At 61.4% G+C, this 115,343-nt stretch carries 101 protein-coding genes and 12 pseudogenes; 48 read left to right on the top strand and 65 right to left on the bottom strand.

Annotation, left to right across the window (positions count from 1 at the left end):
* Nucleotides 1-136: 136 nt before the first annotated feature.
* The 8 genes from SB772_RS24585 to phnS form a co-directional block, all read right to left on the bottom strand.
* Nucleotides 137-697, bottom strand: a complete 561-nt coding sequence (locus SB772_RS24585) for a phosphonate degradation HD-domain oxygenase (RefSeq protein ID WP_410835809.1) — start codon at nt 695-697, stop codon at nt 137-139.
* A 4-nt stretch (nt 698-701) separates the two neighbouring features.
* Complete coding sequence (gene phnY / locus SB772_RS24590; protein ID WP_410835810.1) at nt 702-2,153, bottom strand: phosphonoacetaldehyde dehydrogenase; 1,452 nt, start codon at nt 2,151-2,153, stop codon at nt 702-704.
* Entirely contained in the window at nt 2,150-3,415 is a 1,266-nt protein-coding gene (gene phnA, locus SB772_RS24595) for a phosphonoacetate hydrolase (protein WP_410835981.1), read from the bottom strand. The genes phnY and phnA overlap by 4 nt, the downstream gene beginning before the upstream one ends.
* A 59-nt stretch (nt 3,416-3,474) precedes the next feature.
* Entirely contained in the window at nt 3,475-4,197 is a 723-nt protein-coding gene (locus tag SB772_RS24600) for a phosphonate utilization associated transcriptional regulator (RefSeq protein WP_410835811.1), read from the bottom strand.
* A 146-nt stretch (nt 4,198-4,343) separates the two neighbouring features.
* Entirely contained in the window at nt 4,344-5,207 is an 864-nt protein-coding gene (gene phnV, locus SB772_RS24605; RefSeq protein WP_410835812.1) for a 2-aminoethylphosphonate ABC transport system, membrane component PhnV, read from the bottom strand.
* Complete coding sequence (locus tag SB772_RS24610) at nt 5,197-6,141, bottom strand: 2-aminoethylphosphonate ABC transporter permease subunit (RefSeq protein WP_410835813.1); 945 nt, start codon at nt 6,139-6,141, stop codon at nt 5,197-5,199. Before SB772_RS24610 ends, phnV begins: the two co-directional genes overlap by 11 nt.
* Complete coding sequence (gene phnT / locus SB772_RS24615; protein ID WP_410835814.1) at nt 6,119-7,219, bottom strand: 2-aminoethylphosphonate ABC transport system ATP-binding subunit PhnT; 1,101 nt, start codon at nt 7,217-7,219, stop codon at nt 6,119-6,121. Before phnT ends, SB772_RS24610 begins: the two co-directional genes overlap by 23 nt.
* Before the next feature lie 101 nt (nt 7,220-7,320).
* Entirely contained in the window at nt 7,321-8,412 is a 1,092-nt protein-coding gene (phnS, locus tag SB772_RS24620; protein ID WP_410835815.1) for a 2-aminoethylphosphonate ABC transporter substrate-binding protein, read from the bottom strand.
* 359 nt (nt 8,413-8,771) lie between these two features.
* Between phnS and SB772_RS24625 the strand changes: the two genes are divergently transcribed.
* The gene (locus SB772_RS24625) at nt 8,772-9,884 is read left to right on the top strand and encodes a 2-aminoethylphosphonate--pyruvate transaminase (protein WP_410835816.1); all 1,113 of its coding nucleotides are present in this window, start codon (nt 8,772-8,774) and stop codon (nt 9,882-9,884) included.
* A gap of 22 nt (nt 9,885-9,906) precedes the next feature.
* On the opposite strand, the gene SB772_RS24630 is transcribed toward SB772_RS24625, so the two are convergent.
* On the bottom strand, nt 9,907-10,662 hold the full coding sequence (locus SB772_RS24630; protein ID WP_410835817.1) for a DeoR/GlpR family DNA-binding transcription regulator: 756 nt from the start codon (nt 10,660-10,662) through the stop codon (nt 9,907-9,909).
* Between the two features lie 164 nt (nt 10,663-10,826).
* Here SB772_RS24630 and SB772_RS24635 point away from each other — a divergent pair, with 164 nt between their 5' ends.
* Both SB772_RS24635 and SB772_RS24640 read left to right on the top strand, forming a co-directional pair.
* The gene (locus SB772_RS24635) at nt 10,827-12,386 is read left to right on the top strand and encodes an ABC1 kinase family protein (RefSeq protein ID WP_410835818.1); all 1,560 of its coding nucleotides are present in this window, start codon (nt 10,827-10,829) and stop codon (nt 12,384-12,386) included.
* Between the two features lie 113 nt (nt 12,387-12,499).
* Complete coding sequence (locus SB772_RS24640) at nt 12,500-13,372, top strand: DMT family transporter (RefSeq protein ID WP_410835819.1); 873 nt, start codon at nt 12,500-12,502, stop codon at nt 13,370-13,372.
* A gap of 106 nt (nt 13,373-13,478) precedes the next feature.
* Here the strand turns inward: SB772_RS24640 and SB772_RS24645 are convergent, their stop codons facing one another.
* Together SB772_RS24645 and SB772_RS24650 are read right to left on the bottom strand one after the other, a co-directional pair.
* A complete protein-coding gene (locus SB772_RS24645) occupies nt 13,479-14,393 on the bottom strand; it encodes a L,D-transpeptidase (protein WP_410835820.1) in 915 nt (304 codons plus the stop codon).
* Nucleotides 14,394-14,577: 184 nt separating this feature from the next.
* Nucleotides 14,578-14,814 (bottom strand): hypothetical protein, encoded by a 237-nt coding sequence (locus SB772_RS24650; RefSeq protein ID WP_410835821.1) that lies wholly within the window; start codon nt 14,812-14,814, stop codon nt 14,578-14,580.
* A gap of 50 nt (nt 14,815-14,864) precedes the next feature.
* Between SB772_RS24650 and nadE the strand changes: the two genes are divergently transcribed.
* Complete coding sequence (nadE, locus tag SB772_RS24655) at nt 14,865-15,725, top strand: ammonia-dependent NAD(+) synthetase (protein ID WP_410835822.1); 861 nt, start codon at nt 14,865-14,867, stop codon at nt 15,723-15,725.
* Nucleotides 15,726-15,792: 67 nt separating this feature from the next.
* Here nadE and SB772_RS24660 read toward each other — a convergent pair whose 3' ends face one another.
* The 5 genes and pseudogenes from SB772_RS24660 to SB772_RS24680 form a co-directional block, all read right to left on the bottom strand.
* Complete coding sequence (locus SB772_RS24660; RefSeq protein WP_410835823.1) at nt 15,793-16,077, bottom strand: RNA-binding protein; 285 nt, start codon at nt 16,075-16,077, stop codon at nt 15,793-15,795.
* Between the two features lie 316 nt (nt 16,078-16,393).
* Nucleotides 16,394-16,606: pseudogene (locus SB772_RS24665) on the bottom strand (hypothetical protein); the annotation flags it as partial.
* 33 nt (nt 16,607-16,639) lie between these two features.
* Entirely contained in the window at nt 16,640-17,299 is a 660-nt protein-coding gene (locus SB772_RS24670) for a hypothetical protein (protein ID WP_410835824.1), read from the bottom strand.
* Nucleotides 17,300-17,517: 218 nt separating this feature from the next.
* Nucleotides 17,518-19,188: a S10 family peptidase gene (locus SB772_RS24675; RefSeq protein ID WP_410835825.1), complete on the bottom strand. Its 1,671-nt coding sequence runs from the start codon at nt 19,186-19,188 to the stop codon at nt 17,518-17,520.
* Between the two features lie 194 nt (nt 19,189-19,382).
* Nucleotides 19,383-20,942, bottom strand: coding sequence for a protease pro-enzyme activation domain-containing protein (locus SB772_RS24680; RefSeq protein WP_410835826.1), 1,560 nt, complete (start codon nt 20,940-20,942; stop codon nt 19,383-19,385).
* 313 nt (nt 20,943-21,255) lie between these two features.
* Here SB772_RS24680 and SB772_RS24685 point away from each other — a divergent pair, with 313 nt between their 5' ends.
* Nucleotides 21,256-21,765 (top strand): DUF1993 family protein, encoded by a 510-nt coding sequence (locus SB772_RS24685; protein ID WP_410835827.1) that lies wholly within the window; start codon nt 21,256-21,258, stop codon nt 21,763-21,765.
* A 71-nt stretch (nt 21,766-21,836) separates the two neighbouring features.
* Here SB772_RS24685 and SB772_RS24690 read toward each other — a convergent pair whose 3' ends face one another.
* Nucleotides 21,837-22,157: a YnfA family protein gene (locus SB772_RS24690; protein WP_410835828.1), complete on the bottom strand. Its 321-nt coding sequence runs from the start codon at nt 22,155-22,157 to the stop codon at nt 21,837-21,839.
* Nucleotides 22,158-22,295: 138 nt separating this feature from the next.
* A complete protein-coding gene (locus SB772_RS24695) occupies nt 22,296-22,925 on the bottom strand; it encodes a LysE family translocator (protein ID WP_410835829.1) in 630 nt (209 codons plus the stop codon).
* A gap of 154 nt (nt 22,926-23,079) precedes the next feature.
* On the opposite strand from SB772_RS24695, the gene SB772_RS24700 reads away from it, so the two are divergent.
* Nucleotides 23,080-23,547, top strand: a complete 468-nt coding sequence (locus SB772_RS24700; RefSeq protein ID WP_410835830.1) for an Lrp/AsnC family transcriptional regulator — start codon at nt 23,080-23,082, stop codon at nt 23,545-23,547.
* 65 nt (nt 23,548-23,612) lie between these two features.
* A complete protein-coding gene (locus tag SB772_RS24705; protein ID WP_410835831.1) occupies nt 23,613-23,846 on the top strand; it encodes a hypothetical protein in 234 nt (77 codons plus the stop codon).
* Between the two features lie 281 nt (nt 23,847-24,127).
* Here SB772_RS24705 and dhaK read toward each other — a convergent pair whose 3' ends face one another.
* The 10 genes from dhaK to SB772_RS24755 all read right to left on the bottom strand — a co-directional run bounded on the left by dhaK (nt 24,128) and on the right by SB772_RS24755 (nt 33,183).
* Nucleotides 24,128-25,117, bottom strand: a complete 990-nt coding sequence (gene dhaK / locus SB772_RS24710; RefSeq protein ID WP_410835832.1) for a dihydroxyacetone kinase subunit DhaK — start codon at nt 25,115-25,117, stop codon at nt 24,128-24,130.
* A 14-nt stretch (nt 25,118-25,131) separates the two neighbouring features.
* Entirely contained in the window at nt 25,132-25,764 is a 633-nt protein-coding gene (dhaL, locus tag SB772_RS24715; RefSeq protein WP_410835833.1) for a dihydroxyacetone kinase subunit DhaL, read from the bottom strand.
* Nucleotides 25,761-26,807, bottom strand: a complete 1,047-nt coding sequence (locus SB772_RS24720; RefSeq protein WP_410835834.1) for an ABC transporter ATP-binding protein — start codon at nt 26,805-26,807, stop codon at nt 25,761-25,763. The genes dhaL and SB772_RS24720 overlap by 4 nt, the downstream gene beginning before the upstream one ends.
* Nucleotides 26,800-27,903 carry an ABC transporter ATP-binding protein gene (locus tag SB772_RS24725; protein ID WP_410835835.1) on the bottom strand — a complete coding sequence of 368 codons (1,104 nt, stop codon included), beginning with the start codon at nt 27,901-27,903 and terminating at the stop codon, nt 26,800-26,802. Before SB772_RS24725 ends, SB772_RS24720 begins: the two co-directional genes overlap by 8 nt.
* A gap of 4 nt (nt 27,904-27,907) precedes the next feature.
* Nucleotides 27,908-28,102, bottom strand: coding sequence for a hypothetical protein (locus SB772_RS24730; RefSeq protein WP_410835836.1), 195 nt, complete (start codon nt 28,100-28,102; stop codon nt 27,908-27,910).
* Nucleotides 28,099-29,052: a carbohydrate ABC transporter permease gene (locus tag SB772_RS24735; protein WP_410835837.1), complete on the bottom strand. Its 954-nt coding sequence runs from the start codon at nt 29,050-29,052 to the stop codon at nt 28,099-28,101. The genes SB772_RS24730 and SB772_RS24735 overlap by 4 nt, the downstream gene beginning before the upstream one ends.
* Nucleotides 29,049-30,005, bottom strand: coding sequence for a carbohydrate ABC transporter permease (locus SB772_RS24740; RefSeq protein WP_410835838.1), 957 nt, complete (start codon nt 30,003-30,005; stop codon nt 29,049-29,051). The genes SB772_RS24735 and SB772_RS24740 overlap by 4 nt, the downstream gene beginning before the upstream one ends.
* A gap of 75 nt (nt 30,006-30,080) precedes the next feature.
* Nucleotides 30,081-31,412 carry an ABC transporter substrate-binding protein gene (locus SB772_RS24745; RefSeq protein WP_341316077.1) on the bottom strand — a complete coding sequence of 444 codons (1,332 nt, stop codon included), beginning with the start codon at nt 31,410-31,412 and terminating at the stop codon, nt 30,081-30,083.
* 114 nt (nt 31,413-31,526) lie between these two features.
* Nucleotides 31,527-32,546 (bottom strand): LacI family DNA-binding transcriptional regulator, encoded by a 1,020-nt coding sequence (locus tag SB772_RS24750; protein WP_410835839.1) that lies wholly within the window; start codon nt 32,544-32,546, stop codon nt 31,527-31,529.
* Nucleotides 32,547-32,706: 160 nt separating this feature from the next.
* Nucleotides 32,707-33,183, bottom strand: a complete 477-nt coding sequence (locus SB772_RS24755) for an OsmC family protein (protein WP_410835840.1) — start codon at nt 33,181-33,183, stop codon at nt 32,707-32,709.
* A gap of 196 nt (nt 33,184-33,379) precedes the next feature.
* On the opposite strand from SB772_RS24755, the gene SB772_RS24760 reads away from it, so the two are divergent.
* The 3 genes from SB772_RS24760 to SB772_RS24770 all read left to right on the top strand — a co-directional run bounded on the left by SB772_RS24760 (nt 33,380) and on the right by SB772_RS24770 (nt 35,437).
* Nucleotides 33,380-33,454: a GntR family transcriptional regulator gene (locus tag SB772_RS24760; protein ID WP_410835982.1), complete on the top strand. Its 75-nt coding sequence runs from the start codon at nt 33,380-33,382 to the stop codon at nt 33,452-33,454.
* 817 nt (nt 33,455-34,271) lie between these two features.
* Nucleotides 34,272-34,967: a glycine zipper 2TM domain-containing protein gene (locus SB772_RS24765; RefSeq protein ID WP_410835841.1), complete on the top strand. Its 696-nt coding sequence runs from the start codon at nt 34,272-34,274 to the stop codon at nt 34,965-34,967.
* A gap of 182 nt (nt 34,968-35,149) precedes the next feature.
* Entirely contained in the window at nt 35,150-35,437 is a 288-nt protein-coding gene (locus SB772_RS24770; RefSeq protein ID WP_410835842.1) for a hypothetical protein, read from the top strand.
* 151 nt (nt 35,438-35,588) lie between these two features.
* Here SB772_RS24770 and SB772_RS24775 read toward each other — a convergent pair whose 3' ends face one another.
* On the bottom strand, nt 35,589-36,800 hold the full coding sequence (locus SB772_RS24775; RefSeq protein WP_410835843.1) for an MFS transporter: 1,212 nt from the start codon (nt 36,798-36,800) through the stop codon (nt 35,589-35,591).
* 188 nt (nt 36,801-36,988) lie between these two features.
* Here SB772_RS24775 and SB772_RS24780 point away from each other — a divergent pair, with 188 nt between their 5' ends.
* From SB772_RS24780 to SB772_RS24790, 3 genes are all read left to right on the top strand, one after another.
* Nucleotides 36,989-38,995: a VTT domain-containing protein gene (locus SB772_RS24780; RefSeq protein ID WP_410835844.1), complete on the top strand. Its 2,007-nt coding sequence runs from the start codon at nt 36,989-36,991 to the stop codon at nt 38,993-38,995.
* A gap of 138 nt (nt 38,996-39,133) precedes the next feature.
* Nucleotides 39,134-40,216 (top strand): TIGR03118 family protein, encoded by a 1,083-nt coding sequence (locus SB772_RS24785; protein ID WP_410835845.1) that lies wholly within the window; start codon nt 39,134-39,136, stop codon nt 40,214-40,216.
* 192 nt (nt 40,217-40,408) lie between these two features.
* On the top strand, nt 40,409-41,011 hold the full coding sequence (locus tag SB772_RS24790) for a phosphatase PAP2 family protein (RefSeq protein WP_410835846.1): 603 nt from the start codon (nt 40,409-40,411) through the stop codon (nt 41,009-41,011).
* Nucleotides 41,012-41,079: 68 nt separating this feature from the next.
* Here the strand turns inward: SB772_RS24790 and SB772_RS24795 are convergent, their stop codons facing one another.
* The 9 genes and pseudogenes from SB772_RS24795 to SB772_RS24835 form a co-directional block, all read right to left on the bottom strand.
* A complete protein-coding gene (locus tag SB772_RS24795; protein WP_410835847.1) occupies nt 41,080-41,880 on the bottom strand; it encodes a family 1 encapsulin nanocompartment shell protein in 801 nt (266 codons plus the stop codon).
* The gene (locus tag SB772_RS24800) at nt 41,873-42,946 is read right to left on the bottom strand and encodes a Dyp-type peroxidase (RefSeq protein WP_410835848.1); all 1,074 of its coding nucleotides are present in this window, start codon (nt 42,944-42,946) and stop codon (nt 41,873-41,875) included. Before SB772_RS24800 ends, SB772_RS24795 begins: the two co-directional genes overlap by 8 nt.
* 134 nt (nt 42,947-43,080) lie before the next feature.
* A complete protein-coding gene (locus SB772_RS24805) occupies nt 43,081-43,431 on the bottom strand; it encodes a tRNA synthetase class II (RefSeq protein WP_410835849.1) in 351 nt (116 codons plus the stop codon).
* Between the two features lie 387 nt (nt 43,432-43,818).
* Nucleotides 43,819-44,532 (bottom strand): dienelactone hydrolase family protein, encoded by a 714-nt coding sequence (locus SB772_RS24810; RefSeq protein WP_410835850.1) that lies wholly within the window; start codon nt 44,530-44,532, stop codon nt 43,819-43,821.
* Nucleotides 44,533-44,679: 147 nt separating this feature from the next.
* Nucleotides 44,680-45,480: pseudogene (locus SB772_RS24815) on the bottom strand (quaternary amine ABC transporter ATP-binding protein); the annotation flags it as partial.
* A gap of 12 nt (nt 45,481-45,492) precedes the next feature.
* On the bottom strand, nt 45,493-46,479 hold the full coding sequence (locus tag SB772_RS24820) for an ABC transporter permease (RefSeq protein WP_410835851.1): 987 nt from the start codon (nt 46,477-46,479) through the stop codon (nt 45,493-45,495).
* 104 nt (nt 46,480-46,583) lie between these two features.
* Complete coding sequence (locus SB772_RS24825; protein ID WP_410835852.1) at nt 46,584-47,621, bottom strand: ABC transporter substrate-binding protein; 1,038 nt, start codon at nt 47,619-47,621, stop codon at nt 46,584-46,586.
* A 91-nt stretch (nt 47,622-47,712) separates the two neighbouring features.
* Nucleotides 47,713-48,849: a M24 family metallopeptidase gene (locus SB772_RS24830; RefSeq protein ID WP_410835853.1), complete on the bottom strand. Its 1,137-nt coding sequence runs from the start codon at nt 48,847-48,849 to the stop codon at nt 47,713-47,715.
* Between the two features lie 127 nt (nt 48,850-48,976).
* Nucleotides 48,977-49,864, bottom strand: a complete 888-nt coding sequence (locus SB772_RS24835; protein ID WP_410835854.1) for a hypothetical protein — start codon at nt 49,862-49,864, stop codon at nt 48,977-48,979.
* A 121-nt stretch (nt 49,865-49,985) separates the two neighbouring features.
* On the opposite strand from SB772_RS24835, the gene SB772_RS24840 reads away from it, so the two are divergent.
* The 6 genes from SB772_RS24840 to SB772_RS24865 all read left to right on the top strand — a co-directional run bounded on the left by SB772_RS24840 (nt 49,986) and on the right by SB772_RS24865 (nt 59,203).
* A complete protein-coding gene (locus SB772_RS24840) occupies nt 49,986-50,900 on the top strand; it encodes a LysR substrate-binding domain-containing protein (protein WP_410835855.1) in 915 nt (304 codons plus the stop codon).
* 467 nt (nt 50,901-51,367) lie between these two features.
* Complete coding sequence (locus SB772_RS24845) at nt 51,368-52,513, top strand: porin (RefSeq protein ID WP_410835856.1); 1,146 nt, start codon at nt 51,368-51,370, stop codon at nt 52,511-52,513.
* 172 nt (nt 52,514-52,685) lie between these two features.
* Nucleotides 52,686-52,919, top strand: a complete 234-nt coding sequence (locus tag SB772_RS24850) for a hypothetical protein (RefSeq protein WP_410835857.1) — start codon at nt 52,686-52,688, stop codon at nt 52,917-52,919.
* A 453-nt stretch (nt 52,920-53,372) separates the two neighbouring features.
* Nucleotides 53,373-54,875 carry an efflux transporter outer membrane subunit gene (locus SB772_RS24855; protein WP_410835858.1) on the top strand — a complete coding sequence of 501 codons (1,503 nt, stop codon included), beginning with the start codon at nt 53,373-53,375 and terminating at the stop codon, nt 54,873-54,875.
* Nucleotides 54,876-54,985: 110 nt separating this feature from the next.
* Nucleotides 54,986-56,137 (top strand): efflux RND transporter periplasmic adaptor subunit, encoded by a 1,152-nt coding sequence (locus tag SB772_RS24860; protein WP_410835859.1) that lies wholly within the window; start codon nt 54,986-54,988, stop codon nt 56,135-56,137.
* Between the two features lie 12 nt (nt 56,138-56,149).
* On the top strand, nt 56,150-59,203 hold the full coding sequence (locus tag SB772_RS24865; RefSeq protein WP_410835860.1) for an efflux RND transporter permease subunit: 3,054 nt from the start codon (nt 56,150-56,152) through the stop codon (nt 59,201-59,203).
* Nucleotides 59,204-59,243: 40 nt separating this feature from the next.
* Here the strand turns inward: SB772_RS24865 and SB772_RS24870 are convergent, their stop codons facing one another.
* From SB772_RS24870 to SB772_RS24895, 6 genes are all read right to left on the bottom strand, one after another.
* A complete protein-coding gene (locus tag SB772_RS24870) occupies nt 59,244-59,585 on the bottom strand; it encodes an L-rhamnose mutarotase (RefSeq protein WP_410835861.1) in 342 nt (113 codons plus the stop codon).
* Nucleotides 59,586-59,631: 46 nt separating this feature from the next.
* A complete protein-coding gene (locus tag SB772_RS24875; protein WP_410835862.1) occupies nt 59,632-60,768 on the bottom strand; it encodes a mandelate racemase/muconate lactonizing enzyme family protein in 1,137 nt (378 codons plus the stop codon).
* Nucleotides 60,769-60,775: 7 nt separating this feature from the next.
* Nucleotides 60,776-61,657 (bottom strand): carbohydrate ABC transporter permease, encoded by an 882-nt coding sequence (locus tag SB772_RS24880; RefSeq protein WP_410835863.1) that lies wholly within the window; start codon nt 61,655-61,657, stop codon nt 60,776-60,778.
* A gap of 4 nt (nt 61,658-61,661) precedes the next feature.
* Nucleotides 61,662-62,603: a carbohydrate ABC transporter permease gene (locus SB772_RS24885; protein WP_410835864.1), complete on the bottom strand. Its 942-nt coding sequence runs from the start codon at nt 62,601-62,603 to the stop codon at nt 61,662-61,664.
* Between the two features lie 75 nt (nt 62,604-62,678).
* Complete coding sequence (locus SB772_RS24890) at nt 62,679-64,001, bottom strand: ABC transporter substrate-binding protein (RefSeq protein ID WP_410835865.1); 1,323 nt, start codon at nt 63,999-64,001, stop codon at nt 62,679-62,681.
* A 95-nt stretch (nt 64,002-64,096) separates the two neighbouring features.
* Nucleotides 64,097-65,161, bottom strand: a complete 1,065-nt coding sequence (locus SB772_RS24895) for an ABC transporter ATP-binding protein (RefSeq protein WP_410835866.1) — start codon at nt 65,159-65,161, stop codon at nt 64,097-64,099.
* A gap of 229 nt (nt 65,162-65,390) precedes the next feature.
* Here SB772_RS24895 and SB772_RS24900 point away from each other — a divergent pair, with 229 nt between their 5' ends.
* Both SB772_RS24900 and SB772_RS24905 read left to right on the top strand, forming a co-directional pair.
* Nucleotides 65,391-66,206 carry an IclR family transcriptional regulator gene (locus SB772_RS24900; protein WP_410835867.1) on the top strand — a complete coding sequence of 272 codons (816 nt, stop codon included), beginning with the start codon at nt 65,391-65,393 and terminating at the stop codon, nt 66,204-66,206.
* 71 nt (nt 66,207-66,277) lie between these two features.
* On the top strand, nt 66,278-66,481 hold the full coding sequence (locus SB772_RS24905) for a helix-turn-helix domain-containing protein (RefSeq protein ID WP_410835868.1): 204 nt from the start codon (nt 66,278-66,280) through the stop codon (nt 66,479-66,481).
* Between the two features lie 188 nt (nt 66,482-66,669).
* Here SB772_RS24905 and SB772_RS24910 read toward each other — a convergent pair whose 3' ends face one another.
* From SB772_RS24910 to SB772_RS24920, 3 genes and pseudogenes are all read right to left on the bottom strand, one after another.
* Nucleotides 66,670-66,990 carry a hypothetical protein gene (locus tag SB772_RS24910; protein ID WP_410835869.1) on the bottom strand — a complete coding sequence of 107 codons (321 nt, stop codon included), beginning with the start codon at nt 66,988-66,990 and terminating at the stop codon, nt 66,670-66,672.
* Nucleotides 66,991-67,671: 681 nt separating this feature from the next.
* Nucleotides 67,672-69,042, bottom strand: a complete 1,371-nt coding sequence (locus SB772_RS24915) for an MFS transporter (protein ID WP_410835870.1) — start codon at nt 69,040-69,042, stop codon at nt 67,672-67,674.
* Nucleotides 69,043-71,059: 2,017 nt separating this feature from the next.
* Nucleotides 71,060-71,608: pseudogene (locus tag SB772_RS24920) on the bottom strand (porin); the annotation flags it as partial.
* A gap of 387 nt (nt 71,609-71,995) precedes the next feature.
* On the opposite strand from SB772_RS24920, the gene SB772_RS24925 reads away from it, so the two are divergent.
* Nucleotides 71,996-73,162: a porin gene (locus SB772_RS24925; protein WP_410835983.1), complete on the top strand. Its 1,167-nt coding sequence runs from the start codon at nt 71,996-71,998 to the stop codon at nt 73,160-73,162.
* Nucleotides 73,163-73,402: 240 nt separating this feature from the next.
* On the opposite strand, the pseudogene SB772_RS24930 reads toward SB772_RS24925, so the two are convergent.
* Nucleotides 73,403-73,708 (bottom strand): annotated as a pseudogene (locus SB772_RS24930) (DDE-type integrase/transposase/recombinase); the annotation flags it as partial.
* Nucleotides 73,709-73,777: 69 nt separating this feature from the next.
* Between SB772_RS24930 and SB772_RS24935 the strand changes: the two are divergent.
* A pseudogene (locus SB772_RS24935) lies at nt 73,778-73,879 on the top strand (IS6 family transposase); the annotation flags it as partial.
* An 83-nt stretch (nt 73,880-73,962) separates the two neighbouring features.
* Here the strand turns inward: SB772_RS24935 and SB772_RS24940 are convergent.
* Nucleotides 73,963-74,079: pseudogene (locus tag SB772_RS24940) on the bottom strand (IS6 family transposase); the annotation flags it as partial.
* Between the two features lie 906 nt (nt 74,080-74,985).
* Between SB772_RS24940 and SB772_RS24945 the strand changes: the two are divergent.
* The 8 genes and pseudogenes from SB772_RS24945 (at nt 74,986) to SB772_RS24980 (ending at nt 83,914) form a co-directional block, all read left to right on the top strand.
* Nucleotides 74,986-77,775, top strand: a complete 2,790-nt coding sequence (locus SB772_RS24945; protein ID WP_410835871.1) for a beta-propeller fold lactonase family protein — start codon at nt 74,986-74,988, stop codon at nt 77,773-77,775.
* A gap of 217 nt (nt 77,776-77,992) precedes the next feature.
* Nucleotides 77,993-80,167: a TonB-dependent receptor gene (locus tag SB772_RS24950; RefSeq protein WP_410835872.1), complete on the top strand. Its 2,175-nt coding sequence runs from the start codon at nt 77,993-77,995 to the stop codon at nt 80,165-80,167.
* A gap of 12 nt (nt 80,168-80,179) precedes the next feature.
* A complete protein-coding gene (locus SB772_RS24955) occupies nt 80,180-80,878 on the top strand; it encodes a MotA/TolQ/ExbB proton channel family protein (RefSeq protein WP_410835873.1) in 699 nt (232 codons plus the stop codon).
* A 1-nt stretch (nt 80,879) separates the two neighbouring features.
* Nucleotides 80,880-81,281 carry an ExbD/TolR family protein gene (locus SB772_RS24960; RefSeq protein ID WP_410835874.1) on the top strand — a complete coding sequence of 134 codons (402 nt, stop codon included), beginning with the start codon at nt 80,880-80,882 and terminating at the stop codon, nt 81,279-81,281.
* Nucleotide 81,282: 1 nt separating this feature from the next.
* Complete coding sequence (locus SB772_RS24965; protein WP_410835875.1) at nt 81,283-82,023, top strand: TonB family protein; 741 nt, start codon at nt 81,283-81,285, stop codon at nt 82,021-82,023.
* A 96-nt stretch (nt 82,024-82,119) separates the two neighbouring features.
* A pseudogene (locus SB772_RS24970) lies at nt 82,120-82,329 on the top strand (hypothetical protein); the annotation flags it as partial.
* A 96-nt stretch (nt 82,330-82,425) separates the two neighbouring features.
* Nucleotides 82,426-82,651: pseudogene (locus SB772_RS24975) on the top strand (IS21 family transposase); the annotation flags it as partial.
* A gap of 480 nt (nt 82,652-83,131) precedes the next feature.
* Nucleotides 83,132-83,914 carry an alpha/beta hydrolase gene (locus tag SB772_RS24980; RefSeq protein ID WP_410835876.1) on the top strand — a complete coding sequence of 261 codons (783 nt, stop codon included), beginning with the start codon at nt 83,132-83,134 and terminating at the stop codon, nt 83,912-83,914.
* 60 nt (nt 83,915-83,974) lie between these two features.
* Here the strand turns inward: SB772_RS24980 and SB772_RS24985 are convergent.
* From SB772_RS24985 to SB772_RS24995, 3 genes and pseudogenes are all read right to left on the bottom strand, one after another.
* Nucleotides 83,975-84,178 (bottom strand): annotated as a pseudogene (locus tag SB772_RS24985) (phage integrase N-terminal SAM-like domain-containing protein); the annotation flags it as partial.
* A gap of 177 nt (nt 84,179-84,355) precedes the next feature.
* Nucleotides 84,356-85,750, bottom strand: a complete 1,395-nt coding sequence (locus SB772_RS24990; protein WP_410835877.1) for a dihydrolipoyl dehydrogenase — start codon at nt 85,748-85,750, stop codon at nt 84,356-84,358.
* Nucleotides 85,751-85,792: 42 nt separating this feature from the next.
* The gene (locus SB772_RS24995) at nt 85,793-86,329 is read right to left on the bottom strand and encodes a carboxymuconolactone decarboxylase family protein (protein WP_410835878.1); all 537 of its coding nucleotides are present in this window, start codon (nt 86,327-86,329) and stop codon (nt 85,793-85,795) included.
* A gap of 135 nt (nt 86,330-86,464) precedes the next feature.
* Between SB772_RS24995 and SB772_RS25000 the strand changes: the two genes are divergently transcribed.
* Entirely contained in the window at nt 86,465-87,445 is a 981-nt protein-coding gene (locus tag SB772_RS25000; protein WP_410835879.1) for a cupin domain-containing protein, read from the top strand.
* 247 nt (nt 87,446-87,692) lie between these two features.
* Here SB772_RS25000 and SB772_RS25005 read toward each other — a convergent pair whose 3' ends face one another.
* From SB772_RS25005 to SB772_RS25015, 3 genes are all read right to left on the bottom strand, one after another.
* The gene (locus SB772_RS25005; protein WP_410835880.1) at nt 87,693-89,342 is read right to left on the bottom strand and encodes a fatty acid--CoA ligase; all 1,650 of its coding nucleotides are present in this window, start codon (nt 89,340-89,342) and stop codon (nt 87,693-87,695) included.
* A 440-nt stretch (nt 89,343-89,782) separates the two neighbouring features.
* Entirely contained in the window at nt 89,783-90,475 is a 693-nt protein-coding gene (locus SB772_RS25010) for a Crp/Fnr family transcriptional regulator (RefSeq protein WP_410835881.1), read from the bottom strand.
* A gap of 171 nt (nt 90,476-90,646) precedes the next feature.
* Entirely contained in the window at nt 90,647-91,630 is a 984-nt protein-coding gene (locus SB772_RS25015) for a LysR family transcriptional regulator (protein WP_410835984.1), read from the bottom strand.
* Between the two features lie 102 nt (nt 91,631-91,732).
* Between SB772_RS25015 and SB772_RS25020 the strand changes: the two genes are divergently transcribed.
* The 4 genes from SB772_RS25020 to SB772_RS25035 all read left to right on the top strand — a co-directional run bounded on the left by SB772_RS25020 (nt 91,733) and on the right by SB772_RS25035 (nt 95,556).
* The gene (locus tag SB772_RS25020) at nt 91,733-92,131 is read left to right on the top strand and encodes an extradiol dioxygenase (protein WP_410835882.1); all 399 of its coding nucleotides are present in this window, start codon (nt 91,733-91,735) and stop codon (nt 92,129-92,131) included.
* Nucleotides 92,132-92,149: 18 nt separating this feature from the next.
* A complete protein-coding gene (locus tag SB772_RS25025) occupies nt 92,150-93,298 on the top strand; it encodes an alkene reductase (RefSeq protein ID WP_410835883.1) in 1,149 nt (382 codons plus the stop codon).
* Between the two features lie 53 nt (nt 93,299-93,351).
* The gene (locus SB772_RS25030) at nt 93,352-94,146 is read left to right on the top strand and encodes an SDR family NAD(P)-dependent oxidoreductase (protein ID WP_410835884.1); all 795 of its coding nucleotides are present in this window, start codon (nt 93,352-93,354) and stop codon (nt 94,144-94,146) included.
* A gap of 441 nt (nt 94,147-94,587) precedes the next feature.
* Entirely contained in the window at nt 94,588-95,556 is a 969-nt protein-coding gene (locus SB772_RS25035) for an NAD-dependent epimerase/dehydratase family protein (RefSeq protein WP_410835885.1), read from the top strand.
* Between the two features lie 133 nt (nt 95,557-95,689).
* Here SB772_RS25035 and SB772_RS25040 read toward each other — a convergent pair whose 3' ends face one another.
* On the bottom strand, nt 95,690-96,304 hold the full coding sequence (locus tag SB772_RS25040) for a TetR/AcrR family transcriptional regulator (protein WP_410835886.1): 615 nt from the start codon (nt 96,302-96,304) through the stop codon (nt 95,690-95,692).
* A 169-nt stretch (nt 96,305-96,473) separates the two neighbouring features.
* On the opposite strand from SB772_RS25040, the gene nudC reads away from it, so the two are divergent.
* Entirely contained in the window at nt 96,474-97,439 is a 966-nt protein-coding gene (gene nudC / locus SB772_RS25045; RefSeq protein ID WP_410835887.1) for an NAD(+) diphosphatase, read from the top strand.
* Nucleotides 97,440-97,532: 93 nt separating this feature from the next.
* On the opposite strand, the pseudogene SB772_RS25050 reads toward nudC, so the two are convergent.
* A pseudogene (locus tag SB772_RS25050) lies at nt 97,533-97,904 on the bottom strand (RND family transporter); the annotation flags it as partial.
* Nucleotides 97,905-97,961: 57 nt separating this feature from the next.
* Nucleotides 97,962-98,876: a transcriptional regulator CynR gene (gene cynR / locus SB772_RS25055; RefSeq protein ID WP_410835888.1), complete on the bottom strand. Its 915-nt coding sequence runs from the start codon at nt 98,874-98,876 to the stop codon at nt 97,962-97,964.
* A 122-nt stretch (nt 98,877-98,998) separates the two neighbouring features.
* Between cynR and SB772_RS25060 the strand changes: the two genes are divergently transcribed.
* The 5 genes and pseudogenes from SB772_RS25060 to SB772_RS25080 all read left to right on the top strand — a co-directional run.
* Complete coding sequence (locus SB772_RS25060) at nt 98,999-99,658, top strand: carbonic anhydrase (protein WP_410835889.1); 660 nt, start codon at nt 98,999-99,001, stop codon at nt 99,656-99,658.
* 42 nt (nt 99,659-99,700) lie between these two features.
* Entirely contained in the window at nt 99,701-100,171 is a 471-nt protein-coding gene (gene cynS, locus SB772_RS25065; protein ID WP_410835890.1) for a cyanase, read from the top strand.
* 125 nt (nt 100,172-100,296) lie between these two features.
* Entirely contained in the window at nt 100,297-100,623 is a 327-nt protein-coding gene (locus SB772_RS25070) for a DUF4148 domain-containing protein (protein WP_410835891.1), read from the top strand.
* 356 nt (nt 100,624-100,979) lie between these two features.
* Nucleotides 100,980-101,186 (top strand): helix-turn-helix domain-containing protein, encoded by a 207-nt coding sequence (locus SB772_RS25075; protein ID WP_410835985.1) that lies wholly within the window; start codon nt 100,980-100,982, stop codon nt 101,184-101,186.
* Nucleotides 101,152-101,348, top strand: a pseudogene (locus SB772_RS25080) (ISNCY family transposase); the annotation flags it as partial. The gene SB772_RS25075 and the pseudogene SB772_RS25080, both read left to right, overlap by 35 nt.
* A 241-nt stretch (nt 101,349-101,589) precedes the next feature.
* On the opposite strand, the gene SB772_RS25085 reads toward SB772_RS25080, so the two are convergent.
* The 3 genes from SB772_RS25085 to SB772_RS25095 form a co-directional block, all read right to left on the bottom strand.
* On the bottom strand, nt 101,590-102,684 hold the full coding sequence (locus SB772_RS25085) for an SDR family oxidoreductase (protein WP_410835892.1): 1,095 nt from the start codon (nt 102,682-102,684) through the stop codon (nt 101,590-101,592).
* Between the two features lie 257 nt (nt 102,685-102,941).
* Nucleotides 102,942-103,703 (bottom strand): SDR family oxidoreductase, encoded by a 762-nt coding sequence (locus tag SB772_RS25090; RefSeq protein WP_410835893.1) that lies wholly within the window; start codon nt 103,701-103,703, stop codon nt 102,942-102,944.
* A gap of 157 nt (nt 103,704-103,860) precedes the next feature.
* Entirely contained in the window at nt 103,861-104,151 is a 291-nt protein-coding gene (locus SB772_RS25095; protein WP_410835894.1) for a DUF1330 domain-containing protein, read from the bottom strand.
* 259 nt (nt 104,152-104,410) lie between these two features.
* On the opposite strand from SB772_RS25095, the gene SB772_RS25100 reads away from it, so the two are divergent.
* From SB772_RS25100 to SB772_RS25120, 5 genes and pseudogenes are all read left to right on the top strand, one after another.
* A complete protein-coding gene (locus tag SB772_RS25100) occupies nt 104,411-105,421 on the top strand; it encodes a LysR family transcriptional regulator (RefSeq protein WP_410835895.1) in 1,011 nt (336 codons plus the stop codon).
* Nucleotides 105,422-105,624: 203 nt separating this feature from the next.
* Nucleotides 105,625-106,294: pseudogene (locus SB772_RS25105) on the top strand (peroxiredoxin-like family protein).
* A 264-nt stretch (nt 106,295-106,558) separates the two neighbouring features.
* Nucleotides 106,559-107,197 carry a glutathione S-transferase family protein gene (locus SB772_RS25110; RefSeq protein WP_410835896.1) on the top strand — a complete coding sequence of 213 codons (639 nt, stop codon included), beginning with the start codon at nt 106,559-106,561 and terminating at the stop codon, nt 107,195-107,197.
* Between the two features lie 207 nt (nt 107,198-107,404).
* On the top strand, nt 107,405-108,466 hold the full coding sequence (locus SB772_RS25115) for a D-2-hydroxyacid dehydrogenase family protein (protein ID WP_410835897.1): 1,062 nt from the start codon (nt 107,405-107,407) through the stop codon (nt 108,464-108,466).
* Between the two features lie 198 nt (nt 108,467-108,664).
* On the top strand, nt 108,665-110,464 hold the full coding sequence (locus tag SB772_RS25120; RefSeq protein ID WP_410835898.1) for an FAD-dependent oxidoreductase: 1,800 nt from the start codon (nt 108,665-108,667) through the stop codon (nt 110,462-110,464).
* Nucleotides 110,465-110,524: 60 nt separating this feature from the next.
* Here SB772_RS25120 and SB772_RS25125 read toward each other — a convergent pair whose 3' ends face one another.
* Together SB772_RS25125 and SB772_RS25130 are read right to left on the bottom strand one after the other, a co-directional pair.
* Nucleotides 110,525-111,004 carry a DUF417 family protein gene (locus SB772_RS25125; RefSeq protein WP_410835986.1) on the bottom strand — a complete coding sequence of 160 codons (480 nt, stop codon included), beginning with the start codon at nt 111,002-111,004 and terminating at the stop codon, nt 110,525-110,527.
* 231 nt (nt 111,005-111,235) lie between these two features.
* Complete coding sequence (locus SB772_RS25130; RefSeq protein WP_410835899.1) at nt 111,236-111,475, bottom strand: hypothetical protein; 240 nt, start codon at nt 111,473-111,475, stop codon at nt 111,236-111,238.
* 174 nt (nt 111,476-111,649) lie between these two features.
* Between SB772_RS25130 and SB772_RS25135 the strand changes: the two genes are divergently transcribed.
* A complete protein-coding gene (locus SB772_RS25135) occupies nt 111,650-112,567 on the top strand; it encodes a LysR family transcriptional regulator (protein WP_410835900.1) in 918 nt (305 codons plus the stop codon).
* Between the two features lie 515 nt (nt 112,568-113,082).
* On the opposite strand, the gene SB772_RS25140 is transcribed toward SB772_RS25135, so the two are convergent.
* Nucleotides 113,083-114,198 carry an alkene reductase gene (locus tag SB772_RS25140; RefSeq protein WP_410835901.1) on the bottom strand — a complete coding sequence of 372 codons (1,116 nt, stop codon included), beginning with the start codon at nt 114,196-114,198 and terminating at the stop codon, nt 113,083-113,085.
* Between the two features lie 278 nt (nt 114,199-114,476).
* Nucleotides 114,477-115,268: a TauD/TfdA dioxygenase family protein gene (locus SB772_RS25145; RefSeq protein ID WP_410835902.1), complete on the bottom strand. Its 792-nt coding sequence runs from the start codon at nt 115,266-115,268 to the stop codon at nt 114,477-114,479.
* Nucleotides 115,269-115,343 lie beyond the last annotated feature (75 nt).

Below are 115,343 nucleotides of genomic sequence, written 5' to 3' on the forward strand. Positions count from 1 at the left end.
CCGCCTCCCGCGCCCCGTTGTCCGAAGCGCGAAAGAGCGAGATTCTAGCGAGCCGGACGACGGCTTGCAAGCGTTATTTTGATACGTATGGATTGCGCCAGATTTGGCGCGAAGATAGCAAACAGGAACAACCGATTCAGGCAGTCACACGCTTCTGCATCGCTCGCTCAACCACACCTAAATAGTGATCGAGATCGGGCGTCGCACGGCCCTCTTCTTTTGCGCGATCGTCCCATTTGCGCAGGCGCAATGCGTCTTCGGCGTAGGGCTTCTTCAGGAACATCGCAGCCTCTTCCTCGCTGAAGATGCCGCCTTGCAATTCCAGGCTCCGCACCGAATCGGCCGAGAGCTTACCGAAATAGGCATTGTCGATCGCGCATAGGCAACGCTTGGCGTCGACGTGCAGCCGGATCGGCTCCAATACCGTATCCGACAGCACCGGCCGCAAGAACGGCAGCGCAAAATACTGATGCAGATCGTCGATGCCGCGCTCCGTCGGTGTTTCGCCTTGCAGATTCAGCAGATGGCCGAGGTCGTGCAAAAAGGCGGCGGCGACCAGTTCGTCGTGGGCATCCTCTTCTTCCGCCAATGCGCCGCTTTGCAGCGCGTGTTCGAGTTGCGTCACCGGCTCGCCGCTATAAGCGAGATTGCCGTATTGCTCGAATAACGAACGGATGTCGCTCAGACTCAATGCCACGCTATTACTCCCACGGTAATGAAAAGGTCTTCAGGTTGGTGAAGCTCTTCATCGCTTCCTGAACGCCTTCTTTATAGCCAAGCCCGGAATCCTTAATGCCGCCGAACGGCGTCAATTCGATCCGATATCCCGGCACTTCCCATACGTTGACCGTCCCCACGCGCAACTCATTGATGAAGCGCGTGATCGCGTCCTGCCGGTTCGTGCACACACCGGACGACAACCCGAACGGCGTCCCGTTGCTGATACGAATCGCGTCGTCGAGCGTATCGAAGGCGATGATCGGCGACACGGGCCCGAAGGTTTCCTCGCGCACGAGCGTCATCGACGGATCGACGTTGTCGAGCACCGTCGGCGAATAGAGTGCGCCGTTGCGCTGGTTGCCGATTCGCAACCGCGCGCCGCGCGCCACTGCTTCGTCGACGCGCGCTTCGAAAAGCTGCGCGGCAGCGGCGTCGATCACGGAGCCCATCTGATTCGCAGCATCGAACGGATCGCCATAGGTCCACGCACGCGTTTTCTCGACGACCAGGTCCGTGAAATCCGCCGCGATGCTCTTTTGCACCAGCATCCGCTTGACCGCGGTGCAGCGCTGCCCGGAATTCTTATACGAGCCCTGCACGGCAAGCGTCGCCGCACGTTCGAGGTCGGCGTCTTCGAGCACGATCAGCGGATCGTTGCCGCCCAGTTCCAGCACGACACGCCGGTAGGCCGCCTTCGCGGCAATGTATTTACCGATCGCCACGCCGCCCGTGAAGGTCACGAGCTCGGCCAACGGATGCGTAATCAGTTCATCGGCGATTTCGCGCGGATCGCCGGTCAGCACCTGCAGCATCGGTGCGGGCAAGCCGGCTTCATACAGAATGTCCGCCAGATAGAGCGCCGACAACGGCACTTTCTCCGACGGCTTGAGCACAACGCGATTATTCGTCGCGATCGCCGGCGCGATCTTATGCGCGACCTGGTTCATCGGATGGTTGAACGGCGTAATCGCGACGATCACACCCGCCAGCGGTTCGCGCTGCGAAAACACACGGCGCTTCTTGCCATGCGGCGTCAGATCGCAGGAGAAGCTCTGCCCGTCGTCGCGCAACGCTTCGATCGAGGCGAACTTGAATACATCGGCAACTCGGCCGATCTCGTAACGTGAATCCTGCTTCGACAAGCCCGACTCGAGCGAAATCAGATCCGAGGCCGCTTCGGTCCGCTCGCGCAGCAACGCTGCGGCGCGTTCGAGAATCTGCGAACGTTCGTAGCGTGTGAGCTTCGCCTGATACGCGGCGGCATATTCGAACGCGGCGCGCACGTCGTCGACGCTCGCCAGCGGGACGGTGCCCACGCGCGTGCCCGTAAAAGGATCGAACACGTCGAGCGTGCGCTCACGCGCCGCTCGCTCGCCTTTGAGCCGCAGCGCTTCCGTGCGAAATGCCGAATGGTCCTGCAACATTGCGTTCATGATGCCGCCACTTGATTCAAGGCGACGTCGAAGATATCGAAGTTGCGCAGCCTCTTACCACTTTTACCGGCCAGCAAAGCCTCGACGCGCCGATTGAACAGCAGCGGCACTTCCTGCTCGGAAATCCCGCCGTGCGAGCGCAGCGGCACGGTCAGCCCGGAGAGGTCGTGTTCTTCGCGACGCGTACCGAGCACCACATGTTGAGTGCTCACCACGACGATATCGCCGACGCGGTCGTTCGGCAGTTCGAAGCGCTCGCACGCAGCGCGATTGTCGAGCACTACTTCGATACCCTGCAAGCTGCCGATCCGCTCGACGACTTGCGCGACGTTGACATCGCGCGGCAGGTAAATCGTCGCGAACGAACCGAGCGCGCCGTGATGCACCACATACGGATCGGTGATCGGCAAGATGACACGTGCTCTGCGAGCGCCAAGCCAATCGTCCATCAGGTCCTGCAGATAGATCACGTTGGGCTCGCCGGTCTGCGGATCGTGTTTGGCGTTCATGCCGTGGTCGGCGGTCAGGCCGATCACCCAGCCGAGCGCATCGAGCTTCGCGAGATAGCCGTCCATCATCGCGTAGAACGCATTCGCGCCTTCGGTTCCCGGCGCCCATTTGTGCTGGATGTAGTCGGTGGTCGACAGGTACATCAGATTGAGCTTGCGGGTTTCCGCAAGCCGCACGCCGGCGGCGAACACGAACTCGGACAGGCCGGCGCTATATACGTCCGGGACCGGCAAGCCGACCAGATCGAGCACCTCGTCAATGCCGTTTTCCTCGCGCGTCACCTCGTCGGCTTTTTCCGCCGAGAAGCAGATGCCCTTCAGTTGCCAGCCGAGCAGCCGGCGCAGCTTGTCTTTCGCGGTGACCACGGCAACCGCGGCGCCCGCTTCGGCGGCAGCTGCCAGCAGCGTGCCGGCGCGCAGATAGGCGGGATCGTTCATCATCACTTCCGCGCCTTCGCCGCCGTTCGCGTCCGGATCCCAGAAGTAATTGCCGCAGATGCCATGTACCGAAGGCGGCACGCCGCAGACAATCGACAGGTTGTTCGGGTTGGTGAACGACGGAATCACGCAGTCGCCTTTGAAGGCCGCGCCGCTCCTGAGCATCTTGCCGATGAACGGCGCCGCGCCTGCCGCGACGGCGGCTTCGAGGTAATCGTATTCGCAGCCGTCCACGCAGACGACCACAGTAGGCTCAGCCGGGAGCCGGTAGCCACGGCCGTTCACTTCGATACTGCGTTCGCTTGGGTTTGCCATCATTACCTTCCATGCGTGTCGATCACGCGTGCCTGTAGTCAATCCGTTGCAGTCAAACCCTAACCGGCCCTTTGCATTCCGCCCAACGCGCCCACCGGTTCGCACGCCTCATGCGCGCGCTGCCGGCCGCCGTTCACATGCGCGTGCATCAGCGCGGCGGCATGGTCGCCATCGCGCGAGGCCAGCGCGGTCAGAATCGCGCGATGTTCGGCGAGCGAGCGTTCCATCGTGTCGGCACGCACCACCAGCGCCGCGCGACGAAACAGACTCAATTCGCTCACCAACCTTCGATATGTCTCGTACAGCTTGACATTGCCCGCGGCCGCCACGATCGCGTCGTGAAACGCCACGTTCGCGCGCGCGTAGGCGTCGTGATCCTGCGCATCGAGCGCGGCGCGCATGGCGTCGAGCCACTCGCGCAGCCCGGCGAGTTGCCGCGCATCGATACTCGAAGCCAGCATCCGGCACGCCGCTTCTTCGAGCACCGCGCGCACTGCGTAAATCTCGTCCGCTTCCGCCAGCGAGACTGTCCGCACGAACACGCCGCGGTTTTTCTCGGTGCGCACGAGGCCGGCTTGCTCCAGCGCGCGAAACGCTTCGCGCACCGGCCCTCGCGACACCTGCAGACGCGCGGCCCAATCGGCTTCGTTGAGTTTGTCGCCGGGAGCCAGCGCCCCTTCGATGATGTGCCGTTCGATTTCGTCGCGGACTAGCGCCGTCAACGAGTGCCTGCGCACAACCTCGATCGGATCGACTGAAGCAGTTTGCATATATTCGGTCATATTGACATATTTTGCCACATTACGATATGCGATTCATGCGATTCATGCGATTCATGCGATTCATGCGATTCATGCGATTCATGCGATTCATGCGATTTGTGCCTGTGTGCCCATGCCACGCAAACGCAAAAATCAACACTGGCCCGTCAGTCCAATCGCCGACGCGGGACACGCGCCGCGATCAGCAGTAGCGCAGCAAGTGAGACAAGCAGCAGAATCAGCGACAGCGCGGAGGCCGGCAGGTAATAGCCGCGCTCCACTTGCCCGACGACGACGATCGGCACCGTCGCAAAGCCGGGCGGGTACACGGTCAGCGTCGCGCCGAGTTCGCCGAGCGACAGCGCAAAACCCAGTGCGAGACTGGCACGGATCGCCGGCACCAGCTGCGGCAGCACGACGCGGCGCAACACCATCGACGGCGGCGCCCCCAGGCTTGCCGCGGCTTCACGCAAAATGGTCAACTCCGGGCGCAACGCGGCGGCCGCGCACCGGTAGCAGAACGGCAACACCAGCGCGAGCTGCACGAACACAACAATCGCCGCCGAGCTGGACAGATCGACCGGACGCTTGTGATACGCGATCAACACCGCCAGCCCCAGCACCACGCTCGGCACGCCGTTGGGCATCATGGCGATCGTATCGACGATGGCGCCAAGGCCGCGCCGGTCGCGCCCTTCGAGCGCCAACGCCAGCCACAGACCGAGAATCGTGCCGAGCACGGCGACGCCCATGCCGATTTCGAGGCTGGTGGTCAGCGCGTCGAAGTCGCTCGAGCCGAGCCGCTCGAACCAGCGCGTGCTGAAGCCGTCCGGCAGGATCGTGCCGGACCAGTGGGCGGCCACGCTCGACAGCGCGACCACCAGCACCGGCAGGACGAACAGCCAGAAACACAGCAACGCCGCGAAGCCGAGAAACAGGCTGCCCAGCATCCGCACCGCGAGACTGCGGCGCACCGGCCGCGCCTTCTTGTGCATGACCGGCAATACGGTCGGGTCGAGTTCAACGGCCATGGCCCGCTCCTTTCACCTTGCGTCGGTTGACCTGGCGGTACAACGCGTACAGCGACAAAGACATGATCAGCATCACGACCGCGCCGGCGGCGGCGCTCGGCAAGTCGAGGTCGACGGTGGCGGAGCTGTAGATCGCGACCGGCAACGTAATCAGGTGGGCGCTGCCGAGCACCAGCAGAATGCCGAACTCGTTGAGCGTCAGCAGAAAACACAGAATCGTGCCGGCTGCGATGCCCGGCCACGCGAGCGGCAGAATCACCTTGTACGCAACCATCCAGCCATGCGCGCCGAGGCTTCGCGCGGCTTCGATCAAGCGCATGTCGAGCGTAGCGAACGACGCGAGCGTCGGCCGCACCACGAACGGCGCGTAGAACACCACCTCCGCGAGAATCACGCCGCCGACGCCGAACAGGAAATCGAGCGGCGGCGCCTGCAGGTGAAACAGCCGCTGCAAGCCGATGCTGACCGAGCCTTGCGAGCCGTACAGAAAAATCAGCGTGAACGCGACCAGAAACGACGGAAACGCGACGAACAACTCGAGGAAGCGCGTGACCATCCGTGCGCCGGGAAACGGCTTGAAGAACAACAGCGACGCCAGCGCGACGCCCAGCAGCGACGCGAGCCCAGCGCTGGCAAACAGGATCCACAGCGTCGTGCCGACCACACCGCGCGTCTCCGGATTGCCGAAGAACGCTGCGTAGGCTTGCAGGCTCAACCCGTGCGGCGCCGTCAGGCTCAACAGCACGAGCCGCACGAGCGGATAAATGACGAGCGGCCCGAGCACGACCACCGCGAGGAATAGCAGATGCCATTGGGCCGCACGTTCGCGGCGCTTCACCGCTGCCGTATGCGCCGCGGCACTGGCGCTGCGGCGGGCCTCGGCGTCGGCCGTGCTGAGCGAATTGGGCGTATCAGGGCTTGATAAGGACGACATCGTCTGCCTCATAACGCAGGGAAACACGCGCGCCCTTCTCCGGCATCATGCCTTGGCCGCGCTGCATGGTGACCAGCACGGGCTCGCTGGGCATCGCGTCGAGCACGACCGACACCGACAACACCGCGCCGTACCATTCGACCGACGTGATCGCGCCATGCAACTGGCCTTCGCCAAGCGGCACGATACGCAGCGTTTCCGGACGCAGACAGGCCACGCGCTCACGCTCGTTGTGGCGCGTATCCCCCATGCCGAACGCGACCTGCGGCGGCAGCAGATTGGCCGCGCCCAGATAGCGCGCGACGAACGCATCGTTCGGCGTGTCGTACAACTGTTGTGGGGTGCCGAGCTGCGCGATGCGGCCGTCGTGCATCAACAGCGTGCGGTCGGACAACACCAGGGCGTCGTCCTGATCGTGCGTCACGCAGACGATCGTCAGATTCGGCAAGCGCTCATGCAGCGCCTTCAATTCGGAACGCACCGACGCGCGTAAATTGGCGTCGAGCGCGGAAAGGGGCTCGTCGAGCAATAGCACGTCGGGCTCGATCACCAGTGCGCGCGCCAGCGCCACGCGCTGCTGCATGCCGCCTGACAACTGCGCGGGCATGACATGCCCCGAATCGACCAGTTGCACGAGCTTGAGTGCATCGGCGACACGCCGCGCGATGTCTTTGGACGACGTGCGGCGCGCGCGCAATCCGAAGGCCACATTGTCGAACACCGACAGATGCGGGAACAGCGCATAGCTCTGGAACAACAAGCCGAGATTGCGCTTGTGAGGCGGCACATGGGTGAGGTCGTGACCGGCGACCGTCAGCGTGCCGGCCAGACCGTCCGCTTCGATGAACCCGGCGATGAAACGCAACAACGTCGTCTTGCCGCAACCGCTGCGGCCGAGCACGGTCAGCAATTCACCGCGCTCGATGGTCAGCGACAGATCGTCGAGCACTGTGCGCGAACCGAAGCGCACAGTCAGATGGTCGATCTGCACGCCGCCCGGCGTGTTCGAACGCGCGGCTTCGAGCGCGTCCGGTGAGGCGCCGAGCGCGCCTGGGTGAGCAAGACGGGCCGTATTCACCGGGTTCATCCTCCAACTAGATTCATGCTGATGCGGCGCCTCGCACGATAGCTGGAGGCGCCGCCTGATTCGACCGCCGATTGCAACTCGCTGCGTGCGGCTTACTTCGGCTTGACGACGTCGATCTGCTTGCCCGACGAACCGATCACGTCGCTCTTCCAGCGTGCGGTCCAGTCAGCCTTCTTCGCCATCACCTGGTTCCAGTCCACCGGAATCAGCTTCACGCCGGCGATAGCCTTCTTGACGGCTTCGCCGTTCTTGCCGGCGAGCGGCACGTCAGTGCGACCCGGGATGCCGAAGATGTCCGGCACCTTCGCCTGCACCTCGGTCGACATCAGGTAGTCGATCAGCTTCTTGCCTTCAGCCTGGTTCGGACCGTTCTTGATCAGGCCGATCGCGTACGGCAGCTGGAAGGTGGTCGGCTGGCTGCCCGCGCCGGCTGCCAGGAAGATCGGTTTGAGCGACAAGCCGCCGTTTGCGGCATCGTCGAGATCCATTTGCAGATCGCCGTTGGCGAACGCGATTTCGTTACGCGAAAGCAGCACGTCGAGGTAGCCGGTGCCCTTGGTGTGGAACTTGGCGCTCTCTTCGAGCTTCTTCAGATAATCGAATGCCTTGTCCTCGCCCATCAGCGACGTGGTCAGGATGATCACCGCCATGCCGTCGCCCGCCGTGGCCGGATTCGAGTAGGCAACCTTGCCGGTGAAGTCCGGGTGCAGCAGGTCAGCGAAAGTCTTCGGCTGGGTCCTGGTGACTTCCGGGTTGATGGCGAACGAGAAATAGTTGTTCACGAAGGTCGCCCACGCACCGTTCGGCGCCTTGGCGATCGTCGGCACGTTCTTGTAGTTGGCGCTCTGGTAAGCCTGCAGCAGGCCGCTCTGGTCGGCTTGCTGAATGAAAGGCGGCAGCGTGACGATCACGTCGGCCTTCGGCTGATCCTTTTCGATGGTGGCGCGGTTCACCACTTCGCCGCTACCCGCCGTGACGATGTTGACCTTCACGCCCTCCTTCTTTTCGAAGGCCGGCAGCACATCTTTATAGAGGTTTTCGAGGCCGTCTGCGGTATACAGCACCACTGCGTCGGCCGCCTGGGCCGGCATGGCCGCGCCGCCGAACGCTGCCGCGGCGACCAGCGCCGGCAGCAGTTTGCGCACGAGGCCAGCAGTGGCGTGAAGGGAATTCGTCGTTGTCATGTCGCTCTCCGAAAGGCAAAAAACCAGACGGTCGGGAAAACCCGATACCTGTTGTGATTGAACGGCGGTACCGCCGCGCCGCTTGCATATTGCCCTCAGCCGGTTGCCCTGCAAAGTCACACGATTGCAGATTGCCGACAACTTTGCCGCTTCTTCTCCAGCCCGACTTGCAACCCACCTACGACAGTCGCGCTGCCTGCCATGCCTGAGCGGGCACGGCAAGAATCACAGGTTTCCATGACAACGCCATGACTATTTTCTTGAATTCCAAAAAATGACACAATTCGCCAATAATATACAAATCAAACTTTTCGCCGCCTTGCTTGGGCGACGTATATCCATCTGATAAAGGAGGCCGTGTGATCCTTGGAAACGACCCAGTCCTGCTGACCCCTGGACCGCTCACCACTTCGCCCCAAACGCGCGAGGCCATGCTGCGCGATTGGGGCTCGTGGGACACCGCGTTCAACCGCATGACCCATAGTGTGTGTGCCGACCTCGTGAAAATCGTACATGGCGAACATGACTATGTCTGCGTACCGCTTCAAGGTAGCGGCACATTTGCGGTCGAGGCGGCGATCGGCACGCTGGTGCCGCGTCAAGGCTGCGTGCTGGTGCCGAACAACGGCGCGTATTGCGCCCGTGTGATCAGAATATTGCAGCGCATGGGGATTGCTTATATCGAGTTGGCGCTGCACGAAGACGAACCGGTCAGCGCCGCCGCCATCGAAGACGCACTCAATCGCGACTCGCGCATTACTCATGTTGCGCAAGTGCATCTGGAGACTAGCGCCGGCCTGCTCAATCCGCTCGACGATATCGCCGCGGTATGTCAGCGGCACGGCAAGAGCCTGATTGTCGACGCGATGAGTTCGTTCGGCGCGCTGCCGGTCGATTTGCGGCGCGGCGGCATCGACGCGTTGATCTCGGCGAGCGGCAAGTGCCTCGAAGGTGTGCCCGGGATGGGTTTCGTGATTGTGCGGCGCAGCGTGCTGGAACGGAGCGAAGGCCGTTCGCCGTCACTGGCGCTCGATCTGCACGATCAGTTCGTCTACATGCAGAAGACGACGCAATGGCGTTTCACGCCGCCGACTCACGTGGTCGCCGCATTGCGCGCCGCGCTCGATCGTTTCATCGCGGAAGGTGGCCAGCCCGCGCGCGGCGCACGCTACGCGCTCAATTGCGCGACTCTGGTCAGCGGGATGAAGGTGCTCGGCTTCGAGCCGTTCCTGAAGCCTGAAGTGCAGGCGCCGGTGATCGTCACGTTCCACGCGCCGCGCGACCCTGCGTGGAATTTCGCCGATTTCTACGCCGCGGTACGCGAGGCCGGTTATGTGCTGTACCCTGGCAAGCTGACGCAAGTGGAAACGTTTCGCGTCGGCTGTATCGGCGCGATCGACGCGAACGAACTGCATAACGCAGTGGCCGCGATCGGCCGTACGCTCGAACGGCTCGGCATCCGCGTGAAGTAACGGCCAGTAGCAGGTCGACCGCTCAGGCGATCAGGATTTCCGGACCGTGCGCCGCAATCGCTTTGCCGAGCGCGCGCTCCGGCGCCAGCTCGGTGACCAGATAACGCGCCGACTCGATACCGTTGATGCGCACCGGCGTCACGCGCCCGAACTTCGAATGGTCGGCAACGATGACCACCGCGTCCGCGGCGGCGATCATCCGGCTGCGCACTTCGGCGGCCATCCGGCTGTAGTCGGTCAGGTAGCCGTCCGGCGAGATGCCGCCCGCGCCGATGAAAGCGAAGTCCGTGTGGTACTGCGTGAGTTGATGAACGGTGTCGAGGCCGAAGGTGGCGTCTTCGATATCCGACAGTTCACCCCCGAGCAGCGTCACGCGGTTCTCGTTGCGGCGGCCGAGCAGTAGCGCGATGCGCCAGTCGTTCGTGTACACCGACAACCGATGCCGGTCTAGCAACGCGCGCGCCACCGCCTGCGTGGTGCTGCCCGAATCGATGATGAGCGATGCGCCGTCCGGCACGAACTCGGCCGCGCGTTCGCCGATCGCCCGCTTGGCGCCGGCGTTGGCGGCTTCGCGCGTATCGAGGTCGGGCTCGCGCCGGTCGCTCGACAGCGCGCCGCCGTGGGTCGTGACCAACAGACCGCGCCCGGCCAGCGCATTCAGATCGCGGCGAATCGTTTCGCGCGACACATTCAATTCGCGGACCAGCTCGGCCACTGAGAGCGCGCCGGTTTTGGCAACTTGCGCCAGGATGTATTGGTGACGTTGTTCTGCGAGCATCGATTGAGGGCCGGGAGCCGGCACGCCTGGGTTTCGCCACGGTTGGAGAAGGCCGGCGTATTGTATTACGCGTGGCGCGGGGATGCGCCTATTGGCGCGCTTCCCTGCTAACCTGAACGCCTTGGCCGCGCGTCGACGTCACGCGGCCGTCAATCGAACTGCCGATGCCGCCACTGTTTCGCCGCTTACTGCTGCTGTTCCACGCGCTGCGTTATGGCGCGCGCCTGATCTGGCTCGCCGCCCCGGCCGATCACAAACTGCACTGGATGATCGAACTGGTCAGCCGCGTGCACGCATCCGGGCGCGGCCGCGAGAGCCTGCATGGCCTGCTGCCGGCGCTCGGTCCATTGGCGAGCAGCTTCGCACAGACGCTGGCCGAACATCCCGAACTGGCGACAGGCACCTTGCACGAGGCCATCGACGCGATCGATCACCTCGAAACGCCGCTTCCGCCCAAGGAGTCCGAGCAGGCGTTGACGCGCGCGTTCGGTCGGCCGCTAACCACGATCTTCAGTGCGGTCGATCTGGTGCCGCTGCGCGGCGGCTTCGCCGAACAGACGCACCTTGCGCGGCTCGCCGCGCCGGTCAACGGCCATAGCGAAGTGGCCATCAAACTGGTGCGCGCCGATCTGTTGCAACAGATCGGCGACGAACTCGCGCTGTTGCGCTGGGTCGCGCGCTGGCTGGAAAAGTTCTCCGGCACCGCACGCCGGCTGCAGTTGCGCACACTGGCCCAATCGTTTTCCGGCGACATCCTGCGCCGCTTCGACCTGCGCGCCGAGGCCGCCAACCTGAGCCAGACCGGCCATCATTTCGACGGCGACGCGCGCATTGCCGTGCCGGCCGTGATCTGGGACCTGTGCACCAATGAAACGCTGACAATGCAGCGCATCAGCACCTTACCGGCCAGCGATCTGCCCGGCCTGCATGCGCACCGTGTCAAACTTGCGCCGCTCGCCACGCATATCGTCGAGGTGGTGACCGAACAGGCATTCGAGCACGGCTTCTTTCACGCAACCCTCGATTCACGCCGGGTACGCGTGAGCGTCGAGCCGGACACGCTAGGGCGCCTCGTGCTCGCCGAATTTTCGATCATGTCGAGTCTGTCGACCGAAGAGCGCGAATTCTTCGTGCATGGCGCGACCGCCCTGTTCGACCAGGATTACGGCCGGCTGGCCGAACTGCATCGCGATGCCGGGCACGTGCCGCACGACACGCGCGCCGAGATGCTCGAAGCGGAATTGCGCACCCGCGCAGAAGCGCATTTCGCAGCCGTTCCCGAAGACCACTCGGCAGGTTCGCTGTTTCATCATCTGCTGCACGCGGTGCAACCGTTCGATGGCGCCGTGTCCGGGCGCCTCGCCACCGCGCAGCGCTCGTTCCAGCAGGCGGAAATGCTGGCGCGCGCGCTGCATCCGGGCGTCGATACGTGGAATATCACGCGCAGTGTGCTGGCCGGCATCGCGCGGCGCGATCTCGATCATCGCGGCTGGATCAAGCGTATTTCGCGCGAACTGCCGCATCTGGCGCATATGCTGCCGCGCGTGCCGCAACTCGCCGTTCGATACCTGCAACACGAGCATGATCGCGCTCGCACGCCGCGGCAGAATATTCAGTTGATGGAGGAACTCGGCCGGGAATATCGGCGCACGCGCGTGTTGCTGTGGGCGTGCGCGGTATGCGGCGGGGTGCTCGGCGCGGGTACGGTGCTGCTGATGTGGTGAACCCGCGATGGCAGATGGATTAAGCGTACGCCGGCGATTGCAGCTTCGAACAAGACGCGCTTCGCGCGCCTCGGCAAGATGGCGGGCTTTCACATTCCCACCGCCGAAGCTCGATGCTCGCTACCTTTACCGCCGCCGTATTCGTCGTGTTGTGGTCGACTGGTTTCGTGGTCGCCCGGGCGATCACGCCGTATGCCGATCCCAATCTGTTTCTGCTTGCGCGCTTTGGCGGCACCGCGTTGCTGTTCGCGCTGGCCGCGTTGCTCGTCCGCGCCGCGTGGCCGACCGGCCGCGATCTCGGCAAGCATCTGGTGGCGGGCGCGCTGCTGCAAGGCGTCTATCTCGGCGCAGGCTATTGGGCGGTCGCGCAGGGCTTGAGCGCCGGCGTGATGGCTTTGCTCGGCGCGCTACAGCCGCTCGCGACGGCAGCCGTCGCCGCACCGTTGTTCGGCGAGCGGCTCTCGCGACGCGGCTGGGCGGGCATGGCGCTCGGCCTCGTCGGCGTCGCGCTGGTCCTCGAACCGAAACTGGCCGCCGCAACGCCGCCGGTGCCGCATGGCGACGCGCCGCCCTGGCTGGTGGTGCTGGTCTCGATCCTCGCGGTCGGCGCAATCACCGCGGGCACGCTGTTTCAGAAGACTTCGCTCGCGAAGGCCGACATTCGCAGCGCGAGCGCGGTGCAGAATTTCAGCGCGGCGCTCGTCGCGATGATTTTTGCGCTCGCGCTCGGCGAGCACCGCTGGATTGCTTCGCCGACACTGTGGACGTCGCTGGCGTGGGGCATCGTGATGCTGTCCGGCATCAGCGTGACTTTGCTGGTGTGGATGGTGAGGCGCGGCGATGCCGCACGCGCCACCGCGCTCGTCTTTCTGGCGCCGCCGCTGGCCGCGCTCGAGGGTTATCTCGGCTTCGGCGAAACGCTGCTGCCAGTACAGATCGCCGGTTTTGCGGCGGCGCTGGTGGGCGTGCTGCTGGTGCGCTCGTAAGCCGTTGAATGACGCACGGGCCGTTGGTCGTTCGCCGTTGGTCGCCTCTCGCCCTTCCGCTCTATCACAAGATCGACACATTCGATACTCGCGCGAAATCCGCTGTTCAGTCTGCCGTATCCGCGCCGGCCGGCACTTTTGCCCGCACCTTGCTGCCTGGCGCCGGCGCCCACGCTGGGCGGCTCTTACGCCCCGAATCCACCACGACGATGTAGCGCCCTGCCCACGGCGTCACCTGGCGATCGCTTTTCAACACCCACAACGATTTGCCGGACGCGACCAGTTCCATGTATTCGGCGTCGAGAATGCCGTAATGATCGAGGAACACATTGAGCGACGCGGGAATGCGCACGCAGCCCTTCGAATGGCGAATGCCGAGCAGCGGCTCGAGCCGGTCGGGGTCGGTTGCATGCATCTGGAAGCGCATCTGCGACATCCCGCCCTTACCCCAGCCGCGCTCGCCTTGCGCCCAGCCGAGGTCGAAGATCCGCATATCGCGCTTGCCATAGCCGCGAATGTGATTCTCGTTCATCGTGCCTTCGGAGCGGAAGTCCATGTTGGCGGGGGTATGCTCGAACACGCCAAGCGGCGTGATGAAGTGGTCGTACTCGCCGGGCCGGCCGGTCGCGACGGGCGACGCGCCGATCATCTGCCAGGTATCGGACGGAGTCGCGCGAAAGTAGATGAACAGCGCCTGCACGTTGGCGTTGCGATCGACCAGCACGACATACTCGCCCGACAGGTTGCCGAGGACATTCTCGCCGAGCGCCGTTTGCAGACGGTCGGCGTAGGCGCGCTGTTCCGCAGCCGGCACTTTCAGCCGACGGGTGACCTCGTGCGTGAACACGCCCCGAAACAGTAACGCCCGGCGCGGGTCGACCACGCCGACCGCATCGGACGCGACAACGTCAGACGCGTCGACCAGGGGCGCCGGACGGTCCGCCGGTGCAGAGGCCGCGATTGCGATGCTGCATGACAAGGCGCAGAAGACCGTGCTCGCTGCACGCGTCAGATAACGCATCAAATAAGCTGCGCGCGGAGAATGCGACGAACGCGGCGTATAGGGTGAAGATGGCATACAGACCACTTCGCGCCGACGAACTACCGAAGCGGAAGTCATGCGGTCCGGAACAGGCTGGCCAGGCCGATTAGGGTAGTTCATCGCGAATTTGAGCAAACCTGCTTATTATTGACTGCCTGCCGGCTCACGCGGCGCGCGGATACGCGACGATATTACTAAGCACATTGCAATCTGTCGATGAAGAATCGGCCGGTTTATCAAAATCGCCATGATATTCGCCCATTTTTGACAATTCGCAAACCGATTTAACGGCATATAACGAGCTGTATTTAAGACCGATATTGGCGATAAACCCGATGTGCACAGCATGCCGGCTGACCGGCACGGTTATGGCTGCGCCGCTCGCGCATTTCGCAAGCAAGCGCGTATCGTTTGACTTTGACACAACCCTGAATGGAGGAAGGAGAAATCATGGCGCAACGAGACCCAAGCGCACGCCAGGCGTGCATTGCCGCAGAAATGCATGTTGGCGCCGACTTTGACGCTGCGCAGGAAATCGAGCGCCGCATCGCCTTTCTCGCAAACTATCTGCGCGGCAACGGCTTGAAAACCTATGTGCTTGGAATTAGCGGCGGGGTCGATTCCACGACAGCCGGGCGCCTCGCGCAACTCGCGGTCGAACGGTTGCGCGCCGAACATTATGAGGCCCGCTTTGTCGCGGTACGCCTGCCCTACGGCATTCAAAAAGATGAGGCCGACGCGCAGCAGGCATTGCAGTTCATTCGCGCGGATGAAAACCTCACCGTCGACATCAAACCCGCTGCCGATGCGATGCTTGCCGTGCTGAACACGAGCGGCGTGCCATTTGCCGACGACTCGCAGCAGGATTTCGTTCACGGCAACATCAAGGCCCGCCAACGGATGATCGCGCAATATGCGGTGGCAGGCGCACGGGCCGGCGTAGTGATCGGCACCGACCATGCGGCCGAATCGGTCATGGGTTTTTTCACGAAGTTCGGCGACGGCGCCGCCGACGTGCTGCCGCTCGCCGGTCTGAACAAGCGTCGCGTGCGCGCGCTGGCCGGCGCACTAGGCGCGGCCGAAGCACTGGCGCACAAAGTGCCGACCGCCGACCTCGAAATGTTGCGTCCGCAACGGCCGGACGAAGACGCATATGGCATTCCGTACGACGATATCGACGACTTTCTGGAAGGCAAACCGGTGAGCGACGCCGCGCGCGAGACGATTATGCGTTTTTATGACGTCACACAGCACAAGCGCGCGTTGCCATACACGCCGTTCGATTGGCCAGTGCAGACAGGCGGGGCGTGAGAGAAAAGGAATGCGACAAACCAGGTGCGCTTGTCACGCGCGCCTGGTTCGAGAAAGGCGGCAGCGGCTATTCGGCTCGCGGTGGGCGGTTCGCGGTGGGCGGTTCGTCGCTGAACAGATCGGCGCTCGCCTCGAGCGCCAGACCGCCCAAATGCTTGCCGTGAATCTGCCGCGCGATCACCTCGCCCACATACGGCACTTGCGCGTCCAGTTCGACGGTGGCGTACGCGCCGGGTTTGCCGGCATCGACCACATCCACATGTTTCGCGTAATGACCAAGCTCGCGCTTGAGGAATTCCCGTACTTCCTGCTCGCTGCACGATTCCGCGATGTTGCGCACGATCAGGTTCATGCCGCCTACCCTCGGTGCGCGCGGCGGTCCGCACCGCGGCCAGCGGTATGCACGCGCACCGGTCGCAGCGCCGCACGCTGTTTTGCCTGAGCGACGGCGAATTGACGGATAAATGCGGCGCCAGCGGCACCCAATGCAGCCAACGACAGATAGACCGCAACCATTTAAATCTCCCCTTCGAATTTCGTCTTGTTGTCAGGATAGCCACAATCGACAGCAAAAGCGATGCGACGCAATGTCGTGAAAACGACTTAAAACATCCGTTAATGCACTGTACCTGAATAAGTACCGGTAAAAATACAAAACAAATGCATATTCAGCGGTAGAGGCCCGGCGCAAGTGCCGAACGTCGATTCTTGCCGTGCTGCACATGGACCCGTACGGCAGACGGATCGTCGACGCCGTCGTCGGCAACTTCGCAAGCCGCAAGACCATGAGGCAGATGTTTCACCTCGCCGGAGGCCTGAAACCGCGCGACGCGTTGCGCGCTCAGCGGACGCAGTTGCCGGTAGACGTCGAAGCTGATGGCTACGTCGAAGCTGATGGCTGTGGGCACGCCGCTTCATGGCGCGCTTTCGCGTTCGGAGCCAGTGGCGACATCGAGACGGCTTACGTCGCAAGACGTCTGACTGAAGCCCGAATAAACCACGGACCAATTGCCGATAATCGCGGCCTGCGCTTCCGCGAGGCTCAGTTTGCCCTCGCAGACGCAGCGCTTGAGCATGACCGCCGCGCGTGCCTTGCGGCGCTCGCCCTGCTGGCCTGCCCATGGCAGAAGATCGAGATTGGAAGCGGCGTCCGGCGAGCCGCCGAGGACGATCGGCACGCGCCTATCGAGCGCGAAGGCCACACCGCTGTCGGCATCGATGCCGCGCGCGGCGAGCATTCTGTCCTTGTGCGCCATGAGTTCGTCGAACGGAGGCGCGACGGTATCCGCGTAGCCGGGGCGGCAAATGGTTTCGCCTACGGACTGCTGCGTGACGCGCTCGTCGAGCATCGCGGCTTCCTGGGCACGGGCTTCGCCGATCCGCAAAGCGAGTACCGCGGTGAAACCGAGCACGAGTTCGACCGCTAAGCGCTTTCGGCGTGTAAGGCGCGCGGGGCCGTACTGACGCTCGAGCGTCGACGGAATTGCCTCATAGTCATACGTATAGTCATACGTATTGCTGGTTACGCCGCTGCGATGGTTGCTGCGACGCCTGTCTGCCATGGCTGCGTTCATTCGTCGGCGCGCCGGGAAACGGCGCGCAATAGTTCAATTCGCGGAGCAATTAAAACATATTCAATATAAAACTGTAAAAAACGCCCTGCTCGCTCGCACCGTGAAGCGCGCGCTGCAGGGCGTTCAAAGACTCGGGTTCGCGGCCTGTCCGGCACGAATGCGTTTCACAACACCGCGCCCACGCACCGGACAACGACGACGTATCCGGCGCGAGCCGCTCACCCGCCGGCCGCCGGCCGGGCAACGCGAGCCTGCAATGCGCGGATGCGCAACAGCGCCTGGGTATTGGACACCGTCGCGTCGTACATCTTCGCGAGATCCGCTTTAAGCGCGGTTCGCGACCCGCCGTCGAGATAGATCATGTGACCCGACGGATAAAAACGCGCCGACAGGTTTTGCCGAACCTGCTGACTGAGAAGCGGCATCTGTTGCAGGTCGAGCACCGTCTGATAGAACGGCGTGACGAAATCGAAAAAACCGTTCGCCGACAAAACCTTCAGATCGGGATTGAGCGCCATCACCGCCGCGAGATCGCCGGCGGTATACAGAATCACGTTGCCGTTCGCGTCGAGCCCCTTCTGCGCGCCGGTCGGGTCGATGTGGCCGAAGTCCCAGAACTTGAACGCCTGATCGTTGAGATCGGTGAACGACGAATTCGACGTGTATTTCAACTGCTCGTTCAGATACACGTTCCACATGGTCGTGTAGACGCCGGAGACGGCCGTCATGGTCGGATCGTTGCCGCCGGAGTTCGGGTCGACCATCCCGGCGATGCCGGTGTCGATCGCCGTCACCCGCCCGTCATACGCGCCGAGCGCGAGGCCTTGCGATTTCAGGAGCGTGGTCAGGAACAGCGAATTGCCGCGGCTGTCGTACGACGCGATATCGAGGCTCCAGGCGAGCAAGGTGGTTGTGTCGATGCCGGTGTATTCGCTGAGCTTTTCGACCGTTGCCGAATCGGTAGTCGGGAACTTGCGCAGCGCCGCCAGATAGTCGGTGCGGGCGAACTGCGCGACTTCTTCGGCGAACGTGCCGAGATCGGTAGGCCGCGGCGCGATGCCGAGTTTCTTGTGATACCACGCGTCCGCGGCCGCAGTGGGCAACGCGCCGACCGGGTTGCCCGACTGCGTGTAATCGAGAATCGACGATTGCAGCGTGATGCCGTTCAGATCGACGCCATCTTCATGCAGCCGGTACGCCAGCACGCAACTGCGCGCGGTGCCGTACGATTCGCCGAACAGATACTTCGGCGAATTCCAGCGATTGTTCTTCGTCAGAAACCGCTTGATGAACTGCTTGATCGAGTCCGCGTCCTGGTCGACGCCCCAGAAGTCGCGGTTCTTCTTCGGCGCGATGGCCGCCGAGTAGCCGGTGCCGACCGGGTTGATGAAAACGAGGTCGCTCTTGTCGAGCAGGCTGTCCGGGTTGTCCTCCATCGAGTACGGCGCGGGCGGCGTAAAGCCCGGCATCGACGTCTTGATGCGGCGCGGCGCGAACGAGCCGAGCAGCACGAACACCGCCGACGAACCCGGCCCGCCGTTATAGAAGAAAGTCACCGGGCGGGTTTCCTCCTTCTGGTTGTCCTGCGTGAACGCAACGTAGAACATCCTGGCTTCGGGCTGCGAACTGCTCGGATCGACAATCACGAGGTGACCGGCGCTCGCCGTGTAGTTGATCCTGTGCCCGCCGATCGTGACCGAATGGTGCGTGATCGCGGCTGTTTCGGCGGTTTCCGTGACGGAATCGTCCGGCCCGTTGCCGTAGGCGACCGGATCGAAAAATGGCTGGTCGCCGGCGTTGGGCGACGCGCTCGCCGCCGCTGGCGCGGGCGCCGCATGAGAATTGTGTGACGACGGCGGACTAACGGAAGCTGACTCGGTGTTTGTCATGATCGCTCCATGGATTCGTTAAACGTCGTTAACGTCTTGTGTTGTCTTATCTCGTGTGTCTCTTGAAATGCATGCCTAACGCTTGCTGGCCGACACGGCACACATCGTTCGTTGTTACCGGGCGTGGACGGCTCACCACCACCTGAGCGGGCCACCACCATGCCACCGCCCGAGCCGATCCGCCGCTCATCAGACTATAGTGCTGCGGCCACCTTCTGACCATTGGGACTGCCGAGTCCCGTGCACGCGTCCCAGCCCACCGACGCGGCAAAACTGCCGTTGTTGCCTTGCGTGATGTCGTTGCAGGCGCTCGTGGCCTTATAAAGCTTCGGGTTGATGAAGCCGGCCGGCTGCCCTTTCGCCGCATTGATGCGCGCAATCAGCGCCGCCCACAGCGGCGCGACAGCACTCGTGCCGCCGACCACCGTTTGCGTGCCGTCGATCAAGACGCTGTAGCCGGTGGCAGGAGAGGCGTCGCCGGCGACGTCCGGCACGCCGCGCCCGCTGAGCGGCGTCTTGCTGCCGTCAGCACTCGTCGACGACAAGCCTTCTTGCCACGCCGGCACCGGAAACGCCGGGCTCACGCCACCGCCGCTCGCACCGCCGCCGGGGCCGTCGTTCCACACCACTTCGCGCGAAATCGACGTGCCCGACGCAGTCACGCTCGTACCGCCGCACGCCAGCACATAAGGGCTCGACGCCGGGAAGTCGACGTAATCGCCGCCGCCCTGGCCATCGCTCGAACCGCTGTCGCCCGACGCAGCGCACACGGTCACGCCAAGCGTCGCTGCCGCTTGCAGCACGCTGTTGAAGGCCTGCAGCGACTGGCCGGTCCAATTCGACTCCGACCCGCCCCAGCTGATCGAGATCACCGAGGGCTTATTGGTCGTGTCGTGCACGGCGCGGCTCACCGCGTCGATGAAACCGGCGTCGCTGTTCTGCGTGAAATACACCGCGATCGTCGCGCCCGGCGCAATCGCGCCGACGATTTCGATGTCGAGCGTGACCTCGCCGTCCGGGCCGCTGGGGTCGCCAGTCGGCTGATTGCTGCCCTGGTCTACGCCGACCGGCTTGACCGTCGGCGAGTGGACGCCGAGGCTCGCGAAATAGCTTTTGAGGTCGGCGCTGACGTAGCCACCGCCGAGTTCGATGATGCCGACGCACTCGCCGCTGCCGTCGCCTTGTGGAAACTGGTAGAGCGACGCGAGCTGCGGCGGCGTAAAGGAAACCTGCGGCGATCTGGCCGGCTGAAACGGCGGCCGGATGCGAAAGTGCGGCCGCGCCTGCGGCCGGTTGTCGAGACCCAGCACGGCCTCCACCACGCCGTGCAGATCGTCCGGCACGCTGATCGTGCCAGTGCGGCCGCGGAACCGGCCAGCCGAATGATGCTCGTAATGCTGCAGTTGCACACCGAATGCGGTCTGGAATTGCGCGATCGTGCCGCTCAGCAATACTGAGCGCGCCGCCGGATCTTCTCGCACTACCGTCAAGCCATGCGCGTCTGCAAAGGCTTTCACTTTGGCGATGTCGTCCGACGCCGCGCCGTAATCCTTTGCAAACGCCTCACGCGACAGCGGTTTCACGCTCGGATCGCCCGCCTCGATCTTGCTCATCAACGCGTCGAACTGTGCCTGCTGCTGACGGCGCAGCATCACGAAAACCTCGATCCGCTCAGCGGGATCGCATTGCCCTACGACTTTCGAACCTTGCTCTACCGTGCGCTCGCTGCCCGGCAGCGGATGCTTGTTGGCCATGGTACCGACTCTCCTGTTAGCGTGACGGCGCGGACCGCTGGCATACCCGGGCGGACCCAGCCACGGCACGCGCCTGCACAATCTCCCCACCTCGAACCGGCGGAGGATCGCGGTTTCAAGAACTCCGTCAAGCCGTCCGACAAATGCATTCGACCACAGTTCCGGCGTGCGCGGCAGTTGTCCGAATGGCTAACGTCGCGCGTCGTCAATTCGCATCGCGCACCGCTCGCGCTATGATGCTGCAGCGGCAATCCAGCCGTTACTTTGCCTCGCGCGCCACCCGCGCGCACGATCGAAGAATCAGAGGAACATCATGTCCATTTCGATGTATCAAGCCTCAGTGCCCGTGCTGGTCCGCGGCCTGACCAACCTGCAAGCCATTCTCGGCAAAGCCGAAGCACACGCTGCCGAGAAGCAGATCGACCCGTCCGTGTTCACGAATGCCCGGCTCGCGCCGGACATGCTGCCGCTGGTGCGCCAGGTCTATATCGCCAGCGACACGGCCAAGGGCTGCGCCGCACGTCTGGCAGGCGTCGAAGCGCCGAAGTACGAAGACGTCGAACAGACCTTCGGCGAACTGCATGCCCGCCTTCAAAAGACGATTGATTATCTGAAGGAATTCAATGCGGAACAGATCGACGGATCGGAACAGCGGGACATCACGCTGAAAATGCGCAGCGGAGCGATCGAGTTCACGGGGCTTTCGTACCTGCTGGGATTCGTGCTGCCGAACTTCTATTTTCACGTCACGACGGCTTACGACATCCTGCGTCACAACGGCGTCGAACTCGGCAAGCTCGACTATCTGGGCGGCATCAAGTAAGCGGCGTGCGCTGTTGCGTGAGAGGTACGCGATGGGTGCGCGAGGGGCACAGGAGCATCGCACGAACAATGTCAAATGCGCGGCTGGAAAGCGATGATCGCCATACCGGCCAGCGTGAATGCGACGCCGGCCGCATCCCACAGCGTGGGGCGCACTTTGTCGACGCACCATAGCCACACAATCGCCACCGCTACGTAGACACCGCCGTACGCCGCGTAGATGCGGCCTGCGGCGGTGCCGTGCAGCGTCAATAGCCAGGCGAACAATGCGAGGCTGAGCGCGCCGGGCACCAGCAGCCACGCGGAGCCACCGTCTTTCAGCCAGCGCCACGGCAAATAGCAACCGACAATTTCGGCAACGGCGGTCACTGTGTAAAGCAGAAAAGTTTTCATCGATAGACAGGAAGCGAGTGATTGAGCGGCCGCGTGCGTGCGTATGCGTTTGTGCGTCCATCTATCGGCTTTATTAACACAATCATCGAGGACCGCTCGCGGCGCGAGCATAAACTGAGCAGGTGAGCCGCGGGGAAATCAGTCCAGCGACAACCGCAGCGCGAAGCCGATCAGCGCCGCCGAGAAAGTCCAGCGCTGCAGCGTTTGCGCGAGCGGATGAGCGCGCATCCAGCCGGCGACGCGCGCGGCGCCGATCGCGTACATGACGTCGAAGCACACGCCGATGGCGAGCAGCACCAGACCCAGTTCGATCATCTGCAACGCCACCGGTCCGGCTTCCGGACGCACGAACTGCGGCAACAGCACCGAGCAGAACAGCAGCGCTTTCGGGTTCAGCAGATTGGTCAGCAAACCCTTGACGAAATCGGCACGCAACGGCCGCGACCCGGTGCTCGCCGCGCCGCTCTCAGGCAACGCGAACACCGGCGAGCGAAAGATCTGGATGCCGACCCACGCGAGATAAACCGCGCCGCCGTAGCGCACCACTTCATATAGCCACGGCGCGCTGCGCAACAGCGCGGCCACACCGCATGCCGAGAGCGTGACGTGCGTCGCGCGCGCCACCCCGAGGCCGCCGGCGGCAGCAAAGCCGCTGCGAATGCCGCGTCCGATACTGGTTTGCAGAACCAGCGCCATGTCCGGTCCGGGCACCGCGTAGACGACGAACAGTGCGGCCATATAGACAATCAGAAGATGTGCCGAAATCATAGGAGCCTCGCGTTTCAAGGCCTCTATGTTGCTATCGTCGATGGAGGGTTTGCTGGCGAATTACATGTCTGAACCCTCAACATTTGGAGGAATACGCTAATATTCACCTCTCAATCCACGTTTCCCGCTAGCCCATAATCAACGACGAAAAGCGATGACCACCGAGCTCGATAAAACAGATCGCGCGATCCTCGCCGCGCTGCAAAGCGACGGCCGCATGTCGAATGCGCGGCTCGCCGAAACGGTCGGCCTGAGCGAGACGCCGTGCGCGCGCCGTCTCAAGCGGCTGGAGAACGACGGCTATATCGATCGGTACCGCGCAATGCTGTCGCGCTCCGCGCTTGGCTTTGGCGTGGTGGCGTTCGTCTACGTGCGCTTCGCGGTACACGACCGCGCCGTAGCCACCCGCTTCGAGCGCGAAGTGCAGGCAATTCCGCGCATTCTCGCGTGCCACAACGTGTCGGGCAGCGCGGACTACATTCTGCAGGTCGTCGCGCGCGATCTCGACGACTACGGCACCTTCATGCGCGACGAGATGCGCAGCCTGCCGGGCGTGACGTCGGTGGAGTCGGCGTTGTCGTTGCGCGAAGTGAAAGCCAACGGCGGTTTGCCGCTGTCCTGAATGCCGTCGTGGCATAGTCACCCATTTGACACGGCGCGAGCCGACCAGACGAACACGGAGTTTTCATGGATCACGAACAGGCGCGAGCCGAAGAAACCGCGGCAATGGAACGCGTCTTGACCGCCACCTTGCGGGTGCAGTCTGCATTTGCTTCGCTGCAATCGCAATTTCCGCCTACCGGCAGCGGCAAGCCTTCGCAGTTCGCGCTGCAAACCTTCGACGCCGCATTGCAGGAACTCGAAGACGCGCAAGCCGCATTCGACGAGCTGCTCGGCGATCTGCTTGACGGCAATCGTTGAGTGGCATAGCCGGCGCTTCACTGCGTAGCCGCTGCGTGGGACGCGGGCGGCGGTCGTCTCAAGTTTCCGCTTGGGGCGCCGCCGCGTTATCTGGAGCGACCAGCCGGGCTTGACCGTTAGTTGCGTCTCGATGAAGCAAAGCCGAAACCACCCCACCTTCGCCGGCGACACCACGACGGCGAAATTGTTCATCGCGAGGCCGCCTTGTACGCAGCAGCCGCTGGCAAAATACAGCTCTTCCGTAGCATTACTGCAGACGCACCGATAGCGATCTGTCTCCCCTACATACCCCAGCGCAATCCCGGCGTATGCACTGCGCTATCCCAGTGGCGCTTCATCTCATCGTCGAGCACGCACAGCGTTATCGAAGCGCCGGCCATCTCGAGCGAAGTCGTCAATGCGCCGACCTGCGCACGGGCGATCTTCAGACCGCGCTGCTTCAGCCACATACGCGTGGAGTTGAAGAGCAGATAAAGCTCGCCGAGCGGCGTGCCGCCGAGCCCGTTGACGAGCACTAGCAACTCCGCGTCCGCCGCCGGTTTCAGGTCTTCAGCGATCGCCGTGAGCAATTCGCCCGCGATCGCGTCGGCGGACGCGAACTTCGCGCGCCGCCGGCCGGGCTCGCCATGAATGCCGACGCCCACTTCGATTTCGTCGTCGCCGATCTTGAACGTCAGCGTGCCGGCGGCCGGCACCGTGCAACTGGTGAACGCCACGCCCATCGACGCGGTGCGCTTATTGATCCGGTCGCCGAAGACCTTGCATTGCTCGAGATTCGCGCCGCTCTCGGCCATGCTGCCCACTAGCTTTTCGACGATCACCGCGCCCGCGACGCCCCGGCGTCCAGTCGTGTAGCTCGAGTTTTCGACGGCCACGTCGTCGTTGATCAACACCATCGCGTTCGGCACCTCGGACATCTCCGACGCCATTTCGAAGTTCATCAGGTCGCCGGAGTAGTTCTTCACGATGAACAGCACACCCGCACCGGTATCGACGGCCCTCGCGGCGGACATCATCTGGTCCGGCGTCGGCGACGTGAAGATCTGCCCCGGACAGGCGGCGTCGAGCATCCCGTAACCGACAAAGCCCGAATGCAGAGGCTCGTGCCCCGAGCCGCCGCCTGAGATCAGCGCTACTTTGCCGCGCTTCAGGTCCTTGCGGCGCACGAACACGGGTTCATTGTGGAGTACCACCAGGTCGCTGTGCGCGGCGGCGAATCCCGCCAGACTCTCGGCGAGAAAGTCGTCCACATGGTTGATGAATTTTTTCACGGTCTCTCGCTCCTTCACTCGTTGTGTTGCGCCAGCCGCACGCATACCGCTGCAATCATGATCTGACTGGAACGTGCGCCGGGATCGATATGTCCGCGCGAACGCTCGCCGAGAAACGATGCGCGTCCTTTGGTCGCCAGCATGTCGCGGGTCGCGAGCATGTTTTCCTCGGCGACCTGCGGCAGCGCCTCGCGCACTTCGCGGGCCGATGCGCCTTGCGCGGCGAGTTCATCGAAGCGCCTGGCTACAGGGATCAGCACGTCCATCATCGTTTTGCTGCCGACGCCGGTCTTGCCGCGTTGACCGACTGCGTCCACGCCTGCTGAAAAGACATGCGCGAAACCGGCTACGTCCAGCGTATTTCCCGCGGACGCTTTCGCCATGCCGCTCAGCAACGAGAAAAACAAGGGCCCTGACGACCCGCCGACCGTCGACAACACCTTGGATGCCGCGAGTTCGAGCGAGGGACCGAATGCATCCGCTTCGATATCCGCTCTCACGGCAAGCAGCGCTTCCATGCCTCGCAGCAGATTAAAGATGTGATCGCCATCACCGATCTGCTGGTCGAGCAAGGCGATCTCGTCGGTGTGTTCCTTCAGCGACGCATAGGCGGCGTCGATGCACGCCATGACCGTTTTGCCGTTCATGTCGGGATCCTCCTGCCGTCGGCACGGAAATATAGAAGGCTGCGCGCCGGCAGCGAAACACCGACCGATTGCCCTGGCGAAAAATTGCGCTCGGCAACCGTCGTCGCCACCACGGCGGTTCCGGCGCGATCGAGAATCAGCAAGTGGCGCAGCGGCGAATATTCGAGCACCTTCAGATTCAGTGCATCCTGTGCGCCCGCAACGTCGCGCTGATCGCGTATATCAGCCTCATGCAGCACGATGTCCTCGGGACGGATCGCGACGGTCGCCGTGCCCGCCGGCAGGTGCGCCGAGTCGAACAGCGCGGGCGGCAGCAGGTTGATCGGCGGCGAGCCGAGCCGCTGCGCGGCGCTCAGCGAAACCGGATTGCCATACACCTCGCGCGGCGAGCCGAGTTGCACGAGACGCCCATGTTCGAGAATGCCGATGCGATCGGCGAGCGTGGTCGCCTCGACCTGATCGTGCGTGACGTAGACGATCGTTGCGCCGATCGTGCGATGCAGGCGCTTGAGCTCGATGCGCAATTCTTCACGCAGCTTCGCATCGAGCGACGACAGCGGCTCGTCCATCAGAAACGCCTTGGGTTGCCGCACGAGCGCGCGCCCTATCGCCACACGCTGCATTTCACCGCCTGACAGATGCGTCGCCATGTTATCTAGCTTCGATTCCATATGCAGCAACTCGGCGACCGCGTGGACTCGCGCGCGCACCTCGGCCTCGCTGCGGCGCCTTCTCGGCGAGCGCAACGGAAACGCGAGATTGCCGAACACGGTCAGATGCGGATACAGCGAGTATTGCTGGAAGATGAACGCAACATCGCGATCGGATGGATGCACGCCTGTTGCGATGTTGCCGTCGATCAGCACGTCGCCGGCGTCCGGCCGTTCCAGCCCGGCGATCAGGCGCAGCGTGGTGGTCTTACCCGCGCCGCTCGGTCCGAGCAGCACCACGAACTCGCCGTCCTTCACGTCGATCGAAAGATCGTCGACAGCCAGGATGTCGCCAAAGCGTTTCGACACATTGCGCAACTGGATTTCAGCCATGAGCCTCTCCGAGTGCAGGAATCGTGTGAACGGCGCCCGGCAGCAGGCGGCCCGATTGCGCGTCGTAAAGCAGCGTGCGTTCCTTGCGAAACGACAGACCGACAAGCGATCCGGCAGGCAAACCGTCGTCCTTGCCCGCACGCACACGCACGATACCCAGTGCGGTTTCGATCACCAGCACCTGATGCGAGCCGAGATATTCGTCGGCGATAACCTTGCCGCGCAGCGGACCGTGTTCGTCGATGACGACATGCTCCGGGCGGATACCCAGCAACACGTGCGCAGCGGGCTGCTCGCACCGCGGCACCGGCACCGGTGCGCCATGCAGGCTGACTTCTTCGTGCCCCACATCGATACCGCCATCCACCGGCAGGAAATTCATCGGCGGACTGCCAATAAAGTTGCCGACGAACACCGTCGCCGGAAAGTGATAGATCTCATGCGGCGATCCGGCTTGCAGCACTTCGCCCTTGTTCATCACGACGATGTCGTCGGCCATCGCCATCGCTTCGCGCTGGTCGTGCGTGACGTAGACGGTCGTCGCGGCAAGCGCGTTATGCAACTTGCGCAGTTCGAGACACATCAGCTCGCGAAAGTCCGCATCGAGCGTGCCGAGCGGCTCGTCCATCAGAAACGCCTTAGGCTGCCGCACGATCGCGCGCCCGAGCGCCACACGCTGCCGGTCGCCTCCTGACAGACCGCCGGTCTTGCGATCGAGAATGCTCTCGATGCGCAGCATGTGCGCGGCCGCATCGACCCGAGTCGCGATTTCCTTGCGCGACACATGCTCGTTTTTCAGCGGAAACGCGATGTTGTTGCGCACCGTCATGTGCGGATACAGCGCGAACATCTGAAAGACGAACGCGATATCGCGCTGACGCGCGCGCAACGCCGTGACGTCTTCGCCGTCGATCAGGATTTGCCCGGAGGTGGGCAATTCGAGCCCGGCGATCATCCGCAGCGTGGTGGTCTTGCCGCAACCCGACGGACCGAGCAACACGACAAAGCGCCCCGCGCCGATCGTCAGACTGGTGTCGCGCACCGCGACGAAGTCGTCGAAGCGTTTGTGGAGGTTGGCGAGAACGATCGTGGACATATTGTCAGTCCGGGAAATGACTGGTGACGACGAACGCGAGCGCGCCCACCAGGACGACCGGAAACGACCAGGTGAACAACGCCAGCGAAAACGGCTGAACCAGCATCGCCATGCCGAGACCGATCAGCACGGTCGATGCGGCTTCGCTGTAGCCACGGCGTAGAAAATGCCTGTGCGGCAACACGGAGTCTCGCTTCATTTGCGTACCGCTCCAAAGGTGATGCCACGCAACAGATGCTTGCGCAGCACGACAGTGAAGATGAGGATCGGCAGCACGAACAGCGTCGTCGCTGCTGCAACGGCAGGCCAATCCTGGCCGCCTTCGCCGATAATGAACGGGATGAACGGCGGCATGGTCTGCGCATCGCCGCTTGTCAGCAGCGACGCGAACGCATACTCGTTCCACGCGAAGATCAGGCAGAAAATCGCGGTCGCCGCGATGCCGGTGATCGCCTGCGGAAGCACCACTTTGACGAAGGCCTGCAAGCGCGTATAACCGTCGACTAGCGCCGCCTCTTCGTATTCGCGCGGAATCTCGTCCATGAAACCCTTCAGCAGCCACACCGCCAGAGATACGTTCACCGCCGTATACAGCACGATCATGCCGACATAGCTGTCGCTCAAACCCAGCGCGCGGTACATCAGGTAGATCGGAATCGCGACCGCGATCGGCGGCATCATGCGCGTCGACAGGATGAAGAACAGCAGATCGTCGGCGAGCGGCACCTTGAAACGCGAGAACGCGTAAGCCGCGAGCGTGCCGAGAAACACCGCGAGAAAAGTCGAGCCGAAACCGATCACGAGCGAGTTCACGAAACGCGGCAAAACCTTCGACGGCCCCGCGATCACCATGTTGCGCTTGCGCACGTCGCGCTCATACCAGGTCTGCGCGGGCGGCAGACTGGCGATGAACTCCGGCGGCTGCCGCGAACGGATCGTGAACAAATTCACGTAGCCTTCCATCGACGGCTGAAACAGAACGACGGGCGGATAGGCGATTGCGTCTTCCTGCGACTTGAAGCTCGTCAGGAAGATCCAGACCATCGGCAAGGTCGCGAGCAATGCATACGTGATGACGGCCGCTGCGGCGAACCGCTTGCCGCGCGCCGACGACGCCACCACCGAATGTTGGATAGTAGTCGGTCTCATCGCTGTTTCACCCGGTTGAGCGCCTTGACGTAGATGTTCGCCGCACCGAACACCGTCACGAACAGAATGATGGCCAGCGCCGACGAATAGCCAGTCTGCCACTTCTCGAACGCGGCGCGCTTTAACGTGATCGACACGGTTTCCGTTACCGAACCTGGTCCGCCCGAGGTCAGCAGATTCACCATGTCGAACATCTTGAAGTTCTCAATGCCGCGAAACAGCACGGCGAGCATCAGGAACGGCAAGGTCATCGGCAGCGTGATCGACCAGAACTGGCGCCACGGCGTGGCGCGATCCACTTCGGCCGCTTCGTAGATGTAGTCGGGAATCGAACGCAAACCTGCGAGGCAGATGAGCATCACATAAGGCGTCCACATCCATATATCGACCATCACGATGGTCCACGGCGCAAGCGACACGTCGCCGATCATCTGGAACGAGCCGGGCGCAATGCCGGTGAAGAAGCCGACGATGTCGTTGAAGAGACCCGTCTGCGGCTGCAGCAGAAAGGTCCAGAAATTGCCGACGACTGCCGGCGACAGCATCATCGGCAGCAGGATCAGGGTGGTCCAGAAACTATGGCCGCGAAACTGCCGGTTGATCAGCAACGCGAGGCCAAAGCCCAACAGAACTTCGAGTCCGACCGACCAGAACACGAAACGCGCCGTAACCTGCATCGCGTACCAGATGTCTTCGTCGGTGAGAATGTCGACGTAGTTGTCGATACCGACAAAGCGCGCCGGCATGCTCGGCATATTCGACTTGAAGTTCGTGAACGACAAACGTAATGCCCAGATCAACGGAAAGATGTTGATCGCGAGCAGCAACAGGATCGTCGGGAGAATGAACAGCCACGCTATCGTTCTGTCCGACAGGCCGGCCAGGCGCGTGCGCACGCGCGCCGGCGCGCCGGATTCGAGACCCGTCGACGCAAACGGCTTGTTTGACAACATGCCTGACTCCTTCAAGCGGACCGGCGCAATGTGCAAATGCACGTGCACGCGCCGCCGGTCCAGTCCGGATACACGCTAGTTCTTGCCTTCGGCCTTGAAGACCTTGTTCCAGTCTTTGACCAGCAGATCGAGCGCTTCCTTGGCCGTGCCTTTGTCGGCCACCACATAGTCATGGATGCGTTTTTGCATATCGAGCAGCAGTTCGGCATAGGCGGGCTCGGCCCAGAAATCCTTCACGATCGCCATAGATTTCAGGAAAGCCGGTGCAAAGGGGGCGCTCTTGGGAAAGTCCGGTGCATCCACCACGGACTTGGCTGCCGAATAGCCGCCCAGCTGCCACCACTTCTGCTGAACGTCGGGCTGCGCGAACCATTTGATGTACTCGAGCGCGTCGTCCTTATGATCCGAATACGAGACGACCGAGATGCCCTGCCCGCCCAGCTGCGTGTATTGCTTCAACTCACGCGGATTGACGAAGAAGCCGATCTTGTCGCCGCCGACATTCGGGTCTTTATAGAGTCCGGGGAAGAACGCAAACCAGTTCATCTGCATCGCCACCTGGCCGGACTTGAACGCATCGAGTCCTTCCTGCATGTACGCGTTGGTCATGCCCGGCGCCGTGCAGCACTTGTAGAGCGCCTTGTAGAACTCCAGCCCCTTGACCGCGCCCGGTGAATTCACAAAGCCGTCGAGGTGATAAGGCTTCTTGGGGTCTTCGTATTCGAAACCGAAGTTATAGAGCGCATTGGTCACGCCCATCGTGATACCTTCGGAACCGCGCTCGGTGAAAATATAGGCGCCGTACACGGTTTTGCCGTCGATCTTGCGACCCTGGAAGAACTCGGCGGTTTGCTTGAGTTCGTCCAACGTGGTGGGCGGCTCGAGTTCGCGTTTATATTTCTGCTTGAACTCCGCACGTAATTCAGGGCGTGCGAACCAGTCCTTGCGATACGTCCAGCCGACCGCATCGGCCATTGCCGGCAACGCCCAGTAGTTCGGCGTATTCTTCGGCCACTCCGAATAACCGACCACGGTCGCCGGCACGAAGTCGTTCATCGATATCTTGTTCTTCGCGAAGAAATCATTGAGTTTGACGTAGTGCCCATTGACCGCCGCGCCGCCGATCCACTGGCTGTCGCCGATGATCAGGTCGCACAGTTTGCCGTGCGAATTGAGCTCGTTAATGAATCGATCCGCGTAACTGGTCCACGGCACAAACTCGAATTTCATCTTGATGCCGGTCTTGCTCGTGAAATCCTTCGACAGTTCGACGAGTGCGTTGGCCGGGTCCCATGCCGCCCAGCATAAGGTCAACTGCTTGCCCTGTGCTTGCGCGCCCGTAGCCATGCCGAGTCCCAACGATACGATGGCCGCCGCCATTACCCTTGCTGACGTAAGACGAAACATGTGTCTTCTCCTTGTCTTTCCCGGGTCTCCAACCTGATATGGAACAGCGCCCATGCGCCGGGCACCGTGTTTCGGCTCCAGCGGATTCAGACCGCAATCCGCGTGTCGCGAGCTTCAGGCATGCGCATTCTCACGAAGATAAATTCGGGTTTCCGGCGTTGGGATGGCAAGCGCGCCACGCACGTCGTTAAGAAAATTGATTGCAGCGAGACCGGCCCAGTGAACAATGCCGCGCACGTCCTGATCGAGGATCACATCGATCGCGCGCCCGGATAACTGGTTGCGCGTTTCCGCGGTGCACTCATGGCCAATCAGAACGAGGCGGGATTTCTCGCCCGATTCCTGCAACGCCGACGCAATCCCGGAGATGCCGCCACCGGTTGCATAGACGCCGACCAGATCCGGATGACGCGCAAGCAGGCCCTGCGCGGCGAGACTTGCGCCGTCGTCGTCTTCGGCAAAATCGGGCTCGGCGATCCAGCGCAGGTTGCGGAAATCCTCTTCCAGCACTTGCGAGAAGCCGGTGCGCCGCTCCAGTTGATCGTGCAAGCGCGACGACGCGGACAGCACCGCCACCGTGCCGATGCGAGAACCGAGAAAGCGGCCCATCAACAAACCCGCTGTGCGCCCGGCGATCCGGTTATCGACGCCGACATACGCGGCGCGGCGACTCGAAGGCAAATCGGAGAACACGGTGACGACGGGCACGTTCGCCACGCTCATGTCCTCGATCAGACGTTCGACCCACGGATAGTCGAGCGGCACGAGCACCAGTGCGTCGTAGTCGACCACCTGCTCGGAGAATGCGGCGGTATCGCGCTTGCTTGAGAAATCGCAGCGATAGAACGACGGGATGATCCGGTGTTCGCGAAAGAAGCTCGCGGACAGCGCGATGTTGCGCTCCACATGATCGAGGAAGCGCGAGTTGATTTGCGGAAGCACGAAAGCGACGCGAAACGAACTGAGCTTCGACGGGCGGCCGCGACTCGCGCGTTCGTCGCGCAGCGTCGCCAGCGCGAGGTGAACGCGTTCAGCGGTTTCCGGACGCACGGCCTGATCGTCGCGCAACACACGATCGACCGTGGCTACGCTGACGCCCGCACGACGCGCAATCATCATACGTGTAGCCGGCATCTGTCTCCTCCGGTGCCGAACCAGAGTCATTTTGTTTAATTAAGGTAGCTTTTTCTGCGCGGAATGCAAGTTTTTTTGCTTCAGTAAATCCATCATTTCTGACGACATTGCGCGTTGCACACAATGAGCGCAAAAAGTGACTTGCGCAGGGGAAGTGGCGTCAAATCGCATCCGTCTCGATAGTCGGCTCACACAGGATGGGAAAGTTGACCGAATTCGCGATATAGCACTTCTCATGTGCGACATGATGCAAACGCTCGGCCAGGCTGGGATCGCCACCGGCCTGAATGACGACATGCGGGTGCAGAACTATCTTCGAAAAGCGGCCCGCCTTCGGGTCGTCGAGCATCGTGCCTTCGGCGTTGTCGCGATAGCGCAGAACCACGATGCCGGCATCGGCACAAAGATGCAGATACCAGAGCTTGTGGCATGCGCACGCCGAGGCGACCAGCAGATCCTCCGGATTCCAGCGGCTGGCGTCGCCGAGAAATGCCGGGTCCGATGATCCCTGGATGTCGGGCTTGGTTCCCGCGGCGATCACATGATCCCGCGCGTATTCGCGGTACCCCGATGTACCGCTTCCGCGGTTACCCGTCCATTCCACCGCTACCTGATATTTGTGCTCGCCGTACGCCATGCCAATCTCCTCGATGTTGAACCGGGCATCACTTTCCTGCGGCTGAATTCTATACGCCACCCACTATTGGGTATGCCATCGTTCCAAATCGCAAGGACACGTGCACATGGAAATCAAACTGGATTCGACGGCCGACTCAGTCGCCATCTCACTACGCACACTGATCGCGACGGGTTAACTGGGCGACGGCACACGGCTGGTCGAGCGTGAGCTAGCCGACCGGTTTGGCGTGAGCAGGGTTCCGATGCGAGAGGCCATACAAAGCGCGTAGCCACACAGTTGAAGTACAGCGCGCGAGTTACTCGGCGTATGAGTCGCGTCCCAAGGAAGTTGCCCCGTTGATCGAGCAGGCGTCTGAACACGCTCAGGATTGAGTCGCGCATTCGCCGCTGCGCAACGCGGCATTGACCGTTATACGTGCGTGGCTAAACAACCGGGTTCGCACGTCGCTGCGCGAACCCGGCAACGACGAGCGGACTATCGCGGCGGTGCGAACGCGTTTCCCCCGACGTTGGGCGCTCGAGGATCAGGGTTCATATTCAGGCTCGTGCCATTGGCTCTCATGTTGTTGGCCGCAGGCGCGCCCGATCCGGTGCCGACCCCGCCGCCGATCGTTGTCGTGCCGCGCGCTGGCCCCACGCTCAGGCCTGTGCCTGCCGCTCCGGTTCCCAAGCCCGTTCCAGTGCCCATTCCATTGGTGCCGCTCATATCACCTGGGATAGCGCTTCCCGACTGAGCGTAAGCGGCTCCCGACAGGCACACAACCAAAACCGACGCGAAAATACTGTTTGTGACAATCTTCATAGCCGACTCCATAACGTCATCGAATTCTCTGCCCGACACACACACAACATCGTAACGCTGTTGAGCACATGACGCTCACGAGTGGTGTCGGGCAATGAGCAAGACGGCGGCCCGCCCTGCTCTGTTCGCGCATAAAACCCGTTCGCATCGCTTGTGTCGTGCCGCAAGCGATGCATGGAAACGCGCCGTCCAGTCGTACAAATGCTTACAAAGCAGCGTGCTGGCCGAGTGCACCGCCCTCAGTGTTGCGGCGTTATTGCAGACACCTACCAGCGGAGTCCGCAATGAACACGAACCTCACACCCAGCAACCCGCAGCGCAGTCGCATTCATCCTTTGGTCGCCGGCGCGGCGGTGGCGGTTATCCTCGCCAGCGCCACCGGCATCGCGGCGATGACCGGCATTCTGCCGAGTTCGCGCGCTGTCACGGAGCCGGCGCCGCCGGTCGCGGCAGTCGCGGCACCGGTTGCAAGCGCTCCGCTGGCCGCTACCCCGGCGAACCCGGTGCAACATACGACGCAGGAAGCCGCCCCTGCCCGGCCGCGCGTCCATCACACGCACAGCACCACGGCAGAAGACGCGCCGCGCTACTCGAACAATCAGGGATACCAGGCGCCTTCGGAATCCGCGTCGACGAGACCCGTCGCTGACCCGTACTCGGGAGAAGTCGTCGCGATCAACACAGTCCAGGCACCCGAACCGACGACAGGCCTCGGTGCGGTGGGTGGAGCGGTCGCAGGCGGGCTGATCGGCAATCAGATAGGCGGTGGCCGCGGTAAAGTCCTGGCGACGATTGCAGGGGCAGTGGGTGGCGGCGTGGCCGGTAACGGCATCGAGCACGCAGTGCGCAAGCAGACGACTTATCAGGTACAGGTACGCATGCAGGACGGCAGCTACCGGAACTTCAGCTATCCGACCCAACCGGCCGTTCAGGTTGGCCAGCGCGTCCACGTATCCGGCGATTCCCTGACGGCTTCGTAACCTGATTCGTGAGCCCGGGTCGGGTGGCCTGACGGCCAACTGATGGGCAGCGGCCCGTGATGTTACCAGTGGTTACACAAGTGACAATGGTGGCGTACATGCCGGGCCTAAGCCGCCCTACAATCCAGTTCGCTCGTCACCGCTCGGCGCCCGCCTGAAGCGAACGGGCCAGGAGAAACGCAATGAAACGTCCGATTCTTTTATTCGCAGCAGGCCTCTGCGCTGCGAGCGCCTCCAGCGCCGCCTTGGCGCATGTGGACGTCGGCGTGTTCCTTGGGGTGCCGGCGCCCGTGTATGTCCAGCAGCCCCCAGTCATCTATCAGCCTCCTGTGGTCTATGCACCGGCACCTGTCTACTATGATGGTGGTTATGGTTATGGTTATGGCGGCGAGTACCGCGACGAACGCCGCTGGCACGACAACGGCCGGCACCGCGGCTGGGAGCACCATCGTCATGAAGACGACGATTGATCCGTGGTCCCACACGAACGCCATGCACAGCAGTCGTTGATGAAACGAAACTCGCCCACGCGCGACGCAAATACACGTGCATGGCGTTCGTGCCGTTCCTGATTCGACTCCGCTGATGCTCCGGGGAACGGGTAAGCCGTAGCGCAACGGCTTATCGCGCGAGACCTCGATACCACTTCGCGCCGATGGCCAACGCGCACAGCGTCAGCACGCAAAATGCCGCGCCTGCATGGAAAGTCGCCGCGGCGCCGAAGCGGTCCCACAGTCCACCTGCAACAACACTGGCCACGAGTATCGCCAGCCCGCTCATCAAGTTGAAGAACCCGAATGCAGTGCCTTTCAGATCGGCCGGCGCTGTATGCGCAACCATCGTAGCGAGCAGTCCTTGCGTGAGTCCCATGTGTAAGCCCCACAGCGCGACGCCGAGTATCACCACCGGCCAGTGACTGCCGTACGCCAGTACGATATCCGACGCAATCAGCACCACGAGTCCGATCGCCAGCAGCCTGGTGTGGCTCATCGAATCGGCCAGTTTTCCGAACGGATACGCCGACACCGAATACACGAGATTCATCGCCACCATGACGAGTGGCACCAGGGCCACCGGCACGCCGCCCTGCATCGCGCGCAGTACGAGGAATGCCTCGCTGAACCGCGCGAGCGTGAACACCGCGCCGATGAACACCACCCACCAGTATGAGCGGCTCAGCTTCTTCAGGTTTTCGAACTTCAGCGGATTGACGCGTTTCGCGTTCGCGTGACGCGCGGGCTCCTTGATGCCGAACACCAGCAGCGCGACGGCGGCCAGCCCGGGAATCACGGCCACCCAGAACACGAGACGAAAATTGTTCGCCCACAGCAGCATCAGCACGACGGCGAGCAACGGGCCGAGAAACGCGCCGACCGTGTCGAGCGACTGCCGTAATCCGTATGCGGCGCCACGCAGATGCGGTGGCGTAATATCCGCGACAAGCGCATCGCGCGGCGCACCTCTCAACCCTTTGCCGATCCGGTCAGCGACGCGCGCAGTCAGCACGACACCAGCCGTCGGCGCGAGCGCAAACAGCGGCTTGCTCAACGCGCCCATGCCGTAGCCGATCACCGCGAGCCATTTCCGGTTGCCAAGGTAGTCGCTGAGCGCCCCGGAGAATACCTTGACGATGGGCGAGGTCGCTTCCGCGACGCCTTCGATCAGGCCAACCATCATGGCGCTCGCACCCAGACTCGTCACCAGGAACATCGGCAGCAGGCTGTGAATGATTTCCGACGAGATGTCCATGAACATGCTGACGAAGCCGAGCATCCAGATACCACGTGGAATCTGGCTGAGTGTGCCGATGCGCGGCGAGGAATTGGCAGTCATCTTTTCTCGACTCCGGGATGTTCGGTACCAGGCGGTGTAGTCGTACGCCGGGGTAGAACCAATATGAAGCAATGCAAATGTCAGGGCAATGATAACGATTCATTGCCTGACCCTGACACGCGCCGATAGTGCCGTCCGATCGTGCGGGTTATCATCAACCGTTACGTCCGACCGGTTCAAAGCGCACGATGGAACACGCGTACGTCCAACTGTTGCATCTGCTCGCCGGTCACCCGGCATGGACGCTCACGGTCGTTTTCCTTGCCGCGTTCCTCGAGGCCATTGCCGTCATCGGCACCTTCATCCCTGGCAGCACCGCAATGTTCCTCGCCGGCGCACTGGTCGGCACCGGATCGATGAGCCTTGGCTGGGTGTTCGTATCGGCGATAGCCGGCGCGGTCGCGGGAGACGGCATCAGCTTCTGGTTCGGCAACCGTTATAAGGACAGGATCGTCCAGCTGTGGCCTTTCCGCAAGCATCCGCATCTGCTCGATGCAGGCCGCCGCTTCTTCGAAGAACACGGCGCGAAGAGCGTCGTGTTCGCTCGCTTCGTCGCACCGTTGCGGGCGATCGTGCCCGTGGTTGCGGGGATGCTCGGCATGACGCCGATGCGCTTCTACGCCATGAACCTCCTGTCGGCGCTGCTCTGGGCGCCCGCGCATATCCTGCCGGGCGTGGTGTTCGGCGCATCGGTGCTGCTGGCCGGCGCGGTGTCGTTCCGGCTCGTCGTCATCATCGCGCTGCTGGTGGGCATCGTATGGCTGAGCTTTCGAGCCGCGCGGTTTCTGCTGTCGCACGCCAATGCGTGGTCGAGCGCGGCGGGCCGGCATCTGGCGAACTGGGCCAGCCGGAACCCGGGCCGAATCGGCCGTCTCGCCCAGAGCATGCTGGATCCCGATCAGCCGGACGCCGGCAGTATCGTGGCGACCTCGTTCGTCGTGCTGGTTTGCGGCGCACTCTTCTTCGCTGTTCTCGAAGACGTCGTCAGCGGCGATCCGCTGGTGCGCATCGACCTGTCCGTCTATCACTTTCTGCAATCGGTCCGCACGCCCTGGAGCGATACCGTCCTCGCGGGTCTCGCCACGCTGGGCAGCGTCGTCACGCTGGCAACACTGGTCGTAACAGTTGCACTGTGGATGCTGTGGGAACGACGCTGGCGCACCGTCGGCTACTGGCTGGCCGCGGTGGCATTTTCCCAGTTGCTGATCTTCGCTTTGCAGTTCGCAATGCATCGCGCGCCGCCGGATTCGCTCGTATCCGCCGCCTACGTGTTTCCGAGCAATCACGTCGCCGCTACCGTGATCGTCTATGGCTTCCTGGCATTTCTGCTCGCGCGACGAGTCGGCATGCTGGCGGGTTTGCTCGTCGCAACCGCGAGTGCGGTCGTCGTGGTCGTCGTCGCGCTGGCGGGACTTTACTTCGGCAGGTTCTGGGTTTCCGATGCGATTGGCGGCGCGGCGCTGGCGTACATGTGGGTGGCCATCGTCGCGCTGACAGCCATGTGGCGGCATCCGGAACCGCCACCGTCACGCAGGTCCATGCCAGTGGTGATTCTGCTGGTCGTGCTTGTGACCGTGGGCGTGCAGCTTGGCGTCAACCCGCCCGCCGCGCCATCGGAGAGTACGCGCCCCCCGCCACCGGTATTGGTCACGCAATCGCAGTGGACCGTTTCCCTCTGGAAGCGTCTGCCTTGCTATCGCTCCGATATGGGCGGCGACCGCAAGGAACCCTTCACGCTGCAGTGGGTGTCGAACCGCGATGTGATAAGGGGACGACTCCGCGCTCAGGGGTGGGTCGAAGGCACGGACCTGTCGGCGCGCAGCCTGCTTTCTCTCGCCTCGCCCAACGTTGCGGCCGTGTCGCTTCCGGTGTTGCCGAAGCTGAACAACGGTGTGCCCTCGTCGCTGGTTTTCACGCGCCCCGGCGGCACGCGCGATGAACGCGACGTGCTGCGCTTCTGGCCAAGTGGCTACGCAGTGGCAAACGGCGCGTCATTCACCCCACTCTGGGTCGGCGCTCTGGCGCATGAACGGCTGTTCCGTCCGTCGTGGCCAATCAATATCCTGCGCGCCGACAAGCAGGCCGCGACACCCGATGCCCACGGCAGCGGGAGCGCGGGCTTCGGAGACGCTGTAGTCGCAACAGTGAGTTGTCACGGCGTGCCGGTGTCGCTCCTGGCGTCGCCTGAGGAATAAGCGAATTTCCCGCTGTTGATCGGACCATTGAATGCATGCATGACGGCCGACTGAAATAATTCTCCGGCGAAGGAATAAAACCGCAACGCCGCACGTTTAGTCACCACGGTTACCAACGTTCAGGTGAGGAGTGCGGCCATGAAATCTGTGCTTAAGGCATTGAGCATCGTTGCGAGCGGTGCTGCTTTGGTGAGTCTGGCTGCGTGCGGTGGTTCCGACTCGGTCAGCGTGCAATCGTACACCGCGGCCACGCTGGTTTCTGATGGTGCCGTCGCTGCATCGCACACCGACGCGAACCTGAAAAACGCATGGGGCATCGCCTTCAATCCAAAGGGTTTCGTGTGGGTCGCGGACAATGCAACCTCGGTCGCCACACTCTACGACGGCAACGGCGTGCCGCAATCGCTCGTCGTCAGTATTCCGGACGGCAGCAGCGGTCCGGCGAATCCGACCGGCATCGTGTTCAACGGCACGACGGACTTCGTGGTCAGCCAGGGCGGCAAGTCCGGGGTCGGCGCGTTCATCTTCGACGGCGAGGGCGGCACGATCACCGCATGGTCGCCCACGGTCAACCCGACGTCCGCTGTCGTCATGTACGACGATGGAAGCGGCGGCGCGGTCTACAAGGGGCTCGCGCTCGCGAGCAACGGTGGGGCCAACTTCCTCTATGCCACCGATTTTCACAACAACAAGATTGATGTGTTCGACAGGAACTTCGCCAAGGTAGCGATGCCCGGCAAGTTCCAGGACCTCACCCTGCCGGCAGGCTTCGCGCCGTTCGGCATTCAGGCGATCGGATCGAAGCTCTACGTGACCTACGCCAAACAGAACGCGGCGCTGCACGACAATCTCGACGGCCCGGGTCTGGGCTTCGTCGACGTGTTCGACACGGCGGGGAATCTGATGCAGCACTTCGCATCGGCTGGTTCGCTGAACGCGCCTTGGGGTGTCGCACAAGCACCGGCCAATTTCGGCCTGTTCAGCGGCGACGTGCTGATCAGCAATTTTGGCGACGGCACGATCAACGCTTTCGATCCCGCGAGCGGTCAGGCACTCGGTGCCGTCAAGCTGTCGAATGGAACTACGTTCGTGCAGGGAGGTCTATGGGGGATCGCTTTTGGCAACGGGCTCGATAATCAGCCGATGAACACGTTGTTCTTTGCTGCGGGACCTAATGACGAGGTGGACGGTGTCTATGGGCGCATCGACCTGAAGATGTGAGGGTCGATCCTCGATCGTACCGACCTAAGCATTTCATAAGGTTCGCACGCTAAGATCGGTCTGCGAGCACCCCAAGTGCTCCGGTCGCCGGCGCTCCGGTTACCGGAGCAGGGTGCGCCGTCGCGCCTTTGGTCGATTGCGCCTCGGCACCCAGTCCACGATTCCCGACACGTCTCTCAAAAAACGCACTGCATGAATACACTCGAAGCGTTCAATCAAGCGCTCTTTCTGATGATCAACGCCACAGCGTCGACGCCGGTTTGGCAAATTAACGCAGCACGGTTTATCGCCGATTACGTGATCTATCTCATTCCGCTGTCACTGGTAGCAATGTGGCTATCCGGCGACGAGCATCAGCGCGACACGGCGGTTCACGTGTGTTGCGTCACCCTGCTCGCCCTCGGCATCAATCAGATCATCGGCCTTGTCTGGCCGCATCCGCGGCCGTTCGTGATCGGGATCGGCCATACGTTTTTGCAACATGCGCCAGACCCGTCGTTCCCAAGCGACCACGGGACGATATTCGCGAGCGTCGCCTTGACCTTGCTGTCGGGTGGTCTGCGACGGTACGGCTTGCTCATGCTGCTGTGCGGCGTCGCCGTTGCGTGGGCACGCGTGTTTGCCGGCGTCCATTTCCCGCTCGACATGGTGGGCGCCGTCGCCATCGCATGCATAGCATTCCTGCTTGTCATGCCGCTTTGGCGGCTAGGCGGAACCATGGCGATGCGCGGGCTGGTCATGTTGTACCGCACGCTGCTCGCGTGGCCGATCAATCGCGGCTGGCTGTCCTCGTGAGCATCGCGTTGAGCGATGAAGGCTTCCGCACAATTTCCGCGGAAGCCTTCATCGCCTCGCAGCAGTAGCTACTCCGGCAGCACCGCGACGGATGCTTCGCTCGTCAGCAACAGGAAAGTCAACGTTTCCTGCAGGTACAGGCGCACCACCTGGTCCGTGTGGCTCAGATACCCGATGCACAGGTCCTGCCCGATGTGCAGGTCGAAGTCGCCGCCACGGGTGGAGAGCACGCTGCCTCCTTCGAGGGCCGGAGCCCAGATGATCTCGCCGTTCACCAGCCGCTTGATATGTTCGAGCACCGGGTAACCCTGATCGCTCGCCTCGCTCACCGCGGTGTACGCATCGGCGCCCAGCAGGACCGAATACGGACCGTCGACGCCGGCCAGCCGCAACTGTTCGAGCGCTTTGGCGATGACGGTGGGATAGACGCTAACGTCAGCCGGCAAGCTCAGCGCGGGGTTCGACGACCCTTCCCGAATACCGACGATGTTCGCCGCCTTGTAGCCGTCGAAAATGGCGCGGTCTTCGGCGTGGGCCAATCGTTGTGCTGCATCCTTCGCCGGCTGCCAGTCGGAATCGCTCGCGCCGCGCTCCACGTCGTCGATCGCCTCGCGCTGCAACTCGAACGGCACACGCAGTTCGACTAGCGCCCTCACCTCGCGCTGGCGTGCACTCACGCCCTCCTGCGGTGCAGCGATGATCGACTGGTGACCGGTGCCGACCGCGCTCAAACCGGCGCCGCCGGGCCCCTTCACATCGACCACGCGGCGGCCGGCCACGGAGCGCTTGAAGGTGCGTGCGACTTCTTCTTCGATCTCCGACCAGGCCGCGGTGGAGATGGGGGCCAGCTCGCGATGCAGATTATTCATACTGGGACGCTCCTTTGAGAGAGCCGATGTTCAGCGAACCATCGCCGAGCGGCTCGATAACTGTTGGGGAATCAGCAGACTCGACCGCACTCGCGGCGGCGGCCGGGCTGCGATCCGCGAGCGCTTCGAGCAACGGCTCGGACGGCACGAAGAACAGCCCGCCCGTCACCGCGCGACTGAAATCGAGCAGCCGGTCGTAGTTGCCTGGCGGCCGGCCGACGAACATGTTCTCCAGCATCTGTTCGATCGGCGCCGGCGAACGGGCATAGCCGATGAAATACGTGCCGAACTCGCCTGAACCGGGGCGCCCGAACGGCATGTTGTCGCGCAGGATTTTGACTTCCTCGCCGTTCTCCTCGAGCGTGGTGAGCGAACTGTGCGATGAGCTTGGCTTCACTGCTTCATCGAGTTCGATGTCGGAGAGTTTGCTGCGGCCGATGATGCGTTCCTGCGTTTCGACCGGCAACGCATTCCAGCCAGCCATATCGTGCAGATACTTCTGCACGAGGACATAGCTGCCTCCCGCGAATTCGGGGTCCTCCGCGCCGACCACGGTAAACGTGACGGCTTCGTTACCGGTCGGGTTCTCGGTTCCGTCGACGAAACCAACCATGCTGCGTTGATCGAAATAACGAAAACCGTGCACTTCGTCGACCGCGGTTACCGCCGTGCCGAGCCTGCCCATGAGATGCGTGGCCAGTTCGAAGCACAGATCCATCTGGTCGGCACGAATATGCAGCAAGATGTCGCCCGGTGTCGACACCGCCACGCGCTCGCCCGAGCCGAACTCGCGGAAAGGGTGCAGGCCGGCTGGCCGCGGCGCACCGAACAGCGCATCCCAGGCGTCGGAACCGAAGCCGCATACACACGACAGCCCGCCGCCAGGGTAGCGTTTGCCCACCGCCCGCACCAGTGCGGCGATATCCGCGCACCACGCGCGCACGGTGTCATGGCTTTCCGCGTCCGGATGAATAGTGGCGACGATGAAGATCGCGCTGCGCCCGGCCTGCGTGGACACGGCCTGCGGTTCGGGGGGGACGGCAACTGGGATGGGGGTATCGGACATCGCGCAAGGGCTTCAAGGTAACGGTTGCTGGGGAACAGCATATATAACCCGAAGCGTGTGGCAACGCCAAGCGCGTATGAGATGAAATCAGGCGGTGGCCTACCCAAACCGTTGCCAGGCCGGTGCCTCGCGCCTTACCCGACACCCTGCGCCGCCATTGCCAGCAACAACCGCTCGGCACCGATGCCGAAGCCAGCCCCCTCCCGATAGGCGCCGCCGCCGACCACTTGCTGTTGAGCGCCCAACTCGTTGCAACGCACCTCGAAGCCCTGACCATTCAGGTAATAGCTGAGTCCCCGCTTTGCGCAAAAGTCGATCTCGTAGCGCAGACCAAGCGAATCAAGAAATCCACTCGCAATATCCTGGCTGCGCACCAGGGCGCGTTCCGGATCGGAACAAAGAAGCTCGAAGCCGAGCTGCGTGAACTCACGATATCGCCCTGCCTGGGGTCGTTCGTATCGATAGCAACGCGCCACATAAAACAAGGCACGCTCAGTACGCCGTTCGAGAAGTTCCTTGCTTCGCTCCTCCTCCGCGCCAGTTTCAATGAAGGTAGCTCCGGAATCGATTCTCCAATGCGCGCGCGTCGGCTGCTTCCTGACCTACAACAAATTGGGTTCCACGGACCATGGTCATGATGATTTTTCCATTTTGGTTCAGAGATAAAAAAGGCGCCTCAGGCGCCTTGGTCGTTTTTTGCACGTGTCAGGAATCTGCAATATTCCTGACACGATGCTATGGACGCAACGAACCACGGCGCAAGTATTTGCAGCCGTGGTGATGAAAGAAAAGGGGTACTGTTATCTCGTCCATGTCCCGGATAGTGACATAAGGTTCGCCGCTTCGTCCACGCCGCGACGCCAGTCAGCGGGTTACCGCTGCGGCCACAGCTCGCGGCCAAAAAAAGTCAGGGTACGGTCCCACGCCAATTGCGACCAGACCGGATCGAACTGGGTTCCGGCGATACGGCCCGGCCCGACCGCCGTCTCGTTGGCGAACGCATGATGCGCAAGATAGCGGTGGAATTCCACGTCGACATTCGCCCCGGTCAACTTGGCTTCGAGAGCGTCGACCGTTTCAGCGGGAAAGAATCCGTCTTGCGTGGCCCAGTGACCGAGCACCGGAACCTTGATTTTCGATGCGTCGATGTACTCGAGCGGCGGGAAGCCGTACCACACCACGCCGGCCGACGCCTCCGGAATATTGCATAGCGCGAGCAACGTGAGCGCACCGCCCATGCAATAGCCGGTCACACCCACCCGCTCCGAATGCTGCTTCAGGTATTGCACGGCGCCGCGAATATCCTGGCTGGCGGCGTCGCCGAAGTCGAGCCCGTCCAGCAGATGGTGCGCCTCCGCCTCTTCCACCGTCGTTTTTCCGCGGAAAAGATCGGGGACCAGCGCCAGATAACCGGATTGCGCGAGCCGGTCCGCCACGCCGCGAATCTGGTCGTTCAACCCCCACCACTCCTGAATCACGACGATGGCGGGCGCACCCTCGAGTTTCTGCGGCTTCGACAGATAACCCTGGATGTCCTGGCCGTCAGGGCGGCGAAAGGTGATCATGGATCCCGATGTGTGTTTCATGAGATGGTCCTCGACTAGACGGATTAGACGGAACCGCTAGCATAGCGCCAGTCGCGAAAGGACGTCGGCTGGCGCAGCATGCGACGGCTCTCGCCAACCGCCGCAGCAGCGAAGACCCGCCGCCTCTCAGGGTCGGTCGGCGCGCCGCTCGACAAAGCGCCTCACATAGTCATCCGCCGGACGCGTGAGAATTTCGTCCGGCGATCCCTCCTGCACCAACTTGCCGTCGCGCAGGATCGCGATGCGATTGCCGATCCGCAACGCCTCGTCCAGATCGTGCGTGATGAACACAATGGTCTTGTTCAGCGTGGCCTGCAACTGCAGCAGCTGGTCTTGCATTTCCGTGCGAATCAGCGGATCGAGCGCGGAGAATGCTTCGTCCATCAGCAGCACGTCGGTATCCGCGGCCAGCGCACGGGCAAGGCCGACACGTTGCCGCATGCCACCGGACAACTCATCCGGGTAGTGTTCGCCGTAACCGTTCAAGCCCACCTTGCCGAGCCAGACACGCGCCTTCTCGTTGGCTTGCGCGCGGCTTTCGCCACGCACACGCAGCGCGTAAGCCGTATTGTCGAGCACGGTCTGATGCGGCAGCAGCCCGAAGTTCTGGAACACCATGCTGACCTTGAAGCGGCGCAACTCGCGCAAACCTCGCGCGTTGAGCTTGATGACGTCCGAGCCGTCGATCACGATCTCGCCGGCCGTCGGCTCGATCAGGCGGTTGAAGTGCCGCACCAGTGTCGACTTACCCGAGCCCGACAGTCCCATGATGACGAAAATTTCGCCCGCGCCGATATTCAGGCTCACGTCGTTCAGACCGACATTGCACCCGGTCTGCGCAAGGATGTCGGCTTTGCCCTTTCCGCCTCTCAACAGATCGAGCACGCGCGCATGACCGGTCTGCGGGCCGAACAGCTTGTACACGTGTTTGACTTCTATCGCTGCCATATCGCTCTCCGGTTACTTCGCCGTGCGGGTTTCGAGGGCGCCTTCGCCGGCGTGCGTCTCGTGCGTCTCGTGCGTCTCGTGCGTCTGCGCGCTGTTCACGCGGTAAGGAATGCGCGACGCCGCTTTTGCTTTCCTGCGTTGCGAGACAAGGCGCCGCGTGCGGCGATCCTGGCCGTACCCCTGGCTGATCCGGTCGATCACGATGGCCAGTATCACGATGGCGATGCCCGCCTGCGTGCCCTTGCCCACATCGAGCGTCTGAATGCCGGCGAGCACATCCTCACCGAGCCCGCGCGAGCCGATCATCGATGCGATCACCACCATCGAAAGCGCCATCATCGTCGTCTGGTTGATGCCGGCCATGATGCTGGGCCGCGCCAGCGGCAACTGCACGTTCACCAGCAATTGCCAGCGCGTCGTGCCGAATGCGCGGGCAGCCTCGACCACATCGCCGTCCACATGACGGATGCCGAGATCGGTCAGGCGAATCAGCGGCGGCAGCGCGTAAATGATCGTCGCGAGAATCGCGGGCACCTTGCCGAGACCGAACAGCATCAGCACCGGAATCAGGTAGACGAAGCTCGGCATCGTCTGCATGACGTCGAGTGTCGGCAACAACATCCGCCGCAGCCACGCGCCGCGCGACGTGAAAATGCCGAGCGGCACGCCGAGTGAGACCGACAGCACAGTAGCCACCAGCATCAATGCAAGAGTCTGCATCAGCTTTTCCCACAGGCCGAAGCAGCCGATCGCATAGAGCAGCAGCACGAAGAAACCGGCAATGCCCAGACGCCGCGTCGCGTTCCACGTTATCGCGCCGACCGCCAGCAGGATCAGCCACGGCGGCATGGCACGCAGCGCGCCTTCGAGCGGCACCAGCACGTAGCGCAACAGCGCGATGCTGAACTGGTGGAAGCTGTCGCCGTGACGGGCGACGAACGACTGCACGGCATCGTTGACCCAGTCGGCAATCGAAAGATGCAGAAAAAACGAATTCATGATCGACCCCTCCCCTGCACGTGGACAGCAGACGCGGGGCATCCGCTGTCCAACACCGAACCGCGAAGCGCGATGACGTCATAAACTCATGACGTCGCCGGCGATCAGGCGCCCACGAGGCTCGCCTGGACCTTCGACGCCACATCGGCCGGCACCCATTGTTTCCACATCTCCGGATGCTCACGCAGGAATTGCGTGGCCATGGCGCTCCCGTCGAGTTTCTTCGTGCTCATTTCGAGAATCGTGCTGTTGAGGAAGTCCATCGGGAACTTCACCTTGCCGAGCATCGACATGAGTTGCGGGTCCGCGTCGTAGAACGGCGAGGACACGCCGACCGTGACATGCGAAACCATGTAAGACGACGCGCATTGCGACGTGCTGCTCTCGTCACGCAAGGTCTTCCAGCAGGCGTCGTTATAGGCCGGCATCTTCAACTCGACGAACCTGTACTTCGCCATCAGCGCGGCCGGTCCCCAGTAATAGAAGACGATCGGCGCGCCGCGCTGATACGCGGATGCGATCGCCGCGTCGAGCGCTGCACCGGTTCCCGGATGGAAATTGGTGTAAGCCGAGTCGAGACTCAGCACCTTGAGCAGGCGCGTGTTGACGCGTTCGCAATCCCACCCCGTCGGGCAGTTGAGGAAGCGGCCCTTATCCGGTTCCTCGTCGTCGGCGAACACGCTCTTGTATTTCGGCAGGTCGGCAACCGAAACAAGACCCGGCGCGACCGGCTTGATACCGCGCTTCGGATCGCCCTTCACCACGTATTCCGGCACGAACCAGCCTTCCTTCGTGCCGCCCGGCAAGGTGTCGCCGACCAGCTTGACGGTGCCCGCGGCCACCGCTTTCGCGGTGATCTCGCTACGCCCGGTCCATTGTTCGGCCCACACCTGCACGTCGTTGTGCGCGAGCGCGGTTTCGGTGGCCGCCGTACTGCCGGGCACGACATCCGTCTTGCAGCCGTAGCCCTTTTCGAGAATCTGCCGCAGCACCTCGGTCGCGAAGGCGCCGCTTTCCCACGTAATGCCCGCGAAATGCACGGTCTTGCCCTGCGCGCACCAGCTGTCCGCGGCATGCGCGCTTGCGCCTGTGAGGGCCAGCGCGGCGGCGCACACGGCCGCCCGGAATTGTCTGAGTTGCATCGTCGATTACCCTTGGAGCGTTGAATTGCGTTGAGCTCGATTGCGGAAAATCCGAGTGCTGGGCGAACGCCGGGGCAGCCGCCTCGTACACTCAGGCAAGCAGGCGCTTCTCGAACGGATAGTCGGACAGCAGTTCCACCTGGCCGTCGTCGCGTACGTACACCTGTTCCTCCAGCTTGACGCCTTCACCACCGTCTTCATGGCCGATATAGCTTTCGATGCACAGCGTCATCCCGGGCTCGATCACGCCGTCATAGCCCTTCGCTTCGTTGTCCTCGCGATGGACGATGTACGGGTATTCGCCGGTCATGCCCACGCCGTGCGCAAGCGCGAAATAGCGGCGCGCCTGATATGGCCCGGGAATCTTCCAGGCACGGGCGATGAACTCCTGGAACGTCGTGCCGGCACGCACGTTTTCCATATTCGAATGCACCTGTTCGTACGCCAGGCGGTACAGGTTCTTCTGGGCCGCCGTAGCCGGAGCGTCGCCGCACAGGAAGGTGCGCGAGAAGTCGGCGTAATAGCCGAACCGCCCCACCACGTCGGTATCGAGTCCGACCAGTTCGCCTGCCTGAATCTTGCGCGGACTGCTCTCCTGAAACCACGGATTGGTACGCGGCCCCGAACTGATCAGGCGCGTTTCCACGTAATCGCCGTCGGTTTCGATGATGTGCTGATGCAGATGCGACCACAGCGCGTTTTCGCTGATGCCGGGCACGAGCGCCGCTTCCAGCTTGCGCACCCCCTCCTCGGCGGCACGCAGCGATGAGCGGATCATCTTGATCTCGTTGGGCACTTTGATCGCACGTGCGCGTTCGAGCGGCTCCTGCGCGTCGGATATTTGATAGCCGCGCGCCTGCAGCGCAAACGCCGCAGCCGAAGTCGCGCTCTCGATCGCGATGCGCTTGCCACCGCCGCTCTGCTTCACCAGTTCGTCGATTTCATCGGCCCAGCGTTCGGTGACACGACCGAGCATGTCATCGCAGAAGTAATAGGAAATTGCCGTGGCCGGCCGCACTTCGTCGACGGTGTCGAGTCCGTCGGCGAGAAAATCGCAGCCCGCGTATTCGAACAGCACGACCTTTCCTTCAGCCGGCACGAACAGATAGCGCGCGGGATTGCGCATCGAATACACCTGCATGTTGCGCGAACCGGTCGCATAGCGGATATGCGTCGGGTCGAACAGGATCGCCGCGGTGAGGTCGCGTTTTTGCAGTTCACGGAGCACGCGGCCAAGCCGGTCTCGTTGAATCTGCGCGATTTCTTCAGCGGTCGGTTCACAATCTTCCGGGCGGTGAGTGGGGCGGATAATCATCGTGTTTAGAAGGAGACGTGGTGGTTATAAGAGGACTGCTTCAATCGACCAGATTGTCGGCACGCACGAGCCGCTGCTCGGCTTCCAGATGCATTTCCGACACGCGTCCGTACAACTGCCGGGTGCGCTCGAGCCGGCCGATCACGCCAGGCGTCTTCGAGTACGCGAAGATGGCGGTATGACGATCGATCCCGCCCTGCACCTTCGTGACGCGGTGCAGCGAAAAACGCCCCTTGAACAATTGCAGATCGCCGGGTTGCAACGTGATGACGTTGATCGGCGCACGGGTTTCGCCACGTACCACCCTGCCCACGTCGCCATAGTTCTCGCCTTCGGGCGAGCGGATATTCGGGCAATACTCAAAATCGCCGCCCGCCTCCGGCTGCTGGGTCATCATCGAGACGATGAATTCATTGGTGTCGTAGTGCCAGGGCTGTTCGGTGCCGGGCGGCATGACGTTCTGCACCAGCCCCGCATACGGATCCGCGTATTCCCACACCCGCGCCTCGCCGAGACAGGCGGCGACGAAGCGCTTCATCGCTTGCGCCACGTAGATGCGGTGCACAATCGCGTCAGCCGGAATCACGTCGCGCGTCACAAAACCGCTGGTGCGGTCCATAAAGACGCGGCGCGGATCGTCGGCGGGCAGAGATGGATCGTCGGCGGTGAAATAGGCGTTGACCTTACGGGTCGAAAAATAGGTTTTGGCCGCCAGCGCCACGCCCTCGGCGCGCGCCCTGGCAAGCGCCTCAGGCCGCAGGAAACCGTGCAGCACCGCGCTACCGTTGCCCGCCAGGTGAGCCCGGCAGGTCGCGACCAGCTCGCGCATGCGCGGGTGGTCCGGATCGTGCAGCGGATAGCGCGCGGTATCGACGATGTCGCTCAGATCGTTGCATTCGGCATCGGCAAGAGAAAGACTGACAGACACGGCAGTGCTCCAGATTAAGGGTTCGGACTGATTTGTGACGCGAATTTTTTTCGACAACAATCATCTGTCTAGTGTCCCCATCTTTTGATCGTCAAATTTCTTTGGAAAGCGAGTAATTCCGATGGCTGCCATCAGCGGACCCGATTGGTCGAAACTCAGCTCTCTGGACCCCGAACTGGTGCGCGCCTTCGTCGCCGTGGTCGATAGCGGCGGCTTTACCGCCGCGGCGAGGCAATTGCACCGTACCCAGTCGACCATCAGCCTGCGGATTCGCACGCTCGAGGATCGGCTGGATACGCATATGTTCTTGCGCAATAGCCGGCGCCTTGCCTTATCGCGGGACGGCGAGAATTTCCTGATTCATGCCCGCCGCATTATTCAGGTGCAGAACGAAGCGATCGCCGCGCTGAACCGGAGCAACAGTGACGGCGTGATCCGTTTCGGCTTGCCGGAGGACTACGCCGAGTTCTGGCTGCCTGAGTTGCTCAAGAAGTTCTATGCGCTGAGGCCTGGCGCGCGGCCCCATATCCATTGCCGGATGTCGCTCGAATTGCTCGAACGGCTGCAGGCGGGGGAACTGGATCTGGCTTTGGTGGTGCGGCATGGCTCGCAGACCAGCGGCCGGCATCTGGGACGCGAGGAGGTGGTGTGGGCGGCGCACCGCAGCTTCGTGCTGGATCGGCAGGCACCGGTGCCGCTCGCGCTTTTTCCGGAGACTTGTTGCTACCGGCAGCGCGGGCTTGAAGCGCTGGCCGCGCTGCAGCGGCAGTATCAGGTGGTTTATACGAGTCAGAGCCCTACTGGGATTAAGGTTGCCGTCAACCACGGCGCAGCTGTGACGATTATCGATCGCTGTACGCTGCCGGAGAACTGGCGTGTGCTGGGGGCTGAGGAAGGGTTGCCGCCGTTGCCGCCGGCTGATCTCGAATTGCATCGGTCGGCGGTGAATCGCGATCCGGCAGTGGATGATCTTGTTGCGTTGATTGAGGCAATGGTCGAGGAGCGGCGTAGTGCGGTGGTTGGTCTCGCTGCTTAAGTGGCTGTTCGCCTGCGGCGTTGGCTTTTGCTTTTCTTATTGGTTTATTAGCGTTCCCCCTGTGCGGGGGCACCTACTTTTCTTTGCCTGCCGCAAAGAAAAGTAGGCAAAAGAAAGCGGCTTCAAACCGCTAGTTTTTAAGCGGGTCCCCCGCGCAGTCACGGTAGTGGCGCATCTGGAATCTGTGCTCTCGCACATTCCGCCCTAGGTGACAAAGCAGTCATTCTTCCGGCGGCGCTGCGCGCGCCGTGGCGGTACTTCAAAAACCATCGGTTTGCCCCCCTTCTTTGAACTTCTCCAGCCGTCAATCAAATATTTCGGATAGCCGACGTTCTATAAGAGCGCGCTTCTTTCTTTTCTCGCTCCATCGGCATTTCCGATTACTGCCATCAGAATTCCTCGCTTTGCAAAAAGTATTGGCCAGAAAATCATGCGTCGGCCACTTGCCAATAAATTCTGGAGATCTTATGAAAAAGAAAGTCATCGCCATGGCCGTTCTCGGCGCTGTCGCCGCCCCGGCGTTCGCGCAAAGCAGCGTAACCCTGTACGGCGTGATCGACGAAGGCATCGACTACACCAACAACGTCGGCCACGGCAGCGTCGTCGAACTCGCAAGCGGCTATGCACAAGGCAGCCGCTGGGGCCTGAAAGGTTCGGAAGACCTCGGCGGCGGCATGAAAGCAGTCTTCCAGCTGGAAAACGGCTTCGATCTGAATTCGGGGCGGCTCAATCAGGGCGGCCGCATGTTCGGCCGTCAGGCTTATGTCGGCATCAGCAACGATCGCTTCGGCACGGTCACGCTCGGGCGTCAGTACGACTCCGTGGTCGACTACCTCGCGCAGACCACCGCCAACGGCAACTGGGCCGGCTACCTGTTCGCGCACCCATACGACAACGACAACACCGACAACTCGTTTCGCGTCGACAACACCATCAAATACGCCAGCCCGGAGATGGCAGGGTTCCAGTTCGGCGGCACGTATAGCTTCAGCAACGACACGAACTTCGCCAACAACCGCCAGTACAGCTTCGGCGCTCAATATGCGAACGGCGGTCTGCTGGTCGCCGCAGCCTACCTGCAGGCGAACAATCCGGGCGTGGGTTCGAACGGTGCGATCACCGCGAACGACGCCAGCTTCATCGCCGGCCGCATGCGCGTGTTCGGCGGCGGCATCAACTACACGTTCGGTCCGGCCACCGTCGGCTTCGCCTACACCAACTCGAACTACAAGAACCCCACCGGCAATGGCTATATCGGCATCCCGCTCGCTGCGACCGGCGTCACGCTGAATACGCTGAAATACCAGAACTTCGAAGTGAACGGCAAGTATCAGGTCACCCCGGCATTCTTCGTCGGCGCGCAGTACGTCTACACGATGGAAACCTATGACGCTTCCACGGGCAGCGTAAAGCCGAAGATCCACTCCGTCGGTGTGATGGCGGACTACAACCTGTCCAAACGAACCGACGTCTACGTGCAGGGCGAGTATCAGAAGGTCACCGGCAGTTCGACCAACTCGATTCTGGATGATGCATTCATCCCGGGCACGCAATCGCCTTCGTCGACGGCGAATCAGGTGGTTGCTCGCATCGCGCTGCGCCACAAGTTCTAGAGCCACACGCAGTCGCGCGGTGCCATCCCGATGGCGTCGCGCGTCGAACTCCGGTTGCCTGAAGCCGGCTTGTCTGGCTTGCCGGCGACGGCGGCCGCGTACGGCCCCCATTACCTTTCCGAGTCCGATTAACTAAAATGAATTCATGGCCGTGTCCTGATCGGGAGGCGCCATGAGTGAATTTGCTAGCGTTGCGATGAAGCTGCTGGGATCGGCGGTCCATGTCCAGTCGTCGGTGTCTGTTGACGATCTCATCGGCATTCTCTGTGGACTGGCTGGTCTCGCCCTTCTGGTCGTGGTTCTGCTCATGCATGACGGAGTAGAAACTGCCCGGAAATGGAAATCGGGCTGGCACACTGACCGGCATCATTTACATGTTGGCTGGCCGGGTCATCGCAAGCATTAACGCTGCGTTGTCGCGCTGACAACCCGCGCCGCGCGCCGCACCGCCATCGCGTGCGTCAATCACGCTGTCGAGATGAGGCGGGCTGAACGGCCGGTTAATGCCCGCCGCGCAAAAACGCGGCCGCCAGAGTCTGATCTTCCCCACGTCGGCACGGCTCCTCGCGATGCGAAGCGAGTCGTCCGTCACGTCCAACCCCGGCGCATCAGGGTTTTCCTCGATGCGGCCAGGTCAACCGCCGCTACCCGCGATCAATCAGGGCGATATCGCCGCTCCGCCGAACCGTGACTACGCGATCTCGCGCGCGAGCGCAGCGATCGACCGTGCTAGGCTACGCGCAGAGATCGGCCGGCACGATGAACCCGGCGTCAGGAAAAACATCGAAAGCTCACGTTGCATGAATATCCGTGTCCGCTCCCTCGTTTAGGCTAAACGCAGGCGATATAAGGTGGATCGATGATCGACGTCAACCCGCGTTTTGTCTGGCGGCGGCGCCTGTGCGCCGCGCTTTGCGGCTGTGCAGCACTGGCCGGCTGCAAGGTCGGCCCGGACTATCGCTCGCCCGCTGCCCCACCTACCGACACCTACACCACCACGCCATTGCCCGAGCAGACGGCCTCCGCGCCGGGCGCCGCCGGCTTGCCGCAGCGCTTTGCGCCGGGCCAGGACATTCCCGCCGCCTGGTGGGCCCTGTTTCATTGCGAGCCGCTCGATACGCTGATCCGCGACGCTTTTGCCAACAGCCCGAACGTCGCCGCGGCGCAGGCTGCGTTGCGGCAGGCTCACGAGAATTTCTCGGCGCAAGCCGGCACGCTGCTGCCCAGTGTGGATGCGCAACTTGGCGCCACGCGCGAAAAATTCAACGGGATCACCTTCGGTCAGCCCGGACTCACCGAGGAATTCAATCTCTACAACGCGTCGGTCAACGTGTCGTACAAGCTCGACGTATTCGGTGGCACGCGGCGCGAACTCGAAGCGCTGCACGCGCAGGTCGATTACCAGCGCTACCAGTTGCAGGCCGCCTATCTCGCGATGTCGGCCAACATCGTGACGGCCGCGGTCAAGGAAGCCTCGCTGCGCGCCCAGATCGAAGCCACCGAACGCATCGCCGCCGAGGAGGATGAGCAACTGGGCGTGCTCGGCAAGCAGTTCGAGCTGGGCGGCGTGGGTCGCACGGCGGTGCTCGCGCAGCAGACGCTACTGGCGCAAACCCGCGCGACGCTGCCGCCCCTGCTGCAACAGCTCGACCAGGCGCGCCACCTGCTCGCCGTGCTGGCCGGCAAGCTGCCCAGCGACGCCGCGCTGCCCGAATTCAGGCTCGACATGTTTTCGCTGCCGCAGACGCTGCCGGTGAGCCTGCCGTCGGCGCTGGTGAGGCAGCGGCCCGACATCCTCGCGGCCGACGCCGTCCTGCATCAGGCCAGCGCGCAAATCGGCGTGGCAACGGCCGCGATGTACCCGCAGATCACGCTGTCCGCGAGCTACGGCGCCGAGGCATTGACGCCGGCCCAGGTGTTCAAGGCCGGCAGCACGATCTGGAGCCTGGGCGCGAGCCTGTTGCAACCGCTCTTCCACGGCGGTCAACTCACGGCGCAGAAGCGCGCGGCCGAGGCGGCGTACGAACAGGCCGACGCGCAATACCGCGAAACGGTGCTGCTCGCGTTCCAGAACGTCGCGGACTCGCTGCGCGCACTCGATCACGATGCCACCGGCCTGAAAGCGCAAACGGACGCCTGGCATGCCGCGAGCGACTCGCTCGAACTCACGCGCGGACAGTATCGGATCGGCGGCGTGAGCTACCTGTCGCTGCTCGACGCCCAACGTCAGTACCAGCAAACAGTGGTGAGCCTCGCGCAGGCGCAGGCGTCGCGCTACGCCGACACCGCGGCGCTGTTTCAGGCGCTCGGCGGCGGCTGGTGGAACGCCTCTGCCGCGCCCGCCGCGCCCGCAACGCAATGACGCGCCAATGACACACGCCGACAGCGCACTCGACGCAGCGGGCTTGGCGCCACGCTCCATCAGGAGCATGCGTTTCGGCGCTTCGTTCGATGCCGAAGAAGGACATGACAATGACTGAAAAACCAAAGTTGGCCAGGCGGATGACGATCATGCTGATCTGTGTCGGCCTGCTGCTGGCGGCACTCGTCGGCTTCAATCAGTTCAGGACGTACATGTTCGCGAAGTTCATGGCGAGCAATGCCGCGCCGCCCGCCACTGTCTCGGCAGTGGTCGCCAGCTATCAGTCGTGGCAGCCGCAGCTTGCCGCGGTCGGCAGCCTGCGTGCGGTGCGCGGCGTCGACGTGACCACCGAGGTCGCGGGCCTCGTGCGCGAGGTCGCGTTCAGTTCGGGTCAGGAAGCGAAGACCGGACAAGTCCTTGTCCGACTCAACGCCGACAGCGACGTGGCGCTGCTTCAATCGCTACAGGCAGCAGCAGAACTCGCACAGACTGTCTACCAGCGAGACAAGGCGCAATACGACATCAAGGCGATTGCCAAGGCCCAACTCGACGCGGACGCCGCCGACCTGAAAAGCAAGAAAGCACAAGTCGCGCAACAGGCCGCGCTCGTCGACAAGAAGACCATCCGCGCACCGTTTGCCGGGCGCCTGGGCATCACGACGGTCAATCCGGGGCAATACATCAATCCCGGCGATGCAATCGTGACCCTGCAAGCCGTCGACCCGATCTACGCCGACTTCTACCTGCCGCAGCAGCAGCTCGGCCAGCTCGCGACCGGCCAGAGCGTCATGGTCGAAACCAATGCGTTCGGCGGGAAAACGTTCGCCGGCAAGATCCAGTCGCTCAACCCGAAAGTCGATAGCGCGACGCGCAACGTGCAGATCGAAGCGACGGTGGACAACCACGAACGCAAGCTGCTGCCCGGCATGTACGCGAACGTGAAGATCGATGCCGGCGTCGCGCAGCGCTACCTGACGTTGCCGCAAACGGCCATCACCTACAACCCGTATGGCGCGACCGTGTTCATCGTCAAACCGGGCACGCGACCGAACGCGCAAGGTAAGACCTTGCCGGTCGCGCAGCAGGTGTTCGTCACGCCGGGGCCGACCCGCGGCGATCAGGTGGCGATCCTGAAGGGTGTCGCCGAAGGCACGCAGGTCGTCACGAGCGGGCAGCTCAAACTGAAGAACGGCATGTCGCTCGTGATCGATAACCGCGTGCAGCCGTCGGACAATCCGAATCCCACGCCTCAGGAACAATAGAGAGGCCGCGCGATGAAATTCACCGATCTCTTCATCCAGCGGCCCGTACTCGCTTCCGTGGTCAGTCTGCTGATTCTCGTGCTCGGGCTGCGCTCGCTCGACGCCCTGAAAGTCAGACAGTATCCGCAGACCGAAAACGCGGTCGTCACGATCAGCACTGCCTATTACGGCGCGAATGCCGATACCGTCGCCGGCTTTATCACGCAGCCGCTCGAGGCGGCGATCGCCCAGGCGCAAGGCATCGACTACCTGTCTTCGACCAGCAGCACCGGCGTGTCGACCATCACCGCGACACTGCGCCTGAACTATGACGCGAACCGCGCGCTGACGGAAATCAACACGCAGATCCAGTCCGTGCGCAACCAGTTGCCGCCGCAAGCGCAGCAGCCCGTGCTGAAGGTGCAGGTCGGGCAAACCACCGACGCGATGTACATGGGCTTTTACAGCGACGTGCTGCCGAGCAACAACGTCACCGACTACCTGCTGCGCGTGGTCAAGCCCAAGCTCGATTCGATCGAAGGCGTGCAGACGGCCGAAGTTCTCGGCGGACGGCAGTTCGCGTTGCGCGCGTGGCTCGATTCGACGCGCCTCGCCGCACACGGCGTGACGGCGGCCGATGTCTTCACGGCGCTCGGCAACAACAACTACCTTGCGACGCTCGGTACGACCAAGGGACAAATGGTCAGCGTCGACCTGAACGCGGGCACCGACCTGCATACGGTCAACGACTTCAAGCAGCTCGTCGTCAAGCAGAAGAGCGGTGCGATCGTGCGCCTCGAAGACGTGGCGAACGTCGTGCTCGGCGCCGACAGCTACGACTTCAACGTCGCCTTCAGCGGCAAGCGTTCGGTGTTCATCGGCATCAAGGTCGCGCCGGACGCGAACATACTCGATGTGGCCAGGCGCGTGCGCGCGGTCTTTCCGTCGCTGCAGACGCAGTTTCCGATCGGCATGACCGGGGAGATCGTTTACGACGCCACCGATTTCGTTAATACGGCGATCAGCGAAGTCATCAAGACGCTGGTCGAAGCGTTGCTGATCGTCACTGCGGTCATCTTCCTGTTCCTCGGCAGTTTCCGCGCGGTCGTCGTGCCGGTGATCGCGATGCCGCTCTCGCTGATCGGCACGTTCTTCGTGATGCAGTTGCTCGGCTATTCGATCAATCTGCTGACGCTGCTCGCGCTCGTGCTCGCGATCGGGCTCGTGGTGGACGACGCGATCATCGTCGTCGAAAACGTCGATCGTCATATGAAGGAGGAAGGCAAGGCGCCCTTCGATGCCGCGCTGATCGCCGCGCGCGAACTCGGCGGACCGATCCTCGCGATGACCGTCGTGCTGGTCGCCGTGTATCTGCCGATCGGCTTTCAGGGCGGCCTGACGGGCGCCCTCTTCACCGAGTTCGCGTTCTCGCTCGCGGGTGCGGTGACGGTGTCCGGCGTGATCGCGCTGACTTTGTCGCCGATGATGTGCTCGCGCTTTTTTCGCGCGGACCAGGAATCCGGGCGCTTCGCGCGCTTCGTCGATCGCCAGTTCGAACGCGTGCATCGCGGCTATGGCCGGCTATTGCACGCGACGCTCGACACCTGGCCGGTATTCACCGTGATGGGTGCGCTGCTGCTCGGCGGCGCGGTCTACCTGTTCATGACGTCGAAATCGGAACTCGCGCCGCAGGAAGATCAGGGCATCGTGCTGTCGCAGGTCCAGGGGCCGCCGAACGCGACGATCCAGCAGATGCAGATGTATGCGGACCAGGTGTTCGATATCTCCAAACGGCTCCCCGAATATGCGCAGATGTTCCAGCTCACCGGCGCGCCCACCCTCAATCAGGGGATCGGCGGCGTGCTGTTCAAGACGTGGGACAAGCGCGGCAAGGGCGCGACGCAGTTGCAGCAGGAACTGCAGCAGAAATGGAACGAGATTGCCGGTGCTCGCGTCGCGGCGTTCCAGTTCCCGCCGCTGCCGGGCTCGCAAGGGCTGCCGGTGCAGTTCGTGATCAGCACGACCGAACCTTTCGAAAACCTCAACGAGGTATCGCAGGCAGTCCTGCAAAAAGCGCGCGCGAGCGGGATGTTCTTCTTCGTCGACAGCGATCTCAAGCTCGACAAGCCGGGAGCCACGCTCGTCGTCGACCGCGACAAGGTGGCCTCGCTCGGGCTCTCGCAGAGCGATGTCGGGCAAGCGCTCGGCTCGGCGCTCGGCGGCGGTTACGTCAACTACTTTTCGATTGCCGGACGCTCGTACAAGGTGATTCCGCAGGTGTTGCAGACCGACCGGCTGAATCCGTCGCAGGTGCTCGATTACTATCTGCGCACGCCGGACGGCAGTGTCATTCCCGCGTCGACGATCGCTCATATCGAGCACAACGTCGTGCCGGAGTCCATCAACCACTTCCAGCAGCTCAACTCCGCGACGATCTCGGGCGTGATCGTGCCGGACGTGTCGCAAGGCGAGGTGCTCGATTTCCTGCGCAAGGCGACCGCTCAGGTTGCGCCAGCGGGATATGCGGCGGATTACTCGGGCCTGTCGCGGCAGTTCGTGCAGGAATCCGGCGGCTTCGTCATCACGCTGATGTTCGCGACGATCATCGTGTTCCTCGCGCTGGCCGCGCAGTTCGAAAGCTTCCGCGACCCGATCGTGATTCTGGTTTCAGTACCGATGGCGCTGTTCGGCGCGCTTATCTTCATCAACATCGGCTTGACGACGCTGAACATCTACACGCAGGTCGGGCTCGTCACGCTGATGGGGCTCGTCAGCAAGCACGGCATCCTGATCGTCCAGTTCGCCAACCAGTTGCAACGCGCGGGCAGATCGAAGCGCGACGCGCTGGAGGAAGCAGCGGGCGTGCGGCTGCGCCCGATCCTGATGACGACGGCGGCGATGGTGCTCGGCGTGGTGCCGCTCGTGATCGCCTCGGGGGCCGGCGCGGCAGGCCGCAATGCAATGGGGCTCGTTATCTTCACGGGGCTGTCGATCGGCACCCTCTTCACGCTGTTCGTGGTACCCGCCATGTATATGTTCCTCGCCGCGGATCACCATCGCGAAAGCCGGGCGCCGCAAGCCGGTTAATGCGTCTGGCGGGTAAACGAGGCGCCTTCGAACCACCCCATTATGGTTGCCGTGACAGGTCAAAGATGAGCGCCGCTTCGACCCATTTCTCACCGGGCGGAGTCCATGGCGTTGGGGTCTGGAAATCCCACATCAGACGCTGCCATTCCGTCAGCACCGGATCGTTCGCTTCAGCATCCGCAATGCGCTGAGCGCTGAAGATTGTGTCATCCGTCTCCATCAGCATGCATAGCCGGGTCCCCAGCCGGAAGATTTCCATGCAGGTGACACCTTGGGTGCGAAGGTGACTCGCCACCTCCGGCCAGATCGCGCGGTGCATGGCCTCGTACTCGGCGATGAGATCAGGGGAATCCTTGAGGTCCAACATCAGGCAGCGTCTCATCGCGTTCTCCAAAGGTCGTGTAATTTTCCGCGCTTTTCGCGGTCCATCATCCGCCTCCCGCCGCGACACGCGTGGCGCGTGTACCGATCGACTTATGCACGTGCTGGCTCGCGCGAATCACATCCCAGTCCCAATCGATGCCAAGACCGGGCTCGTCCGGCGCGACCGCGTACCCCTGCTCAATCTTCACACGCGAGTCCGTAAGCGTATCGATCTGCGGAATGTATTCGACCCACACGGCGTTCGGCACCGCAGCGCACAGGCTCACGTGCAGTTCCATCAGGAAATGCGGGCAGATTGCAATGTTCATCGCCTCGGCAAAATGAGCAATCTTCAGCCACGGCGTGATGCCGCCGACGCGCGCCACGTCTGCCTGTACGATCGAGCAGGCGTCGGCCTTCATATATTCCGCGAACTGCGCGGGGTGATACATCGATTCACCGACCGCAACCGGCACCGCAGTGGCTGCGCTCAGTTGCCGATGGCCGGCGATGTTTTCGGCAGGCAGCGGTTCTTCCAGCCACGCGAGGTGCAGCGGCTCGAACGCGTGCGCTCGCCGCAGCGCCTCCGAGAGCGTGAACCCCTGATTCGCGTCGACCATCAGCTCGAAGCCGTCGCCGACCGCTTCTCGCACGGCCGCAAGTCGCCGCACATCTTCGGAAAGATGCGGGCGCCCGACTTTCAGCTTCGCGCCGCAGAATCCGAATTCCTGCGCCCGCAGGGTCTGCTCGACAAGCTCGCTCCCGGACAGGTGCAGCCAGCCGCCCTCCGTCGTGTAAGTTCGCACGCGCTGCTTCGCGCCGCCCGCCGCAACCCACAACGGCAAGCCTGCCACACGCGTATTGCGATCCCACAGCGCGGTGTCGATCGCAGCCAGCGCGAGACTCGTGATCGCGCCGACCGCCGTCGCGTGCGTGTGATAAAACAGATGTCGCCAGATCGCTTCATATTCCGCGGGATTGCGGCCGATAAGTTGCGGCGCCAGATGGTCGTGCAGCAACGCGACGATCGACGAGCCGCCCGTGCCGATCGTGTACGTGTAGCCTGTGCCGGCGCTGCCGTCACTACAACGGATCGTGACCAGCACCGTTTCCTGAACGACGAACGACTGGATGGCATCCGTGCGCCGCACCTTCGGCTGAAGGTCGACCTGGCGGATTTCTACGGCTTCGATGAGGGTCATGGTTGTTCTATCCTTTGACGCCGCCAAGCGTGAGACCTGCGATCAGGTGTTTCTGAACGATGAACGTGAGGATGATGGCCGGAATGATGATGATCACGGCCATCGTGCACATCCCGGCCCAGTCCACCGTGAACTGCGCGGTAAAGTCCATCAAGCCGACAGGCAGGGTTTTGGTATCGGGGCTGCGGCACAGTTGCGACGCCAGCGCGAACTCGTTCCAGCTGGTCAGAAACGCGAAGATCGCAGCCGACGCCACGCCCGAGCGGGCGAGTGGCAGCTCGATATGCCAGAACGCCTGCCAACGGCTGCAGCCGTCGATCTGAGCGGCCTCGGCGAGTTCCGCCGGCACTTCGCGAAAGAACCCGTCGATCAGCCAGACGGTGAACGGCACGTTCATCGCGAGGTAGACGATAATCACGCCGATGCGCGTGTCGAGCAAACCCGTCCACGCCCACAGCATGAAGATCGGCAGCGAGAGCGCGATACCTGGAATCGCACGCGTGAGCATCAGCACCACGAACAACAGCTTCTTGTGGCGGAACTCGAAACGCGCAAACGCATAGCCGCCGAGCACCCCGATCACGATTGCCGCGACCGTGCTCGCGACAGAAATCACCACCGAATTCACGAAGTACTGACGAATCGGCAGCGACGCCATCCCGCCAAAGCCGAACACATTGCGGAAGTTGTCGAGCGTATAACTGCCGGCATCGAGCAGCGGCTGATTCGACAGGATCGCGACATTCGAGCGGAAGGCGTTGAGCATGACCCAAAGGCCTGGCAGACAGATGACCGTCATCACGAGGAAGACCGCGAACCACAGGGCGCCCCGTTTCAGCGGCGCTCGCAGCGAATCGAATGTAGAAACCTTATTGAAAGTAGTACTCATGATGTCATGCCGGCCCCATGTGTTTACGCGCTGCGTTGAGCTTGCGAAAAAAGTACAGCGTGAACAGCACCGATACGAGCACAGACACGTAGCCGATGGCATTCGCGTAACCCATGCGCGAATCGTCGTAGGCGATGCGGCCTACCATCGTCCAAAGCAATTCGGTACGTCCGCCGGGACCGCCATTGGTCATGATGCGTACGATGTCATAAGCCCGGCCGACGTCCAGCGAGCGGATCGTCATCGCGATATAGATGAACGGCATCAAGTAAGGCAGCGTCACGTAGCGGAAGGTTTGCCACGCCGTGCAGCCATCGACTTTGGACGCTTCGATCGGATCCTTCGGCAGCGCCATCAGGCCGGCGAGCAGAATCACCGCGAACACCGGCGTCGAATTCCATACCTCCGCCGCAATCAGTGAAGCAAGCGCCGATTGCGCATTGACCAGAAACGGAATCGTGGTCTTCAGTCCGAATGCCGTTTGCAGTACATGGTTGATGACGCCCGTGCTGTCGTTAAGCATGAACTTGAACTGAAAACCGACCAGCACCGGCGAAAACATCATCGGGAACATCATGACGGTGCGCAGCGCGCGCTGGCCTTTCACAATCTGATTGAGCAGTAGCGCGATCCCGAGGCCCAGCAACAGCTCCAGATTCAGCGCAATCGTCAGGAACAGCACGGTACGGCCGAACGCGGCCCAGAAGTCCCCGTTCGCAAACGCCCGCAGATAGTTTCGCAGACCGATGACATTCCAGATCGTGTCCGGATCGATGAGCCGGTACGCGGTGAAACTCGTGTAGAGCGAGAAAAGCAGCGGCAGCACAACGACGATCGCCACCGAAAAAAACGCTGGCAGTAGCAGTCTCAGCGGCACCGCCAGGCTCTCATGCAGGGCCGGCCCGGGGGATTGTGCGGCAGGCGAATAGCGGATATTGAATCGCATAGGTGAGCGCATATTGAAGCGGGGGAAAGCGAATCGACTGCATGGCGCCTCGCGCAGGCCGCGCCATGCATGTCACTAGTTGGATGCGTCCTGCATGATGTCGGAGACTTTTTTCGCCGCATCGTCAAGCGCCTGCTGGGACGATTTGTCGCCGATCAGCGCCTTCTGCAGTTCCGGCCACAGCGCATTGGAGATCTCGTCCCATTGCTGGATCCGCGGAGGCGTAAAGGCATCCTGCCGAGCCGCCGTGCTGAACACCGAGATCGCATGCGCCATATACGTATCCTGTTTCGCCTCGAACTCCTTCACGACCGCCTGCTGCGCATCGACCCGCGACGGGATGGTCCCGAGCCGCGCCTCCACCATCTGCGAATCGAAGTTCGTCAGGAACTGGATGAAGCTCGCCGCGACTTCCGGGCGGTCACAGGTCTTCGTGATCGAGAAGCTATGCGAACCTGACCAGCCCGGCCGCTTGTTGGCAATGCCGAGCGGTGCCGGCACCACGCCCACCTTGCCGGCCATTTGGGAAGTCTTCGGATCGTTGTAGAACGAAGCGAAGCCTGGCCAATCGAGATCCAGCGCCACCTTGCCTGCAGCGAAGTTGTTGCCCAGATCGTCCCAGACATAGCTCGGCACCCCCTTGGGTACGGCTCCCGCCTTGTATAGATCCACAAACCAGTTCAGCGTCTTGACGCCGATCGGCGAGTTGAACGCCGGACGGCTTTTCCCATCCAGCAACTGGCCGCCATTGGCGATCAGCAGCGAATAGAACGTGCCGGTGATCGCTTCGTCCTTGCCGGGGAACTGCGTGCCGTAAAAGTTCGGCGCCTTGGTGAAGAACTTCGCCTGCTGGGCAAATTCAGCGTAGGTCTTCGGCGGTGCAAGCGTCTCGCCAAACTGCCGGCGATAGGCGCTCTGGTTGGCCGGATCGTCGTAGGCCACCTTGTTGTAGTAGAGCGCCTCGATATCCACCGAGCGTGGAATCTGCACCAGATGTCCTTTGATCTCGGACTCCTTGAGCAGGCTCGGCGAAAACGCGGCCAGATAACTGGCCGGAAACAGCGCCTTAAGATCACGAAAAATTGGGTACTGTGCCGAGAAATTTGTGTGATTGGATGACACGCAATAGTCGATGTGACCGGATGCGATGTCCTGCTTCAGCTCGCGATCGAGTTCGAAATGGCTCTTGCGCGACACGATCTCGACTTTCGCGCCCGTCTGTTTTTCCCACAGCGGAATCCGCGTATACAACGCCTCGTACTGCACGCCGCCGATCAGCTTGACCCGCAGCGTGTAGCCCTTATATTCGCCGTCGGCATGCGCGAGACCCGACGCGACAATACCCGCGAGCGCGAATACCGAAGCTGCGAGCCTGAACATGGTTTTATAACGCATCATTGTCTCCTCTTGTAAGGGTTCCGCCGTGGGCCGCGCGGCTTACCGGCGGCAACTGTGCAATGCGAGCCCCGCGACGGTTTGGCTCGCCATCCTGTTTAGCGCAGCCGTCGCCCGCTGGTGTGGTCGAACACGAGCACCCTGGCTGGGTCCGCTAGCAGCGCGATAGTGGTGCCGGCTCGCACATCGGTACGGCCGGTCAGCATCGCGCAACAGGCCTGGCCGGCGACAGTGCCGAACAATTCGGTCGCCGCACCGGTCGGTTCGACCACTTCAAGCGCGAACGGCATGCCGTTCGCGCCGGCAAGGCTCAGATGCTCGGGACGAACGCCGTACGTCACCTCTTGTCCGTTCGTGGCGTTCACGAGCGGCGCCGGCAACGCAAGCCCGCCGATGCGCACGCATGCGCCGTCCCCCTGCCGTTCGTAAGTGCCCGCGAAGAAGTTCATCGCAGGCGAGCCGATGAAGCCCGCTACGAAGAGATTGTCGGGATCGTCATACAGCGCGAGCGGTGTGCCAATCTGTTCGATCACGCCGCCGTTGAGCACGACGATGCGGTCTGCCATCGTCATCGCCTCGATCTGGTCATGAGTCACATAGACTGTCGTGGCACGCAAGCGCTGGTGCAGCGCCTTGATCTCCGCGCGCATCTGCACGCGTAGCCTCGCATCGAGATTCGAGAGCGGCTCATCGAACAGGAACACCTTCGGGTCGCGCACGATCGCGCGGCCCATTGCCACCCGCTGCCGCTGACCGCCCGATAGATGGCGGGGGTGACGGTCGAGCAGATCCTGCAGACCCAGCATCTGCGCCGCCTTTTGCGCCCGCGAGGCAATCTCCTGCGGATCGCGATTGCGCAGCTTGAGCGCGAAGGTCAGGTTTTCGAGCACCGTCATGTGCGGATAGAGCGCGTAGTTCTGGAAAACCATCGCGATATCGCGATCGCGCGGCGGCCGCGCATTGACGATCTCGCCGTCTATCACGATGCGCCCATGGCTGACGCTTTCGAGGCCCGCCAATGCACGTAGCAGCGTGGATTTCCCGCATCCGCTCGGCCCGACCAGTACGAGAAATTCCCCGTCCGGAACCTGCAGGTCGATCTGCTTCAACACCTGCTGCTCACCAAACGACTTTTTGACCTGCTCGAATGCGACGGCTGCCATCCGCCCTCCTTTCCGGGTTATTCGGTAACCGGCTGTCGAGCGCAGCTGACCGCTCTCGCCGCGTCATGGTTTTCATTGTATATATGAAATTTCATTTTATTGATGAAAACTTGATAGGTGTTTTCCCCGTCCGTCGGACGGACTGATTCATGCTCAGACAGCCTGCTGTCGCCCTACAATCCGTCTGGTTATCATGTGCGCCGTCTCATCTGGGATTTCAGGAGGAAACTTGAACGCCAACGCAACGCGCTATTCGGCACCGGCACTGGAAAAAGGCCTGGACATCATCGAACTGCTGGCCGACCACGCGGAGGGTTTGTCGCTCGCGGAACTCGCGAAAGAACTCGGCCGCACCACCGCCGAAATATTCCGGATGGTCGTGACGCTGGAAGCGCGCGGTTATCTACACACGATCGGCGACCGCTACGTCCTGTCGCTGCTCCTCTTCCAGATGGCGCACCGGCATCAGCCGGTGCGCTCGCTAGTGTCGACCGCGCTGCCGCTGATGACGCAGCTCGCCAAGCAGGCCGGACAGTCGTTTCACCTGTGTGTGCATCAGAAGGGACGCGTGTTGATCGTCGCCGGCGTCGAAAGTCCGGAGCGTTGGAGTTTTGCGTTGAAGGTCGGCACGTTGATCGGACTCACGGATACCGCGTCGGGGCAGGTGTTGCTCGCCTTCCAGGAACAACCCCAACGCGTCGAGATGCTCGAGCTGCATGTTCCGGTGGACGGCGAGCGAGCCATGGACCCGCAACAGCTTGCGACGGACCTTGCACAGATCCGGAAACACGGCTACGCGCGCATGTCCAGCCGCCAGGTCAAAGGCGTGAAAAATCTGGCCTACCCTGTGTTCGGCTGGGACGGTCATGCCATTGCGGCACTGACTACCCCATATATCGAGCGAATCGACGATGCGCCCGTGCCGTCGATGGCCGAGGTCGGCGAGATGATGAAGCGCGCAGCGCAAACGCTCACTTCATTGATGGGCTTCAACGTCTATTGGGATGCCGCTTCGCAGCCCGCGCGGCAATCCGATCCTCGGTGAAACTGGAGATAACCGGCCAGGCGATGGCGGACAGACAGAAAATCAAATCATAGTGAACTCGCCCGTCCGGCTTGCCAGGTGCCGCTGAACGTCTGGGATTGACGGCACCGCAGATACGCCGCCTGGTGACGCGGTATCGTGAGTCTGGCGCTGCTGGACTGGTCTCGAGCAAGCACGGCATGCGCGGGAATCGGAGATTGGACGACGATCTGGCCCAACGTGCCCTAGGCATCATCCGGGAGCGGGTCCGATGCTCACCGGCCGCTGCGGGCTGACAAGACTCTTGATCTGGTGCTCACGTGGCGCGAACCGCGCAAGGTGAGCAAGTCGCTGACCGTGCGGTACGACCAGCTCATATATCTGCTGAAGGACACACGCGGGAGCACCGGAAGCGACCACCCAGTCGGGGTCACGCCGGTGACGAAATTCCTTCACCTTCCCGCGTTGCGTCAACACGCCATGATTACAGCGCCGGCGGCAAAAGCTTTTGATCGATGAAAGACTGAAGAGCGTCGCAGAATGCGTCCCGAGTGTCGACCGCAGCGTTGAATCCGGCTTTGCGAAGCTTGATCGTGCTGACAAAAGCGACGGGGCCCGCAGGGGCTCCAGATGCAAACGCAAAGTCGGCATGTTGATCACCCTGTCCGACAAACGAACGAAGATCACCACTCGCAAGGCCGTACTTGGCGACGATCTTCGCCCAGACGTCGGCGTTATCGCGAATGTACTGCGCCACATTGGTAGGCTCGTCGCCTCCCACATTCACGCCTAGCGTCTTCGCCATCGCCGGCCATACACTTCGCCATTCGAAGACATCGCCGTTGGTGACGGGTGGACGGCGGCAGTGCTTCAGGTTGTCGTTCGCACGCGAGCTTTGAGTGCCGGTCATCGTCCGCAATTCGAAGGGGATCGGTCATTCGCTTGCGTGGCGCGACTGACTCTTCATGGCCTGGTGCTGCCCGATGCAATCGGCATACGCCGCCTGAAACTGCCGAGCCGGCGATCGGCAGCACGCGTTAAAGCTTGTCCAACGCCTGCCCGCACGCGTCGTCGTGCGCTCACGCGGCAGCAGACAAGGGCAGGCGTCGAACAACCCTGAACGACAACGGCGGGACCCGATAAGCGGAGGCGTCAAAGTGTTGCTTGCCCCGCCACAGTCTGTTCATAAGGGCGTGGGATGGGCGACCTTATTCCGACCAAGGATAGCGGGTATTAGCGTGATGGGAACGAGTGCAGTAGATACGATGGTTCTGTGAACTGAGTCGCGCGCGGACGCCCCAGTGTTTGCCGAGAACGATCCGACCGCACAAAATCTTGGCGCAGGCCGATCTCTTCGCCAGCGTGCATAACGAGGCGATGCTCGTGGGTCGCCGCGTCAACGCCACCGCCACCGCGTGGGCGTGCTGCACCCGGTCTGAGCCGCTCACCCTTGCGTATTGGCGGAAGTAGCTGCAAGCATGATTGATCATGCGGCCGGGGCCGCGTGTCCGCCGTCGCCCTTAGTCCGCGCATCGTCGTATTCCCGCGAGATGTCCTTGTTCGTGTAATCCCCCAGACGCGAAGCGGCGATCAGGCTGAGCACCGCGCACACGAGGACATAGCCCGCGATAGCATAGCCCGAATGGTAGTAAGCGAAGAGCGCAGTCGCAATCAGCGGCGCCGGGCCGCCCGCAATGACTGAAGCCAACTGGTAGCCCATGGACGCACCGCTGTAACGCAGCCGCCCCGTGAAGGATTCAGCGATCAAGGCGGCTTGGGGACCGTACATCATTGAATGCGGTACCAGCGAGAGCACGATGGCCGCGAAGATCCACACTGGATTCCTGGTGTCGACCATCGCAAAATAGAGGAAGCCGAATACGCCGACGGCGGCGGCGCCGATCATGTACATCCGCCGCCGTCCGATCAGATCGGACACGTGCCCAAAGAACGGGATGGTGAAGAATTCCAGCACGGATGCCGCCAGCACCGCCGTCAGCAGCAGGTCGCGTGTCACGCCCAGTGTCGTGACGCCATAGGTGAAGACGAAGGCCGTGAAAATATAGAAAGGTGCCTGTTCGGCCATGCGCGCAAAGGCCGAGAGAAGGATGTCTTTTGGCTGGCGGCGCAATACCTCGAGCATCGGCGTCTTCTCGATCTTGCGTTCAGCCAGGAGCCGCGCAAAGATCGGCGTCTCGAGAATATTCAGGCGAATGTAGAGGCCAATCGCGACCAGTACGATACTGATGAGGAAAGGTACGCGCCAGCCCCACGTGAGGAAACCGCTGCCGGAGATCTGACTCACGGCCAGCACTGCCAGATTGGCCAGGAACAGTCCCGCCGGCACCCCGAACTGCGGCCAGGAGGCGACAAAGCCGCGATGCGCGTTGGTGCGCGCCCATTCCATCGACATCAAGACCGAGCCACCCCATTCGCCGCCGACGCCCACCCCCTGGATGAAGCGCAGCACCGTGAGCGCGACGGCGCCCCAGATGCCGATCGTCGCATAGGTCGGAACAAAGGCCACGGCAAACGTGGCGAGTCCCATCAGTAACAGCGTCGCGATCAGCGTGGCCTTGCGTCCGATGCGATCGCCGTAATGGCCGAAAATGGCCGCGCCAACCGGCCTCGCTACAAAGCCAACGGCGTAGATTAGAAAAGCCTGCAGCGTGCCGACGAGTGGGTCCGATCCGGGAAAATACAGCTTGGCGAAAACCAGGCCGGTGACCGTACTGTAGAGGAAGAAGTCGTACCACTCGATCGTAGTACCAATCGTGCTCGCGATGACGGCGCGGCGCAATTGAAGCCGGGCGTCCTCATCGGAGAGGGGCATCGCCCCTGATTGCGTGGCGGCCATTTGTGATCTCCCCAAAAAGGGCGGTATTGCTATAGACCGTTTTCGCGATGAGTGGTTCCGGCAGTGGCAAGGTGCGACCGCCAGGAACGCGTCACGATGATTAGCATGTTGCGCCGAGACAGATGCGGCGTGAATCTCAGTTCGTTAGTGCGCTGATCGTCGACGATCTACGCGGGGGCGTCGAACGTCCGAAACTGGCCGATCCCCATCCGACGACGACGGGCTCAAGACGTTAAGGGTTATTCGAAACGCCCACTGGGACGCCTAACGTAGTCCGAATCTTGAGGGCATCCGATGATGGCTTATCGGGGTTCGAATCCCCGCTATCCGACGTGCTGATAGGGTTCTCCCGACAGGAATGGAACCGGGAAACCTGGAAGAGCGTCGTGCAGCGGAGGCGGTACGGTGGTGCCGTTTCGTAGCGCATCGCAGCAAACCTGCACGCAATCAAATGCTTACAGCCGTTGCCCTATAAGTTATCCACAGGTTCATCCACCTTTTCGGTGCACAACTTTCACAGAAACGTCATCTGATCCGAAGAAACGGCAATAGAAACAGGCGGCTGGATTGGTGCGCTAGTGAGGGAATATGGGGATAACTTCCAGGTCGCGGGCATGCCGCGCTCGTCCGTGCACAACTGTGCTGCCCGCACTGACGTGTGGACAGCCCGGCTCGCTGGCCGTGGTTCCGCAGTTGCACACCGGCTCCTCGCGACGCTTTGCTCATTCAGGCACGGATATATCGGCCTGCTTGAGGAAAACGCAGATGCTGGTTATTGTGAAGCATCACAACCAGCTACTGGAATTTCATGCTTGCGAGTACTTGAGCGCCCCAAAAAGACAAAAGGCGAATCCGCGGATTCGCTTGAAAAAGCTGTGTCTGCCGTGGCCTGCGCCGGACCGCCCGAACCCTGCACTCAGGTCATGAAGCCGCCCCATCTCGCAAGACCCATCCGATTGTGAACGGCGGTCAGAATCCGACACAAGACGGCGGCGTCGATGAGAAACGGGAAGCGCGTCTGATCTTCGGAGCTGCTTCGTGATGGCTGGTGCGGGTACCGATGGGCGGTACCGGGTGCGTCGGAAGGAGCCCGAAGGGCGAGTGCAGACGCGCCCGGCGCGGTTCGCTTCAGGAAGGGGTGACGCAGGGGTCTGGATGCGGTAGAAGAAGGTTACCGCCGAAGAAACAGGCCCGACACCGGCACAAACCGCCAAGTTCACTCCGGTGTCGAGCCCAACACGCGCACGACAGGGTACGGGTGCCCGCCAAGTATGGCACCCCCGTCAGCCCTGTCGATATCGCATCGGCATTGACGGGGATTGCCGATGTCGGCCACAGGCCGCCTCTAAGGGTGCGCCCGATGCCGGGCGCAGGTCATCGTTTGTCGCCGTTGCGACCGCGGGCAGATTTACTGCGACGGCGACTGCTCGATGGCCTCACGTCAGGCCAGCATGCGCATGGCCGGCCAGCGCTATCAGCGCAGTCGCCAGAATAAAGTGACACATCAGGGTTCCCGTGCCTGCCGCCGATGCTCTACCGGCACCGACTTCGACGACGTCGGCGGCGAGAGTAGCGGTACCCGCCACCGCCCCATCTGATCTCGTCGCGGCGCCGGTCATACAGCTGTGTGGTCCGCGTTGACGAGCCGCTGGCGCCCCATCCGGTCGCCGAGCATCGTCCTCTGAGCGCGCAGCACCTCTGCACGCCCCCATTCCCAGAACTGGCCCGCTATCGAGGTAACGCCTAGCGGGCCAGTTCCGTTTTAGATACCTCCTCCGTCGGGCTCCCGATGGCTTCGCCCAGGCCCTTACGGTCCGGGCGCTTTTTCCTACCTGCCTGGCCGCGAACCCACGATGCCGCAGTCGAGGGGTGTCGCGAATGACTTCGAGGGGCCACGCAACTCCAAACATTTGAAGCGCTCGCTCGAGCGCCTGATCGAGAAATCACAGTTGCATTGACGGCATCCCACAGGTCCGTCGCTGGCCCGTTTCGTTGCACGGCGCATGCAACAGGTCTTCTAGAACTTGTGACGCAGGCCGAGGTTGACCATTTCCTGCGTGCTGGTGCCCGCGTATCCGTACGAGCCGATCGAGGCTTGCGCCGCCATCGTGCCGCCCGTGCCGTTGCCAGTTTCGCCGCTCGCATGCTGATAGGCGGCGGTCACATACACATCGGTGCGCTTCGAAAGGGAATAGTCAGCGCCGAGCGAGACCTGGTGATACGTCGCGGAGGTATCGCCGCTCGACTTCGTATAGCTGTAGCCCAGGCCGACCAGAAGGGCTTTGGTGGCTTGATAGTTCACGAAACCCTGACCCGTGTTGTACTTTTCGTTCGAATCGAACACCGAGGCGCTGTCGCGGCGGTACTGCGAGTTGCTGTAGGCGGCCCCGAGCGTGAACGGCCCAAGCGTATATTGGCCTGCGACGCGGGCAATCCCGAGCGAGTGCGCGGTCTGGGATCCACTGTTGATCGGGCCATCGAACGTGCCGTCTGACGTGCTGTTCCAACCCGCTGCCGGGCTGCGCGGGCCCGCCGACGCCGGGCTGTTCGCTGCATAGAAGTAGCCGGCGTGCTTCATCAATCCAATCGAACCAGCTTGAGGAGCGCACGTCGGACGAACTGTCGCCGCTACTCAGCATCGTCTCGCGTATTACGCATCTTCTGCTCTACGCCACCTTGGTGTTAGTGCCGGTGCTCGGCTGGATCAACGCGTCCTATCCATATCCTCCCGATAACTGATCTCGGCTAACGCTTGTTCAGCCGGAGTAGCCAACTCTAAGCGGAGCTGCAAGAACTGTCACGGACTCGCTCTTTGAAAAGTCTGCGGAATAAATTCGACTGGCGCTCGTTTCGTCCGTTGGCTTTGATTTTTCTTTCTTCCGCTTCGGCATTGTCGGATCTGCTTGCGCTCTCCACGCGCTGCGGGCGACGCCGGCATCCTGCGAGTTTGCTAATGAAAAAAATCCTGGTGACATGTGCTTTTGTTGTGTCCGTCCCTGCCGCACATGCGCAAAGCAGCATTACCTTGTACGGCATCATTGATGAGGGCTTCGAAGCAATCAGTAATGTGCCTGTTACCGGCAGCAAAAGCGGCGGCAGACTGTTCCGACTCGATGCTAACAACGGTCTGAATGGGTCCCGTTGGGGACTCAAAGGATCCGAAGATCTCGGCGGCGGCCTCAAGGCGATCTTCGCACTAGAGAACGGCTTTGAACTCAATACCGGAAATCTCGCGCAAGGCGGCGATGAATTTGGCCGACAGGCCTTTGTCGGATTGTCGAGCGACCGGTATGGCACCGTGACGCTCGGGCGGCAATATGATCCCATCATCGACTACGTAGGAATATACGAGTTCGGTGATTCAAATCTTGGCTCGGACCATGCGGCACACCCCGGCGACCTCGACAATTTCAACTTCACACGTCGCCAGAACAATTCAATCAAGTACCAGAGCCCCAACTACGGCGGTTTGAGTTTTGAAAGCCTCTACAGCTTCGGCGGTGTGCCCGGCTCGCTTGCAACCAATCAGACCTACTCTTTCGGAGCCCATTTCGTGAGGGGCCCGCTTGGCATGTCCGTGGCATATTCACACGTCAACAATCCGGCGACGTCCCTGTTCGGGAGCAACCCAACCGATACCGCGACGTCGAACGGGCTGACCCCGAGCCCGATCTACAGCGGCTATGCGTCGGCAAGAACGTACCAGGTCATAGCGGCCGGCGGTTCATATACGTTCGGACAGGTCATCATGGGCGCGACCTATTCGAACATTCGCTATTCGAACATTACCGCGCTTGATGAAAGCAGTGCGGACTTCAACGACGCGGAAGTCAGCCTGCAGTACCTGATTGCCCCGGATTGGTCGGTTGGAGCGGCCTATAACTTCCTGAAAGGGAACGCCGTGACTCAAATCATTGGGGGCGCCAAATACAATCAGCTCTCCGCCGGTGTGAATCACAAGCTGTCCAAGCGCACTGATGTCTATATTTCAGGCGAATGGCAGACGGTTAGCGGAGACGACTCGACCGGACACGCGGCGGTCGCAAACATCGCAGATTTGTCGCCTTCTTCGAATCGTCATCAAGCAGTCGCTCGTGTCGGAATCCGGCATAAGTTCTAGAAGTCTTATTTTGTCAAAAAAGTACGGTGTCCGTTAGGTCTTCGGCAGGTACTGTCATATTGTCGATGGTTGAGCGAGCGAAGACGTTGAACATCAGTATTTCTTATTTACGCGTTGAGACGATCCAGTATTGAGTTGCCGGTCACGGTTTTACGACGCATCAAAAGCCTGCGTGCGCGCCTGCCGTTTGTCTTACGCGTTCGCGTTGCAGCGGCAGTGCATGAACAGGTTTGCCACCTAGTCGTGGACCGACGTGAATCGCTGCAGGTGGCGCGCTGATTTGAAGCGGCGCATCACCTTCTCGCGCACCCGCGTTGGCTGATGCGAATCAGCCGCCCAGTTGTTAAGCTCTTTGTGCCACCGGTGTTGCACGTTCAGCCCGAGATCCTTGGGTGCTGCGGCGTAGCTCCTGACTTTGTCTGCGATCAGCACAGGCGATGCGCGTCCTTGCTTCTTGAGTAGTTTACGCATGAGGCGCTTGGCCGCGTACCTGTCTCGTCGGCTTTGCACCAGTACGTCAAGCACCGCACCGTGCTGGTCCACTGCGTGGCTCTGTCAGGTTGATGGGGAGCGGCGGTAGAATGAAGCGATGAAGAAAACGAAATCGCTTTATCACTGCGTTCAAACCCGGTGCCGCGCAGAATCGTTACAGACCAGCTGCGCAGCTATCCGGCGGCGAAGGCTGACATTCCCGAGCTCGCTCCAGACCTAAAGCACACGTCACGCTTTCCCAAGCCTCGAAGGCCTGGATGCGTAGCGCCCCGCTTTTGCCTTGCGTCGCTGTGGTAGCGGCAATGCATGAAGAGATTGGCGACCTGGCCGTGGACCGAAGTGAAGCGTTGCAGGTGACGCGCTGATTTCAAGCGGCGCATCACCTTCTCGCGCACCCGCGTTGGTTGGTGCGAGTTTTCCGCCCTGTACTGTCAAGTTGTTAGCCGGCGAGTGGCCCACTCAGTGTGTCAGGATAACTAACGTAAGCTGCAAGGCGCCTCAGAATCGGAGCGCACGGCACGCTCTGCCAGGCCGCGAAGGCATGGATTCGTAGCGCCCGCTTTTGCCTTGCGTCGCAATGGCAGCGGCAATGCATGAAGAGATTGGAGACCTGGTCGTGGACCGAAGCGAAGCGTTGCAGATGACGCGTTGATTTGAAGCGGCGCATAGGAAATGGTGTCGGTGACCGGCGCGCGGCGGCAAAGTGGCTCGTTTCATGCTTGGCATTGTCGCCGCATCTCCCTCAACCTGCCAACAACGTGACAATACCGCGTCGGGTCCATCTCAGTAGAACCGTTTCTGGGCGCAGAAAAAATCCCTTTGCATCGCCATCGAATCTAGCGCGTTCGACTAACTATGAGAATGAAAATCACTCTATTTACACGTTGCGCAGACTTACGGAATGCATTCAATCTCCGGTAATTTTTTATTAAAGAGAATGAGCTGGGCATCAGTGTCGGAAAAAAGTGCATGCATCGAGAGGCTGTTTATAAAGGCAAAAATTCTGGGACTCCGAATAACAATTTTCTTTGCAACCAGTCGATCCGCATATTTCCCGCCACGCCTTGATTCACGTCTCTGACATACGCAAACGATAAAGTTTGCTGGCTGAGGAACACGAACGCCCAGCACAGTCAGCTCCAATTTTGGATCAGGGTAACAAAAACAGATCTGAGAAAGTCAGTTCAGGAGCAGAGATTTCAATTCTGTTTGTTTTCTGGAGATATAAAATGAAAAAATGCAGACTGGTTCAGTCTAGCATTACATTAGGATTACTTACTGGCTCTATACTCTTCCCAACCCTTCAAGCAGGCGCAGCACCTCAAAGCAACATGGAACTGTTGCCGACCGGCCAGTTCATCTCCCCGAGAGCCATTCCGGGCGCCGTCCAGCAGTTGCTGAATCCGCAGCTTTCGAACAAGCCGACCCAGGTGGTCAGCGGTGCCATCAAGTCGCAGCTCAGCCCGGACGGCAATACGCTGGCCGTGATCACCGCCGGCTACAACACCGTCTACACGGGCGCCAACAACAGCACGCTGGACAGGGCTGACTCGACCCAGTACATCTTCATCTACGACGTGTCGGGCGCGAACAAGGCCAACCCGAAGCTGGTGCAAGCCATTCACCAGAGCAACGCGTTCGACGGTCTCGCCTGGAACGGCAACCAGACGCTGTACGGCACCGGCGGCGCCGACGACAAGGTCTATGTGTACAACCGTGGTTCGGCTGCCCCGCCGGCCCAATGGTCCCAGACCGCAGCCATTGCACTGAACCACACGAAGGGTATCGGTTCGGGCGTCAAGCCGAACGCCGGCGGCCTGGCTGTCTCCGCTGACGGCCGGAACCTGGTCGTTGTCAACAACTACAACGATTCGATCTCCATCATCGATACGGGCTCGAACACGCTCGTTTCCGAATACGACCTGCGTCCGTTCAACACGTCGGGCCAGCAGGGCGTCCCTGGTGGCGAATACCCGTGGGCCGTTTCGCTGAAGGCCGACGGGACCGCGTTCATCTCGTCGGTGCGTGACCGTGAAGTCGTGGTGCTGAACCTGGCGAACCCGGCTGCGCCGCAGTTCATCACGCGCATCCCGGTGAAAGGCAATGCATACGGCATGGCCTTCTCGCCTGATCAGTCGAAGCTCTACGTCGCCGTATCGAACGTCGACCAGGTCGCCGTCATCGATACCGCCAGCCACAGGATTGAGAAAGCGATCGACATCGCCAGCCAGAATGGCGACGGCATCGATCAGGGTAGTGGCAATACCAAGAAATACAGCGGCCGCGATACGGTCAACGTGACTGTTTCGAAGGACGGCAAGACCCTGTATGCGGTCAACAACGGCGACAACTCGATCGCGGTGATCTCGCTCACTGGCGAGAACGGCTACCACGTCAACGGTCTGATCCCGACCGCCTATGCGCCGAAGGACATCACGCTGAGCGCCGATGGCTCGCAGATGTACCTCATCAACGGCAAGTCGGTCACGGGCCCGAACCCCCTCTTCACCTCGGGTACCTCGGCCCAGTATCAGTTTGGCCTGGAACAGGGCAGCCTCGTCAGCGCACCGGTCCCGACGGGCGATGTGCTTGCCCAGCTGACCACCCAGGTGGACGAAAATAACCACTACTCGGAGAAGGAGTCGGATAGCGATCGCGAGACGATGAACTTCTTGCGCGCTCGCATCAGGCACGTGATCTACGTCGTGAAGGAAAACCGCACGTTCGACCAGATCCTCGGCGACCTCGGCAACGGCTCGAACGGCGATCCGACGCTGACGATGTACGGCAAGGCCACCACGCCGAACTTCCACAACATCTCCAGCAACTTCGTCACGCTCGACAACTTCACCGATCCCGGCGACGGTTCGATGGACGGCTGGTCGTGGGTGCAGCACGCACACGTGACGCCGACCGAGGAAGTTTCGCAGCAGGAGAACTACGCTGCCGTCAGCCGCGGCATGGCGTATGAATCCGAAGGCTCCAACCGCGGTCTGCCGGTTGGCCTCCCCACCACCGCCATGCGCGACTTCGCCACGAATGGCAGCTTCACGAGCGCCACGTCGTCGCTGCCGGGCGGCGCGGCCAACGCGCTGCCGGGCATCGCCGACGTGACGGTGCCGGATGCGCCGTTCGGCTATCAGAAGGCGAGCATCTACGACGCGGTTCTGCAAGCCGGCGGTGCGGTCCGCAACTACGGCGGCATGGTCAACAACGTCGGTACGATCGGCACGATCGCCAACCCGCTGCTCAATCCGGCCGGTGCCAGCATCGTCCAGGCGCACCCGCTCAAGCCCTCGCTCGTGAACCTGACGGACCAGTACTACCGCGGCTTCGACCAGGCCTATCCCGACACCTTCCGCGAACTCGAATGGAACCGCGAGTTCCAGCAGTACGTCGCGAACGGCCAGCTCCCGTCGTTTGAAATGGTCCGCATGGGCTCCGACCACACCGGCAGCTTTGCCCAGAACGTCGGCCAGATGGGTTCGGCTGAGCAGGAAGAAGCCGATAACGACTTCGCAGTTGGAAAGCTGGTCGAAACCGTCGCGCACAGCCCGTATGCGCGGGAAACGCTGATCGTGGTGGTCGAGGATGACTCGCAAGCCGGTTCCGATCACGTTGACTCGCACCGCTCGACCGCTTACGTCGTCGGCCCGTACGTGAAGAAGCACGCCGTCGTCAGCACCGCCTACAGCCAGGTCAACGCGCTTCGTACCATGGAAGACGTGCTCGGTACCCAGCATATCGACCTGAACACGGCGTACGCGCGTCCGATGACCGACCTCTTCGACACGAAGTCGGACGGTTCGTGGACCTACACGGCCGTTGCTTCGACGATCCTGAAGAGCACGAACGTGGGCAACGTGGCGAGCGGCACCGACGGCAACCAGTTTGCCCAAGGTGAGGACATTCATCCGCTGCATGACGCGACGTACTGGGCGAACGCGACGAAGGACTTCGACTTCTCCAGGGAAGATCGTATTCCGCCGGATCTGTTCAATCGCGTGCAGTGGAAGGGCGTGATGGGTGACAAGCCGTATCCCGTCCCGCACTCGATCTATTCGAAGGTCGCAGCCGACGGCACGAAGACGGTCGCTGCTGCCGACGACGACGACGATTAAGCAGGTCGTCGCGTGGTCCGGTTCGAGTGCATCGGGCAGGCTTGCATTGCCTGATGCGCGAGATCCGAAGTAGCCAGTCATGGCGGGTCGCTGTCCCTACGGACGGCCGCCCGCCGACCTTCTCACTACCGTCTGCCACAATCACCCGCACCGCGTGAAGCCAACGAACTTATCCAGGTCCCGAACCGCAATTGCCATATCGGCGCTATTTGCGGCTTTGTCATTCCCCCATGTGGCGAAGGCTCAACAAGCTCAACAGGAGCAGTCTCGGCAAGCACCCGGTAAACAGCCTGCGGGCACGCTCGGCGAGATTTCCGTCAACGCTTCGACGACCGCGGCCGCGCCCGTGCCCGATCACGACGTCAACGATCCGTATCAGGTGATCGGCGTCAGCAAGACGGACACCACGCTCGGCGATCTGCCGATGAACGTGCAGGTCATTCCGCGCGGGATTCTCGACGAACAAGGCGTCATGTCGTTGCAGGAAGCTATCCGCAACGGCAACGCGTCCGGCGTGAACTATGGCGGCACCGATTCGAAAGGCTTCACCGACCACTTCATGATCCGCGGCCTGCAGGCGCAGACCTATGACGACGGCTTCTCCGACGGCGACCAGGTCAACGGCCCGACGCATTCGCTGCTAGGCGTCGAGCGCATCGAAGTGCTCGAAGGACCGGGGTCAGCGCTGCTCGGCAGCGGCCCTCCGGGCGGCGCGATAAACCTGATCCACTACACGCCGTCGGCGCAGTTCCACTGGGGCGGCAATATCCAGGCCGGCTCGTTCGGTACTGTCAACGCCCGCGGCTACGTCACCGGTCCAACCGGCATCGACGGGCTGAACTATCGCGTGGACGCCGGCGCCGGCCGCTCCGACGGCTACCGTGACCTGGCATCGTGGAACAAGGAAATCCGTCCCGATCTGCAATGGAAAATCGGCGACCACAAGATCGAATTCTCGATCGACGCGCAGGACTATATGGCAACGCCCGACTCATACGGGATGATCTATTACAAGGGGGCGCCGATCCGCAATGTCCCGTTCGACGCCAAATATTCGACGCCGTTCGCGAACGCGCACGGCAACAACGTACGCGCCACGCTCACGGACGAGTGGCGCATCAGCGACTATCTGACGATCAACAATCGTCTGTCCTACATGCATCGCACGCTGGACTTCTACAGCAACGGCGACAGCACGCACGCGAAGATCAAGGGCAACACATTTACCGGCCGCCAGTTGCGCCATCAGGACGATTCGCTCAACACGCTCGACTACCAGTTGGAGCCGGTCTGGAAATTCTCGACGGGCAGCATCCACCATACGCTGCTGACGGGCTTCGAATATCTGAACCAGGATCTCAACACCGTCAAGGCGACGGCAGACCTGCCGGATATCGGGGACATCTTCGCGCCGGTGCCGGCGGAAACCTCCATCGCAAGCCTGCACTTCCAGTGCGCGCCATCTCACTCGTGCCAGAACGACCATGTATCCGCGAACTTCTACAGCCTTTACGCAACCGATCAGGTAGACGTGACGGACAGGTTCAAGATCCGCGCGGGCGTGCGCAAGGACTGGTTCGGTACGTCGCTGACGCTGAACCCGCTCCCCAGCGAGCCGAACCGTACGGCCAACGACGGCATCAGGCTGGTTCAGGGCAATACGTATACGCGCAACGATGCCCCAACCAGTTGGAACGCCGGCGTGCTGTACAAGGTCATGCCCTGGATGACGCCGTATTTCGGCGTATCGCGCAGCTACCTCGCGAATTTCAACTCGGAGAACGATGCGTTTTCGATCGGCCCGCCGGAATCGGCGCTGCAATACGAGCTGGGCGTCAAGTGGTCGCTCGACGAAGGGCGCTACGTGCTGAACACCGCGCTGTTCGACGTGAAGCGGGAACATGTGGCGACTCCGTTTGGCGACGACCAGATCGCGTTCGATTCGCAGCGCACGCGCGGCGCCGAGGCCTCGCTCGACGCGGATCTCACACCGAACTGGCACGCGTACGCGAATTTCACCGCGCAGCACGCGCGTATCACTTATAGCCCAGACACTCCCGGCGCGGTCGGTACGGTCCCGCAGGGCGTGCCCGCCTATATGGCGAACCTGTGGACGACGTATCGCTTCAGCCTCTTCGGCAGGGCAGGCTTTCATGCGGGTGCCGGCATCAACTACATGAGCCGGATGTCGAACGGCTTTGCCAACGGCTACGACTGGGCGCCTGCTTCTGTGATCGGGAACCTGCAGTTCGGTTACGCGGAGCGTCACTGGGGGGTCGATCTGAACATCGACAACGTCACCAACCAGCGCTATTACATCGCCACCAACGTAGTCGGCGCCTACCTCGGCGCGCCCGTGGCCGCCTACGTCACCCTGCATGCGGATTTTTGAGGAGGATCGATCATGTCGATGGATACCCTGTTACGCGTCGCCCATCATTCCGGCGGCGTGCTGTATGTGATCGCTGCGCTGCTGTTCGTCTCGCTGACCGTCGTCATCGAGCGGCTGTGGTTCCTGCAGCGGGCCGCGCGCGACGCACATGCAGCGCTTGCCGAGCTGGACCAGCACAAGGCGCTGAACGCGAGCGCGCTCGCGGCCTGGGCGCAACGGCACGACGGACTGCCGACGGGCAACGTGATCGCAACCGCAGGCCGGCTCGCCGGACGCGCCGATCGCGACACGCTCGCCGCGAGCCTCGAGGAAGCCATGATGCGCGAGGCTCCCCGCATCGACCGCTTCCTGTGGGTGCTCGATACCGCTGTCACGCTGGCGCCGCTGCTCGGCCTGTTCGGCACGATCGTCGGCATGTTCGACGCGTTTCAGGTGCTGTCGAATCCGGGCAACGCGCCGACCCAGGTGACGGGCGGCGTCGCCGAGGCGCTGATCGCGACTGCGTCGGGCCTGTTCGTCGCGATGATCGGGCTCGTGTTCTTCAATGGCCTGCATAGTCGCGTGCGACTCGTCGTGCACCAGCTCGACACGCTGAAGACCGCGCTCGTCAATCGACTGACGAGCGACGTCGCGGATGCCCAGGTCGCGCGTGAAACGGAGACCGGAACCCCGCGCGCAGTGCTCGCCTCGCTCGCCCGGCAAGGAGCATGACGTGAAGTATTTCGAGGCACGCAAGGCGCGCATCGAGATCATCCCGATGATCGACATCATGTTCTTCATGCTGGTGTTTTTCATCATGATCACGCTGCACATGATTCCGAACGCGGGTCTGCGCACGCAGCTGCCGTCGGCCGCAAGCGTACAGAGCCTGCCGCCGCCGAAGGTGACGGTGACGCTCGCGGCCGACGGCAGCGTGTCGGTCGACGGCCGCGCGCTCAGCACGGCCGATCTGACCGTGCTGCTCGCGAAGCGCCCCGATCCGGCGCATACGGTGGTGACCATCGCGGGCGCGAAGGACGTGCAGTTGCAGAAGCTCGTGAACGTGATGGACGCGTGCCGCGCGGCCGGCGTTACGCAGGTGTCGCTGGCCGCACAACCGGAAAAGGTGGACTGACATGTCGTCGATGCCGACCGTCGCGCAGCATGCGCTGCGTCCCGGCACGCGCAAGCCTCTCTATATGTCAGCCACGCTCGCGCTGGCCGTCGAGGCCCTCCTGCTCGCGGGCGTCGGCGCGTGGCTGATTCATCCGCGCATCTCTGCGCCGAGGCGGCCCGAGCCGATGACGATCACGCTGGCGCCGCCGGCGGCCCAGGCGCCGAAGCCCGCGCCCATCCCCGGGCGCGAAGTGTCGAAGCCGGTGCCGAAACCGGCCGTGCAGCCGCGTCGCGCTCCAGTGGTGCATCAGGCGCGCGTCGCGCACCCGGCGCCGCCGAAGCCGCAGCCGGTCACGCCACCGCCTGCGCCGATTCCGGCGCCGAACACCGCGCCCGCACAGAGCGCCGCGCTGGCCGAACCCGCTCCCGCACCGCGTCCCGCGCCAGCGTCCGTCCCCGCTCCGGCCCGCCCCGACGCGAGTTTTGAGGCCGCGCTGCGCGCCGCGATCGAAGCGGCGCTGCGCTATCCAGAAACGGTCCGCATGGAAGGGATAACCGGGCGGACGCTCGTCGGGTTCGTCTATCACGACGGCGCAATGTCCGACATACACGTTGTGACGTCCAGCGGCATGGGCCTGCTCGACCATGCCGCGCTCGCGGCCGTGCGCGACGCCGTGTGCCCGCCTCCACCGCATGGGCTCGAGGGCAAGAGCCTGCCCGAGCAGCTATGGGTCAATTTCACGCTCGACAGTAAGGGGTGAAGACCATTGCTAGTCCGTTGAACCAATGAGACTGCGCCGTTCGTCCACTGTGCATAACCGTCGGCGAATCACAGCGTCGGCTTCGAAATCACATCCATAAGAAGAAATCGTATGGCATTGCGCCGCGTTGCGACGGCGTTGCTGAATGCTGGGATCATCACCGCGCAGATTGCACACGCACAGCTGACGCTCAATTTCATCAATGCCGACATCGATCAGGTAGCGAAGGCGATTGGCGCGGCGACGGGTAAAACGATCATCGTCGATCCACGCGTGAAAGGACAGTTGAATCTCGTTGTCGCGCGCAGTTGTAAACTGATACAGCAACGCAGTTAGGAATTGATACACCTCGTTGTAGTGTTGCTCCCTTTTGAGCGACCCGTGACCAGCTACGAGGAGTACATGGAAATCGAGATTCTGCGTCGTCAGGGAAACAGCCTCCGGGACATCGCGGGTGAGACCGGCATGGCAGTCAACACTGTCCGGAAGTGTCTGGCATCGGGGCCGCCGCAATGTAAGACCCGACAGCCAGTCGTCGGCAAGTTTGCGCCGTTCAAGGCCTATCTACAGGCCGCGTCGAAGCAGCTATCTGCAGAAGCTTCGACCCGCCGCACGCCCCGACCCGGTGGGAACTGCCGTCAATCCGTTCTATGCGAAGCGAACACGCCCATGGTCGCCGCCGCGGCAGCGTTCGTGCTTGTCCAAATGCAATGGCTGCTTGCAGAAAAAAACAGCCATCCAGGTTCGTCAGACGATGCATCCGGTAGATTCGGGATAGGCCAGGCAACGGAGCGACCCAGCCAGCAGGTAGCACGCTTAACACAATCTTGCGTCGAGCGTGTATCCGCGAATCGCAACGCGCTCCTTCTTCGGAGTACACCGACAGCCTGGCGCTGCGGCATAGTTGACGCCATAAAAAAGACTTTGCAGCGAATGGAATGTTTGCTCAGAGACTGTGTTTGCACCTTCGTACACCAGAATCCAGCGTCCGCTTGCAGTCGGAAGCATCGACCGGATGATTGGCTGGGTATGGCTCGTCTATCGACTCGCCGCAACGGCTGAGCGAAATCCAACGAATCTCATCCTTCACATATCCCGGAGAAGTCTCATGAAGTTGAATTCGTTTGTCTTCGCCGGTTTCGCCTGCGCCACGCTGCTGAGCGCAACGACGTCATTCGCGCAGGACAGCGCCGCCGCCCCGTCCGTACCGGTCAAGAATGTCGTGCTGGTTCACGGGCTGTTTGCAGACGGTTCGAGCTGGCAGAAAGTGATTCCGCTGCTGCAGGCGAAGGGCCTTCACGTGACGTCGGTGCAGAATCCGACGACCTCGCTCGACGCGGACGTGGACGCGGTCAAGCGCGCGCTTGCGCAACAGGATGGCCCGACGCTGCTGGTCGCGCACTCGTACGGCGGGATGGTGATCAGCCAGGCCGGCGATGATCCGAAGGTGGCCGGTCTCGTGTACATTGCCGCGCGTGCGCCGGGTGCCGGCGAGGACTATCCGGCGCTGACAAAGAAATTCCCGGCCGCGCCCGCATCGGCGGGGCTTCAGTGGTCGGCCGACGGCTACGGCAAGCTATCCGAGCAAGCATTTGTGAAAGACTTCGCCGGCGATCTACCGACGGCTGAAGCAGAAACGTTCTATGCGGTTCAGCAGCCGATTGGCAAGGCGATCACGATGGCGAAGACGACCATCGCCGCGTGGCACGACAAACCGACCTGGTATGCGGTGTCGACTGACGATCGGACCATCAACCCCGATCTGGAGCGCTTCATGGCGAACCGGATGCGCGCGCATACGATCGAGCTTAAGTCGAGCCACGTGTCGCTGCTGTCGCATCCGACTGAAGTGGCAGATCTGATCCTCGAAGCGACCGGCGAGCAGAAGTAAGGTAGTGCTCGCGTCGCCTCGCATTGGCGCATAGAGCGCAAGCGGTCAAACTGCCGAAGAGAAAAACTTCAGGCCGGTAATCGCGTGGTTCAGCGATACGGGCGATGTGCCATGGTCGACCAGATGCAACTGGTAGCGCCGCAGGTCCTCGACAGTAGCCGTGTCAGGCGAGCGCCCGAGAAACCGGGCAAACTCGCGCATGATGCGCAGATAGGTGTCCTGTGTCCTGGGCGAAAGCTGGCGCATGCGCATGTCGTCGATCATGCGCTGGCGCAGTGGGCTCTACGCGGCAATCATGGGAGACCGTTCGCCCGAAGCGTACTTCTTCCCTTCGCGGCCCAACGGCCCGACCCGGTTCCTGAGATCATCATTCTCGCCTGCGACACAACCGGTCAGTCTGCCGCGAATGGCGGCAGCGCGTCCCTCGCAGGCAAACGCCGCTCAGGCGCCGGCTTGCAGCCGTGTTGCCGCGTCTCGCAACGCCGTGCGCAACCCTTCCTCGACGACGGGGTGATAGAACGGCATCCCGAGCATATCGTCGAGTGTGACCTGCATTTGCAAGCTCCACGCCAGCAGATGACCGATGTGTTCCGCAGCCGGGCCGAACCATTCCGCGCCGACGAAGCGCCGCGTCGCGCGATCGATGTACACCCGTGCGCGTCCGCGGTTCTTCAGCATGACGCGGCTGCGTCCCTGATCGTCGAAGCTCACTTCGCCGGCGACGAAGCTATCCGGTACTAGATCGCGATGCCGTGCCCCAACCATGGCGATTTGAGGGTCCGAGAAAACGATGGCGAGCGGCGCACGCCTCACCAGCGGCACGACATCGGGATAGCGCGCAGCGTTGCGGCCGGCGGCGCGCCCTTCGTCGGCGGCTTCGTGCAGCAGCGGCAGGATTCCATTCGCGTCGCCCGCAATGAAGACCGGATGTGCGCCCGCCTGCAGCGTGTCGCGATCGAAGCGCGGCACGCCGTGCCCGTCCAGTTCGAGCGAAGTGTTTTCAAGGCCCAGATGCGCAACGTTTGGGCGTCGCCCAGCCGCTGCGAGGACATATTCATAGGTGCGATCGACATAGGTTCCGTCGGCACGCGCATAGCGGATCCGCACGCCGTCCTCGACTGCCGTCGCGGCCTCGAGCGTACCCTGCGGCTCGAAGTGGAACGCTTCGGCAAACGTCGAACGCGCTTGCTCCACGATCACGGGGTCCGTCAGCGGGCCCACGCCGCCGCGTGCGCCAAACACGCTCACCTCCACGCCAAGGCGCGCCAGCGCCTGGCCGAGTTCCAGCCCGATCACGCCCGGGCCAATCACCGCCACGCTGCGCGGCAGCGTCTGCCAGGCGAACACGTCGTCGTTCACGATGACGCGCTCGCCCACGCCAAGGAGAATCTCGGGCACGACGGGGGTCGAACCGGTCGCGATCACCACGCTCGCCGCATGCACGAGCGTATCGCCGCCGACTTGCAGCACCCGGTCGTCGATGAAGTGTGCATGGCCAACCAGCCGGTCCGCTTCTGCCAACGCGTAGACGCTATCCACGACGAAGCCGACGAAGCGGTCGCGCTCGCTGCGCACGCGCTCCATTACCGCCTTGCCGTCCACCCGCACGCCCTCGACACGCACGCCAAACGGGTCCGCATGGCTCGCGGCATGCGCGGCTTCCGCCGCCGCGATCAGCAGCTTCGACGGCATGCACCCCACTCGCGCACACGTCGTGCCGTAGTCACCGCCTTCGATGATCACGGCCGTGCGGCCTTCGGCTTTCGCGCTGCGGTAGGCCGAAAGCCCGGCCGTACCTGCGCCGATGACGGCGACGTCTGTATGAATGGTGCGCATGGGAATCTCTCCTGTCGATGGCTGGGTGCTGCGAGCTGCGGGTTACTCGACTGCCGGGAAGTCGAGCGTCGTGTCGTTCACGCGATTGACGAGATTCGTGAATGTAATCGACGCGATGGCGAGGTTGATTTCGATGAGCTGGCGTTCGGTATAACCGGCTGCGCGCACCGCATCGACGGCCGCCGCGGGCACCGTGCCGCGCGTACCGACCAGCGTGCGCACGTAGGTCACGAGCGCGTCGCGCTTCGCGTCGCCGGTTGCAACGCCGGCACGCACCTGCTTCATGCCGACGCTCGACAGGCCGGCGAGCTTGCCCATCAGCGTGTGCGCGGCGACACAGTAGTCACAGCCCACGTGTTCGCTGACGGCCAGCTTGATGACTTCGATGTCCGCCTTGCCGAGCGTGCCGGCACCAACCGCTACGTCGAACGCGAGCGCCGCGCTGAGCGCTTCCGGGCTGTGCGTGCCGACGGTCGCGTACGCATTGGGTACCTTGCCGACGGCCTTCTTGATCTTCGCGAACACTTCGGCGGCCGCGCCGGTTGCGTCTTCGGGGCGAATGGTGGTCAAACGGGACATGATTGGCTCCTTCCTTCTGGGTTGATCGGGTAGTTGATCGGGTTAGCCATGTCGTAAGGCATGGCAGTCAGTGTAGGGATGCGCAGCGAGTTCTTTAATGCCATACTTTCTCAACTTCATGCTCAAACGTCTCACATGGAACTTCTGGACCGACTGCTCTCGCTGATGCCGGTCACCGGACGGCTGGATGTCCGGTGCCACTTCGGCTCGCCGTGGCGGCTCGAACATCCCGAGTCGAACGAGTGGGAATTCCCCTATCACGTGCTGTTGCGCGGCGAGGCTGTCATCGAAGCTGCCACCGGAGGGAAAAGCGAACCGGCGCTTCGCATGAAAGCCGGCGATATCGTGCTGTTTCCCTCCGGCAGCGCTCATACGTTGCACGACGGCAGCGGCAATCCACCCCGTGCGGTGCGCGAGCAGCACAAGGACGGATTGACGATTGCCACGAACGGCAGCACACGTCAGGGCGCCGAAGTGCTGTGCGGGCGCTTCGTGCTGCCGGCCGTGCCGCAGCAGCTGATGCGCGACCATCTGCCGGGACGTTTGCTGGTGAGCAGCGTGAGCGCGGGCGACGGACAGACGCGCGACGCTGCGTTTGCAGCAAGCCGGCTTGCGCGAGTCATCGAGTTGATGCGAGAGGAGGCGTTCGAGCAACGCCCGGGCAGCGAGACAGTCGTGAATCAGCTTTCGGGCGCCCTGTTTGCGCTGACCCTGCGCTGCGCCTCTGATTTCGACGAAGCGCCGCGCGGTCTGCTCGCGCTTGCGCAGCGTCAGCGCCTGCAACCGGCTCTCGCGGCCATGTTCGACGAACCCGGCAAGCCCTGGACGCTTCCGAAGCTGGCTGAGCTCTGCCACATGTCGCGTGCCACGTTCGCACGCCATTTCGACGAAGCGATCGGCCGCTCAGCAAGCGACGTGCTCACGGAAATTCGCATGGCGCTCGCTGGACGCAAGCTGGCGCAAACACGGTTGTCTGTCGCCGAGATTGGCGAAGCGGTGGGATACCAATCGGAAGCCGCGTTTCAGCGCGTTTTCAAACGGCAGGTAGGCATGACGCCGGCGCAGTGGCGCACCCGTTCAAAGCGCGGGGAAACGGAAGAGGCGGGAGAATCATAGGCATCCTCTGCGTTCCCCTTGCCCCAGGCAATTCCCTCACCGGCAGAAGGCGCTGACGTCACTCGCGCCGACATCGGTCCCATGTCCGCACAGTTTGTGACAATGAGTACCATTCCGGCCAGAGGATGCAGCTCTCAGGACGTGCGCTGATCGGGGCGGAGCTGGGGGCTTTTCTCGGTGTGACGGATGTTGATGGCTCGCATCCCCTCTCGGACCGCTACACCATGGGCGGGCTGCCTTTCACCGGTCAGCTAAACTGTTCGCGCAGACGCTTCTTGTTCATCTTGCCGACGCTCGTTTTTTCGAGCGCCTCGACAAACTTGACGATCTGCGGTACCGCGTACTTCGAGATCTGCCCTTTCTCGCTGAACGCGAGGACGTGCTTTTTGACATCATCCTCAGTAAGCGTGGTAGCCAGGTCGTTCCTGGGTACGACCAGCGCCACGGGCCGTTCGCCCCACTTTTCGTCCTTGATACCGATCACGGCAACTTCTGCGACGCCCGGATGCTGCGAAATCAGGCTCTCTATTTCAAGCGACGAGACCCACTCGCCGCCTGACTTGATCACGTCCTTGATGCGATCGGTGATCTGCAGATTGCCCGTAGCGTCGATGTTGGCGATATCCTGGGTATGCAGATAGCCGCCTTCCCAGAGCTGCCCGGACGCCTCCGGATTGTTCAGATAGCCCTGGGTAAGCCACGGCGCGCGCACGACAATCTCTCCGTACGCCTTGCCGTCGTGCGCGACGTCTTCCAAGTCCTCATTCACGATGCGCAAGTCGACGAGCGGCACGGGATAACCGGTCTTGCAGCGCAGGCGCACCTCCTCGTCCGTGTCGATGTCTCCGCTGCCCGGCCTCAACTGCGCGAGGCTCAGCAAGGGGCACGTCTCGGACATGCCGTAGCCGGTGAAGATATCGATGCCACGGTCGAGCGCAGCGCGCGCGAGGCCGTGAGGCAATGCGCCGCCGCCGATGATGACTTTCCACTTGCCCAGATCGACATCCTTTGCCTCTGGACAGCCCAACAGCATGTGCAGAATCGTGCCGACGCAGTGCGAGAACGTGACCTCCTCGTCGCGGATCAGTTGCACGAGCCGCTCCGGCACATAGCGTCCTGGATAAACCTGCTTCACGCCGAGCACCGTGGCGATGTAGGGCATGCCCCAGGCGTGAACATGAAACATCGGAGTAAGCGGCATATACACATCACCGCGATGAAAGCGTTGCCCCGACACCGGGCTCGCCAGCGCAGCCATGCCGGTAATCGTGTGCAGCACCAGTTGCCGATGTGAGAAGTAGACGCCCTTGGGCAAGCCGGTAGTGCCTGTGGTGTAGAACGTGGTGGCCCGAGTGTTCTCGTCGAAATCCGGGAACGCATAACTGGACGCGCTCCTGCCAAGCAGGCTTTCGTATTCGTCGGAGAACGGAATCGTGTGCGCGCACGCTTCGCTGCCTTCCTCTTCGATCCAGACGAATGTGTGCACCGTTTCGAGCTTGTCCTTGATCGCTTCCACCACAGGTAGAAAATCGGTGTGAACGAGAAGGATCTCCGCGCCGGCGTGATTGATGGTGTAGGCGATTTCTGAAGGCGAGAGCCGCACGTTCACCGTCTGCAAGACGGCACCCATCATCGGGATGGCGAAGTAGCATTCGAGATAGCGATGACTGTCCCAGTCCATGACCGCGACAGTACTGCCATGCTGCGCACCGAGTCGGTTCAGACCACTGGCGAGCCGCGCAATGCGTTCGCCCAATGTCCTGTAGGTCAACCGTTTCTGTCCTTTATAGACGATCTCCTGGTCCGGAGCCTGGGCGAGCGGTGTATGCAGCAGGTGCTTGATCAGCAGCGGATAAGCATAGGCTGACGGTGTCGGGTTCAGCGCCTCATCGTGCATCTACATCTCCCTGGTTCCGATAGTGAGTACCCGGTTCGCGAATGCAGCCAGCAGCGGCGTCCGCGTAGTGACTTCTTAGCGATGCTCACGCGCCGGGTTGTGGGACCATACTATTGAGGGCATAAACCCATGACTCCCAGAAACCTTGCAATTGCGGGTTTCCCCCAATCGCCCAGCGCGGAAAACGCGTGGGACCGGAATCGGTAAAACGATGAGTGCAGTCGGCGTGGAAAAGCAGACCAGTGTTTTTCTTTCGCTTTCCCAAGTGCCGAGGGGGCACTGCGGTTACGAGGTGACCTACCGCTTACTGGTGCGACAGAAATGTGCATCGGCGACGGCGAGCGACCGAGCATGTCGGCGACGCACGCCTCGATGGATTGCTGACATAAGTCTGGAAGCGGTGTGACCACCGATGACAAAGGTAAGGCGAGGCAGGATCCTCAGACGTACTCCTGGAATGCCAGAAGCATTTCTTTCGACAGAATCTCAATGCGCCCGTAACGCAAATTGACGGCCCCTTTCGCGGCCATCGCCTTTAGCTCCAATGCCAAAGTCTGACGAGTAATTCCGAGCATCATCGCGAGTGTCTCCTGCGATACGGTTATTTCCCGGCGAATCTGCGGTGCCATAGTCACGTCGCCGTATGCAAGGAGCAAAAGTCTCCGGGCGATTCTTGCCCGCGTCGAATGCAGCGTGACATCCTCGACCATTCGATACAGCCAGTTCATGTGTATCGATTGGAGATCCGCAATGGCCCTGAAAAACGTGGCGTTTTTCATGAGCGCCTCGAATGCCAGTGGCTTGACGGCGAAAATCGTTGACTCATCGAGGGCCACTACATCGCGCATGCGAGGCAAGCGCTGGGTCATAGATGTCTGGCCAAACCAATTGCCTGCTTCAACTACGGCAAGAATCGCTTCCTTGCCATCTTCACGCACCGTGGAAGCCTTCAGGCGCCCACGATTGAGTCCACAAAAACCATCAGGCGCGTCTCCCTGCCGGAACAAATAATCGCCAGCTTGCAGCGTGACTACTTCGCTGCTGCTCAACAAAGCCTGTTGCTCGGCCGGAGGCAACGAGCTGAACCAGGCATTGACACGCATTTCTTCGGACGTATCCGTAATGGAGGGCATTCGACACCGTTGATGTTAAAAATATGAGAGGACACCAACAGTAAGAAGTCAGTGGTCTCTACCGAGTAAGGCTTACGTGAGTCCGTGCGACGTTTCAGGCAGCATTTCGTCATTCCGGATCGTACGAACAGCTAATGTAACGAACTTCTCACTCACGAAACTAGTGCCGGATTACGTTTTTCGCGTTGGGCGGCTATTCCGAGCGCCACTTTTTTCAGCGACTCCAGTGCCGGAGGTCAAATAGGCATCCAGGTCACGTGACGTCGCGGAAAAGCGTTCCACCAGGAAGTCGAGGAGTGTCCGTACGCGTGGCGCCATATACCGGCTACGTTGGTACAGGGCGTGCACAGGAACATCCGGAGACCTCCACTCCGGCATCAGAATATTTAGTTTCCCCGTGCGGAGATCCGATCCGATATCCCACACCGATTTCATCGCTATGCCGTAACCAGCCACTGCCCACTCGCGCGCGAGCGCGCCGTCGTTTGTCTCCCGGGCATTTCCAAGGGGCACGGTATAAGTCTCGATCTCATCGCCGCGCGTGAACCTCCAGTCGTTCGCAAGCCCGGACGCCGTCCCGAGAACGATGCAGTCGAAACGCTCCAGGTCCTGCGGACGCTCCGGCGCGCCGTGCTTCGCCACATACTCCGGCGACGCACAAAGCACGCGTCGATTGGGTGCCAGGCGCCGAGCGACAAGCGAACTATCGGGAGGCACGCCAAATCGGATCGCAAGGTCAATTTCATCAAGCAACAGATTCGACAACGAATCGGACAAGACCACCGCGAATGTGACCTCCGGATATTGAACGTTGAACTCGTCGAGCCAGCCCTTGAGGACATGACGGCCGAAATCCGAAGTAGCCGAAATCCGCACTTTCCCGCGAACAATGCTCCGACCAGCCTGCAACGCTGCATGCGCATCTTCCAGGGACTGAAGCGCCTGCTGACAATGCAGCAGATAAATCCGCCCCTCCTCTGTGAGCCGTAATTGGCGCGTCGTGCGCTCAAAGAGCCGCGTATGAAGGGTCGCTTCCAGTTTCACAAGGCGTGCACTCGCGGCGGCCGGAGACAGCCCGAGCTTTCGTCCGGCTACAGATAGCCCGCCCAGGTTCGCCGCTTCTACAAAAAGCCGGATGTCACCGAGGTTCTCCACGATACTTCCGTTTTTTTTGAAGATCATTCAAATCTTACGCCAATTATCAAAGCGTGCTGGGCTCTGCACAATGTGCCACATCAGCAATCAGCCACCGCCCACATGAAGCTCGACCACGCAACCATCGTTACCAGAGAACTCGAAAGTGCGCGGAACTTTCTTTGCGACATCGTCGGCCTGAGCGACGGTCCACGGCCTCCTTTCCAGGTAGGCGGCTACTGGCTATACGCCGACGGTCGCCCGGTCATTCATCTCGTCGAAGCGACCCGTCCTGCGCTCGAAGGGAAGACCTCGCCTCGTATCGACCATGTTGCGCTGCGTATCGATGACGCCGCAGAGTGGGCAGCCCTTCTCGACCGTATGCGGTTAAACAGCATTCCCTACGAGCTCGCAGCGGTACCGCTAGCAGGCGAACTCCAGCTCTTCGTGTCGCTGGCACCCAGCGTGGTCGTCGAATTCGTAACCCAGTCAGGCTGCTCCATTTCAACCTTCGTCAACTAAGCACGGATATCCGCAACTATGTCGACTACCTCCTCGCCGCTTTTTGCACCAGTCACAGTCGCAGGCCTCAAACTCGCTCACCGCGTCGTCATGGCCCCCATGACGCGTGCGCGCAGCGCTCAGCCCGGTGACGTTCCCAATGCAATGAACGCCCGCTACTATGCCCAGCGTGCCTCGGCTGCACTGATTGTGACCGAAGCCTCCCAGATCTCGCCACAAGGCAAGGGCTATTCCTTTACGCCGGGCATCTACAGCCCCGAACAGGTCGCCGGATGGCGACTGGTGACCGATGCGGTTCACACCGCCGGCGGCCGGATCTTCCTGCAACTCTGGCATGTGGGCCGCATGTCCCACCCGGAGTTCCACAACGGCGAGTTGCCGGTCGCTCCTTCCGCCGTCCCCTTCGACGCCCAGATCTGGAAGGTTGACCCGGCCACCGGCGTCGGCGCCATGGTCGACTGCCCGACACCGCGCGCACTGACCCGTGACGAAATCAAGGGCGTAGTGAACGACTTCCGCCAGGCTGCACGTAACGCCATGGATGCTGGCTTCGACGGCGTCGAGGTTCATGGAGCCAACGGTTATCTGGTCGACCAGTTTCTCCGTACGACATCCAACACGCGCACCGACGAATACGGCGGCTCACGTGAAAACCGATTGCGCTTTCTCAAGGAAGTCGTCAACGCCGTAGCGGAAGAAGTTGGTGCAGAGCGCACGGCCATTCGCCTGGCTCCGTTCCTGACCGCGCGCGGCATGGCCTGCCCTGACATTCTGCCGACCATCCTCGAAGCCACTGAATTCCTGCAGGCACGCGGCATTGCCTATCTGCATCTGGTCGAGGCGGACTGGGACGACGCACCGCAGTTCACCGAGGAATTCCGCCAGGAGATCCGCGCCAATTTCACGCGACCGATCATCGTTGCCGGCAACTACGACGAAGCGCGTGCCAAATGGGTTCTGTCCAGTGGCTATGCCGACCTGGTCGCCTTCGGCCGACCGTTCGTAGCCAATCCGGACCTCCCGCGTCGGCTTGCTGAGGGCCTGCCGTTGAGCGCCTTCGACGGCAGCACGCTGTTTGGCGGCGACGAGCGTGGCTACAGCGACTATTCAGCTTCGCCGGAAGTGGACGTTTCCGGCACAGCCACACAACCAGCAATCTGCGCGTAGTTCAAAACGTGCGGAACGGCATTACAAATTAGGCCCACTGCAAGGAGCAGAAAATGTTTGTTTATCGCGGGTCGACCGCCCTGATTACCGGTGCATCGAAAGGACTAGGGAAGGTCTTCGCGGAGGCACTTGCTGCACGTGGCATGAACCTCGTGCTGGTAGCCCGCTCTAGTGACGTTTTGAATACCTTGGCGGAAGACCTTGCAGCCAGGTACGGCGTGCAATGCGTCCCGCTCAATGCCGACCTGGGCGTTCCCGAAGCTGCCATACAGATCGGTGAGGAACTCAAGCGCCGTGGCATTCAGGTAGACCTGCTGATCAATAACGCAGGGCTGGGGCTGACCGGAAGCTTCCTCTCGCACGATCTTAAGAAAGAACAGTCGGCGATCCAGGTCAACGTTCAGACAGTCGTTGCCCTCGCCCACCTGTTTGGCAGCGGTATGGCAGAACGTGGCAAGGGCGGCATCATCAACCTCGCATCCAACGCGAGCTTTCAACCACTCCCTCATATGGCGACCTACGCCGCGACCAAGGCTTTCGTTCTTTTCTTCAGCGAGGCGCTGCAATTTGAACTCGCCGGCACGGGCGTGCATGTGATGGCTGCTTGCCCAGGGCCGACGGCAACGAGCTTCTTTGATGGGGTTTCGACCAATGTGTCAGCAAAGGATATGGACAGCGCGGAATCGGTCGTTCAAAAAACCCTGAAGGCCTTCGACCAGAGAAAAGCCGTCGCCTACCCAGGACGGACAAGCGTCCGAGTGGCTACCTGGTTGTCGCGATTTCTTCCTCGAGCGCTCGTAGTGCGCCTCGCAGCGATGGCTAGCGGAAAAATGGGGCTTCACAGCTAAAAGCATCTGCATCTGACGTGAGCCGCCATAATCGATGACAACACTCCGCTCAAAGTGTAACGTTCAGTATGTCCAGATCGATTGACATTGTTTTCTGGCGGAGCTTTTCCACGATCCGATTAGCCACCATGCACGAGTTATCCCCGTTTAGATTTCTCGACGTGCGATGTCGCGTATCTAGACACTGCACCAGCTAAAAATACCATTTGATCTTTGGATTCTACATGGTATTCTTAAGCGACGATTTGACTCAAGCCATCTGCGCCGCCTTATCGAAGACGGCGATCCAAATAGTCGAAGCAGGGACTCCAAGCGGCGCACGACCCGGAGCACGCTTAACTCAACAACTCGCCAGACCCGGACGGCGGCTTTAGGTCAGATCCAATGGATTGTGGACCTGAGACATCAGCAAAGAATTCTGAACTATCAAGGAGAAGTGCAATGAAGATTCTCGTGACCGGTGCGACCGGTTTTATCGGTGGCGCTGCCGCCAGGGCGCTCGCCAAACGTGGACACGAGGTCTTCGGCCTCGCGCGATCGGAAGATTCTGCCGGGAGGCTTCGCCTTGGCGGAATTACCCCCGTTGCCGGCGACTTCGCCGACAGCGCGAGTCTGATCAAAGCGGCCAACGAAGTCGATGCCATCGTCAGCACGGCAAGCATCGGCTCATTGGCGGGCAGCGCAGAAACGTTCGCGCAGGATCGGGACGCGATTCGCGCCATGCTCGGCGCTATCGAAGGAACGGGCAAGACCCTGATCTTCACCAGCGGCTCGGCGGTCCTTGGCATCGTCAATGGAGGCGAGGCGACGCCCAACGTCTTTGATGAAGACGTGGATCTGCCTTTGCCGCCCTCGGTCTTTGCGCCTGCGTCAGCAAATGTGCCACCGGTGATGGTCGACATGTTCGGCGCAGCCATGGCCGCGCGCGTCGAGACGGAGAAGGAAGTAGCGAACGCCTCGGGCGTCCGTGGCATTGTGATGCGTCCGGGCCTCGTCTACGGACACGGCGGCAGCTATGACCTACCCGGCCTCATCAGGATGGCTCGTGCTCAAGGGGTCGCACCACACCTCGGATCCGGCGCTACGTTGCAAGGATACGTTCATGTCGATGAACTCGCCGAGCTGTATTGTCTCGCTGTCGAACGCGCGCCGGCGGGTGCGCTGCTGCATGGCGTCGCAGGTGAAGTGAGCCAGCGAGAACTCGCCGCCGCCGTTAGCCGCATGATCGGCGCCGGCGATCGCACGGCAAGTCTGGCGTTCGGGGAAATGTTCGCGACTGGCGGCCCGATCGGCGTGAGTCTTTCGTTGAACAAGCGCATGTCGTCGGAAAAGACGCGACGTCTGCTGGGCTGGTCGCCGACCCGCACGGACATTCTGCACGACATCGAGTTCGGGTCGTACGCCACCTGAGTGCGTTGCAGTTGCACCGATGGCAGAAAACCGCAATCCCCCTCCTCGAAGCCAATGCTAACGGCGCCGTGTCAAGCTCTGCTTGCGCGGCGACCTACCACAGGCACCAGACCGGCGCCGCTCGCAGCGCCGGCTACTTCGTCAGAAAGACCTGCAGAAGTTCATCGATCACCCTGCCAGCCTGATTACGGGATCTGGATTTACCCATCGGACGCTGGAGGCTCAGGCCATGGGCCAGCGCGATAATACACGCCGCAAGGTCCGCGGCATCAATCGGAAGATTGGCTGAAGACACCTTGAAGTACGCGCGCAGAATACGGGCGAGAGTCCGTATCTGTTGCTCCTGAAGCGCATAATAGTGCTCCGCAAATTCCGGACTGCGGCGAGCCTGCAACTGAAGCTCCGTGGCAAGAACGGGACAATCGCTTTCCGAATGCATCGTGGCAAGCCATTGGCTGATCGCCTGATAGAGTTCCTGCGGCTCCAACTCGACGATCTTTTCCAGCGCCGCCATGTCGCGCTCCATGTTCAGTCGCAACAACTCGAGGAACAAGTCCTCCTTCGTCGAGAAATTGGAGTAAATGGCGCCTTTCGAGAGGCCTGCTTCTGCAGCGATGACGTCGACCGAGGCGCCACCATAACCGAGCCGGGCGATCGCGCTCTCGGCCGAGGCCAGCAGCCGCTCACGCGTGAGCGCTTGCTGTTCAGCACGACTACGGCGAACCGGACGCTGGACTTCCATTTGCATTTTGAAGTTTAATCGGTATTTAGAATGTTACTGTAACTTGTAACCTATTTTTGCCGTTCAGGAAAGCCCTTTGCATGTGCCGTCTTCACCTGGGCTTCGTCCGGGCGACGTAAAACGCATCGCACGGGACCCAACGCCAAACCGTGTAACCGTACCGAAAGATACTCCAATGTCCGTCCTTGATCAGTCCACCGCTATCGGCTTTGCGTTCAACCCGCTCGACCGGCGAAACGATAAACGCGACGATGCCGCGCTTATCGAGAGTTTGCGACACGATCCGTCAACGCGTTTTATCGTCTTCTCCGCCGATATTCCAGTGCTGAAGCGCGGTAGTGAACATGACATGCTTTTCTCGGCAAGCGAAGTGTCTGAGTTCGGCACCCCTGTTCAGGCCGTTTTTCTAGGACAGGCTGACACCGGGTCGGCACGCTTCGCCCTCGGGTTCGATCAGGCTGTGTTCGATCCCGCTTCACTGTCGACACGCTTCGAACTGATCGATCTGCGTTCAATTGCCGTTGGCGGCCTGGCCTCGCCCGGTCTACTGGGCGCACTCGGTCAGGCAAAAGCAATGCTCGATTGGCATCGGCGCCATCGCTTCTGCGCGAATTGCGGCCAACCGAGCCGGGCATCGACCGCAGGCTGGCGACGTTCGTGCGACGCTTGCGGATCGCAACACTTTCCACGAGTCGATCCGGTCGTGATCATGTTAGGCATCAACGACAATCACTGTCTGTTGGGACGTCAGCGTCAGTTCGCAACAGGAATGTACTCGGCGCTTGCTGGCTTCGTTGAGCCCGGCGAAACGGTGGAAGACGCTGTACGTCGCGAAGTGCTTGAGGAAACCAGCGTGCATTGTTCTCAGGTCGCCTATTTCGCATCTCAGCCCTGGCCGTTCCCGTCATCACTGATGATCGGCTGTTTCGCTCGGGCGAATGATACGGAAATCACCGTTGACACGACAGAACTGGAAGACGCGCGCTGGTTTTCACGAGAGGAAGTCGCGGCGATGTTGTCCGGCACGCACGCTGGAGGACTGTCCGCACCCAAGCCCTTCGCCATTGCACACCATCTGCTCCGCGCGTTCGCCAGTGAAGGCGCTGCGGTTCTGCGCGCTACTGAACCGGTTCCTTCTTGAACCTGTACGTATCATGTCGAATAGAAGCCGTTAGCCTCCGATCGCACACTTACATGGCGACCGGAGGTTTCTGGACCAAATTAACTCGCCCGCTCAACTGGACGCAACGCGCGACTTCGCCCCTGGCGAGCCTGAATTTTTCTCCGTCGAAGGCAATTTCGACACGTCCCTCAATAGAAAATGCGAGAGAACTGGGATCAGGACCAAGGCACCAACCATATTCCAGAGAAACATGAAGGTGAGCAAGATACCCATATCAGCCTGGAACTTGATTGGTGACCACGCCCAGGTCACCACAGCAGCGGCTAATGTGACGCCAATGAGCGCGATCACCTTTCCCGTAAAATTCAAGGCCGACAGATGCGCCTCCTCCAGGGAATCACCTCGACGCAGCATTGCCAGTTGTACGCTAAGAAAATATAAGACGTAGTAGAGCGTACCGAGTTCATTCTGCGGCAGCGCTGCATGACAGCGGCGCGGCTTCAGCCGCCAGCAGTCGAGGCGGCTCGGAGTGTTGGCGTTTTACGAAGCCGCCTTTGCTCGTCGGCCACCCGGCTCAGCCGCGCTTTCCTCAAGCGCAAGCACGATGAATGCCCGTGCTGCGGCGCTCCGATATGCGCCTTTGCGCAGTAGCAACGCAGCGGTTCGTTGCGGCAGCGCCGGCTCCAGGTCCACCAGACACAGTTCGCTGTGCTCGCGCGCGATCGCGGCTGGAAGCAGCGTTGCGAGCGCGCTGCGCTGCACGATCTCGATGACCGCGCTGATCGAATTGACCTCCATCGCAATGCGCGGAGCGACGCCGTGCTGTCTGCAATATCGATCGATGTAGTGGCGGGTAGCAAACTCTTCATTGAGCAGCACGAGCGCTTCGCTCTCGAACGCGCGACGCGTCAACGCGGCGCGCTTCTTCGCATACGGATGCGACTTGCCGACCACCATCGCCAGGGCTTCGACGAAAAGCACCTGGGTCTCGATGTCAGGGGAGTGCGTATCGTTGAATGCGATGCCGACGTCGAGCGCATCTTCGTTCAACAGCGCCTCCATCCGGTCCTGTGGCATTTCGAGGATGTTCAGCGTGATGTTCGGATAGCGGCGGTTGTACTTCTCCAGCAACGAACCGATCAGGTACGCGGTGAACGTCGGGGTCATCGCGAGGCGCAGCGAGCCGCGGCTCAATTCCTGCACGTCGTGGATCGCCCGCTTTCCAGCCTCAAGGTCTTGCAGCGCGCGCTGCGCGTAGCGCACATAGGCCGCGCCGGCATCGGTCAGCTGGATCGTTCGGCCGGACCGGTCGAGCAATTGAACGCGCAGCGTGTCCTCGAGTTGCCTGATCTGTTGCGACAGCGTCGGCTGCGACACGTGCAGCGCCTCGGCCGCGCGCGTGAAATTGCGGTGTTCCGCGACCGCCAGAAAGTAACGGATGTGCCGGAGCAGCATGGGAGCCCCCAAACTATTGGTGTTTCCTATAGGGAGAATAATAAACCGGTCTTGGACACTATAGTTTGAGCGGCGCATTCTTCGTCCATCGGTTCTCAACTAACACCCGGATGGAGCGAAACATGCAAGAAATCATCGACGGCTTCCTGAAGTTCCAGCGCGACGCGTTTCCGCAGCGCTCCGAGCTTTTCAAGCAGCTGGCCACGAGCCAGCACCCGCGTACGTTGTTCATCTCGTGCTCGGACAGCCGGCTCGTACCGGAACTCGTCACGCAGCGCGAGCCGGGCGACCTGTTCGTGATCCGCAACGCCGGCAACATCGTGCCGTCGTACGGCCCGGAACCGGGCGGCGTGACCGCCACGGTCGAATACGCGGTCGCCGCGCTCGGCGTCACCGATGTGGTGATCTGCGGTCACTCCGATTGCGGCGCGATGACGGCCATCGCCACCTGCAAATGCATGGACCACATGCCGGCCGTGCGCAATTGGCTGCATTACGCGGATTCCGCGAAAGTCGTCAACGAGGCGCGTGAGCACAAGAGCGAACACGACCGGGTCGACTCGATGGTCCGCGAAAACGTGATTGCCCAGCTCGCGAACATCAAGACTCATCCTTCTGTGCGGCTCGCGCTCGAACAAGGACATCTAGCCCTGCACGGCTGGGTGTACGACATCGAAACCGGCTCGATCGATACGCTCGACGGCACGACGAACCGCTTCGTTTCTCTCGCGGAACATCCGCATGTTTGTGCAACCCCGGCTCGACTCGACCTCGCTGCCTGAACAACTGCTTTTCAAATTCATTCCATCTCAAGGAGCATCATCATGACGCAATCCCAATATAGCCAGGCCCCCCGTGAAGCCCTGACCGACGCGGTCATCGACGCGAAGGTCCGCAAGAACCTGACGTTCGAGCAGATCAACGAAGGCACCGGCCTCAGCCTCGCATTCGTCACCGCCGCGCTGCTCGGCCAGCATCCGTTGCCGACCGACGCCGCGAAGGTCGTGGCCGACAAGCTCGAACTCGGCGAAGACGCAGTTCGCCTGCTGCAAACCGTCCCCGTGCGCGGCAGCATCCCGGGCGGCGTGCCGACCGATCCGACGATCTACCGGTTCTACGAAATGGTGCAGATCTACGGTTCGACGCTGAAGGCTCTGGTTCATGAGAAGTTCGGCGACGGCATCATCAGCGCAATCAATTTCAAGCTCGACATCAAGAAAGTCGACGATCCGGAAGGCGGCTCGCGTGCGGTGATCACGCTCGACGGAAAATATCTGCCGACCAAGCCGTTCTGAGGCTGCTGGGGAGTCGTTCTTACGTGAAGGACTCCACGAGATTGATCCCGAATACATATTAGGTAATTGAAGCCATGAAGGCTTCAGGCGCACTCGCCAAACTCTTTTCCTCGATGGAGAAAATCATGAAGATCCGCATTCTTGCCACCCTTATCGTTGCAAGCGCTATCGCCGCACCCGCTTTTGCAGGCACCGACGCTCCCGCGCTGACCCGCGCACAAGTGCACGCAGAACTCGTTCAGCTGCAAGCGGCCGGCTACGACCAGTCCCGCGGCGAAGACGCGAACTACCCGGTCGAGATTCAGGCGGCCGAAGCGCGCGTCGCAGCGCAAAACGGTGGCTCAAGCGCCTATGGCGGTGTGGCTGCCAACGGTTCGTCGGCAGCCGGCGTCCGCAAGAGCGCCCATCATCTGGACAATGACGGTATGCAGTCGGTTTATTTCGGTCAATGACTGCAAGGCTGGATCCTAGGTGGAAAAGTACGGCCTTTTTTGTGTGTCGACACCGATTATGGACACGCAAAAAGGTGCACACCAAGCTTCTCAGCAAATCCTAGGGAGTTCAGCCCTCAAGCCGCGGCAGTTCATGCGTCGAAAGCGCAAACTCTCCGCCGCCCGGCGTCGTGACAAATCGTATGGCGAACCAATCTTCGCACTCGGGCCGCCCAGCAAGCAAAAGACTGAGGTCTATTAAAAGAGTCATATGTCATTTTCGACCCCGTCGTAGTCCCCCACTAGCTAGCGGCCAGCCACCGATACCCTCTGTTGAATAGCTAAGAGCGATCCAGTCAGTCGTTGACCGACGGTTGATGCCGTGGCGTGCCGCTGAACGTCTCGGATTGACGGCACCGCAGATACGCCGCCAGGTGACGCGGTATCGTGAGTCTGGCGCTGCTGGACTGGTCTCGAGCAAGCACGGCATGCCCGGGAATCGGAGATTGGACGACGACCTGGCCCAACGTGCCCTAGGCATCATCCGGGAGCGGGTTCGATGCTCACCGGCCGCTGCGGGCTGACAAGAATCTTGATCTGGTGCTCACGTGGCGCGAACCGCGCAAGGTGAGCAAGTCGCTGACCGTGCGGTACGACCAGGTCATATATCTGCTGAAGGACACACGCCGGAGCACCGGAAGATGATCGGCTGGTATATCGAGGTCTGGGAGTATCCGGACGATCGCACCGCGCCCAAGCCGATTGTTTACCGCAACTGGTCGCCGCCATACGGCGGCGGCACGCATAACTGCCTGCCGCTTCCCGATCGGGATCTGCTGGTCGTGCTCGACGAAGCGGTGCTCGATCTGTTCATCTGCTCTTGGTCTACACACTGCGTGCCTACGCGGGAAGCGAGTGACCACCCAGTCGGGGTCACACCGGTGACGAAATTCCTTCACCTTCCCGCGTTGCGTCAGCACGCCGTGATTACAGCGCCGGCGGTAAAAGCTTTTGATCGATGAAAGACTGAAGAGCGTCGCAGAATGCGTCCCGAGTGTCGACCGCAGCGTTGAATCCGGCTTTGCGAAGCTTGATCGTGCTGACAAAAGCGACGGGGCCCGCAGGGGCTCCAGATGCAAACGCAAAGTCGGCATGTTGATCACCCTGTCCGACAAACGAACGAAGATCACCACTCGCAAGGCCGTACTTGGCGACGATCTTCGCCCAGACGTCGGCGTTATCGCGAATGTACTGCGCCACATTGGTAGGCTCGTCGCCTCCCACATTCACGCCTAGCGTCTTCGCCATCGCCGGCCATACACTTCGCCATTCGAAGACATCGCCGTTGGTGACGTTGAAGATCTCGTTCGCCGCTTGCGGAGATTGCGCCGCCCACACCATCACCTGGCCGACGAGATCGGCGTCGGCCATTTCCCAGACGAACGACGGGCCGCCCGGAAAGCTAAATGCCTCGCCCTTCTCGCGGCGGATAGCCGCATACACACCGATGGCCGGGAGGACGTTGAGAGCCCCGGGCGTCTTCCCAGTGACGAGTTGAGGGCGCAACACGGTGTAAGTGAAATCGTGCTTCTCAGCCGCGTCGCGAACGTAGTCCTGCTGATCGAAGAAGAAGTTCGCGTGATTGTCGCGCGGGTCGCTCTCCCGCGCCGGGATGGCGATGGGGTGAAGGTGGACGCCGTATGCCTTCGTTCCCTGCAGGATAGAAACGTGCTTGAGCGCCGATTTCCCTGAAATGAGCGGCTCGATCACATTATGCAGCATCGCATTGTTCACTTCGATCTGGTCTGCGTTCGACCAACCGCTCACCAGATCATCGGCATTCTCGTAAATTGCGGCATACGCAACGTGCGTAATGCCGGCGAGCGCAGACAGCGCCTCACGGGCGGCTTTCTCATCACGCAAATCCAGCGGGATGAACCCAAAGTCTCGCCCACTCGGCAGTTGCGGCTTGCGCCTCGAAATACCGACGACATCCCAGCCCGCGGAGAGAAAGGATTCAATAGCGGCTACGCCTATGAGTCCGCTCGCTCCCGCCACCAGAACCTTATTTCTCGTGTCCATTCCTTTCCTCCATTTCCGTCATTACTGTCCCGCCCAAACATTCACGTTCGATTCCGAAAACATCGCAATCTGTCTGAGCGCGCTACCCGACTGGCAGTCGGCTGAGCCAAGTCTAGTTTCGTCGGCAGTTGTGCGGTAGTGTCGGGCACGGAATCACTACTATTCCGTAGAGTAATACCCTCTGAACTGTGAACGTAGCGATAAGTGCGCTGGCCGGCGATTACCGCCCAATCCAGTCACAATGCCCGGTGCTGCGGCTAGCTGCCCGGCCGCGTCTTTGCGGCGGGCCATCCACCGGAGAAGTCGACTATGGCGCCGGTTAGAAATCGAGATCCCGTCGACGCGAGGTAGCGGATAAGGTCGCCGATTTCGTCCGGTTGCCCCAATCGTCCCAAGGGAACCTCTGATTTAATGTAGTCTCTGCCGGCCTCGTTATCAATGAATACTGCTCGAGGGTAATAGGCTTCGCTATAAAGAAAATTGGGCGCCACCGCATTTACTGCAATGTTCAACGGCGCCAGTTCAACCGCGAACGATCGAACGAGTGCGTTCGCTGCCGCTCTCGCGGCATCTGGTATCGCACCGCCGTACATGGGGAGGCGCGTTCGACATGATGTGATCATGACGATGTTGCCTCCGCCTTGCCTCTGGAAGTAAGGGGTAGCGGCTTTCACGACACCAAACGGCCCAATTACGAGCTTTTCAAGCGTTTGTCTCAGGTCGTCAAGCGATGCTTCTGGCGAGGGACGATGTATCGCTGGAAAATGGTCGTTGCTGACTATCGCGTCGATACTACCGGCAGTGTCCCAAGCTGCGCTGACGAGCTCGTCTGGTGTTCCCGCGCGAATCAACTCCGCGCTGGGGTGGCCAGACGAAAAACTTGCCCACGCTTCTTTGTCCTCAAACGTGTCATCGTGAACGAGGACCCGAAAGTTGGCCTCTGCGAGCGCATTCACTGCGGGCGGTCCGGCATAGTCGGAGGCATTCGTTACCAGCGCGACGTTACGACTCTCTTCCATGGTGGACTCCAAAGCAAGTGAGAGACGGTTGACATTCGCTATCCCACCCAGTTGCGTAAATGGTAGCGACCCTGTTCTTCGGCCGGAAGCCCACCCGACCTTTGGGAGTCGGCAAGGAGCAGACTACGGGCAGCGCACGCTTTAAGGCGCCGGCGAATTACTCGGCACCTTCGATGATAAAAACGCGGTACTCGGCTCCAGCATGCCGATGCTTTGCTGCTTCCTGATAGGCCGGGCTGTCGTACCAGCGCCTCGCTTCTTCGATCGTCGGAAACCGAAGGACGGCGGCACCTTCCATCGTCGGCCCTTCGAGCACCTCGTGCTTTCCATATAGCACCAGAAACGACACGTTGTGACCTTCGGCGGCGCCTGACGCCTCCTGCGCATACGTATCAAGTTCTGCCTGATTTGTCGTTCTTTCCCGGGTGAATACGACATAAGCTGTCATGGCTTAATACTCCTAGTATTACCGGGGTTTCACGAAAGTGCTCGAGGTCGACGATACCTCGGTGCGCACGGTCGCGTCGGCTGAACGATCTCGCTGCAGCGGCAAACCAACGCTCAGCGTCTGGTCACGCGCCGCCACGCGACGTCAAGCAACCTGTCCGCCCCTATGTGTTGGTGGAATAACTGATATCTACAGTTTGCCAATAGTCAAGATCCAACCATGATCGTACAGTCGAATCCAGCAATCGAAGGAAATTGTCATGGACAGACTAAACGCGATGCAGGTTTTCACGAAGATCGTGGATCTGAATAGCTTCTCGAGAGCGGCGGAAGCGCTCGACCTGCCGAATGCGTCGGTCTCGACCACGATTCGGGCACTTGAGTCCCACCTCAAGGTGCGGTTGCTCAACCGAACAACCCGACGCATCAGTCTGACGCCCGACGGTGCCGCCTATTACGAACGCTGCATCCGGATTCTCGCGGACGTCGAAGCAGCCGAGAATTCGCTGATCACCACCGGCAACACCCCCACCGGTAAATTGCGCGTGGACATGTCTGGCTCGCTGGGCCGTTCGATCGTGGTGCCCGCTCTTCCTGACTTTCAGGCGCGATATCCTGGCATCGAACTCGTGCTCGGCCTTGGAGACAAGGATGTGGATCTCGTTGGGGAAGGTGTCGATTGCGTCGTTCGAATCGGCGAGCTTCCCGACTCGTCACTCGTCGCGCGCCGGCTCGGTTCGCTCGAAATGGTCACCGTTGCCAGCCCGAGCTACCTGCGCCAGCAGGGTACGCCGTCCAATATTCGCGATCTCGACAAGCATATTGCCGTCAATTACGTTTCGAGCAGAACCCGAAGTTTCATCAGTATGCATTTCGTGGTTGAGGGCAAGCGCACCGAGGTGAGGATGCGATCCAGTCTCGCGACCAATGAAGCCGACGCGTATGTTGGTTGCGCGGCCATGGGGCTCGGGATCATTCAGATCCCTTTGTTTCTTGCACATTCGCGTCTCGCACAAGGGGATCTCGTCGAGATTCTTCCGGATTCGCGCCCCGCACCGCTGCCCATATCCGTGGTCTATCCCCACCATCGACACCAGTCGCCGCAAGTCCGTGCCTTCGTCGAGTGGATTGCCGAACGCTTCGAACAAAGCCCGCTGTTCAATCGCCACGACGCTGCACCTGCCCCTTGCATATCGACGGGCGATCGGGTCGAGCCGAATTCCGGCAAAGCGGAAACGGTAGACGCGCGCATCAAGGAAGCGATCGTCTGACCTTTTGATTCGAAGGCATGACTCGCACCCTTCACATCACAAAGCGCCATTCGCCGGGTAGCCATGCTTGCCGAGAATGGGAGTTATTCATCCTGGCGACCTACCCGCGCGACGCGAGTTCCCGGAAGATCCTATCCCAGGACGAGCCAACGCTTCGCCTACCCAGATTCGATATCCACGATCCAACCAACCAGCGACTTATCATGTCACTCCAGGACAAGCTCGACGCATTCAAGGCCGACTTCAAGGCAGGCAAGCCGCCGTACAACGCACCGCCCGAAATCCATCCGATCATGGAACGCGCGACCGAGGAACTCATCGCCAGCGGGCTGGCTATCCGCGCCGTCAAGGCGGGCGACCGCGCACCGCAATTCCGCCTGCAGGACCAGGACGGCAACACGGTGTCCTCTGCCGAGCTGCTTGCCACGGGACCGCTTATCGTCACGTTCTACCGCGGCGTCTGGTGTCCGTACTGTAACCCTCGAACTGCAGGCGATGAACGAAGTCCTGCCCCAGATTCAGGCACTCGGTTCCAACGTGATCGCCGTCTCGCCGCAGACCGCCGTCAACAGCCGCAAGTCCGTACGCACCAACGAGTTGCGCTTCCCCGTACTGAGCGACGTGAGGAACGAAACCGCCGCCGCGTTTGGCCTGCGTTTCAATCTGCCCGACTATCTGGTCGACTTGTACAAGATGCTCAAGAACGATCTGCCGTCGTTCAACGGCGATCCGAGCTGGACGCTGCCGATGCCGGCACGCTATGTCATTGGCCAGGACGGCGTCGTGCTGTACTCCGAAATCAATCCCGACTACACGCATCGGCCCGACCCGTCGGACATGCTGCCGGTCCTCAGGAAGGCTGTCAGCGTCTGACCCAGCACTTGCCTTGGCTTGCGCTGAGAAGCAGTGGTTTAACTACGGTCAAGCTAGTGACAAGCCGATGATGCGCGCGGCGTCACGCTCGCGGAAGACGCTGCAAGTACGTAACATTCATTCCCGCCAGGCATACAGTGCTCGGCGCTGCCGCGGTGCCCGATTCCCCTCTGCAATTATAGTTATGCGTCCGCGAACTCTACCTCCATCCCAGCGTTGCAAGCATGATCTGGCGATCAGTTACCCTTACCTTGCTAAACAATCGTGATCGAAATCTATGCATTTTCTACCCCCAACAGCGTCCGTGTTCCGGTTGCCCTGGAAGAGATGGGCATCGCATACGAACTGAAACCCGTCAACGTCCGCAAAGGCGAGCAGAAGGACGCGAGCTTCCTGTCGCTCAACGCAAACGGCAAGGTTCCGGTACTCGTTGACCCTGAAGGTCCCGATGGAGATCGCTTCGTCTTGACCGAGTCGACCGCCATCCTGATCTATCTTGCGGAGAAGTCGGGAAAGCTGCTCCCGGCCAAGGGCTGCACTCGCGCCCGGGTGTTTGAGCAGCTTTCGTTTCAAATCTCCGGAATTGGTCCGGCGTTTGGCCAGTTAGGCTATTTTCTCAAGCAGGCACCCGAGCCCGTACCGTCGGCCGTCGCTCGCTTCAGCGCAGAAGCACAACGCGTGATGAAGGTGTTTGACGGTGTTTTGGCGCGTTCTGAGTTTGCGGCTGGGGATGAATTCACAATCGCCGACGTCTCTCACTTCGGTTGGTTGTGGAGACGGCAGTTTGCGGACATCGAATTGCAGGCGTTCCCTAACGTACGAAGATGGTATGACGCCGTTGCAGCGCGCCCAGCCGTGGAGAAGGCCGTTGCACGGGTCACCGCGCTGGTGCCTACGGCGTAACCGTTCTCGGTACCAGGTTCTGTTTGCATGTATGGCGCGCGGGATTAACCCGCGCCTTTTTACGTCCGGTGCGGCAGCGCTCACAACCTCGCTGCCCGATGTCCCGATATCGGGACACGAACAGCACATCTGAGCTTGACCCGCTAGCCCCCTCTTTGTCACACATGTCAAAAATGACATCATTGTCAAACACCCTTTTGGAGCAAGTTGAACAGGAGTGCTTCTGCAAAAGTAAAGCAGACCGGCTCCTACCCGATTACACCGCCCCGTTTCAATCTTGCAAGCAAAACAGGAGTGAGCAACATGAACACGAATTCCCACGTCAAGGTAGCCATACTCGACGACTATCAAAACGTATCGCTGAGCCTCGCGGACTGGTCACAGCTGGATGGACGTGCAAGCATCAGTGTGTTCAATGATCACGTCGACGATCCCGACGCCGTGATCAATCGGTTGAAGCCATTCGACGTCGTATGTGTGATGCGCGAGCGCACGCCGTTACCGCGCGCGATCCTCGAGAAACTACCGAACCTCAAGCTCATTGCTTCAACCGGCCTCGCGAATGCATCGATCGACGAGGACGCTGCCGCCGCTCTGGGTATCGCCGTTCTCCACACGGGCTATTCGTCCACCCCGACAATCGAATTTACGTGGGCGCTGATCCTGTCGATGGCACGAAACATTCCGCAAGAAAATCAGTCTCTGCGTAACGGCGGATGGCAGCTCTTAGTAGGCGAGGAACTGGCAGGTAAGACACTTGGCCTGTTGGGCCTGGGGCGAGTCGGATCCGCGGTCGGCCTGATCGGCCGGGCCTTCGGCATGAAGGTCGTTGCATGGAGTCAGAATCTCACACCAGCGGTCGCCGCGGAACACGGCGTTCAGTACGTCACGAAAGACGAGTTGTTTTCGACGTCCGATTTCCTGTCCATTCACGTCCGACTCAGTCCTCGCACTCATCATCTCGTCGGCGCCCCCGAGTTCGCGAAGATGAAGCCGACGAGCCGGCTGATCAACACCTCCCGAGGTGCGATAGTCGACGGCGCCGCACTCCTCGAAACACTCAGGACAAACCGGATTGCCGGCGCAGGGCTGGACGTATACGACGTCGAGCCGCTTGAAAACCCACACCCGCTGCGCGAACTTTCCAATGTACTCGCCACGCCACATATCGGCTATGTGTCTAAGGAGTTGTACCGAACGTTCTACGGCGACACGGTCAAAAACATCGTTCACTGGCTGGACGAAGCCGGTCGAACAGCGCAGTTCTAGCTGTTATAGGTCGGAAGCTTATCGGGCCGATCGTTCCCCTTCGTTCAAGCTGCTCCACTTTCGAGTTCATCGTGGTCGATGGCCCGCCTTCCGAGCCTGGCGCCTGGCCGCGCTTCCTGGCTTCGCGCACCTGGAAGAAAATCCAGGGGTAAGATAACTACCTCTGGTTGGCCAGGACCCGCCGCGACGCGGACCACCATGAATAGCGACTCCGATTTGACCGGCGGTGCATCACCTCGCAATGATGCTGTCGTTTCGAGCGGATTCTCGGGTGACTTGAGAAACGAGGATCCCAGCGTACGGGGAAACGCTCGGTACTATCAACTGTATCCCACGCTAACGGATGCAGAAATCGACAGAATGCGGCGCTTCGGAACGCTACGTCACTGTTCCGCAGGCGACTACCTGTACCGCGCAGGAAGCGTGAGTCCCGGCATGTTCGTGTTCCTGTCGGGGACGGTACGCGTAATCGGCCGCGATGGACTGGGGCGCGAGCGCGTGGTACGCGCAAACATGCAGCGCGGTGAATTCAGTTCCGACATCGGCCAGTTGTCCGGCAAGCCCGCCCTGGTCGACGCATGTGTGATCGAGGATGTCGAAGCGCTCGTGCTTCCTGCGGAAGGTCTGCGGGCATTGATGGTGGCCGAGGCTGAACTCGGTGAACGGCTCACGCGCGCCCTGATCCTGCGGCGCGTAGCCGCCATCGAACGCGGCGACGGGCCCGTCCTCGTTGGCGCAAGTGACAATCCTCGACTCGTGTCGCTGCGCAATTTCCTGCGACGAAACGGCCATCCGCATGTCGCACTCGATGCCCAGCAGGATGCGGAAGCCATCGCGCTGATCGAACGGCTCGCTCCGAAGCTCGACGATTTTCCTCTGGTGATATGTCCCAACGGCGCGTTGCTGCGCAATCCCGATGAACTGCAACTGGCCTCGTGCCTCGGATTGCTGCCTGAGTTCGACCCTGCGCATGTCTACGATCTTGTCATTGTCGGCGCCGGTCCCGCCGGGCTTGCAGCGGCCGTATATGCAGCATCCGAAGGCCTTTCCGTGGCCGCACTGGATTGCCGGGCGCCAGGTGGCCAGGCCGGCACCAGCTCACGCATCGAAAACTATCTGGGCTTTCCCACCGGCATTTCCGGCCAGGCGCTGGCCGGGCGCGCCTTCCATCAGGCCCAGAAGTTCGGGGCCCATATCGGGATTCCATGTGAAGTCAAAGCGCTGCATTGCAGCAGGCATCCCCTCTCCGTCGAACTCGCCGACAACCGTAGCATCATGACGCGCTCCGTCGTCATCGCCAGCGGCGCTGAATACCGACGGCCACCTTTCGATGGACTCGAGCGATTCGAAGGCCGTGGGGTCTACTATTGGGCGTCGCCAATCGAGGCGAGACTGTGCCGCAATGAGCCTGTACTGCTGGTTGGCGGCGGCAATTCGGCCGGCCAGGCTGCGGTATTTCTCGCCTCGCACGCCGCGCATGTCCATCTGTTCATCCGCGCCGCCAGCCTCGACCAGAGCATGTCGCGCTACCTGATCGAACGCGTCACGTCGTTGCCAAACGTGACCCTTCATCCACGCGTAGAAATTATCGCGCTCGAAGGCAGCGAGCGGCTCGAACAGGTTCGCTATCGCTGTCGCATCCGGGATACCGAAGCAACGATTCAGTCAGGTCACCTTTTCCTGTTTACCGGTGCTGATCCCAATACGGACTGGCTTCGTTCATGCGGCGTTTCGCTAGACCGCAAGGGGTTTGTCCTGACTGGAACCGATATCGACGATGGGGGCATCCAATCGCTTCCGCTGCAAACCAGCGTCGATGGCGTATTCGCAATCGGTGACGCTCGCGCCGGCTCGGTCAAACGGGTCGCAGCAGCTGTAGGCGAAGGTGCGGCCGTTGTGGCACAAATCCACCGGTTTCTCAGCGCTGAGCAGTCAGTTTCGACAGCGGCTGCAACGGGTGCTTCGCTCGCATCCTCGTCATCATGTCCCGGCTCCTGATCTTGCCCTGCGGGAATGACTGCGGACATACCGCCACGCTTGAAAACCACGCCTACAGCATCACGACATTTGCCGACGCGGCGCCAGCGAGGCCAGAAGCAGTGTGAGGCACGCAGCGAGCAACGCGACATCCTTGATCAGGAACTGCTCCACCAGGGTGGAGATGATCGGGAAACCAGTCGGGCTGTGCAATGTGATGCCAGGCGTGCTGAAAACGAACGAAGTCGTCAGCGCGAATGTGGCGCTGGCCAACGCCGCTCCCAGCGCAGAAACAACCGGAACGACCGAACCAATCACCAACGCTGCCGCGGTCAGCAGTTCGATGGCCCCGACAATCTTCGCTTCTCCGCGTACGCCGAATACACCCAGCCAGCTCATGAGCGGACTGTGTGAAATCAACGGCGCGATCGCATCGGCCGCGTAGGGGGTGAACTTCTGGATGCCAAACCAGATGAAGATGAACACCATCGTCCACCTCAGCAACGCAAGATGCCAATAGGCGCCACCGCTCTTTTCTGCAACGTGGAAATCAAGTTTCATGGCTTTCACTCTCAATTCGTAAACACTGCGATGCACGCGCCAAAGATATCGATCAGCAGAGGCCACGCGCTACGTCGCAAACGGCACCGCCTATGCGTGCCTTCTCCATTGCCCGTTTCAACAAACGCGCGGACGCCGGGCAAAAAAACGTCCGCGTATGATGTCTTTAGCGCACCGGCGGAAAATCCAGATCGGTGTCGTTGATGCGGTTGAACGTGTTGGTGAACACCGTCAGCGCGACGGCCAGCGTGATCTCCACCAGTTGCGAATCGTCTCCACTTCCTGCTTGCTCAGCGTGCCCGTGCCCAGCACGCCCTCGGCGTTCAGCACCGATCTCAGCACCTGCGGCGCCAGCGCCCCCAGCGCAACAAACAGGTTCGGTACCCTGCCGGCAGCCTTCTTGACCTCGGCAAAGACTTCTGCGGTCGCGCCAGTTGCAGACTCAGCAGATGAAACATTGATACGGCTCACGGTGATACCCCTTTGTCAGGTGGGTGAGGAGTCACCACTTTAAGCGTCGCATGTGATCTTGATCAGTCTCTCCAGGATCAATAAAATGCTCCTTCGTATCATCGCGTGTCGCGCCCACCTGATTTGACATTGAGCCACGGGTGCTTCTACTATTCGCCCAGCCAGGAGGATGCAGTGGACCGGTTAACAGCGATGGAAACCTTTGTATGCGTGGTGGAGTCGGGTTCATTTTCGGCCGCTGCGCGACTATTGAAGGTAGGGCAGCCGGCCGTATCCAAGACCATCGCACTGCTCGAAGAACGACTCTCGGTGCGTCTGTTGCTGCGCTCGACGCGCGGTTTAATGCCAACCGAGGCGGGTCAGGCATTTTACGGGCGGGCAAAACGTGCGATCGAAGAGGCAGAAGAAGCGGAGCTCGCTGCCCGCGGAGCTGGCACCAATCTCAAGGGACGCCTGCGCGTGTGCGCCCCCGTTACGTTTGCCCGGCTACACATCGTGCCTGCCATCGGACAGTTTCTCGAAGCACATCCTGATCTCAACGTCGACATGGTTCTCGACGATCGCAATGTCGATCTGCTCGAAGAAGGCATCGACATCGCATTGCGCATGGGACGACTCGAGGACTCGAGCATGACCGCACGCAAGATCGGTGAAGTCCCACGTCTTGTGGTGGGCACGCCGGCCTACTTCAAACGCGCCGGAATCCCCGCTTCCCCGGCGGACCTGTCTTCCCATCAGGCAATCGTATATAACCAGCGAGGTGGCGGCGGCACGTGGACTTTTCGACGCGAAAGCTCGGAAGTTGCCGTCGTCGTATCCGGACGCGTTGCCACTACCGCGGCTGAAGGAATCCGAGCGGCGGTTCTCGCCGATCTCGGTTTAGCCGTGGTATCCGAATGGATGTTTTCCCCGGAACTGAAAACCGGCGAGGTCTGCTCGGTGCTCAACGACTGGCGCCTGCCTCCCATCGAACTTTGGGCCGTGTTCCCGGGCGGCCGCTTGGTCAGCGCCAAAACACGCGCACTCCTCAACTTCCTCGCAGATATCCTGGACTTCCGCATGGATCCCGTAGACACGGGCGATCACCCATAAGGGTGCGCAACTTCACCGCGGGCTCGCCGTTGGCAGCGACGGACCAAACGATTTGTCAGCCTCGCCATCTATACGTTTGTATAGAGCAATTACGCAAAGGAAGACAGACCGTAACCGACCGTACAATGGTTTTCCCACTGCGCAAAGACTAGTCTTCAGCCAACGCGTGCGGCGCAGACATCACTTAAGCGGGGAACCAGCCATTTGCTTGCGAACGTGGGAAGTGCTGCAAGATCTATGCTGCCGCGCCCTGTTGCCGAAGCAATCGCGTGAAGCGACGCACTCCTCACCCTCTGCAACGCAGCACTGATCTCCCAATCATAGGCAGAGCCGATTGCAATCGGGAGTAGTTTGCGGTTGATACGCCGAAACAACGGGACCCCTAGCAACCCCTCCAACAGCTATTCCGGCGATGCATAAGCGCTCGCAGCGGGCCGGCCTACGTTTGCTCGATGCACTCAAAGGGCGATGGAGTCGACAACCGCGCCGCCCTGCTCGCGTCCCGACGAATTCAATCAGGCCACGACATCTTCAACCAGCGACTTGTAGTCGGTATAACCGCGGGCGTCACCACCGTAAAACGTTTCGCGATCGTATCGGTTGAGCGGCGCACCGCTACGCAGCCGTTCCGGCAGATCGGGGTTGGCGATGAACATCCGGCCGAAGGCTACAAGATCCGCGTGACCATCGACAATAATCTGCTCGGCATTCTCACGCGTGAAGCCACCCGCGGCGATGATCGTGCCTTTGTAGAGCCGGCGAATGTCCTTCGAGGAAACGTCGGAATCGCTCGTCTCCTTCTCCACGATGCCTCGAATGCGAGGCTCAATTACATGCAGGTAGGCGAGATCATACTGATTCAGTCGTTCTGCCACGTAACCGAACGTCGCATGCGGGTTGCTGTCGGACATCGTGCCGTACGTACCGCTCGGCGAAAGACGGACCGCCACGCGTCCCGGACCCCAGACGGAAACGACCGCGTCCAGCGTATCGAAGAGGAAGCGAGCGCGATTTTCGATCGGGCCGCCGTACACGTCGTCGCGATGGTTCGTCCCATCGAGCAGAAACTGTTCGAACAGGTAACCATTGGCGGCGTGAAGCTCAACGCCGTCAAATCCGGCCTGCTTCGCAAGCACCGCACCGCGACGGAATTGCTCGACAATGCCCGGAATCTCACTAGTTTCGAGCGCGCGGGGAACGGGCAGTTCCGCCTCGGCAATCTGGCCGTTCTCGTCGCGAATGGCGGCGTGCTCGAGCGAGCGCAATGCGGACGGCGCAACGGGCGTGACGCCGTCGGTATTGGCCGGATGCGCCTGACGTCCTGCATGCCACATTTGCAGGAATATACGAGCGCCCTTGGCATGGACGGCGTCGATCACCCGCTTCCAGCCCTTAACGTGTTCCTCCGTATAAATCCCGGGCGCCTCAACGTATGCAATGCCGAGCTGGGCTACGGCCGTTGCGTCGGTAATCAACAGGCCGCCGTCCGTCGCACGTTGCGTGTAGTACTCGACCATGAGGTCACCCGGGACGTTGTCCGGCTCAGTCCGCATTCTCGTGAGCGGCGCGAGCACAACACGGTGTTGCAGATGGAAATGTCCGACTTTGGTACGACTGAAAAGCTTGCTCATGATGTCATCCTCAAAGGGGTATTGGGTGACGGTATGGTGGCGGCAAACGCCACCAGACAGTAGAGGCTACTGAGCAATAGTTGTAATTCCTGAACGGAATGGGGACACAGCGACTGGACGCAATTCCTGCACGGACGGAACGAGCCAAAAGCTGACGGCGAACGGCGAACTGTAGGGACGTATCGAAGCGCGCGGCGGCCCGAAGATCGCGCCCACGCCGTAAAGAATCCAGAACACCTTGCTTCACGAATCTCCCGGCGATTCATCGCGCCGTTCTATCACCGCTCTGACGCGTCGGCAAGTCTGTAGCCTTCTTTCCAGTACACACCGTCTGCCTGTATCGTCGTTCGATCGAGGATACGATGCTGATCCATGGAGATCGGCGTAGCACGATGAGCAACCCTAAAGTTGTCGGCGATGACGACATCGCCTTCGAGCCAGTGATGCACGTAAGAAGCACCTGCACGAGAGAGGTGATCGTTCAGATCGTGCCGCAATGCCATGAACTCTTGGTTCGTATAGCCAACGATGCCGCTAGTAAGGCCGACATTGAAGTACAGCGACGGGTCGCGGGTGGCGGGATGGCGGAAGACGAGCGGGTGTTCTACTCCGTTTCTATGGAGCGTGATGAGGTCATCGATTGAGGTCTTCCGGTCGTCTGGAAGGGTCCTGTACGCTTCCCGCAGATCTGTAAATAGAGTCTCGCCGCCATCGGCCGGTCGTGCAACCAGATGCCAGATCGAAATCGGCGTCGCCTGTGCGCGGAACGAGCCGTCGGAATGCCAGTAGCGGCCAACGTTTGTGTGGCCATTGGAGGGACGGCTAGCCACGCGGAAAATTTGAGGTAAATCCGCCAACTGACCTTCGCCGGTGGGAGACGTCTCGAGCGCTCCAAAGACCTCTGACATCCTGACCTGATCAACGGGCGAGAGCTCCTGATTCCGGATGGCCAGCAAGCCATACTCGAGAAGCGCCGCGCGCAAGAGATCGGTATCCCTTTGCGTCAACGAGGCCAGATCGACCTCTTCAACCCGCGCGCCAAAGCTCGTATGCATCGCGCCGATCTTCATCACTTCCTCCGATTGTGGCAGCCGTGCCAGATCTCTCCCGCTGAAAAGTCCGCCTTAAGTGCCTCGACGCGTCCA

It is taken from the genome of Paraburkholderia sp. SIMBA_030 (assembly GCF_046535245.1).
Lineage (GTDB): Bacteria > Pseudomonadota > Gammaproteobacteria > Burkholderiales > Burkholderiaceae > Paraburkholderia.

Bases quoted from the DNA above. Each gene is read 5' to 3' on its own strand.
- SB772_RS25010 (WP_410835881.1), bottom strand. From the start codon at position 90,475: ATGCCCTCCATTACGGATACGTCCGAAGAAATGCGTGTCAATGCCTGG.
- SB772_RS25145 (WP_410835902.1), bottom strand. From the start codon at position 115,268: ATGAAGATCGGCGCGATGCATACGAGCTTTGGCGCGCGGGTTGAAGAG.
- SB772_RS24640 (WP_410835819.1), top strand. From the start codon at position 12,500: ATGCTCGCTACCTTTACCGCCGCCGTATTCGTCGTGTTGTGGTCGACT.
- SB772_RS24825 (WP_410835852.1), bottom strand. From the start codon at position 47,621: ATGCAACTCAGACAATTCCGGGCGGCCGTGTGCGCCGCCGCGCTGGCC.
- SB772_RS25035 (WP_410835885.1), top strand. From the start codon at position 94,588: ATGAAGATTCTCGTGACCGGTGCGACCGGTTTTATCGGTGGCGCTGCC.
- SB772_RS24775 (WP_410835843.1), bottom strand. From the start codon at position 36,800: ATGACTGCCAATTCCTCGCCGCGCATCGGCACACTCAGCCAGATTCCA.
- SB772_RS25070 (WP_410835891.1), top strand. From the start codon at position 100,297: ATGAAGATCCGCATTCTTGCCACCCTTATCGTTGCAAGCGCTATCGCC.
- nadE (WP_410835822.1), top strand. From the start codon at position 14,865: ATGGCGCAACGAGACCCAAGCGCACGCCAGGCGTGCATTGCCGCAGAA.
- SB772_RS24945 (WP_410835871.1), top strand. From the start codon at position 74,986: ATGGAACTGTTGCCGACCGGCCAGTTCATCTCCCCGAGAGCCATTCCG.
- SB772_RS24745 (WP_341316077.1), bottom strand. From the start codon at position 31,412: ATGTTTCGTCTTACGTCAGCAAGGGTAATGGCGGCGGCCATCGTATCG.
- SB772_RS25085 (WP_410835892.1), bottom strand. From the start codon at position 102,684: ATGGACACGAGAAATAAGGTTCTGGTGGCGGGAGCGAGCGGACTCATA.
- nudC (WP_410835887.1), top strand. From the start codon at position 96,474: ATGTCCGTCCTTGATCAGTCCACCGCTATCGGCTTTGCGTTCAACCCG.
- SB772_RS24880 (WP_410835863.1), bottom strand. From the start codon at position 61,657: ATGAGTACTACTTTCAATAAGGTTTCTACATTCGATTCGCTGCGAGCG.
- SB772_RS24635 (WP_410835818.1), top strand. From the start codon at position 10,827: ATGCCGCCACTGTTTCGCCGCTTACTGCTGCTGTTCCACGCGCTGCGT.
- SB772_RS25140 (WP_410835901.1), bottom strand. From the start codon at position 114,198: ATGAGCAAGCTTTTCAGTCGTACCAAAGTCGGACATTTCCATCTGCAA.
- SB772_RS24645 (WP_410835820.1), bottom strand. From the start codon at position 14,393: ATGCGTTATCTGACGCGTGCAGCGAGCACGGTCTTCTGCGCCTTGTCA.
- SB772_RS24755 (WP_410835840.1), bottom strand. From the start codon at position 33,183: ATGGCGTACGGCGAGCACAAATATCAGGTAGCGGTGGAATGGACGGGT.
- cynS (WP_410835890.1), top strand. From the start codon at position 99,701: ATGACGCAATCCCAATATAGCCAGGCCCCCCGTGAAGCCCTGACCGAC.
- SB772_RS24845 (WP_410835856.1), top strand. From the start codon at position 51,368: ATGAAAAAGAAAGTCATCGCCATGGCCGTTCTCGGCGCTGTCGCCGCC.
- SB772_RS24865 (WP_410835860.1), top strand. From the start codon at position 56,150: ATGAAATTCACCGATCTCTTCATCCAGCGGCCCGTACTCGCTTCCGTG.
- SB772_RS24840 (WP_410835855.1), top strand. From the start codon at position 49,986: ATGGCTGCCATCAGCGGACCCGATTGGTCGAAACTCAGCTCTCTGGAC.
- SB772_RS25000 (WP_410835879.1), top strand. From the start codon at position 86,465: ATGGAACTTCTGGACCGACTGCTCTCGCTGATGCCGGTCACCGGACGG.
- SB772_RS25025 (WP_410835883.1), top strand. From the start codon at position 92,150: ATGTCGACTACCTCCTCGCCGCTTTTTGCACCAGTCACAGTCGCAGGC.
- dhaL (WP_410835833.1), bottom strand. From the start codon at position 25,764: ATGAACGGCAAAACGGTCATGGCGTGCATCGACGCCGCCTATGCGTCG.
- SB772_RS24955 (WP_410835873.1), top strand. From the start codon at position 80,180: ATGTCGATGGATACCCTGTTACGCGTCGCCCATCATTCCGGCGGCGTG.
- phnA (WP_410835981.1), bottom strand. From the start codon at position 3,415: ATGGCAAACCCAAGCGAACGCAGTATCGAAGTGAACGGCCGTGGCTAC.
- SB772_RS24980 (WP_410835876.1), top strand. From the start codon at position 83,132: ATGAAGTTGAATTCGTTTGTCTTCGCCGGTTTCGCCTGCGCCACGCTG.
- SB772_RS24820 (WP_410835851.1), bottom strand. From the start codon at position 46,479: ATGAATTCGTTTTTTCTGCATCTTTCGATTGCCGACTGGGTCAACGAT.
- SB772_RS24780 (WP_410835844.1), top strand. From the start codon at position 36,989: ATGGAACACGCGTACGTCCAACTGTTGCATCTGCTCGCCGGTCACCCG.
- SB772_RS24885 (WP_410835864.1), bottom strand. From the start codon at position 62,603: ATGCGATTCAATATCCGCTATTCGCCTGCCGCACAATCCCCCGGGCCG.
- phnV (WP_410835812.1), bottom strand. From the start codon at position 5,207: ATGGCCGTTGAACTCGACCCGACCGTATTGCCGGTCATGCACAAGAAG.
- SB772_RS24870 (WP_410835861.1), bottom strand. From the start codon at position 59,585: ATGAGACGCTGCCTGATGTTGGACCTCAAGGATTCCCCTGATCTCATC.
- SB772_RS24795 (WP_410835847.1), bottom strand. From the start codon at position 41,880: ATGAATAATCTGCATCGCGAGCTGGCCCCCATCTCCACCGCGGCCTGG.
- SB772_RS25095 (WP_410835894.1), bottom strand. From the start codon at position 104,151: ATGACAGCTTATGTCGTATTCACCCGGGAAAGAACGACAAATCAGGCA.
- SB772_RS24660 (WP_410835823.1), bottom strand. From the start codon at position 16,077: ATGAACCTGATCGTGCGCAACATCGCGGAATCGTGCAGCGAGCAGGAA.
- SB772_RS25125 (WP_410835986.1), bottom strand. From the start codon at position 111,004: ATGAAACTTGATTTCCACGTTGCAGAAAAGAGCGGTGGCGCCTATTGG.
- SB772_RS24925 (WP_410835983.1), top strand. From the start codon at position 71,996: ATGAAAAAAATCCTGGTGACATGTGCTTTTGTTGTGTCCGTCCCTGCC.
- SB772_RS24630 (WP_410835817.1), bottom strand. From the start codon at position 10,662: ATGCTCGCAGAACAACGTCACCAATACATCCTGGCGCAAGTTGCCAAA.
- SB772_RS24610 (WP_410835813.1), bottom strand. From the start codon at position 6,141: ATGTCGTCCTTATCAAGCCCTGATACGCCCAATTCGCTCAGCACGGCC.
- SB772_RS24750 (WP_410835839.1), bottom strand. From the start codon at position 32,546: ATGCCGGCTACACGTATGATGATTGCGCGTCGTGCGGGCGTCAGCGTA.
- SB772_RS25005 (WP_410835880.1), bottom strand. From the start codon at position 89,342: ATGCACGATGAGGCGCTGAACCCGACACCGTCAGCCTATGCTTATCCG.
- SB772_RS24765 (WP_410835841.1), top strand. From the start codon at position 34,272: ATGAACACGAACCTCACACCCAGCAACCCGCAGCGCAGTCGCATTCAT.
- SB772_RS24670 (WP_410835824.1), bottom strand. From the start codon at position 17,299: ATGAACGCAGCCATGGCAGACAGGCGTCGCAGCAACCATCGCAGCGGC.
- SB772_RS24860 (WP_410835859.1), top strand. From the start codon at position 54,986: ATGACTGAAAAACCAAAGTTGGCCAGGCGGATGACGATCATGCTGATC.
- SB772_RS24855 (WP_410835858.1), top strand. From the start codon at position 53,373: ATGATCGACGTCAACCCGCGTTTTGTCTGGCGGCGGCGCCTGTGCGCC.
- SB772_RS25040 (WP_410835886.1), bottom strand. From the start codon at position 96,304: ATGCAAATGGAAGTCCAGCGTCCGGTTCGCCGTAGTCGTGCTGAACAG.
- SB772_RS24700 (WP_410835830.1), top strand. From the start codon at position 23,080: ATGACCACCGAGCTCGATAAAACAGATCGCGCGATCCTCGCCGCGCTG.
- SB772_RS24600 (WP_410835811.1), bottom strand. From the start codon at position 4,197: ATGACCGAATATATGCAAACTGCTTCAGTCGATCCGATCGAGGTTGTG.
- SB772_RS24675 (WP_410835825.1), bottom strand. From the start codon at position 19,188: ATGACAAACACCGAGTCAGCTTCCGTTAGTCCGCCGTCGTCACACAAT.
- SB772_RS24990 (WP_410835877.1), bottom strand. From the start codon at position 85,750: ATGCGCACCATTCATACAGACGTCGCCGTCATCGGCGCAGGTACGGCC.
- SB772_RS24785 (WP_410835845.1), top strand. From the start codon at position 39,134: ATGAAATCTGTGCTTAAGGCATTGAGCATCGTTGCGAGCGGTGCTGCT.
- SB772_RS24800 (WP_410835848.1), bottom strand. From the start codon at position 42,946: ATGTCCGATACCCCCATCCCAGTTGCCGTCCCCCCCGAACCGCAGGCC.
- SB772_RS24720 (WP_410835834.1), bottom strand. From the start codon at position 26,807: ATGGCTGAAATCCAGTTGCGCAATGTGTCGAAACGCTTTGGCGACATC.
- SB772_RS24685 (WP_410835827.1), top strand. From the start codon at position 21,256: ATGTCCATTTCGATGTATCAAGCCTCAGTGCCCGTGCTGGTCCGCGGC.
- SB772_RS25100 (WP_410835895.1), top strand. From the start codon at position 104,411: ATGGACAGACTAAACGCGATGCAGGTTTTCACGAAGATCGTGGATCTG.
- SB772_RS24965 (WP_410835875.1), top strand. From the start codon at position 81,283: ATGTCGTCGATGCCGACCGTCGCGCAGCATGCGCTGCGTCCCGGCACG.
- SB772_RS25120 (WP_410835898.1), top strand. From the start codon at position 108,665: ATGAATAGCGACTCCGATTTGACCGGCGGTGCATCACCTCGCAATGAT.
- SB772_RS24810 (WP_410835850.1), bottom strand. From the start codon at position 44,532: ATGAAACACACATCGGGATCCATGATCACCTTTCGCCGCCCTGACGGC.
- SB772_RS24995 (WP_410835878.1), bottom strand. From the start codon at position 86,329: ATGTCCCGTTTGACCACCATTCGCCCCGAAGACGCAACCGGCGCGGCC.
- SB772_RS24875 (WP_410835862.1), bottom strand. From the start codon at position 60,768: ATGACCCTCATCGAAGCCGTAGAAATCCGCCAGGTCGACCTTCAGCCG.
- SB772_RS24730 (WP_410835836.1), bottom strand. From the start codon at position 28,102: ATGAAGCGAGACTCCGTGTTGCCGCACAGGCATTTTCTACGCCGTGGC.
- SB772_RS24910 (WP_410835869.1), bottom strand. From the start codon at position 66,990: ATGGCGAAGACGCTAGGCGTGAATGTGGGAGGCGACGAGCCTACCAAT.
- SB772_RS24690 (WP_410835828.1), bottom strand. From the start codon at position 22,157: ATGAAAACTTTTCTGCTTTACACAGTGACCGCCGTTGCCGAAATTGTC.
- SB772_RS24850 (WP_410835857.1), top strand. From the start codon at position 52,686: ATGAGTGAATTTGCTAGCGTTGCGATGAAGCTGCTGGGATCGGCGGTC.
- SB772_RS24735 (WP_410835837.1), bottom strand. From the start codon at position 29,052: ATGAGACCGACTACTATCCAACATTCGGTGGTGGCGTCGTCGGCGCGC.
- SB772_RS24680 (WP_410835826.1), bottom strand. From the start codon at position 20,942: ATGGCCAACAAGCATCCGCTGCCGGGCAGCGAGCGCACGGTAGAGCAA.
- SB772_RS24695 (WP_410835829.1), bottom strand. From the start codon at position 22,925: ATGATTTCGGCACATCTTCTGATTGTCTATATGGCCGCACTGTTCGTC.
- SB772_RS25060 (WP_410835889.1), top strand. From the start codon at position 98,999: ATGCAAGAAATCATCGACGGCTTCCTGAAGTTCCAGCGCGACGCGTTT.
- SB772_RS24895 (WP_410835866.1), bottom strand. From the start codon at position 65,161: ATGGCAGCCGTCGCATTCGAGCAGGTCAAAAAGTCGTTTGGTGAGCAG.
- SB772_RS24790 (WP_410835846.1), top strand. From the start codon at position 40,409: ATGAATACACTCGAAGCGTTCAATCAAGCGCTCTTTCTGATGATCAAC.
- SB772_RS24725 (WP_410835835.1), bottom strand. From the start codon at position 27,903: ATGTCCACGATCGTTCTCGCCAACCTCCACAAACGCTTCGACGACTTC.
- SB772_RS24705 (WP_410835831.1), top strand. From the start codon at position 23,613: ATGGATCACGAACAGGCGCGAGCCGAAGAAACCGCGGCAATGGAACGC.
- phnY (WP_410835810.1), bottom strand. From the start codon at position 2,153: ATGAACGCAATGTTGCAGGACCATTCGGCATTTCGCACGGAAGCGCTG.
- SB772_RS24890 (WP_410835865.1), bottom strand. From the start codon at position 64,001: ATGATGCGTTATAAAACCATGTTCAGGCTCGCAGCTTCGGTATTCGCG.
- SB772_RS25020 (WP_410835882.1), top strand. From the start codon at position 91,733: ATGAAGCTCGACCACGCAACCATCGTTACCAGAGAACTCGAAAGTGCG.
- SB772_RS25090 (WP_410835893.1), bottom strand. From the start codon at position 103,703: ATGGAAGAGAGTCGTAACGTCGCGCTGGTAACGAATGCCTCCGACTAT.
- SB772_RS24770 (WP_410835842.1), top strand. From the start codon at position 35,150: ATGAAACGTCCGATTCTTTTATTCGCAGCAGGCCTCTGCGCTGCGAGC.
- phnS (WP_410835815.1), bottom strand. From the start codon at position 8,412: ATGACAACGACGAATTCCCTTCACGCCACTGCTGGCCTCGTGCGCAAA.
- SB772_RS25030 (WP_410835884.1), top strand. From the start codon at position 93,352: ATGTTTGTTTATCGCGGGTCGACCGCCCTGATTACCGGTGCATCGAAA.
- SB772_RS24915 (WP_410835870.1), bottom strand. From the start codon at position 69,042: ATGGCCGCCACGCAATCAGGGGCGATGCCCCTCTCCGATGAGGACGCC.
- SB772_RS25075 (WP_410835985.1), top strand. From the start codon at position 100,980: ATGCCGTGGCGTGCCGCTGAACGTCTCGGATTGACGGCACCGCAGATA.
- cynR (WP_410835888.1), bottom strand. From the start codon at position 98,876: ATGCTGCTCCGGCACATCCGTTACTTTCTGGCGGTCGCGGAACACCGC.
- SB772_RS24740 (WP_410835838.1), bottom strand. From the start codon at position 30,005: ATGTTGTCAAACAAGCCGTTTGCGTCGACGGGTCTCGAATCCGGCGCG.